This window comes from Halorussus amylolyticus, from assembly GCF_004143485.2.
GTDB classification, from domain to species: Archaea; Halobacteriota; Halobacteria; order Halobacteriales; family Haladaptataceae; genus Halorussus; species Halorussus amylolyticus.
The window spans coordinates 37698-119251 of record NZ_ML974134.1; the positions used below are offsets into that span (position 1 = coordinate 37698).

General features: G+C 65.6%; 82 protein-coding genes, 4 tRNA genes and 1 pseudogene. 50 read left to right on the forward strand and 37 right to left on the reverse strand.

Features of this window, described 5'->3' with window-relative positions; translation table 11 throughout:
* Window positions 1–15 precede the first annotated feature (15 nt).
* From EKH81_RS11020 to lonB, 3 genes are all read right to left on the reverse strand, one after another.
* Window positions 16–495: a hypothetical protein gene (locus EKH81_RS11020; protein ID WP_162224603.1), complete on the reverse strand. Its 480-nt coding sequence runs from the start codon at window positions 493–495 to the stop codon at window positions 16–18.
* 111 nt (window positions 496–606) lie between these two features.
* A complete protein-coding gene (locus EKH81_RS11025) occupies window positions 607–804 on the reverse strand; it encodes a hypothetical protein (RefSeq protein WP_132057512.1) in 198 nt (65 codons plus the stop codon).
* Between the two features lie 130 nt (window positions 805–934).
* Window positions 935–3001 carry an ATP-dependent protease LonB gene (gene lonB / locus EKH81_RS11030; protein ID WP_132057513.1) on the reverse strand — a complete coding sequence of 689 codons (2067 nt, stop codon included), beginning with the start codon at window positions 2999–3001 and terminating at the stop codon, window positions 935–937.
* 170 nt (window positions 3002–3171) lie between these two features.
* On the opposite strand from lonB, the gene EKH81_RS11035 reads away from it, so the two are divergent.
* From EKH81_RS11035 to EKH81_RS11045, 3 genes are all read left to right on the forward strand, one after another.
* Window positions 3172–3690, forward strand: coding sequence for a nicotinamide-nucleotide adenylyltransferase (locus EKH81_RS11035; RefSeq protein ID WP_132057514.1), 519 nt, complete (start codon window positions 3172–3174; stop codon window positions 3688–3690).
* A 543-nt stretch (window positions 3691–4233) separates the two neighbouring features.
* Complete coding sequence (locus tag EKH81_RS11040; protein ID WP_132057515.1) at window positions 4234–5052, forward strand: SAM hydrolase/SAM-dependent halogenase family protein; 819 nt, start codon at window positions 4234–4236, stop codon at window positions 5050–5052.
* 26 nt (window positions 5053–5078) lie between these two features.
* On the forward strand, window positions 5079–5663 hold the full coding sequence (locus EKH81_RS11045; RefSeq protein ID WP_132057762.1) for a trimeric intracellular cation channel family protein: 585 nt from the start codon (window positions 5079–5081) through the stop codon (window positions 5661–5663).
* Window positions 5664–5830: 167 nt separating this feature from the next.
* Here EKH81_RS11045 and EKH81_RS11050 read toward each other — a convergent pair whose 3' ends face one another.
* Complete coding sequence (locus EKH81_RS11050; RefSeq protein WP_132057516.1) at window positions 5831–6109, reverse strand: DUF7520 family protein; 279 nt, start codon at window positions 6107–6109, stop codon at window positions 5831–5833.
* Between the two features lie 82 nt (window positions 6110–6191).
* Window positions 6192–7013 (reverse strand): orotidine-5'-phosphate decarboxylase, encoded by an 822-nt coding sequence (gene pyrF / locus EKH81_RS11055; protein ID WP_132057517.1) that lies wholly within the window; start codon window positions 7011–7013, stop codon window positions 6192–6194.
* Window positions 7014–7239: 226 nt separating this feature from the next.
* Here pyrF and lrpA1 point away from each other — a divergent pair, with 226 nt between their 5' ends.
* Complete coding sequence (gene lrpA1 / locus EKH81_RS11060; protein ID WP_132057518.1) at window positions 7240–7668, forward strand: HTH-type transcriptional regulator LrpA1; 429 nt, start codon at window positions 7240–7242, stop codon at window positions 7666–7668.
* 299 nt (window positions 7669–7967) lie between these two features.
* On the opposite strand, the gene EKH81_RS11065 is transcribed toward lrpA1, so the two are convergent.
* A complete protein-coding gene (locus EKH81_RS11065; protein ID WP_132057519.1) occupies window positions 7968–9125 on the reverse strand; it encodes a pyridoxal phosphate-dependent aminotransferase in 1158 nt (385 codons plus the stop codon).
* Between the two features lie 134 nt (window positions 9126–9259).
* Here EKH81_RS11065 and EKH81_RS11070 point away from each other — a divergent pair, with 134 nt between their 5' ends.
* The gene (locus EKH81_RS11070; RefSeq protein WP_132057520.1) at window positions 9260–9745 is read left to right on the forward strand and encodes an SRPBCC family protein; all 486 of its coding nucleotides are present in this window, start codon (window positions 9260–9262) and stop codon (window positions 9743–9745) included.
* Here the strand turns inward: EKH81_RS11070 and EKH81_RS11075 are convergent, their stop codons facing one another.
* Window positions 9746–10987 (reverse strand): tripartite tricarboxylate transporter permease, encoded by a 1242-nt coding sequence (locus EKH81_RS11075; protein ID WP_132057521.1) that lies wholly within the window; start codon window positions 10985–10987, stop codon window positions 9746–9748. It lies immediately after the preceding gene.
* Window positions 10988–11093: 106 nt separating this feature from the next.
* Here EKH81_RS11075 and EKH81_RS11080 point away from each other — a divergent pair, with 106 nt between their 5' ends.
* Window positions 11094–12215, forward strand: coding sequence for a C45 family autoproteolytic acyltransferase/hydrolase (locus tag EKH81_RS11080; protein WP_162224604.1), 1122 nt, complete (start codon window positions 11094–11096; stop codon window positions 12213–12215).
* 232 nt (window positions 12216–12447) lie between these two features.
* Here the strand turns inward: EKH81_RS11080 and rpl12p are convergent, their stop codons facing one another.
* From rpl12p to EKH81_RS11100, 4 genes are all read right to left on the reverse strand, one after another.
* A complete protein-coding gene (rpl12p, locus tag EKH81_RS11085; RefSeq protein ID WP_132057523.1) occupies window positions 12448–12780 on the reverse strand; it encodes a 50S ribosomal protein P1 in 333 nt (110 codons plus the stop codon).
* A 21-nt stretch (window positions 12781–12801) separates the two neighbouring features.
* On the reverse strand, window positions 12802–13842 hold the full coding sequence (locus EKH81_RS11090; RefSeq protein WP_132057524.1) for a 50S ribosomal protein L10: 1041 nt from the start codon (window positions 13840–13842) through the stop codon (window positions 12802–12804).
* 1 nt (window position 13843) lies between these two features.
* Window positions 13844–14482, reverse strand: a complete 639-nt coding sequence (locus tag EKH81_RS11095; protein WP_132057525.1) for a 50S ribosomal protein L1 — start codon at window positions 14480–14482, stop codon at window positions 13844–13846.
* A gap of 392 nt (window positions 14483–14874) precedes the next feature.
* Window positions 14875–15366 carry a 50S ribosomal protein L11 gene (locus EKH81_RS11100; RefSeq protein WP_132057526.1) on the reverse strand — a complete coding sequence of 164 codons (492 nt, stop codon included), beginning with the start codon at window positions 15364–15366 and terminating at the stop codon, window positions 14875–14877.
* A 165-nt stretch (window positions 15367–15531) separates the two neighbouring features.
* Between EKH81_RS11100 and EKH81_RS11105 the strand changes: the two genes are divergently transcribed.
* The 4 genes from EKH81_RS11105 (at window position 15532) to EKH81_RS11120 (ending at window position 21591) form a co-directional block, all read left to right on the forward strand.
* Complete coding sequence (locus tag EKH81_RS11105) at window positions 15532–16641, forward strand: OBG GTPase family GTP-binding protein (protein ID WP_132057527.1); 1110 nt, start codon at window positions 15532–15534, stop codon at window positions 16639–16641.
* A gap of 1 nt (window position 16642) precedes the next feature.
* Window positions 16643–17062, forward strand: coding sequence for a TIGR04206 family protein (locus EKH81_RS11110; protein ID WP_132057528.1), 420 nt, complete (start codon window positions 16643–16645; stop codon window positions 17060–17062).
* Window positions 17063–17933: 871 nt separating this feature from the next.
* Window positions 17934–18692, forward strand: a complete 759-nt coding sequence (locus EKH81_RS11115; protein WP_132057529.1) for a VOC family protein — start codon at window positions 17934–17936, stop codon at window positions 18690–18692.
* A gap of 733 nt (window positions 18693–19425) precedes the next feature.
* Window positions 19426–21591 (forward strand): DUF7827 domain-containing protein, encoded by a 2166-nt coding sequence (locus EKH81_RS11120; protein ID WP_132057530.1) that lies wholly within the window; start codon window positions 19426–19428, stop codon window positions 21589–21591.
* Between the two features lie 190 nt (window positions 21592–21781).
* Here the strand turns inward: EKH81_RS11120 and EKH81_RS11125 are convergent, their stop codons facing one another.
* Both EKH81_RS11125 and EKH81_RS11130 read right to left on the reverse strand, forming a co-directional pair.
* Entirely contained in the window at window positions 21782–22180 is a 399-nt protein-coding gene (locus EKH81_RS11125; RefSeq protein WP_132057531.1) for a PIN domain-containing protein, read from the reverse strand.
* Window positions 22177–22413: a hypothetical protein gene (locus EKH81_RS11130; RefSeq protein WP_132057532.1), complete on the reverse strand. Its 237-nt coding sequence runs from the start codon at window positions 22411–22413 to the stop codon at window positions 22177–22179. Before EKH81_RS11130 ends, EKH81_RS11125 begins: the two co-directional genes overlap by 4 nt.
* Before the next feature lie 157 nt (window positions 22414–22570).
* On the opposite strand from EKH81_RS11130, the gene EKH81_RS11135 reads away from it, so the two are divergent.
* From EKH81_RS11135 to artA, 3 genes are all read left to right on the forward strand, one after another.
* Window positions 22571–22834 carry a type II toxin-antitoxin system HicB family antitoxin gene (locus tag EKH81_RS11135; RefSeq protein ID WP_132057533.1) on the forward strand — a complete coding sequence of 88 codons (264 nt, stop codon included), beginning with the start codon at window positions 22571–22573 and terminating at the stop codon, window positions 22832–22834.
* Window positions 22835–22864: 30 nt separating this feature from the next.
* Window positions 22865–23086 (forward strand): type II toxin-antitoxin system HicA family toxin, encoded by a 222-nt coding sequence (locus EKH81_RS11140; RefSeq protein ID WP_202935130.1) that lies wholly within the window; start codon window positions 22865–22867, stop codon window positions 23084–23086.
* 188 nt (window positions 23087–23274) lie between these two features.
* Window positions 23275–24213, forward strand: coding sequence for an archaeosortase A (artA, locus tag EKH81_RS11145; protein ID WP_132057534.1), 939 nt, complete (start codon window positions 23275–23277; stop codon window positions 24211–24213).
* A gap of 302 nt (window positions 24214–24515) precedes the next feature.
* Here the strand turns inward: artA and dph5 are convergent, their stop codons facing one another.
* A complete protein-coding gene (dph5, locus tag EKH81_RS11150; RefSeq protein WP_132057535.1) occupies window positions 24516–25289 on the reverse strand; it encodes a diphthine synthase in 774 nt (257 codons plus the stop codon).
* Between the two features lie 96 nt (window positions 25290–25385).
* Between dph5 and EKH81_RS11155 the strand changes: the two genes are divergently transcribed.
* Complete coding sequence (locus EKH81_RS11155; RefSeq protein WP_132057536.1) at window positions 25386–26414, forward strand: class I SAM-dependent methyltransferase; 1029 nt, start codon at window positions 25386–25388, stop codon at window positions 26412–26414.
* Window positions 26415–26476: 62 nt separating this feature from the next.
* Window positions 26477–26551, forward strand: a tRNA-Thr gene (locus EKH81_RS11160).
* Window positions 26552–26761: 210 nt separating this feature from the next.
* On the opposite strand, the gene EKH81_RS11165 is transcribed toward EKH81_RS11160, so the two are convergent.
* A complete protein-coding gene (locus EKH81_RS11165) occupies window positions 26762–27001 on the reverse strand; it encodes a hypothetical protein (protein WP_132057537.1) in 240 nt (79 codons plus the stop codon).
* Between the two features lie 93 nt (window positions 27002–27094).
* On the reverse strand, window positions 27095–28024 hold the full coding sequence (locus EKH81_RS11170) for an NAD-dependent epimerase/dehydratase family protein (RefSeq protein WP_132057538.1): 930 nt from the start codon (window positions 28022–28024) through the stop codon (window positions 27095–27097).
* Between the two features lie 197 nt (window positions 28025–28221).
* On the opposite strand from EKH81_RS11170, the gene EKH81_RS11175 reads away from it, so the two are divergent.
* Window positions 28222–28755 carry an Rrf2 family transcriptional regulator gene (locus EKH81_RS11175; RefSeq protein ID WP_132057539.1) on the forward strand — a complete coding sequence of 178 codons (534 nt, stop codon included), beginning with the start codon at window positions 28222–28224 and terminating at the stop codon, window positions 28753–28755.
* Window positions 28756–29001: 246 nt separating this feature from the next.
* Entirely contained in the window at window positions 29002–30159 is a 1158-nt protein-coding gene (locus EKH81_RS11180; protein WP_132057540.1) for an NAD(P)/FAD-dependent oxidoreductase, read from the forward strand.
* Between the two features lie 80 nt (window positions 30160–30239).
* Here the strand turns inward: EKH81_RS11180 and EKH81_RS11185 are convergent, their stop codons facing one another.
* The gene (locus EKH81_RS11185) at window positions 30240–30686 is read right to left on the reverse strand and encodes an FAD synthase family protein (protein ID WP_132057541.1); all 447 of its coding nucleotides are present in this window, start codon (window positions 30684–30686) and stop codon (window positions 30240–30242) included.
* A 54-nt stretch (window positions 30687–30740) separates the two neighbouring features.
* A complete protein-coding gene (locus EKH81_RS11190) occupies window positions 30741–31247 on the reverse strand; it encodes a Mov34/MPN/PAD-1 family protein (RefSeq protein ID WP_132057542.1) in 507 nt (168 codons plus the stop codon).
* Window positions 31248–31436: 189 nt separating this feature from the next.
* Between EKH81_RS11190 and EKH81_RS11195 the strand changes: the two genes are divergently transcribed.
* The gene (locus EKH81_RS11195) at window positions 31437–32099 is read left to right on the forward strand and encodes a class I SAM-dependent methyltransferase (RefSeq protein WP_132057543.1); all 663 of its coding nucleotides are present in this window, start codon (window positions 31437–31439) and stop codon (window positions 32097–32099) included.
* A 107-nt stretch (window positions 32100–32206) separates the two neighbouring features.
* Window positions 32207–32277, forward strand: a tRNA-Gly gene (locus EKH81_RS11200).
* Between the two features lie 269 nt (window positions 32278–32546).
* Here the strand turns inward: EKH81_RS11200 and EKH81_RS11205 are convergent.
* Window positions 32547–32744 (reverse strand): hypothetical protein, encoded by a 198-nt coding sequence (locus EKH81_RS11205; protein ID WP_132057544.1) that lies wholly within the window; start codon window positions 32742–32744, stop codon window positions 32547–32549.
* Window positions 32745–32875: 131 nt separating this feature from the next.
* Between EKH81_RS11205 and EKH81_RS11210 the strand changes: the two genes are divergently transcribed.
* On the forward strand, window positions 32876–33421 hold the full coding sequence (locus EKH81_RS11210) for a hypothetical protein (RefSeq protein WP_202935124.1): 546 nt from the start codon (window positions 32876–32878) through the stop codon (window positions 33419–33421).
* Here EKH81_RS11210 and EKH81_RS11215 read toward each other — a convergent pair.
* Complete coding sequence (locus tag EKH81_RS11215) at window positions 33406–35739, reverse strand: DUF2298 domain-containing protein (RefSeq protein ID WP_132057545.1); 2334 nt, start codon at window positions 35737–35739, stop codon at window positions 33406–33408. The genes EKH81_RS11210 and EKH81_RS11215 overlap by 16 nt on opposite strands.
* Before the next feature lie 193 nt (window positions 35740–35932).
* Here EKH81_RS11215 and EKH81_RS11220 point away from each other — a divergent pair.
* From EKH81_RS11220 to EKH81_RS11270, 11 genes are all read left to right on the forward strand, one after another.
* A tRNA-Met gene (locus tag EKH81_RS11220) sits at window positions 35933–36007 on the forward strand.
* A 382-nt stretch (window positions 36008–36389) separates the two neighbouring features.
* On the forward strand, window positions 36390–37085 hold the full coding sequence (locus EKH81_RS11225) for a type 1 glutamine amidotransferase domain-containing protein (protein ID WP_132057546.1): 696 nt from the start codon (window positions 36390–36392) through the stop codon (window positions 37083–37085).
* A gap of 57 nt (window positions 37086–37142) precedes the next feature.
* The gene (locus EKH81_RS11230; protein WP_132057547.1) at window positions 37143–37418 is read left to right on the forward strand and encodes a hypothetical protein; all 276 of its coding nucleotides are present in this window, start codon (window positions 37143–37145) and stop codon (window positions 37416–37418) included.
* Window positions 37419–37559: 141 nt separating this feature from the next.
* Window positions 37560–39599: an ABC transporter substrate-binding protein gene (locus EKH81_RS11235; RefSeq protein ID WP_132057548.1), complete on the forward strand. Its 2040-nt coding sequence runs from the start codon at window positions 37560–37562 to the stop codon at window positions 39597–39599.
* 178 nt (window positions 39600–39777) lie between these two features.
* Window positions 39778–40767: an ABC transporter permease gene (locus EKH81_RS11240; protein WP_238392170.1), complete on the forward strand. Its 990-nt coding sequence runs from the start codon at window positions 39778–39780 to the stop codon at window positions 40765–40767.
* Entirely contained in the window at window positions 40768–41724 is a 957-nt protein-coding gene (locus EKH81_RS11245; RefSeq protein WP_132057549.1) for an ABC transporter permease, read from the forward strand.
* A gap of 3 nt (window positions 41725–41727) precedes the next feature.
* Complete coding sequence (locus tag EKH81_RS11250; RefSeq protein WP_132057550.1) at window positions 41728–42876, forward strand: ABC transporter ATP-binding protein; 1149 nt, start codon at window positions 41728–41730, stop codon at window positions 42874–42876.
* Window positions 42849–44204, forward strand: coding sequence for an ABC transporter ATP-binding protein (locus tag EKH81_RS11255; protein ID WP_132057551.1), 1356 nt, complete (start codon window positions 42849–42851; stop codon window positions 44202–44204). The genes EKH81_RS11250 and EKH81_RS11255 overlap by 28 nt, the downstream gene beginning before the upstream one ends.
* A 39-nt stretch (window positions 44205–44243) precedes the next feature.
* Window positions 44244–44750: a hypothetical protein gene (locus EKH81_RS11260; protein ID WP_132057552.1), complete on the forward strand. Its 507-nt coding sequence runs from the start codon at window positions 44244–44246 to the stop codon at window positions 44748–44750.
* Window positions 44747–45199: a hypothetical protein gene (locus EKH81_RS11265; protein WP_132057553.1), complete on the forward strand. Its 453-nt coding sequence runs from the start codon at window positions 44747–44749 to the stop codon at window positions 45197–45199. The genes EKH81_RS11260 and EKH81_RS11265 overlap by 4 nt, the downstream gene beginning before the upstream one ends.
* 43 nt (window positions 45200–45242) lie before the next feature.
* A complete protein-coding gene (locus tag EKH81_RS11270; protein ID WP_132057554.1) occupies window positions 45243–45497 on the forward strand; it encodes a hypothetical protein in 255 nt (84 codons plus the stop codon).
* Between the two features lie 33 nt (window positions 45498–45530).
* Here the strand turns inward: EKH81_RS11270 and EKH81_RS11275 are convergent, their stop codons facing one another.
* The 4 genes from EKH81_RS11275 to EKH81_RS11290 are packed head-to-tail and all read right to left on the reverse strand — an operon-like array spanning window position 45531 to window position 46929.
* A complete protein-coding gene (locus tag EKH81_RS11275; RefSeq protein WP_132057555.1) occupies window positions 45531–45740 on the reverse strand; it encodes a hypothetical protein in 210 nt (69 codons plus the stop codon).
* Between the two features lie 4 nt (window positions 45741–45744).
* Entirely contained in the window at window positions 45745–46275 is a 531-nt protein-coding gene (locus EKH81_RS11280; RefSeq protein ID WP_132057556.1) for a hypothetical protein, read from the reverse strand.
* A gap of 3 nt (window positions 46276–46278) precedes the next feature.
* Window positions 46279–46527: a hypothetical protein gene (locus EKH81_RS11285; RefSeq protein ID WP_132057557.1), complete on the reverse strand. Its 249-nt coding sequence runs from the start codon at window positions 46525–46527 to the stop codon at window positions 46279–46281.
* 39 nt (window positions 46528–46566) lie between these two features.
* Window positions 46567–46929: a hypothetical protein gene (locus EKH81_RS11290; RefSeq protein ID WP_132057558.1), complete on the reverse strand. Its 363-nt coding sequence runs from the start codon at window positions 46927–46929 to the stop codon at window positions 46567–46569.
* Between the two features lie 214 nt (window positions 46930–47143).
* Here EKH81_RS11290 and EKH81_RS19855 point away from each other — a divergent pair, with 214 nt between their 5' ends.
* The 8 genes and pseudogenes from EKH81_RS19855 (at window position 47144) to EKH81_RS11330 (ending at window position 56158) form a co-directional block, all read left to right on the forward strand.
* On the forward strand, window positions 47144–48745 hold the full coding sequence (locus tag EKH81_RS19855; RefSeq protein WP_162224605.1) for a hypothetical protein: 1602 nt from the start codon (window positions 47144–47146) through the stop codon (window positions 48743–48745).
* A 265-nt stretch (window positions 48746–49010) separates the two neighbouring features.
* Window positions 49011–50855, forward strand: a pseudogene (locus EKH81_RS19575) (type II/IV secretion system ATPase subunit); the annotation flags it as partial.
* A complete protein-coding gene (locus tag EKH81_RS11305; RefSeq protein WP_132057560.1) occupies window positions 50852–52903 on the forward strand; it encodes a type II secretion system F family protein in 2052 nt (683 codons plus the stop codon). The pseudogene EKH81_RS19575 and the gene EKH81_RS11305, both read left to right, overlap by 4 nt.
* A 2-nt stretch (window positions 52904–52905) precedes the next feature.
* Entirely contained in the window at window positions 52906–53430 is a 525-nt protein-coding gene (locus EKH81_RS11310; RefSeq protein ID WP_132057561.1) for a DUF7287 family protein, read from the forward strand.
* 1 nt (window position 53431) lies between these two features.
* Window positions 53432–54022 (forward strand): DUF7288 family protein, encoded by a 591-nt coding sequence (locus EKH81_RS11315; protein ID WP_132057562.1) that lies wholly within the window; start codon window positions 53432–53434, stop codon window positions 54020–54022.
* On the forward strand, window positions 54010–54945 hold the full coding sequence (locus tag EKH81_RS11320) for a DUF7261 family protein (protein WP_132057563.1): 936 nt from the start codon (window positions 54010–54012) through the stop codon (window positions 54943–54945). The genes EKH81_RS11315 and EKH81_RS11320 overlap by 13 nt, the downstream gene beginning before the upstream one ends.
* Window positions 54942–55397: a DUF7266 family protein gene (locus EKH81_RS11325; protein WP_132057564.1), complete on the forward strand. Its 456-nt coding sequence runs from the start codon at window positions 54942–54944 to the stop codon at window positions 55395–55397. The genes EKH81_RS11320 and EKH81_RS11325 overlap by 4 nt, the downstream gene beginning before the upstream one ends.
* Window positions 55394–56158 carry a DUF7289 family protein gene (locus tag EKH81_RS11330; protein ID WP_132057565.1) on the forward strand — a complete coding sequence of 255 codons (765 nt, stop codon included), beginning with the start codon at window positions 55394–55396 and terminating at the stop codon, window positions 56156–56158. The genes EKH81_RS11325 and EKH81_RS11330 overlap by 4 nt, the downstream gene beginning before the upstream one ends.
* Before the next feature lie 64 nt (window positions 56159–56222).
* Here the strand turns inward: EKH81_RS11330 and EKH81_RS11335 are convergent, their stop codons facing one another.
* Window positions 56223–58001 (reverse strand): DUF7289 family protein, encoded by a 1779-nt coding sequence (locus EKH81_RS11335; RefSeq protein ID WP_132057566.1) that lies wholly within the window; start codon window positions 57999–58001, stop codon window positions 56223–56225.
* A 238-nt stretch (window positions 58002–58239) separates the two neighbouring features.
* Between EKH81_RS11335 and EKH81_RS11340 the strand changes: the two genes are divergently transcribed.
* The 3 genes from EKH81_RS11340 (at window position 58240) to EKH81_RS11350 (ending at window position 59654) form a co-directional block, all read left to right on the forward strand.
* On the forward strand, window positions 58240–58563 hold the full coding sequence (locus EKH81_RS11340; RefSeq protein ID WP_132057567.1) for a HalOD1 output domain-containing protein: 324 nt from the start codon (window positions 58240–58242) through the stop codon (window positions 58561–58563).
* Window positions 58564–58665: 102 nt separating this feature from the next.
* Window positions 58666–58854 carry a hypothetical protein gene (locus EKH81_RS11345; protein WP_132057568.1) on the forward strand — a complete coding sequence of 63 codons (189 nt, stop codon included), beginning with the start codon at window positions 58666–58668 and terminating at the stop codon, window positions 58852–58854.
* Window positions 58855–59078: 224 nt separating this feature from the next.
* Window positions 59079–59654: a HalX domain-containing protein gene (locus EKH81_RS11350; RefSeq protein WP_132057569.1), complete on the forward strand. Its 576-nt coding sequence runs from the start codon at window positions 59079–59081 to the stop codon at window positions 59652–59654.
* Between the two features lie 171 nt (window positions 59655–59825).
* Here the strand turns inward: EKH81_RS11350 and EKH81_RS11355 are convergent, their stop codons facing one another.
* The 7 genes from EKH81_RS11355 to EKH81_RS11385 all read right to left on the reverse strand — a co-directional run bounded on the left by EKH81_RS11355 (window position 59826) and on the right by EKH81_RS11385 (window position 67709).
* Window positions 59826–60683: a DUF58 domain-containing protein gene (locus tag EKH81_RS11355; protein ID WP_132057570.1), complete on the reverse strand. Its 858-nt coding sequence runs from the start codon at window positions 60681–60683 to the stop codon at window positions 59826–59828.
* Window positions 60680–61633, reverse strand: coding sequence for an AAA family ATPase (locus tag EKH81_RS11360; protein WP_132057571.1), 954 nt, complete (start codon window positions 61631–61633; stop codon window positions 60680–60682). The genes EKH81_RS11355 and EKH81_RS11360 overlap by 4 nt, the downstream gene beginning before the upstream one ends.
* Window positions 61626–62513 (reverse strand): DUF7502 family protein, encoded by an 888-nt coding sequence (locus EKH81_RS11365; RefSeq protein WP_132057572.1) that lies wholly within the window; start codon window positions 62511–62513, stop codon window positions 61626–61628. The genes EKH81_RS11360 and EKH81_RS11365 overlap by 8 nt, the downstream gene beginning before the upstream one ends.
* Window positions 62506–63162 carry a hypothetical protein gene (locus EKH81_RS11370; RefSeq protein WP_132057573.1) on the reverse strand — a complete coding sequence of 219 codons (657 nt, stop codon included), beginning with the start codon at window positions 63160–63162 and terminating at the stop codon, window positions 62506–62508. The genes EKH81_RS11365 and EKH81_RS11370 overlap by 8 nt, the downstream gene beginning before the upstream one ends.
* Window positions 63159–65498: a VWA domain-containing protein gene (locus EKH81_RS11375; RefSeq protein WP_132057574.1), complete on the reverse strand. Its 2340-nt coding sequence runs from the start codon at window positions 65496–65498 to the stop codon at window positions 63159–63161. The genes EKH81_RS11370 and EKH81_RS11375 overlap by 4 nt, the downstream gene beginning before the upstream one ends.
* The gene (locus tag EKH81_RS11380) at window positions 65498–67348 is read right to left on the reverse strand and encodes a vWA domain-containing protein (RefSeq protein ID WP_132057575.1); all 1851 of its coding nucleotides are present in this window, start codon (window positions 67346–67348) and stop codon (window positions 65498–65500) included. The genes EKH81_RS11375 and EKH81_RS11380 overlap by 1 nt, the downstream gene beginning before the upstream one ends.
* Before the next feature lie 289 nt (window positions 67349–67637).
* Window positions 67638–67709: transfer RNA gene (locus EKH81_RS11385), tRNA-Ala, on the reverse strand.
* A gap of 258 nt (window positions 67710–67967) precedes the next feature.
* Here EKH81_RS11385 and EKH81_RS11390 point away from each other — a divergent pair.
* The 4 genes from EKH81_RS11390 to EKH81_RS11405 are packed head-to-tail and all read left to right on the forward strand — an operon-like array spanning window position 67968 to window position 70494.
* On the forward strand, window positions 67968–68435 hold the full coding sequence (locus EKH81_RS11390) for a 30S ribosomal protein S15 (protein ID WP_132057576.1): 468 nt from the start codon (window positions 67968–67970) through the stop codon (window positions 68433–68435).
* Entirely contained in the window at window positions 68436–69611 is a 1176-nt protein-coding gene (locus EKH81_RS11395; RefSeq protein WP_132057577.1) for an exonuclease RecJ, read from the forward strand.
* Entirely contained in the window at window positions 69608–69862 is a 255-nt protein-coding gene (locus EKH81_RS11400) for a KEOPS complex subunit Pcc1 (protein ID WP_132057578.1), read from the forward strand. Before EKH81_RS11395 ends, EKH81_RS11400 begins: the two co-directional genes overlap by 4 nt.
* A complete protein-coding gene (locus EKH81_RS11405; protein ID WP_132057579.1) occupies window positions 69859–70494 on the forward strand; it encodes a 30S ribosomal protein S3ae in 636 nt (211 codons plus the stop codon). Before EKH81_RS11400 ends, EKH81_RS11405 begins: the two co-directional genes overlap by 4 nt.
* 42 nt (window positions 70495–70536) lie before the next feature.
* On the opposite strand, the gene EKH81_RS11410 is transcribed toward EKH81_RS11405, so the two are convergent.
* Window positions 70537–70995, reverse strand: coding sequence for a plastocyanin/azurin family copper-binding protein (locus EKH81_RS11410; RefSeq protein WP_132057580.1), 459 nt, complete (start codon window positions 70993–70995; stop codon window positions 70537–70539).
* A 208-nt stretch (window positions 70996–71203) separates the two neighbouring features.
* Between EKH81_RS11410 and EKH81_RS11415 the strand changes: the two genes are divergently transcribed.
* The 3 genes from EKH81_RS11415 (at window position 71204) to EKH81_RS19370 (ending at window position 73523) form a co-directional block, all read left to right on the forward strand.
* On the forward strand, window positions 71204–71953 hold the full coding sequence (locus tag EKH81_RS11415) for a protein sorting system archaetidylserine synthase (RefSeq protein WP_132057581.1): 750 nt from the start codon (window positions 71204–71206) through the stop codon (window positions 71951–71953).
* Window positions 71954–72010: 57 nt separating this feature from the next.
* A complete protein-coding gene (locus EKH81_RS11420; RefSeq protein WP_132057582.1) occupies window positions 72011–73273 on the forward strand; it encodes a HEAT repeat domain-containing protein in 1263 nt (420 codons plus the stop codon).
* A 97-nt stretch (window positions 73274–73370) separates the two neighbouring features.
* Window positions 73371–73523 carry a DUF7837 family putative zinc-binding protein gene (locus EKH81_RS19370; protein ID WP_202935125.1) on the forward strand — a complete coding sequence of 51 codons (153 nt, stop codon included), beginning with the start codon at window positions 73371–73373 and terminating at the stop codon, window positions 73521–73523.
* On the opposite strand, the gene EKH81_RS11425 is transcribed toward EKH81_RS19370, so the two are convergent.
* On the reverse strand, window positions 73512–73754 hold the full coding sequence (locus tag EKH81_RS11425) for a hypothetical protein (RefSeq protein WP_132057583.1): 243 nt from the start codon (window positions 73752–73754) through the stop codon (window positions 73512–73514). The two genes, EKH81_RS19370 and EKH81_RS11425, sit on opposite strands and share 12 nt — an antisense overlap.
* A 79-nt stretch (window positions 73755–73833) precedes the next feature.
* On the opposite strand from EKH81_RS11425, the gene EKH81_RS11430 reads away from it, so the two are divergent.
* On the forward strand, window positions 73834–75567 hold the full coding sequence (locus EKH81_RS11430; RefSeq protein ID WP_132057584.1) for a phospholipase D-like domain-containing protein: 1734 nt from the start codon (window positions 73834–73836) through the stop codon (window positions 75565–75567).
* Window position 75568: 1 nt separating this feature from the next.
* On the opposite strand, the gene EKH81_RS11435 is transcribed toward EKH81_RS11430, so the two are convergent.
* From EKH81_RS11435 to EKH81_RS11445, 3 genes are all read right to left on the reverse strand, one after another.
* A complete protein-coding gene (locus EKH81_RS11435; RefSeq protein WP_132057585.1) occupies window positions 75569–77467 on the reverse strand; it encodes a Hef-associated nuclease in 1899 nt (632 codons plus the stop codon).
* A 125-nt stretch (window positions 77468–77592) separates the two neighbouring features.
* A complete protein-coding gene (locus tag EKH81_RS11440; protein ID WP_202935126.1) occupies window positions 77593–79821 on the reverse strand; it encodes a type II secretion system F family protein in 2229 nt (742 codons plus the stop codon).
* Window positions 79818–81482, reverse strand: a complete 1665-nt coding sequence (locus EKH81_RS11445; protein WP_132057586.1) for a type II/IV secretion system ATPase subunit — start codon at window positions 81480–81482, stop codon at window positions 79818–79820. The genes EKH81_RS11440 and EKH81_RS11445 overlap by 4 nt, the downstream gene beginning before the upstream one ends.
* Window positions 81483–81554: the final 72 nt, after the last annotated feature.

Consider the following 81554-nt stretch of genomic DNA (forward strand, 5'->3'; position numbering starts at 1 on the left):
CCCACCCCCCGGGGGTTATTGGGCGGGGGCGGGGCCGTCCCCGGGGGCCCCGCCCGCGACCGTCTCGGGGTCGAGTGGCGTCTCGGGAAACGCGGGGTTCTCGCTCCACACGTCGCGCTCGAAGTGGTGAATCGCGGGGTCGTCGGGCGGGCCGCCGTAGGCGACCCGCTGGCCGCCCGGCGGAAGGTGATAGCCTCCGATGTCGTCGCGGGGGGCGACCGCGACGCGCGCGTCGCGGTCGCCCGACTCCCCGAATTCGGTTCGAGCGCCGAGCAGGGCCGCCCCGAGCAGGGCGAAAATCGCTTCCGGCGCGGGGTCGTCGGCGACCGCGACGGTCGCGTCCTCGTGGACGCCCACCCGCCGAAAGAAGTTGCCCGTCTTCCACGCGGTCGTGCAGAATCGGTGGTAGTCGTAGGCCCGATTTCCGCGCGGAGCGACGAGCGCGGGGTCGTCGCCTCTGCGCTCGCGCGCCACGAGGTCGCCGAGAGTTTCCATGCCCGGCGGTTGGGGCGCCGGGAGAAAAGTCTCGCCGATTCGTTCCGGTCGGTCGCGTCGCTCACCTTCGGCTACGCGGCGTTGCACGCGGCAAAAAGCGGCGGACTCGGCTCAGTTCGCGGGGACCGATTCGGCGACCTGCTCGGCTTCGTCGTCCTCTCCGCCCGACAGCAGCGTGCTGACCGCGACCGAGAGACCGGTCACGACGCCGATTTTCGTGCTAAACCGTTCACCACCGACCGCGCGGACGGCGAGCGTTGCGACGACGAACGCGACGATACCGCTTACGAGGCTCTTTTTGAAACCCATGTTCGATACTACGACACGTCACCTAAAAGAGGTACCGACGTTTCCCGGCGCGTGAGAGTGGCTGACGGGGGCGGTAGCTCGCCGGTCGAAAGAACTGAAAAATCCGCGACTCGATTGTCGCGAAGTGCGCTTACTGCGGGCTGGGACTGCCGGTGCCCGACCGACCGACCTGCCGTTCGAGGGCGGAGCCGGTGATGTTCTTGAGGCGGTCGACGAGCCCGTCCTTCTCGGGTTCGCCCGCGAGGGCGACTTCGAGGACTTCGCTGATGTGGCTGACGGGGATGATTTCGATTTGCTCCTCGTACTCGGCCTCTATCATCACGTCGTCCTCGTTGGCCTTCGGGATGATGACCCGGTCGAGACCCGCCTTCGCGGCGGCCTCGATTTTGTGGGTCACGCCGCCGACCGGGAGCACGTCGCCCCGGACCGACAGCGACCCCGTCATCGCGAGGTCCTGCTCGACCGAGATTTCTTCGAGTGCGGAGATGACCGCCGCGGCCACCGTAATCGACGCCGAATCGCCGTCCACGCCCTGCTGGCCCGCCTGGACGAACTGGATGTGAACGTCCTTCTGGGAGATGTCCTCGTCGGAGAACTTCTTGATGATAGCCGAGACGTTCTGGACGGACTCCTCGGCCATCTCCTTGAGCTGTCCGGTCGCGATGACGTTGCCCGGCCCCTGCGAGGGCGTGACTTCCGCCATCACGGGCAGGACGATACCCGAGTCTTCGCCCATGACCGCGAGACCGTTGACCCGACCGACGACGTCGCCTTGGTTGACGGTGAGTTCGTAGTCCTTGCGGCGCTCGATGTACTCGTCGGCGACCTGCTGTTCGATGGAGCGACTCCGGCGCTTGGCCTGAAGCACGTCCTTGCGCTCGGTCTGGGGTTTGTCCGCGGCGCGGGCGATGTCGCCCGCGACCCGGACGAGTCCGCCGAGGTCCCGAAGCTTGAGCGTGAGGTGGTCCTTCCGGCCCGACCGGCGCTGGGCTTCGAGGATGACCTCCTCGACCGCTTCCTGCGAGAAGTGGGGCAGGCGGCCGTCCTTCTCGACTTCTTGGGCGATGAACCGGGTGTACTTCCGGCGCATCTCGGCGGTGTCCTCGATGGTGTCGTCCATGTACACCTCGTACCCGTAGCCCTTGATGCGCGAGCGGAGCGCGGGGTGCATGTTCTCCATCGCGTCCATGTTCCCGGCCGCAATCATGATGAAGTCACACGGGACGGGTTCGGTCTGGACCATCGCGCCCGAGGAGCGCTCGGACTGGCCCGTAATCGAGAACTCGCCCTCCTGAATCGCGGTCATCAGCTTCTGCTGGGTTCGGATGTCGAGCGTGTTGATTTCGTCCACGAACAGCACGCCCTTGTTGGCCTTGTGGATGGCCCCCGGTTCGACGCGGTCGTGGCTCGGGGTCTCCATCCCGCCGGACTGGAACGGGTCGTGGCGCACGTCGCCGAGCAGCGCGCCCGCGTGGGCACCCGTGGCGTCCTCGAACGGCGCGGTGGTCTGGTCGGCGGCGTTGACCAGCAGATTCGGAATCATCGCGTCGCTTCCCCGCGACCCGTAGCGGAACGCGAGGTAGACGACGGCGGCCGCGACGATTCCCAGCAGCGGTCGCCCCGCGATGAGGAGCGCGTACCCCACCACGACGGCGATGATGACCCACATCAGGAACGACCGCATCTGATTGCGCTTGCGGGCCTCTTCTTTGTGCGCGTCGATTATCTGTTCGCCCTTTCCTGCGGGGACGGTTCGAACCTTCGGCTCGTTGCCGTCGTCCGGGTTGTGGTAGACCAGCACGTCCTGCAAGTCCTCTTTCGGCAGCAGCTCGCTCATCGCCTTTGCGAGCATCGACTTGCCCGTGCCGGGCGTGCCAATCATCATCACGTGACGGCGCTGTTTCGCCGCCTTCTGGACGACGTCGCGTGCGTGGTCCTGTCCGATGACTTGGTCCACCAGTCGGTCCGGAATCTCGATTTCGTCGGTCGTCTCGATGTCCAAGCCGCCGAGCAGGTCGCCCTCGGCGACCTCCTCGTCTACGATGTCGGGTGCGACATCGGTACCGAGGTCTTCGAACTCCGAGCCCCCCTGCTCGCGGGTCTGCTCCTCCTCGTGGGTTTGCTCCTGCTCGCGGGTCTGCTCCCGTTCGCGGGCTTTCTCCCTCGACGGAGCGTCGGTATCGGTATCGTTACTCATAGAACTGTCCTGTACGTATCCGAATGGAGGGCAGGAGAACTGATATACTTTCTCCCTCCGACTTTGCGGAGCCGTGTGGCTTCATTCGCCCTGAGACGCCCCGAAACGAGTGTTTCGGCCGAATACCGCGACTCGCCACCCTTATAAAACCTCCCCGCGCAACGTCACGTATGACCCGCGGGTTCTACATCGGGCGGTTCCAACCCTACCACAACGGCCACCACAACGTGGTCCAGAGCATCGCCGAGGACGTGGACGAACTCGTCCTCGGCATCGGGAGCGCCGGGGACTCACACAGCCAGCACGACCCGTTCACGGCGGGCGAGCGCATCATGATGATAACCAAGTCGCTGGTCGATTCGGACCTCGTGACCTACGCAGTTCCCATCGAGGACCTGGACCGAAACTCGGTCTGGGTCAGCCACGTCCAGAGCATGAGTCCGGACTTCGACGTGGCGTACTCCAACAACCCCCTCGTCATCCAACTGTTCAAGGAGGCGGGCGTCGAGGTTCACCAATCCCCGATGTTCAACCGCCACGTCTTGGAGGGGACCGAGGTCCGCGAGCGCATGATAGACGGCAAAGACTGGGAGCGCCTCGTCCCCGACCCGGTGGTGGACGTAATCGGGGAAATCGACGGCATCGAGCGCATCCAGCGCGTGAGCGACTCGGACAGCAACGGGGAGTAGACGGGGTTCGTAGGGGCACCGACCAGTGAACTCGGCGCGCGAGAAACGCGCGAGGGACGACTGAGCGACCGGAGGGAGTGAGGGAGTCGGCTGGGGAGGACGTGGCCGTCGCGGTTGCGGTGCGGTTCTTCTAGGTGACGTGTGAGCAGGACGCTTCTGTGTCGTCTACAATCTATAACCTTACATTCACCATCAGAGCGTCCTGCTCACACTCCACAAATGAGAAACCGCGACGGCCACACCCTCCCCAACCGACTGCGGTCCTCGGTCGTCGCTCCGCTTCTCCCTGCGGTCCTCATCCCTCGCGCGAAGAAGGCGGGACGCCAAACTGCGGCGTCCCGCCAGCACGCGCCGGAAGACGAGCCGCGTCTTCCGAGCCTGCGCTCGCACCGTCGGACCACGGTCCGACGAGCCTGCACTCGCTTCGCTCGCGCAGACGCTGAGTGGGTTGTTCCACCGGTTGGGATGAGTCGAACGTTTCCCGAAGCACTACCCCCGGATTCGAACTCAACCTTTTACACGAAGTCGTACCAACGCTCGCCCATGATAACGCTCGCCTCGGACTTCGGGACGCCCTACCCCGCCGCGATGAAGGGCGTGATACTCCAGCGAACCGACGCCCGACTCGTGGACGTCGCTCACGACTTCCCCCGCCAAGACGTGCGAACCGCGGCGTTCTGGCTCCGGGAGGTCCTGCCGTACTTCCCGCCCGCCGTCCACCTCGTCGTGGTGGACCCCGGCGTGGGAACCGACCGCGCCGCGCTCGCGGTTCGGGCGGGCGACCACGCGCTCGTCGGCCCCGACAACGGGGTTCTGCTCCCGGCGGCCCGCGCGCTGGCGTCGCCCGCAGACGCGGGCGACGCCAGCGCGACGGATACGAGCGCGACTGATGCCGAAATCGAGGTGTTCGAAGTCGAGTACGAGGACGCGGAAACTGCGAGCACCACCTTCCACGGCCGGGACGTGTTCGCGCCCGCGGCGGCCGACGTTCACGAGGCGGGCGTCGAGTCGCTCGAAGAATTGGACCGCGTCGTTCCGCGACAAGACTTCGCGGACCTCCGATTTCCGGCCCCCGACCTCGACGCCGAAACCGAGGAGAACTCCGCAATCGGCGAAGTCCTCGTGGTCGATGGCTTCGGAAACGTCGTCACGAATCTCCCCGGCGACCTGCTCGCGGGCCGCGAGCAGGTCGCCGTGAACGGAGAGAGAAGTCCGGTCGCTCGCGCCTACGCGGCGGTCGAACCCGGCGACCGCCTCGTCACGGTCGGGAGCCACGGCAACGTCGAACTCGCGGTGAATCGGGGCCGGGGCGACGAGGCGTTCGGCCTCTCGGTCGGCGACGAAGTCCGGGTGACGTGGTAACCGTGGAAATCGACGCCTTCGGGGTGATGAACGTCGTCGGCCTGCTCGCGTTCGCGGTCGTCGGGTCGCTCCGGGCCATCGACGCCGACTTCGACGTGCTCGGGGTCGCAGTCTTGGGCGTGATGACCGCGCTCGGCGGCGGCGTCACCCGCGACCTGCTGGTGAACACCGTGCCGGTGGCGCTCCGCTCGACGACCGACGTGAGCGTCGCGCTACTCGGCGTCGTCGCGGGAATCGCGCTCGCACACCTCGGCGACGACCTGACCGACCACTCCGTGGTGCTGCTGCCCGACGCGGTCGGTCTCGCGGCGTTCGCGACGACCGGGGCGCTGGTCGCGGCAGACGCCGGACTCACGGCGTTCGGCGTGGTCACGCTCGCCACCATCACCGGGGTCGGCGGCGGACTGGTGAGCGACATCCTCCTCCAACAGGTCCCGTTCGTCCTCGTGGAGGACTTCTACGCGACCTGCGCGATACTCGGCGGCGTCGTGTTCTGGGCGGTGACTGCGGCGGGCGTCGGCGACGGAATCGGAGCGGGAGTGTGCGCCGCATTCGTGTTCGTCCTCCGTCTGCTTGCGATTCGCTACGAGTGGGAACTCCCGACCGTCTGATAGTGATTGCTGTGCGTATTTTCAGCACTTCCCAGAAATTCTATGTATCGAGGGCCGAATCCGTCGAGCCGTGACTGCCTCCCGGTAGGGAGTCACAGCAATCACTATGAGTTTGACGCGACGCGAGGCGGTACCTCGGACGTGCCGAAGACCGGGTGAAAAAACGACTATCGCTCGGCGTCGGGGTTGCGTTCGGCGTCGCGTCGGGCGGCCACCGTCACGAGACCGAACAGAAGTGCGAGGACCCCCGCGGTCGCCGCCATCCCGAACGCCGCCATCGAGACGGGCGTCATCTCGAACAGGACGACGCCCGCGATTTCCATCGGCACCTCGCGCTCCTGTCCGCTCGCGCCCACGACCGCGCCGAGCAGTCCCGCGAGCGCGACCACGACCACCGCCGCGCCCGCGAGGAAGGGTCGGCCCGAGACTTCCGATGCCTGAGTCACGGTCAGTCGTTGGCGCTCGTCCCGATTAGTGCTATCGGTACGGGGTCGGGCGCTCTCTCGGCGATAGGCGTTCAGTCATCCCTCACCGGTACTCGTTCAGTCGAGCTTTCAGGTCGGCGGCCGCTTCGCCCGCCGCCTCGTCGAAGTCTAAGTCCGAGTCCTCGCCCGCAAAAATGATGCCTCGCGTGGAGTTGACGAGTCCCGCGCCGCTCGTGTCCCCCGCCGGGGTCGCCGCGGTCGCATATCTCGCGGCGGCTTCGGTGTCGCCGCCCTGTGCGCCGACCCCGGGCACGAGGAACGGGAGGTCGGGAACGCGCTCGCGGACCGCCCGGAGTTCGTCAGGCGTGGTCGCGCCGACGACGAGACCCACGTTGTCGTTGTCGTTCCACTCGCTCGCGAGGTCGGCGACTCGCTCGTAGACCAGTTGACCGGAGGCGAGTTCGAGGTTCTGCACGTCCGCGCCGCCGGGGTTCGAGGTGCGACAGAGGAGGAAACAGCCAGCGTCCTCGCGGTCGAGAAACGGCGCGAGCGAGTCCCGGCCGAGGAAGGGGTTGAGTGTGATGGCGTCCACCCGGTCGAGAATCTTCGCGTACTGTCGCGAGGTGTTTCCGATGTCGGCGCGCTTGGCGTCGAGCAGGACCGGAACGCCCTGTTCTCGGGCGTACGCCACCGTCTTCTCCAAGGCGTGCCAGCCGTCGGGGTCCTCGTAGAACGCGGCGTTGGGCTTGAATACGGCGGCGTGCTCGGCGGTCGCGTCGATGATTCGGCGATTGAACGCCCATCGCGGGAGGTCGGCGGCGGCGACTTCGTCGGGAAGGCGGTCGGTGTCGGGGTCGAGACCCACCGAGACGATGCTGTCGATATCGGCGATGCGGTCGGCGAGCCGGCCGAAGAACGCGGTCATCAGCGTAACTTCTGCCACCGCGGATACAAAGCTTGCGTCACGCGACGCGGCGACGTAGTCGGAGGGGACGGGACGACCCCTCCCGAGCGTGACGAGTCGCTTTCGAATCGGTTTCCAACACGGGGGCGAGCGCGGTTCGTCCCGAGACGTGTCACCTCATTCGGACACGTGCAAACCGTTTTCCGATTCGGAAGGTATTTTTTCCCGTATCGTAAATACTCTCCCAATGAGCACCCAATCGACACAGGACAGGATTCTCGCGGTCCTCGAACAGGACGCCCAGGCGTCCTACGCCGAGATTGCCGACCGGGCGAACGTCTCGAAGCCCACGGTCCGGAAGTACATCGACAAACTCGAAGACGAGGGCGTCATCGTCGGCTACTCCGCCGAGGTCGACCCGAAGAAGCTGTCGAGTCAGAGCATCGCGCTGGTCGGCATGGACGTGGCGAGCGAGCAGTACGTCGAGGCCACGCGCGCGCTCAAGGACTTAGACGACATCGAGACGCTGTACACGTCGAGCGGCGACCACATGCTGATGGCCGAGGTCCGCGCCGAGGACGGCGACGCGGTCGGCGAGGTCATCAGCGAGAAGATACTCGAAATCGAGGGCGTGACCGCGGCTCACCCGTCGTTTCTCCAGGAACGCCTGAAGTGACGAGTAGGGGATGGAGGGGTCGTTCGGAGGGTCAGATTAGGAGTCTCGAACGCTCTCGGTCGTACTCTCTTCTGTCGTACTAGACGATCACTTTCATATCGAGACGCTAGCTACTACTTGAGCCAAGGAAAGACCGCACAGCACCGCGACCGCAGGCCTCACACCTCCCCAGCCTCCTGCGTTGCTCGGCCTTCGGCCTGCGCTACTCGTCCCTCGCGCGCCTTGGCGCGGCGCAACACAGCCGCGCCGCGCCAGCACGCGCCGTGTGGACGCCGAACATATCGCTACGTGGTGGATGGTCAGTCGGCGGCCGAAAGCTCGACGCGCTCTAAAGCGCGCTGAATCCGGTCGGAGGCCTCGCGCAACTGCGCTTCGCTGTTGGCGTACGACACTCGGAGGGAGTCGGCGGCGTTCGCACCGAAGTCCGGGCCGGGCGTCATCGCCACGCCCGCGTCTTCGAGGAAGAAGTCGGCGGCGTCGAACGAGTCTCCCGGCAGGTGGCTCACGTCCACGAGGAGGTAGTACGCCCCGCCGGGCGTGTAGCCCAGACTCATCCCCCAGTCCTCGACCGCGTCAACGACGAAGTCCCGGCGCTCGCGGTAGGTGTCCCGGACATCCGCGAGGAAGTCGTCGCCGGATTCGAGTGCGGCGACGCCGCCCGACTGGACGAAGTTGGGCGCGCAGATGAGGGTGTTCTGCGCGATGCGATTGACGTGGCCGACGTACTCGGGCGGCGCGACCAGCCAGCCGAGTCGCCACCCGGTCATGGCGAACCGCTTCGAGAAGCCGTCGAGGACGAAGGCGTCGTCGGTGTATTCGAGAACGGTGTGGTCCTCGCCGTCGTAGGTCAGGCCGTGGTACACCTCGTCGGAGATGACCGTGGCGTCGGCGCGGTCGGCGAGCGCGACCAGCTCTTCGAGCGTCGTCCCGTCGAGGACCGCGCCGGTCGGATTCGCGGGCGAGTTCAGAAGCAGGGCCTCCGTCTCGGAATCCACCGCGCGCTCGAACGCGCTCACCTGCGGGCGGAACCCCTCGTCGGCCGGAAGCGAGACGGTCGAAATCCGGCCGCCGGTCTGGCGGACGAAGTTCGGATAGCACGCGTAGTGGGGGTCGGTGAGGACTACCTCGTCGCCGGGGTCCACGAGCGTCGAGAACGCGAGCAGGAGCGCGGGCGACGACCCGGAGGTCACGACGATGCGCTCGGGAGCCACGTCCACGCCGTACCGGCGGTCGTAGTAGTCCGAAATCGCGGCCCGGAGTTCGGGCTTTCCTTTCGAGGAGGTGTAGCCGGTCTCGCCCGCGCGGAGCGCTGCGACTGCCGCCTCGGTCACCGCTGGCGGCGTGTCGAAGTCGGGTTCGCCGACTTCGAGGTGTACAACGTCGTCCATGCGATTGGCCCGTTCGAGCACGTCCATCGCGGCGAACGGGGTGGTTCGAGTCGCGCGCTCCGAAACCATACTGGCTCCTCATGAGACGCCCGGATATAAACCCTCGATGTGGCGATTCAACTGCCCTGCGGGCTGTCATCACCCGACAATTCCCGGGACGGTGAACCACAAGGAATGGGTTGTTGGAGTCCGAATTTCCGACAATGCCGACCTATCAGCGGGAAGTCCGGGTCGAAGCGCCGCTCGACGAGGTCTGGGAGTTCCACTCCCGTATCGAGGGACTCGAACGGCTTACACCCGACTGGATGCACCTCCGAATCGAATCGGTCCGCGGGCCGGACGGCGACGAGACCGAGATGCTCGACACCGGAACCGAAATCCGGATGGCCATCCGACCGTTCGACGTCGGACCGCGCCAGCGGTGGACCTCGCGCATCACCCGTCGGGACCGGGGCCGAGAGACCGCGATGTTCGAAGACGTGATGGACGACGGGCCGTTTCCGACGTGGCGACACTCTCATCAGTTCTACGCCGCGGCCGACTCCCCGGACGAGGCCACAATCGTCAGGGACCGCGTGGAGTACGAACTCCCGATTGTGGGGGGTCTGCTCGGCCCGCTGGGATGGCTCGGATTCGAGCCGATGTTCCTCGACCGTCACCGCCGGACGAAGCGGATTCTCGAAGACTAATCACGCGCCGACCATCAGCGGCCCGAGCAACACCCCCATCAAGTGGACCCTTCGCGCGCCGAATCTCGCCGGAACCGACCCGACGAGCGTGGCGACCGCGAACACCGAGACGCCGACCCACCCCGCGAACAGCCAACTCACGCCGACCAGCAGACAGAGGACTCCGACCGAGAGCCGCGTGTTATCGACCGCGCCGACCGTCACGAGGTAGCGGTCGCCCACCACGAGGACGAGCGCGAAGCCGACGATTCCCGCGAGTCCCGCGGTGGCGAGTAGAAGCGGGAGATTCACGGGCGCGTTCGCCTCTCGAAGCGCGACCATTACGCCCGTCCGAGGCGCACCGAGCGCGGCCAGCGCGAACAGCGCGAAAATCGTGTTCGAGGTGTTGACGCCACTTGTCGCGACCACGAATCCGCGCGCGCCGGTCGAACCCGGGACGACTGCGAGCGCGAGGACCGCGGCGATGGCCGACGAGACGCCCGGCAGGTAGCCGACGACTGCGCCCGCGACAGCGCCTGCGAGCGCGGTCGCTCCGACGGCTCTCCGCGAGAACGCGATGGCGGGGTCGTCCTGCTCGGGCACGCCCGACCCCGAGAGGGCTTCGAGCAGGACCGGCGCGCCGAACAGTCCGGCGAACAGCGGCGTGAGCATCCCTCCGGCGTCGAGCGGTGCAATGGGCGAGAGGTCGAGGGTCGCGTAGCCCAAAACGGCACTTCCGAGAAAGCCCGCCGCGCCGCCGACGAGGCCCCGGACTGAGCCCTCGGTCAGCAGGAGAAACGCGGTCACGGCTCCGAGAACGATGGGGAGATGAGCGCGCACGGTCGGGTACGCGGTCGTCATCGCGTGAGTGACCGGCACCGCGAGCGGAACCGCGAAGGCGACCGCCAGTCCGCTTCCGAGCGCCGAGAGCCGTATCGCTTCCCTCCCGCGTCCGGCGATGACGAGTCGGTGGCCGGGAAGTGCGCTGACCGCCATCGCGGGGTCGGGCACGCCGAGCGCGAGCGCGGGCACCGCGTCGAGAAACGAGTGGACGACACCGGCGGCGAGCATCGCCGCACCCACGAGTCGCGGCGGACCGGGAACCGCGGGTGCGACCGACGCGAGCAACAGCGCGAGATTGTTGACGTGAAGACCGGGCGTGAGTCCGCTCGCGGTGCCGAGCGCGACGCCGCCGAGGACGAACGCGAGCGCCGTGACTGACGCGGTCGGGTCGAGCGCGAGTCGAACGCCGAGGGCCTCCATCGCGGGGAGTTGGCCCCGCCTTCGGATTTAAATGTTCGTAGCGAGACTACAGGGCACACCTTCCGCCACTCGAAGCTTTATCTCCCGGCCCGCCGCACACCACCCTATGTCCGAGTTCGAGCGCGTAGTGCTGACCGGGACGCCGTACGAGCGCGGACGCGAGCACGGCGAGCGATTCGCCGACGAAGTCGCGTCCAACGTCGAATGTTACCGCGAGCGGTTCGCCCACGAGGGGGTGGACATCGACGCGATTCGCGGGGAGGCAGAGAAGTACATCGACGTGGTCGAGCGCCAGAACTCCGAGTACGCCGAGGAGATGCGCGGAGTCGCCGACGGGAGCGACGTCCCGCTCGCCGACGTGACGATGCTCAACGTCCGGTGGGAGGTCATCTACCCCGCGTGGAAGGCGTCCGCGGAAGCGGACGCCGACGCCGAAACCGAGGAGAAACTCGGCGAGTCGCCCATCGACGGTTGCACGAGCTTCGGCGTGGCTCCGTCGGCGACCGCCGACGGGACGACCTACATGGGCCAGAACTGGGACTGGCTCGCGTCCATCGCGGACAACCTCTTTCTGATGGAACTCCGGCGGGACGACGCGCCCGACGTGCTGGCGATGACCGAGGCCGGAATCGTGGGCGGCAAAATCGGCGTCAACGAACACGGAATCGGTCTCTCCGTCAACGGTCTCATCTCGGCGGGAGACGGCCGAAACGAGTTCCGAAAGCCGTACCACGTCCGGTTCCGCGAGATTCTGAGCGCCGAGCGATACGACGACGCGCTCCGGCCGATTCTGGAGACCGACCGGGTCTGCTCGGCGAACGTCCTCGTCGGCCACGCGGAGGGCGAACTCATCGACCTCGAAGCCGCGCCCGAACACGTCAATCCGGTGTACCCCGACGACGGGGTTCTCACGCACGCGAACCACTTCGAGTCCGACGCGGTCGAGAGTCTCAACGAGAAGCGCGGGCCGAGCACGCTCTACCGGGCACCGCGCCTTTACCGGCACCTCGCGGCCGACGCGGGCGACATCGACTCGGAGACGATTCGAAGCGGGCTTCGAGACCACTTCGGCAAGCCGTCGAGCATCTGCAGTCACGTCGATGAGTCCTCGCCCGAGGTCGAACACGGCCAGACCAACGCGAGCTTCGTCATCGACCTCCAGGAGCGCCGCATTCTCGCTCACCGCGGGCCGCCCTGCGAGGGCGAGTATCACGAGTACGCGCTCTGAAACGGTCGAACCGTCCGAACCCCCTCCGAACGTTTGCATCTCCCCCGAATCTCCTTCGAACCGTCCGAATCTCCTTCGAACCGTCCGAATCTCCTTCGAATCGCCCGAATTCTCTCTCGATTGGCCAGCGACGGCGCTCGCACAGCGAGCGCCGTCGCTGGTCGGTCGGTGCGCGAACGCCGTCGCTGGCTGGATAGCGCGAAAGAAAAACTGAACTGCTGGAATCCGCGATTCAGCCGAAGAGTTCGCCGAGACCTTCGCCGCTCGCGTCGTCCTCGTCGTCGTCCTCTTCTTCCTCGGCTTCCTCTTCTTCGGCTTCCTCCTCGTCGGCTTCCTCGGCACCCTCGTCCGCGGCAGCGCCGCCAGCGGCGGCTCCGCCCGCGGGGACGGCTGCGGCCTGCTCGACGGCCTCGTCGATGTCGACGTCCTCCAGCGCGGCGACGAGCGCCTTGACGCGGGATTCCTCGACATCGACGCCAGCGGCGTCGAGCACGTTGGTGAGGTTCTCTTCGTTGATTTCTTCGCCCGATTCGTTCAGGATGAGTGCAGCGTAAACGTATTCCATTGTAGTAGTGTTGAAGTGTTGTTATCCGAACATCGCGCCGAGACCTTCCGCACCGCCCTCGTCGTCGTCATCGTCGTCTTCGTCTTCGGCTTCGGTCTCGTCGGCTTCGGATTCGGCTTCTTCGTCGCTCGATTCGTCAGTCTCCTCGGCAGTCGGCGCGGGAGCCTCGACGCCGCGAAGCTCCTCGGGGAGCGCCTCCTCGTCGTCGATTTGGGCCGCGAGCGCGCGAACCTGCGCGTCGGCCGCGCTCACGAGGTCGTCGGCGAGGTCGGGGCTCTCGATTGCGGCCTCCAGACCCAGACTCTTGGCCTCGCCGGTCGCCTTGCTGACGAGCAGGGGCGTGGTCTGGGCGGTCGGGTAGACCGCGTTGACCGAGAGATTGCGGGCGCGGGCCGCGGCGGCCTGCACGTCGGCACGGTACTCCTCGACGTCGATGGCGAGTTCGTCGGCCTCGAAGAGGACGCCGTCCGAGAACACGCCCTTGAGGTCGAGTCCGACTTCCTTCGGCTCGACGCCGAGTTCCGCGAGGACGTTCGCCACGTCGGCGGACACCTCGTCGCCTTCCTCGGCGACGACGCTGTCCTCGGTGACGTGGATGGACCCCTCCATGATGCGGGCCGCGGCACCGATGGTCTGGAGCTCGCCCACGAACGGTCCGGGGTCGACGCCCGTGTCGCCCTCGGGGATGAGGATTTCGTTGGGCGCGACTTCGCCCGCGCTGATGGGTGCGGGACTCTTCGACTCTTCGAGTTGTTTGAACAGCCCGAAGGGGTTGTCGTTGGTCGCGATGAGTCCGACTTCGCCCGAGACGTACTGGCCGAGTTCCTCGATACCCGCGTCTACCTCTTCGAGGGCGCGTTCGAGGAGCGTGTTCCGGCTGATGCGGAGTTGGGCGCTCCCGTGGAGATTGCGGCGCATCGTCTGGAGCTGGCGGCTCGGAATGCCGGTCACGTTGACGATGCCGACGCTGCTGTACCCCTCGATGAGGTCCACGAGGTCGTCGACCTCCTCCTGTTTCCACTGCGGGATGGTCTCGGTCTTGCGCTCTGCTTCGGCGGACATCTTAGGCCACCTCCACGGACGGACCCATGGTAGTTTTCACGTAGACGCTGTCGACGTTGAGCGGCCCCTTCTCCAGGTTGGAGTGGAGCCGACGAAGAATCACGTCGATGTTGTCGGCGATATCCTCGGCGGTCATGTCCTCCGCGCCGACGCGCGTGTGGAAGGTGCGCCGGTCGCCGCTCCGAAGCTGGACGACGTTCTTCATCCGGTTGATGGTTTCGACAACGTCGTCGTCGGGCTGGAGCGGTTCGGGCATCTTCCCTCGCGGGCCGAGGATGGTACCGAGGTAGCGACCGATGTCTTGCATCATCGACGCTTCGGCGATGAAGAAGTCGGTCTCGTCGGCCAGGTCCTTGGCCGCGTCGTCGTCGTCGCCGAGGTCTTCGAGTTCGTCGCCATCGAAGACTTCGTCGGCAACCTCCTCGGCGCGGAGGGCGGTCTCGCCCTCCGCGAACACGACAATCTGGGTGTCCTGTCCGGTTCCGGCCGGAAGGACGATACTTTCGTCTACGCGGTTCGACGGTTCGTTTAGATCTAGGTCGCGCAAATTGATGGCGAGGTCTACCGTTTCGCGGAAATTCCGCTCCGGGGAGTCCTCGAGCGCGCTAGATACGGCTTGCTCTATCTCCTGATCTGCCATTGTTCACCTCCGTAGTACGCAGGACGCTCCTACGGGTCAGTGAAACAGGTCACTGTCTGTTGTCGCCTCGTCGCGGGTCGCCGGGACGGCGAATCCGCGACCGAACGGCAATAGACAGTACACGCCTGTCTCGTTCCGGAGAAAAGGTCATCTGAAACTTAAACCCGTCGAAGCAATCTGAGCGCGCCGAGGGACTCCGTACCACGGTTCGCGTTGAGACGGCTTTTCGTGTTCGATTGCACTAACATCCGTCTTTCACTGTCGTCCTTCGGTGAGTCCTGCGCTTGTGCGCGCGAACAACCATAATTATCGAGTAGTGTCGTGACTGCCGAGAACACAGGAATGACTACCGACGAGAAGTCGCCTATCGACCGAAAACGGGAGAAAACGAATTACGCTGCGGCTTCCTCGACGCCGAGCACGTCGTCGTACTCGCCGGAGTCCACCTTCTCCTTGAACTCGCGGGCGTCCACGCCCTCGATGGTGACACCGAGCGAGGCGCAGGTGCCGACGACTTCCTTCGCGGCGTTCCGGGTGTCGTACGCGAGCAGGTCGGGTTTCTTCTGCTCTGCGATGGTCTTGACCTGTTCGATGGAGAGGTCGGCGACGAAATCCTTCTGGGGTTCGCCGCTTCCCGTCTCGAATCCGGCCTCGTCCTTGATGAGCGCGGCCGTCGGCGGGACGCCGATTTCGATGTCGTAGCTCCCGTCCTCTTCAACGGTGATTGTCACGGGGACCTCCGTACCGTCGAAGGCCTCGGTCTGTTCGTTGATGTCGTTGACGACATCCTGTACGTTGACCGCGGTCGGCCCGAGTTCGGGTCCGAGCGGCGGACCGGGGTCCGCCTGCCCGCCGGGAACGAGTACTTCTATCGTCTCAGCCATACCTACACGAACCCCCGCGGCAGTTTTAAGAGTTGTCTTTCGGTCGCTTCGACCGGCGGCGGAACACTCGCTTGCGGCGATTCGCCGCCGGGACGAAACGACGCCGTCGCCGACGCCCGCCCGGAAGGAAAGGGTTTTTCGGCGCGCGCGGCCGACTCACTCCTAATGGGACTGGAGGAAGAAATCGAGGCCCTCCGCGACGAAATCGCCGAGACGCCGTACAACAAGTCCACGGAGGCGCACATCGGACGGTTGAAGGCCAAACTCGCGGAGAAGAAGGAGAAACTCCAAAACCAGTCCTCGGCTGGCGGCGGCGAAGGCTACCACGTCGAGAAGCACGGCGACGCCACCGTCGCGTTCGTCGGCTTTCCGAGCGTCGGGAAGTCCACGCTCCTGAACTCGCTCACCGCCGCCGAGAGCGAGGTGGGCGACTACGAGTTCACCACGCTCAACGTCAACCCCGGCATGCTCCAGTACAACGGCGCGAACATCCAACTCCTCGACGTGCCGGGTCTCATTGAGGGCGCGGCCCAGGGTCGCGGGGGCGGCCAAGAGGTCCTCTCGGTCGTGCGCGCCGCGGACCTCGTGGTGTTCGTCCTCTCGGTGTTCGAAATCGACCAGTACGAACGTCTGCGGAAGGAACTGTACGAGAACAAGATTCGTCTCGACCAGTCCCCGCCGAGCGTGAAGATAGCGAAGAAGGGCAAGGGCGGCATCCGCGTGACTTCGAGCGTGGACTTAGACCTCCCCGAGGAAGTGGTCGGGGAAGTCCTGCGCGAACACGGCTACGTCAACGCCGACGTGACCATCCGCGAGCAGGTGGACTTAGACCGCCTCGTGGACGGCGTGATGGACAACCGCGAGTACATCCCGTCCATCGTGGCGGTCAACAAGGTGGACCTCATCGAACCCGACTACGTCGAGACGGTCAACGAGAATCTGCGCGGCCACGACATCGACCCCGAGGAGGCCATCTTCATCTCCGCCGAGAAGGAGAAGGGGCTGGACTCGCTCAAACAGACCATCTGGGAGGAACTCGGCCTGATGCGAATCTACATGGACAAGCCCGGTCGGGGCGTCGATTACGACGAACCGCTCGTCGTTCCGCGGGGGAGCACGGTCGGCGACGCCGCCCGGAACCTCGGCGGCGACCTCGAAGACCGCTTCCGGTTCGCGCGCGTCTCCGGACCGAGCGCGAAACACGACGAGCAACAGGTCGGCACCGAACACGAACTCGCCGACGAGGACGTGCTTCGGCTCATCGTCCGGAAGTGAGATGCGTCGGCTCCTCGCGCTCGCGGCGCTCGCGCTCGCTCCGTGGACCGTCTTTCCGACCGGCGATTTCGTCTTCGCGTGGGGGCTGGTGGGGACGGGTCCGATTCACGTCACGACGCTTCCGAACTACCTGTTCGTCTACACCGCGGGCCTGCCTCAGCGATTGCTCGCGTGGCCGGTCGGCGTGGTGCTGTACCTGCTCGCGGTCGGGAGCGCGCTTTTTGGGACGTTTACCGCGCGGGAGGACCGGCGCGTGACCGGCGGCCTGCTGATTCTCGCGGGCGCGAGTCACCTGTGGTTCACGCTCGGGATGTCTCGGACCGGCTTGACCGGGTTTCCGACCGGGACGCTGTTGCTGTGGACCGCGGCGTGGTGGTTCCACTGGCCGGACCTTCGTGAGACGTTTTTATCCGATGCTTGATGTGGAACTCAGTTCAGTCGGTACGAACTACAGAATACACGTCTGAGAACGCCTCGAAAGCCTCCATCCGGTCGTTTTGAATCGCGACGACAGAATAACTGCGAACAGCCAGAAAGCCCCCGCCCGGTCGCGGTCGCTCAGCGACATATTCGGCGCAAACCGCGCGCCGAATAGGGGTCGCTGAGACGACCAAGATAAACGCGACCGGGCGGCCCCTTTCAGTCCCACCCCGGTGGATTTTGCCACCGGCTGATTTCTCGGTGGACCATCCACTCGGCGTCTGTGGGAGCGAAGCGACCACAGGCTCGGAAGACGCGGTTTGTCTTCCGGCGCGTGCGGTCGCGCCCTCGTGGCGCGACACAACCGCGCGAGGGATGAGGCTTGCGAGACGCTTCGCGTCTCGCTGATCTGCGAACGCAGTTCACAGACATCGCAGGAGCGACCGAAAGGAGCGACGAGAAGCACAGTCGGTTGGGGAGGATGTGGCCTGCGGTTGCGGTGCAGTGGTCGGGTGGACTGAAAGGGGCCGGACGGTCACGCGAGTGAAGCGAGCGTGACCTCGGAAGATGCGGTTTGTCTTCCGGCGCTCGCGGGCGAAGCCCGTGGTAGTCTCTGCGGGCCAGTATTCGCGCGGGCTGTGCGGAGAGCGCGAATATCCCGCAGAGCGACCGCGAGCGTCCGGGGGCTTTCTGGGTGTTTACGTTCGAGAGAGAAGCTCACGAAATCCCATTTTTATAGTTTTCATAGTTACGTCGCGAGCGTCCGGGGGCTTTCTGGGACGTAACAATCCCCGTCTCGTCTGAATCGCTTTCCGACACTCCTTCCGCGAACAGTAGCCTTTTCGCTCCGGAAGCCCGAACGTTTCAAACGCATGAACGCGACACTCGACCACGTGATGATGCGCGTCGAAGACCTCGACGCGGCGCTCGACTGGTATCAGGACCACCTCGACTACGAGGAGACGGGGCGCTGGGAGGCCGACACCTTCACGAACGTCTTCCTCGCGCCCGAGGGCGCACACGAGGAGAGTGCGGCCCTCGAACTCACGTACAACCACGACGGTCGCTCCTACGAGATGGGCGACGCGTGGGGACACATCGCGGTCCGCGTCGACGACGTGTACGACGCCTACGAGGAACTGATGGACGAGGGCGTCGAGGACTACCGCGACCCCGATTCCTGTGGCGGGTCGTACGCCTTCGTCAAGGACCCCGACGGCCACGAGGTCGAAATCGTGGAGCGCGACTACGGCGCCGAGTGGAGCCTCGACCACACCATGATTCGGGTCGAGGACGCCGACGAAGCGCTCGGGTGGTACACCCGAAAGCTCGAATACGAGCACACCGGCCGGTGGGAGTCCGACACGTTCGCGAACTACTTCATGAAGCCCGAGGACGCGGCCGACGAGGCGATGGCCGTGGAGCTGACGTACAACTACGACGGCCGCTCGTACGAGATGGGCGACGCGTGGGGCCACCTTGCAGTCCGGACCAGCGACCTCGATTCGGCGTGGGACAGCCTGATGGAACGCGACGCCGAGGACTACCGCGACCCCGAATCCTGCGACAATCGCTACGCGTTCACGAAGGACATGGACGGCCACGAAATCGAAGTTGTGACGCGGGACTGAATCGTGGCATAAAGGGCGAACCGCTCGACAAATTCTGAGACGCGTGAAGCGACGAAATCGCGGACGACGCGCGTTCGGTCATCCGCGAAGGGCGCGAGCGAACCAAGGAAAAGGCGGCCGAACGGTACGAATCGGCTCGGAATCGCGACCCTGTTCTCTCCCGGAGAAGTCGCTCGTTTCTCGCGGTATCGCTCGGTGAAACTCCCCCGCTCCCCGTAAGGCCTAAGCTACTCGCGGTAGTGGCCTTGACACCGACCGAGGAAAGTGCAGTCCGTCTCGGGAGACTGTCCTTGCGTGCATCGGTCCTCGACGACGCGATTCCTCTAGGAGTGTCGCGCGAGCGCGCACGAAAGTCCCGTAACTAGAGTCGATAGAGAGACACGAAGTGCTGACCTGACCACTACCGCTACACAATCGAACGAGCGGTACTCGGAAAAGATACTCAAACCCGAGTACGAAATCTGTCATTGACCTCCACCCCCGTCGCGTAAGCAACCGCAACGCCCGCGTAACGGCAGCTTTCGACTTCCGAGAACGGACGTGTGAGCCGTTCCCACGCCCGAATAGCGGTTAAGATAACACAAAGTATTTACCACGCCCGCTAAATTAGTTGAACTGTACCCCTACCCATGGTGCCAGTGTTGAGTACAGGTGGTCCACACCCGGAAACGCCGGGTTACGCAAAAAGGACTACGGGAAAGATGCTGTCGCCGACCGAATAACCAAACCAAACATGACAAGCAATACAAAGAAACTTCGCGCGGTCTTCCTGGCTGCGCTTATGGTGGCGTCTGTGTTCGCAGGCACCGTAGCCTTCGCGGGTTCCGCCGCGGCGGTTAGCGCCAACGACGCAGACGACACTCTCGACGACGGCGAGCGGTATTGGCAGGGTGAGACCCTGTACCTGGACAGTGGTAACAACAACGTGGAGTGGGAACTTCACTCGGTTGAAGATGATGGCAGTGGTAGCTCAGGCGTTGACACTGACTTCGAAAGTGAAATCACTTTCGACGACGGTGCAATCCTTGACACCGCGGGTCTTGAAGACGGCGACTATGTCATTGTTGACGAAAGCGGTAATTACGTCACATTCGATAGCAACGGCGTCGAAGACGGTACTGATACCGTCGACAATGCACTTTGGTCCCTCGCAGTCCAGGACTTCGAAGTGACTGCGGACCCCGTTAACGTCACGAACGGTGCGGGCGACGAGAGTAACACCACGTTCGAGTTCGACTCGAACCGCGGTAGTTACGATGTCGACGTGACGGCCGACGGACTCGACCACGAGGAACTCGCAGACATCTTCAACACCTCGCAGTACAACGACCGTGCTGTCTACGAAGATGACGACAAAGCCGTAATCACGGTCTCCGACGAACTCGAGGGTGACTTCGATGGAATCGACACCGGCGAGTACGACATGGAGTTCGACGTGAACGACACTAGCGCCGAGGACACCGCCACGGTCAACGTGACCGAGCCCGAGGACGCTTCCATCTCGCTCCCGAATAGCGTCGTCTCGGAGGAGAACGGTGACGTCGCCGAGTTCACTGTCGACATCGAGAATACCGACACCGCTGATGTTCAGATTGGTGGCTCGGACAGTAACTTCATGGTCAACTTCTCCGTCACCGACGAGGATGACGACGACGAAGTGACCGTCGAGTTCGACACCTCGAAATCTTACAGTGGTAGTGCGAGCGACATGGTTGACGTTGCAGGCGATGACAGTATCGACACCAGCGGAGACTACGGCGTCTACAGCGGTGAGAACTTGGACGCTGGTGGCCTGAGCGATGTCGTCGGTAACGGGAACTACGACCTTACGGTCTACCAGCAAGGCTCCGACAGCCGCGAAGACAAGACGAGCCTCCGTCTGACCCAGCGCTCGACGGACGACCTCAACACGTGGGTCCATGCTGATGCGGGCAGCTACCCCAGCGACGTTGACGAACTCCTCGAGGGTGTCTCGGAATCTGACACCATCGCACAGAACGACCTCGTTGTCGTCGAAACCCAAGCGTCGGGTATCTACGGCAACGTCAGCGGTGCTGGCGACTTCGGCGGCGCAAACGACTCGAAGCACGGTGTCTTCCTGAACGTCACGCAGACGAACGAGGGAGCCAACGCGCAGCCGAACGAGTTCAACGCGACGACCGCAAACGCATCGTACTTCGACGCGGAGAACAACACGTTCTTCCTCATCTTCGACACTGACGGTCACAGCATCGAAGCTGACGACGAGTACGAAGCAGAATTCAAGATCAGTGACGCACACAGCTTCACTGACGAGGAAGAGAGTGTTTCAGGCGACTTCAGTGTCCCTGAGACGAATCTCGAACTCAGCAACCTGAACGACAACGACGAACTCGAGCTCCCGAACTCCGAGGACTCTGAGGTCTCCGGTACGAGCAACCTCGCGCCCGGCACCGAGGTCACCCTCGAAGCCGAGTCCGAGAGCGACTACTGGTCGACCTCCGGCGAAATCGACTCCGACGGGGAGTTCTCCGGTGAGTTCGACTTCTCCGGACTCGACAACGGTACGGAACTCGAGATAACCGCCTCGGCTGACAACGTTGAGGACGCCACCGCTGACGCGATGGTCCTCGACAGCGTCGACCAGGGCGAGGACAACGAGACGGAGACGACCACGGAGGAGACGACCACGGAAACGACCACCGAGGAAACGACCGAGGAAACGACCACCGAGGAAACGACCGAAGAGCCCGACACCACGGAAGAGCCTGACACCACCGAAGAGCCCGAGACCGACGAGGGCGACGGTGACGACGGCGACGGTGACGGTGGCGACGGCGGCATCCCCGGCTTCGGCATGGGTGTTGCCCTTGTCGCACTGCTCGGTGCCGCGCTCCTCGCGCTCCGCCGCAGCAACTGAATAGCTGACTAATCACCGAACCCTTCAGGGTTCGATTCGCTTCGCGGTTCCATTTTTTCGGACCTACACCGACCAGCGATAGCTGGTACGTGAGCACCACGACCTGTTCTAGCGAACTGGTGGACCAATACCTACGAGACACTCGAATTCAGCAGTTTTCGAAAATCAAATGTAGCCGTCGGTTCCGTTTTCAGTACGTTTCCACTTCGATGTCAGGGAACTTCTCGAAATCCGCGACGTTGTCGGTGAGAACCGGCTCACCGAACCGGTCGGCAACCGCTCCGATGACCGCGTCCGGTGTATCGACACCGCTATTGCCTCCGTGCTGGTGATCCGACTCAGCTAGCAGTTCGCCTGCCCGGAGCGCTGTGCGTTTGTCAACGGGCACGAGTGGGTACATCTGCAGGAGATTCTGCACTCGTCGCTGTTCGTCCGGCGAGTCGGTGAAAACCGCGCCGTACTGCAGTTCCATCACGGATGGCACTGCCACGCGCTGTACCGCGTTCGAGTCGTACAGTTCGACGGCTTTTTCGAACGCATTTTGTTTACCATCCTTTAAATCGAGCAAAAACGACGTGTCCAGAATCATTCGAACCGCTCGCGAATATCTGCACGGCGCTCTCGACCCCGATCGCGTTTTTGCTTGATTGCCTCGCGCATCTCTGCAGCGGTCTCGTCACTTTCGCCGATGATCTCTGCGAGGGCGTCCGGGGATGGGCCACCCATCAGTCGCCGCAGTGCATCCTCCATCGTTTCGTCACCTCGCTTGTGGGCTTTCACGACCTCGTGGAAGCGCTCCGAAACGCGAATCGTCTTGGTCATACGGTGTCTTTGTATGTACGCAATTATTAGTGTTAGCTTCAGGAAGGGGCGGTGCGCTCTTCACGGTCTTCCTGAGCAACTGAATTTCGGGCGTAAACGAAGCGCAGGCGCTAGCGCAGCCAAGCACTTATTCCGCCGGTCGGTCTAACTTGAGCCGATGAGCACCACGACCGACGACCACGTCGGAGAGGGTGTCGAGTTCACCTACGAGGATGGTCTCGTCACTGCGCGCGACCTCGAAACCGTCGTCGCATCCAGCGGGCGGTCGAAGTCCGATGCGCTCGCGATGCTCGCGGAAGCCCTCGAACTCCACGAAGGCGGTGGCGAACCCGTCGACGACGAAGACGAATTTTTCGCCACAATCGGGATAGACCTCGATGGAATCGAGGACGACGAATCACCTCCACCGTGGCTCGCGTAGATGGTGTACGCTGATTTCGACGGGTGAGACATCGTCAAGGCGCTCCGTTCGAAACGCTACAAACCGGTCGGGCGCACCGGTAGCCACGTCAAGCTCCGGTACGAGCATCCTGACACCGGTGCGGTTCGCATCGTCACGGTTCCGCTTACTGATTCGGACCGAATCTCTCAGGACACGTACCGGTCTATCGCCGAACAGTGCGGTGCGAAGGACTTCGAGGAGTGGGCCGAGTGGATAGACCGCAACTGCTGATACCTTGTTGCCCACCAAATACGACCGGGTTCGATTCGCTTCGCGACACCATTTTTGGACTCTACACCGACCAGCGATAGCACCGCCGCTCGCGGAAACGCCGTGTTTCCACCGCGCTAAGCCGACGTTAACAGACTCGACCGGAGCCGACACCTCTTTATTCGGCGCGCGCTTGCTACCGAGTAACCGTGAGTACAGCCCTCACCGACGCGCTCGCGTGGCTCTCCGTCGGACTGTTCGGCGCGGCCGTCGTCCTCGACTGGTACGACGGTACGCGCGGTCGCGGCCGAGCGCGCTACCTCGCGTCGGGCGCGTGGGTCGTGTTTGGCGTCTTCTGGCTGGTGTTGTTCCCGCACTTCGCGTTCGAACAGCGGAGTTTCATCGAGGGTGCGCTCAGCCTCGCCGCGCTTCCGGCGTGTCTGTACGCCGCGTATCTGCTGGCGCAGGGTCGCGAGACGCTCTTCATCCTCTCGCGCGCGGTCGCGTTCATGGGTCTCATCTACATGCCGTTCACGATGATTTCGCCCGCGAAGACGTGGCTCATCGAGCTCGTGACGATGCAGGGCGAGTTCGTGATGCGGACGATGGGCTACGAGTTCGAGGTCATCCAGCACGAGCGCGACCTCTGGGGGACGTACCTGTTCGTCCACCCGACGAAGGGCGAGTTCACGACCAACGTCCTGCTGGCGTGCACCGGACTCGGGAGCATGGCCATCTTCGGCGGCCTCATCGCCGCGGTTCGCGCGCCGCTCCGCCGAAAGCTCCGGGCACTCGCCATCGCCATCCCGGTCATCTGGGTGCTGAATCTCGCTCGCGTGGTGTTCATCACGCTCGCGTTCAGCTTCCAGTGGCTCCAGATATTCGTGGACCCGATTTCGGGGCTGGTGGGGTACGACAACCCCAACATGGTGTCGTACTTCATCTCCGACCGCGTCATCGCCCAGAGTCTCTCGGTGGTGGCGCTGGTAGGTATCGCGTGGGCCGTGGCCCGCGAGGTTCCCGAGATACTGACCGTCGCCGAGGACGTGCTCTACATGGTGACCGGCGACGAGTACGACCTCCACGATGCTGTGGGCTCGGACCACGCTGTGGAGACGGCTGTTCGGGCGGATGGTGAAGGCGAGTAGGAGTCGCTTTTTCGTAGTACGTGGACTTTCTTGACGGGAATGCGGTTGAGGATTCCCGAAATAGAAGCGCAAAATCGTGAAGCTAGCTACTCCCGGTACCTAGGGGAGACCGCACAGCTCCGCACCCGCGACAGCCACACGCCTCCCCAACCGCCTGCGGTCCTCACTCCGTTGCGGTCCTCAGCCCTCGCGCGTGTCGATGCGACGCCAAACCACGGCGTCGCACCAGCACGCGCCGGATTGAATGGTGAGAATGAGTTTCGAGACGGCAGGAAGAAATTCTCGAAACGGGTGACTGGGTTCTACTCCACGTCGAGCAGGTCTTCGGGCGCGTCGGCCAACGCTGCGAGCGCGTCGGCTTCGATGTGGTGGAGGTCGCCCGGCACCACGAGGAGGTGGAGCGGGTCGCCGAACTCCCGGTCGGCGAGCGCCGAGAGGCGGTCGGCGGCCACGAGGGGTTCGGGGCTCCCGGCGCGCGCGACGGCGACCGCCAGCACGTCGTCGTAGCCCTCCGCGAGCAGTCGGGCGGCGTGGTCGGCGGTCATGTACTCGCCGCGCTGGGCTTTGATGTCGAGGTAGACCAGCGTGTGCAGGCCGCGGTCGCGGTTGTCCGAGAGCACGTCGGTCACGCTCGCCGGGAGGCCGTCCGCGCCGTGGGCGTAGTCGAACGGGAGCGTGGTCGCCTTCCCGAACCGGTAGTTCTGGAGGCCAGTCAGCCCGCTCGCCGCGGATTCGGCGGTGGGAGCGTGGACGACCCGCGTCTCGATACCGCGCTCCTCGGCTCGCAATCGGAGGTCCACATGGGTAGTCGAAATCATGGTGTCGCCCGCGGTGAGAAAGACCGCGTCACCCGTCTCGGCCGCCCGGAGGATGTCCTCGGGGTCCTGTTCGACGCCTGCGCGGTCTCGGACCTCGATGTCCGTATCGTGGTAGGCTTCGAGGTCCTCGACGCTCGCGCCGAGTAGCGTGCTGGTGTAGAACTCCGCGAACGCGCGGTCGGCGTCGCGGATGGCGTCTCGACCCTCGACCGTGACGGAGCGCTCGTCGTAGAGTCCGAGTCCGACGAAAGTGAGCATGGACGATGTAGGGGCCGGACGCGGCTATAGCCTTTCGAGTCTCGGTCGTCGAACCGAAACGCCAGCGTTAACGCTGAACCGTTCCACGCTACGGATATGAACGTGCCGTGCGTGCGCGTCGAGCGCGAGCGCGGCGAGGAGACCCGCCGGAGGCTGGCCGAGGCGGACCTCCTCGCCCACGACTACGAAATCGAGGCCGAGGAGGGGTGGCTCTACGTCCCGGTCGCCGACGCCGAGGCGGTGCCCGCGGACCTGACGGTCGTGACTCGCGCGGTCGGCGAGCGCGACACGCGGGACACCCCCGCGGACCTGCTCGGCTTCGAACCCACCTACGAACGCCTCGGCGACATCGTGATTCTCGACGAGGACGACCCCGAGCGCGCCCGCGACATCGCCGACGCGGTGATGGCCTCCGACCTCCCCGTCAGAGCGGTCATCAACCGCGCCTCGAAGGTCAAGGGCGAACTTCGCGTTCGAGACTGGGAGGTCCTCGTGAGCGACGGGACCGAGGCGAGCGAAGCGACCCGAGGGGCCGAAGACGCGTCTTCCGAAACGGAGACCGTCCACCGGGAGTACGGCTGTGAGTTCCTCCTCGACGTGGCCGAGGTGTACTTTTCGCCTCGGCTCGCGACCGAGCGCCATCGGGTCGCCGAGCAAGTCGAACCCGGCGAACGCGCCTTCGACATGTTCGCCGGAGTCGGCCCGTTCGTCGTCCCCTTCGCCGAGCGCGGCGCGGAGGTCGTCGGCGTGGACCTGAACGAGCGCGCGGTCGAGTACCTCCGGGGGAACGCCCGCAGAAACGGCGTGGCCGACCGCGTCACCGCGATTCAGGGCGACGTGAGAGACGTGGCAGAGGGGTACCACGACTGGGCCGACCGCGTCGTGATGAATCTGCCCCACAGCGCCGACGAGTTCCTCGACACCGCGGTCGCAGTCGCGGGCGACGACTGCGTGATTCACTACTACGACATTCAGCACGAGGACGACCCGTTCGGGCCGGGCGAGACCGCGATTCGGGCGGCCGCCGAACCCGAGTACGAGGTCGAAGTCCAGACTCGCCACGTGGTTCGGTCGTACGCGCCCCACGAACTCAACGTCTGTCTCGACGTGCGACTGACTCGCTAAGGGCGTGCGATTTCGGAACGCTTATTTTGTCTGTAGAGGGTAGTAAGGAGTACGGACTGAGCGCCGGTGTAGCTCAGACTGGCTAGAGCGATTCCTTCGTAAGGAATAGGCCGAGGGTTCAAATCCCTCCACCGGCTTTCTACTTCGATTCGACTCTCGGAGTCACGACTCGGCGGCGAACTGTTCGAAGGGAGAGTGATTCGGGTGGCGGCAAGGGGCGATGTCAGAGATGTGGCGCAACGACCGATGCTGGGTGGCTTTCCTGCCGCCGGTTACTCTACAGGACCGACCCCGTGTAAATTCAGCCCCTATAATGAGAGGGTTTCTCACTCGTAGAGGACGGCTCCTTACTCGTAGATTCGTTCGCGCTCGCGCGAGCGCGACCGTCCCGACCCGCCGTTTCCGCCGACGAACTTCGAGACCGCGAGGTACGCGAGATACAGTAGCCCCGCGAGCAGGAGGAGCGAAACGACTGCACTCACCACCCACGAGACGATGCCGAGGAGGATGCTGACCAGTTCGAGGACGACCCACAGGACGACGACTGCGAGGAGCGCCCAACCGCCGATTCGGAGCCAACGGGACATACTCGCCCGGTTCGTCTCCGGTCCACATTAATGTTTGCTCGGGACGACGAAAGCGTTCACACCGGGTATCGGCCCGTCCGGCGTCCCGCGCCGTCACTCGTACTGCGAACAGACCTGTTCGATACCCTCCTCGAAGCTAATCTCGGGTTCCCACCCGGTCGCGGCCGTCATCTTCGAGGGGTCGGCCATCGTGTCGTGGACGAACATGGTCTCGGGAATCGGGTTCTCGACGTGTTCGGGTTCGACGTCGGCACCGAGTGCCGCCGCCAGCATCTCGACCACTTCGTTCGCGCTGTACGATTCGCCGGTCCCGAGGTTGTAGATGCCGGTGAGTTCGTGGTCGGCCGCGAGTTCGAGGCCGCGAACGACGTCGGAGATGTGGGTGAAATCGCGGGTGTGCGACCCGTCGCCGTAGATGACCGGCGACTCGCCGTTGGCGATGTCGTCGGCGAACTGCGAGATGATGTTGGCGTACTCGCCTTTGTGTCCCTCCGACCCGCCGTAGCCCTGATACACCGAGAAGAATCGCATCCCCGCGACGCTCAGGTCGTGGGCGTTGGCGAAGTACTCGCCGTAGCGTTCGCGCGCGAGCTTCGACGCCTCGTAGCCGGTTCGGGCTTCGACGTCCATCTCCTCGGGCGAGGGTTCGGTCCGGTCGCCGTAGATGGACGAGGTAGTCGCGTACACTACTGTCTCACACCCGTCCTGTCGGGACTGTTCGACCGCGTTGGCGAACCCCTCGACGTTGACGCGCGCGCCGCGCCGAAGTCCGTCGATGCTGTCTTCGTGCATGGTGAGCGACGACAGCGCCGCGAGGTGAAAGAGCACGTCCACGTCTTCGGTCGGGAGATCGTCGTCCAAGACGCTCGCTTCGTGGAATTCGACGGCGTCGTCGAGGTTCTCGGGAGTCCCGAGATAGAGGTCGTCGAGCGCGAGTACGTCGTTGTCCGCCGCGAGATGGTTCGCGAGGTTCGACCCGATGAAGCCCGCGCCGCCGGTGACGAGGACGCGTTTGCCTTGCATGGTTGGTCGCTCCGTCGCCACCGATAAATCGGTGTCGTTCTCTCACCCGGAGCGGGAGATAACGTCCGGGGCGGACGCGGGCGGCGTCTCGGCCTTCGAATCGACGAGACGAGTCGATTAAGGCGGTCGATGCGCAACCGTCAGTCGTCCTCGTCGGTTCGTCGCATTTAAGGAAATCTATTACCAAGGTTTTCCCAATGTCTACCATCGAACTGACGCCGAGCCAGAAAACGATACTTACCGCCCTGGTAAACCTCCACCGGGACACCGAGGACGCGGTCAAAGGCGAGGATATCGCCGCCGAAGTCGACCGCAATCCGGGCACCATCCGGAACCAGATGCAGAGCCTGAAGGCGCTCCAACTGGTCGAGGGCGTCCCCGGCCCGAAGGGCGGCTACAAGCCGACCGCCAACGCCTTCGAAGCGCTCGACGTTCAGAAGATGGACAGCGCCGCCGAGGTTCCCCTGTTCCACAACGACGAGCAGGTCGAGGACTCCAACGTCGAGGAAATCGACCTTTCGAGCGTTCACCACCCCGAACTCTGCCGCGCCGAGATTCACCTCCAGGGGTCGGTCCGGAAGTTCCACGAGGGCGATATCGTGCGCGTCGGCCCGACGCCGCTCTCGAAACTCGTTATCGAGGGCGCAGTCGATGGCAAGGACGACACCAGCAACATCCTGATTCTGAAAATCAATTCGATGGAGGCCCCGAGCGAGACGCCCGCGCACTAGCGTCGTCGCCTCGCTTTTTCCACTCCCGTCGCCCTGCCTTTTCATTACCGTCGTCGTCCCCACCCTCTGCTCCGAGTTCTACTGCGCCCGAACGCGCGACGGAGTCGCGCGTTCGGGGTGCTACCGACGCGATGATGCCGTCTCGATTTTGCGTCGCCAACGCGGCGACGAATCGTGGGAGAGACTCTCACTCATCCGGATTCGGCTTTCAAAGCCTTTGTATCACAGGACTTCGGACTGTCCGGTATGACGGAAAAGGTCGTCGTCCTCGGTGCGGGGTACGCCGGGGCAGGCGCGATTCAGCGACTCGAAGACGAATTGGACACCGCGGACGCCGAACTCACGTGGATTTCGGACACCGACTACCACCTCGTTCTCCACGAGGCCCACCGCGCCATCCGCGACCCGAGCGTCGAGAGCGATATCACGATTCCGGTCGGCGACATCGCCGCCCGGACGACGGAGTTCGTGCAGGCGACCGTCGAGAACGTCGATACCGACGGTCAGACGGTCGAACTCGACGGCGACGACGACGTGGACTACGACTATCTCCTCGTCGCGCTCGGGAGCCAGACCGCCTACTACGGCATCCCCGGCATGGCCGAGAACGCGCTGACCCTGAAGAACCTCGACGACGCGCTCGAAATCCACGAGCAGGTCACGCAGGCCGCGACCGACGCCACCCGGAACGACCCCGCGACGGTCGCCATCGGCGGTGCGGGCCTCTCGGGCATCCAGACCGCGGGCGAAATCGCGGAACTCCGCGACGAGCGACGCGCGCCAATCGACATCTACCTCGTGGAGGCGCTCGACGAAATCATGCCCGGACAGGACTCGGAGCTACAGGGCGCGGTCCGTCGTCACCTCGAAGAGGCCGACATCGAGATTCTGACCGACGACCCCATCACCGAGGCCGACGAGGAGACCATCCATTTCGACGAGGGCGACCCCCTCGACTATGACGTGTTCGTCTGGACCGGCGGCATCACGGGCCGCGATGCGATGGCCGACTCGGGTCTCGACAACGAACACAACCGCGTCACCACCGAGTCGAACTTCCAAACGAGCGACGACCACGTGTTCGCCATCGGCGACTCGGCCATCATCGACCAGGGCAACGACCCCGCGCCGCCGACCGCGCAGGCCGCGTGGCAGGCCGCGGAGGTCGCCGGTGAGAACATCGCTCGCGCAATCTACGGCCAACCGCTGGAGACGTGGACCTACGACGACAAAGGGACGCTCATCTCGGTCGGCGAGAAGGCGGTCGCCCACGACGTGGACGCGATTCCGGTCCGGACGTTCAACTCCTACCCGGCCCAGTTCCTGAAGAAGATGGTCGCCGCGCGCTGGATTGCGGGGCTGACCTCGTGGCCCCGCGCGCTGAAGGCGTGGGACTCGCTGTAGCGTCGAATCCCGATTGATTCACTGTAGAATCGACCGCCGACTTTCGGCGGGAAGGCTGATTTTCGGCGGTTCGACCCGTTTCAGGCCCGCTCTTCGAGAATCCGGTCGATGATTCGACCCGAGGACAACAGTTCACCGTCGTACTCGGGGTCGCGCGGACTCGCACGCCGGACCGAACACTCGACGCCGCGCCGCGCGAGTTCGTCCTCGATGGCGGCCTCGTCGTGGTGCTGGTCGTAGCCGAGCGCGATGATGTCGGGCCGGAGTTCCTCGATTGGCGCGAAGATGTCCTCGGGGTGGCCGACGCGGGCGTCGTCCACCGCGTCGAGCGCCGCGACCACGTCGCGGCGCTGGCGGTTCGGCAGAATCGGGGGTTGTTTGTGGGTGACGTTCTCCCTGCGCGCGACGATGACCGTGAGGCGGTCGCCCATCGCCGCGGCGTCCCGGAGGTAGTGGACGTGACCGGGGTGGAGGAGGTCGAAGGTGCCCTGCGCGACGACGTGTGTCGTGGTGTCCTCGTGATTCATTCTGCGTCCTCGTCGTTCATTTCGTGTCCTCGCCGTTCATTCTCTCCTCGTGGCTCATTTCGTCTCCTCGTCGAAGTTGTAGTCCAACTCGGCGTCGATGTCGGCCTGCGTGAAATCGAAGAAGGATTCGCCCTCGGGGAGCGACACGTCGAGTACGTCGAGGTCCCGAGGTTCGCCTTTCCGGTCGAACGCCTGCCAGTCGCCCTTCTCGTAGGGGTAGCCGATGATGATGTGGACCTTCCCTCGGCCGAACGTGGCGAGGTCGGCGTCGCTCGGCCGGAGGACGCCGTTCGGGTGGGAGTGGACCGACCCGACCGAGTTGAAGTCGTTGGGGACTTGGCTGGTCTTGACCGTGGCGCTCACGGGGTTCGACTCGGTGCCGGGGATGACCAGCACGTCGGTGATGACGGTGCCGTTGCGGTCGAGACCGAGCGAGCGCGCGTCCTCGCCACGCAGGAAGCCCATGTACTCGTGGGGATGGGCGTCTTCGGACGCCGCGAGCGCGAAGTCGAGCGCGTCCTCGGCGATGCCGAGAATCTCGCTCGAACGGAACAGCCGCATGGTGAACCCTCCGACCGGGCGCGTTCTAAAGGTTGCGAACCGCCGGGCGGAGTCGGCGTTCGAAGCCACCCCGAACTGACTCCCGACGACCCCGCTGACCCCGCCGACTCCGCCGACTTCACCGACTTCACCGACTTCGCCAGCATCGAACCCGGTGGCATTTTACCGGCCTGCCCCCCACGAACGAGCATGGAAGACGCGGACGACGACCCCCGGGACCCCGCGGAAATCCGGGCGACTTACGACCGAATCGCGAGCCACTTCTCCGAGACCCGCGAGTACCCGTGGCCCGAAGTCGAGTCGTTCGTGGCCGACGGAGGCCGCGTCCCCGCAGCCCTCGACCTCGGCTGTGGCAACGGTCGGCACGCCGAACTGCTCGCCGACCGCGCGGACCGCGTGGTGGCCGCCGACGCGAGTGCGGGCCTGCTCGCGGAAGCTCGCGCCCGCGCGAGCGAACGGGGGTTCGACGCCGACCTCGTGCAGGCCGACGCCGCGAGGCTTCCGCTTCGAAGCGAGACGGTGGGACTCGCGGTGTACGTCGCCACGCTCCACCACCTCCCGAGTCGGGCGGCGCGCATCGCGAGTCTGGGCGAACTCGCGCGAGTGTTGACTTCCGACGGTCGCGCCTTGGTCAGCGCGTGGAGCACGGCCCACGACAGATTCGACCGCGAGACGGGGTTCGACACCACGGTCGATTGGACCCTGCCGGGCGGCGAGACAGTCGAGCGATTCTATCACATCTACTCGCCCGAGGAGTTCGAGGCCGACGTGGCCGAGAGCGCGCTGGAGGCGACGACCGTCGAGATTTCGAGCGGGAACTGTTACGCCACGGTCCGTCGGGCGAAACAGTAAGGCCCTTAACGTCGGGCGATGAACTTCGGGATGCGAAACGAGCGCCGGTGTCTGACCGAGCGAAGCGAGGTCAGGCTCGGGGCGCGAGCGAACGAAGTGAGCGAAGCGCGCCGGTGGTCTAGTGGCAGGACCTGAGCCTTCCAAGCTCATGGCCCGGGTTCAAATCCCGGCCGGCGCATTCTACTCGAACACAACGAACGAGGAGCGGTAACGACGAGTGAGTCTGTGAGAGAATGGACCCTGCGGGATTCTGAACCCTGTCAGTCGCACGCCCGCGCAACGCAGTGAGCAGGAGCGTCTGACTCCGGTTCAAATCCCGGCCGGCGCATTTCTGCCGAACGTAGAGTCGGAAGTCGCTACGCTGGCGATTCGAATCTTTGAGTCTCTGTTTCTGATAGCTCGACCAATCGCGCGTTTCGGCGCTCTGCGAGCGCCGAAACGCGCGACTCAGTCCAGATACCGGACCATCACGGTCGCCACGACGAGCGCGACCAGCGCGGTGACGCCGGTCGAGGCGACTCGCATCGTTCCGGTCGCGTCGTTCGCGACCCAACTCGCGACCGCGACGAGGCCCACGCCGAGCAGAATCAGCCAGAGTTCGAGTCGTTCGATGCCGAAGACGGTGTCGGCTCCCCCGGTTTCCATACGTCACCCTGCGACAGCGTCGTCAAATAGCTACCGAGGTTCGGCGGGGCGTTCCCGACCGAGTTTCCCGTTCGCGAAGCCACCAACACTTTCGCGCGGAGCGTCGAGAGTCGCGCTCGGGAGAACTCAAAATGTTTCCGACGAGCGACGACGCCAGAAGCGGTGCCGAGACGACTGCCACCGAGGTCCGCGAGTCCGACGACGACGCCGGACCGCGGCCGCGAATCGCTCGCCTCCGCGCGCTCGCGCTCGGGTCGGTCGCGGGTGCCGTCGCGACCGGCGTGATGACCGCGTTTCGGATGCCCATCAGCCACTCGCTCCCGCCGACGGGTCCGTTCTGGGCGAAGTACGTCGGCGGCGGCGACCCCGACCAGTACGTTCGGGAGGCGCTCGCGCTCCATCTCCTGTACGGGACCGGAGCAGGGGCGGTCTTCGGCGTGGCGGTGTCTGGCGCGCTCGCTGGCGCGAAGTCGGAGGTCGAACGCGAGCGCCGGGCGACCGCGCTCGGCGTAAGCTACGGACTCGCGCTGTCGGCGTTCGGGATGAAATTCCTGCTGGAGCGACTGCTGGAGATGGATTTGGACCCCGACGAACGACTGCTGTTCCACCTCGGTCACGTCGTCTACGGCCTGACGCTCGGCGCGTGGTTCGGGTCGAATATCTACAGTTCCGACTGATTCACCCGGTAGACGACGACGCCGTCGTTCCGGAACGCTTCTTCGATGCCGGGGTACTCCGCGAAGTCGAGGTCCGAAGAGTCGTACTGCTCGCGTTCGAGCGGCCCGACGTAGACGTACTCCACGTCGTACTGCTTGAGCAACTCCGCGCGGTCGCTCCACTGGCCCTCGTAGATGAGGTCCACTTCGCTGGCCCGGAACTCGGCGGCGTCGTGGCCGCGGTAGACGCCTTCCTGCCACACCCATCCGACGACGGTGGGGACGCCGGTCAGCGAGGAGGCGGGACTCGACCACGTGTACACGTCGTAGCCCGGCGCAGTGGCGACGTGGGGTTGGCCCTCTCTGTCGTCGAGCCAGTGGATAGCCTCGACCTCGTGAGGGTGGCTCGATTCGAGGTACGCGAGTCCGTCGAGGGTCGCGTCGTCGGGACCGACGACCTCGCCCTCGGGCGCGAAGTGGTCGCTCATCGCGAACGCGCCGTACATGCTCGTGGACGCGACGAGTAGGACCGCGAAGCCGGTCATCGCGTCGGCTCTCGACACTCGTCCGACTCCGGGGAACGACCAGTTTCCGGGGTTCGCCTCCCTGCTCATCAGGGTCGCGAGCGCGGCCCCGGCGGCCGGACCCCACAGCACCCACACCTGCATGTACACCTTGAACACGGTGTTGAATCGCTCGGTCGCGGCGTTGTCCTGTACGTAGGCGAACTCCACGAGCGTCACGAGTCCGGCACCCGCGACGACGAGGACCGTCTCGTAGCCGGTGTCGCTCTCGGTTCTGAGGAGGAGCCACCCGACCAGAATCAGCGGCGCGACCAGCGCCAACACCGCGTAGTCGGCGAGCCACGCGAGCGCGACGAGTGCGCCCGCGAGCAGGCCGAACCGGGCGGGGTCCACCGAGAACGACTCGCGCGCCCGTGGCCAGAGGTAGAGCGCGAACACCGAGAGAAACGCCCCGAAGACGACCAGGAGACCGGTCGCGCTTGCTGGCGTCGGGAGGAGTCCGAGGCTCCGATTGCTCGCCGACTGGAGCAGGATTCCGGCGACGAACGGCGACGCCCAGACGACGGTGAGGACCCCGACGACCGCGGTCGCGGCGAACGCCCCCGCGATTCGGCGCGCCTCCGCGAGCAGGGCGTCGCCCGGCGACGCCTCACCGCCGTTCGAGACCGCGGCAGTCGCGTCGCGGCTCTCTACGACCGCCGAAACGCCGGGAATCAGCGAGAGCGGGTCGGCGGGCGCGAACACGAGCGCGAGCCACACCACCCCGAGTCCGGTCGCGAAGCTCCAGACGTTGACCATCGTGAGCAGCGCGACTACGGGGGGAAGGACCCCGAGGAAGAGCGTTCGACGCCGACCTCGATTCTCGGACGGCGTTCGGTAGTACGCGTAGCCGAGCGCAGCGATGAGCAGGAGGAACTGCGTACTCAGCATGTGGCCGTGGAGGTCGCCGTTGTAGAACGCGAACAGCGGGAACTCGTTGATGGTGTCGGGAATCACCCGACTCGGTGCCCAGTAGCCGAACTCGCTCAGACCCTCGCGGACGAGTTCGCCCGAGTAGGGTTCGGCCATCGTGGCCGCGATTCGGTCGGCGACCCCCGTCGCGAGCGAGCCGGGGAGGAGCCAGACGAGTCCGGTCACCGGCACCACGAGGTTGCTCGCGAAGCCGACCAAGAAACCCCCGAGAACGCCGCCTGCCCGCCGGGGTGCGCCTCGGGCGTCCGCCATCGCGGCCGCGAGTCCGTACGCTGCGGTGACGAGCGAGGCGTAGAATCCCGAGAGTGCGAGGTTGTACCCGTACCGCGGTGCGGTGTCGGTGAGGTGGGTGAGTATCGCGGCCATCAGGTGGCCGCCGTAGTAGTAGAGAACGTGGTCGCCCGCCCACCACATGTCCTCGGGCGGGAGCGCGTCGCCGCGCAGCAGCGACTTGTAGATGCCGAAGTCGAGGAACTTCTCGCCGCCGCCCGGGACGATTGCGGGGTCGATAGCTCGGACAGCGACGAGGAACAGGAACGCGACGGTGAACACCGCGGCGGCGTCGGCATACTCGCGCGGACGAATCGACGCGTTCGAATCGTGCCAGACGAGGACCGCCGACAGCCCCGCGAGCGCCCCAACCCCGACGAACGCGGTCCAGCGACCGAACCCGACGTGGCCGACCCAGTAGACCACGGTGGTCGCGACCACCAGCGCGACCGGGAGCGAGAGGGTCGCGCCCCGGTCGGGAAACCGGGGAAACAGCCGAGCCGCGACCGGGAGGCCGACGAGCGCGAGCGCGTGAAACGCGACCAGCCACAGCAGGACGAGCGCGTACTCCATCGACTGATACGCGAGCGACGAACCGATAAACATCTTGGGGTTTATCGGCACCTCGCACGGCAGGTCGCGGTCGAAACCCGGTACTGACGCCGAGGACTGGCGAACTCGGTGTCGGCGCTCGACTCACCGGCAAAAACTCGCATACGGCAATTGAATCACAATCCTTATCTGTCGAACGCGGTTACGAGATAGTAGCGGGATGGGATAGCCAGGAGATTCCGGCGGGCTCATAACCCGCAGACCGGTAGTTCAAATCTACCTCCCGCTACTTTTCAAAAATTCAGACGGTGAGCGACGAGCGTAGCGAGGAGCGAACCCGAATTTTCGAAAATCATACGGAGTAGATTTGAACCAGGGAGTGGAGCGAAGCGGAACGACCGTGGTTCAAATCTACCTCCCGCTATTTTTGAGCGAACTACGTCGGCGCGGAGACGAAGTTCTCCGCGCCTCCTCTGTGAGCGAAGAATTGCTTCGGAGTAGATTTGAACGAGGCGAGACGCACGCCCGCGCAGCGTAGCGAGCAGGAACGTCTCGGCGTTGTTCGAATTGCCGTTTCACTACTGTGTCGAAACCCGGCACGCTCCGAGAAAAAGCGGCAACTCGACGGGAAGCCCCGCCGCTTATTGAACTACGGACCGTTACTGCTCACGATGGCATCAGTACTGTTCGTCGTGAGCGAGGAGGGCTACTGGGGAGAGGAGTGCATCGACCCGCTACAGACGCTCTCGGAGACCGACGCCGACATCGACGTGGCGACCCCGAGCGGGGGACCGCCGGTCGTTGACGAGCGCTCGATAGACCCCGAGAATGTAGGCGAAGAGACCGCAGAGCGCGTCAAAGAGGCCCACGAAAACGACCAGCGACTCCAGAACCCGATGCCGATTGCGAAGGCCGACCCCGAGATGTACGACGCGGTGGTGTTCCCCGGCGGCCACGGCACCGAGTGGGACGTGAATCAGGATAGACACGCCCGCGCCCTGCTCCGCGAGATAGTCGAGCGCGAGGACGGCGGCAAGGCGATGGTCGTCTGTCACGCGGTGGGACTGTTGGCGTTCGCGCGAGACAGCGATGGGGGATTTCTGGTGGCGGGTCGCGACGTGACCGGCTTCCCGAACGAGTGGGAGGAGGGAATCGTGGACGACGACGACTGCATGCCCGACGGTCGAAAGCTTCCCTACTGGGTCGAAGACGAGGTGAAGGCCGCGGGCGCGAACTGGGACGCCGAACTCGATTCGGACACGAGCGTCACGACCGACGGCGACCTCATCACCGGGCGCGGTCCCGAGTCGTCTCACGCCGCCGCGATGGCGCTCGTCGAGGCGCTCGGCACCACACCGCCCGCGTAGGCCGGAACGCACACTTTTATCACCCGTCTGTCCTCACCGGTAGATGAGGTCATACTCGTGATAGGAACGCGCGGAGTTCTCGCGGTGATGGCTGGCGCGGTCATGACGGCCGGACTGATAGCCGCCCAAACCGAGCGGCGACTCCTCGGTACGTGGCTCACGATGGTCGGATTCGTGTTCGCTTCGATGTGGTCGATTATGAGCATCTTCTGGGCGCAGTCGAATCCGAGTCCGCTCGAACCCGAGTCGTGGATGTTGCTGTCTTCGATGGCCGTGTCCGCGACGGTGTATTTCGGCTATCTCGGTCTCTACGGCGACGGTTTGGGCGAGTGAGGCGTTCGGAGAGGGTGCTTCTCGAGGAGCTGTCGAAGGGGAGTTTAGAACTCGCGATACTTATACCGAGGTCGATTAATGTATACAACAACGTAATCAATAACCAGTAGATTTAAATGTGTATTCATCCAGCAATTTGGTATGCCACACCGGCGCAATCGTTCGAACGGTACCGACGGAAGCCGACGAAACTTTCTGAAGGCGAGCGGTGCTGGAGCCGTCGCACTTTCTCTTGCTGGCTGTAGCGGTGGCGAGAGTGAACAGGGAACGACCGAGGAGTCGGGAGACACCGAAGCGACCGAGACCACCGAGGAGACGGTCGCCGAGAACACGAGCGATTCCGACGAAATTCCGCAGGGCGGAACCCTCGTGTACGGAATGAGTTCGAACCCCGACACCTCGAACTACCTGATGGCGGGGAGCGTCTACTCCGCGGTTGCGCTCGACCTCGTCTACGATTACGGTGTCGAAATCGACCCCGTCACCTACGACATCCGGCCGTGGGCGTTCACCGACTGGGAACTCCAGAACGAGGACGCCGACCAACCCGAAGTCGTGTTCAACGTTCGCGACGACCTCACGTGGAACGACGGCGAGGATTTCACCATCGAGGACGTCATCTTCTCGCACGACTACATCATCGAGAACCAGGTCGGTGAGTTCTCGACGGTCTGGAACAACATCGAGAGCGTCGAAGAGGACGACGGCGACTGGGACTGCCGGATGACGCTGACTCAGCAAATCGGGACGTGGGACTCCTCCGCGCTCGGCGCGTGTCCGATGCTTCCCGAGCACATCTGGTCGGACGTGGACGACTTCGAGAACTACGACCCGATGGAGGAACGCGAGAACGGTCCGGTCGGCACCGGTCCCGGCATACTCACCCAGTTCGACCCCGACACGTCGATGCAGATTCAGTTCCGAGACCCCGAGGAGTACCCCCTCACCGACCAGGACTGGATAGACGAACACGACAACCTCGTCGCGGGCGGACCGTTCCTCGACCAGGTCAACTTCCAGGTGTACGGCGAGGAAGCCGCGATGACCCAGGCGTTCATGCGCGGGGAAATCGACACCCACTACGGCACCCTCGACACCGACAAGATTCCGGAGGCGCAGGACACCGACGGACTCGGCCTCGTGAAGGGCTACGACAGCGGGTTCTCCTACATGGGCATCAACTGCCGTCGCGAACCGCTCGACGACGTCGCACTCCGTCAGGTCGTCTCGTTCTGTTTCGACGACTACTACTGGACCCAAGAACTCCAGCAGGACTACGTCTACGAGGGTGACTTCGCGCAGTCGCCGGGGTACTCGGGCGTCAGACCCGAAACCGTGTTCGACGGCGAACTCCTCGAAGACCCCGCCACGCAGGCGTTCACGTTCCGCGGCATCGACGAGAGTGCCGACCCCGACGTGGAGGCCATGCGGGAGTTCCTCGAAAACGGTGAGGTCATCGACGGTTCGGAGGGCACCTACGCGGGACAGGAGTACCCCGGGTCGCTCTCCGGCGCCGAAGCCTCCCAGTCGGAGGCCAAGTACGACTACACGTTCGAGGAGGCCCAGTCGAGCGAACTCGAAGACTACTCCGAGGAGGAACTGTACGTCGATGGCGAGCCGATTTCGGAGGTCATGAACGACGGTGCCATCACGATTCTGATGGACCCGCCGAGCGACTACCCGAAACAGAGCCAAGCGTTCGAGCGCTGGTCCGAGAACATGAAGAAGGTCGGTATCCCGGTGAAGCTCGAACCGACCGAGTTCAACACCATGAGCGACATGGTGTACTACGACGCCGAGTTCGACGTCTACGAGATGGGCTGGGGCGGCACCGGCGTGTTCGGTACGTCGGTCCGGTCGTTCTTCCACTCGGACTTCGCCAAGGAGGCCTACGAGGAGGAGACGTACGCGTACAATTCCACGGGGTACGGCGTCGCTGGCGGCAGCAGCGACGAACTCATCATGGACGCCTACACCGAGATGGACCCCGAAGCCCGGAACGAGAAGTTCGCGACCGCGCTCGAAAAGGTCTACCTCGACATGCCGTACATGGTTCGTGACTACGCCAAGATGCGGTGGCCGATGAACACCGCCGACTTCACCGGCGCGGTCGAGCCCATCGTGGACCCCGCGTACGCCAACTGGCACTGGCAGGCGTATCACCTCCATCAGACAGAATAACCCCGCAACTGCGGCCGTTTTTTGCTGGTGGCGAGAGCTCGCACGAAGGCTTATCACAGCCGAACGGGGAGATAGGACAAGAACCACTACATTAATAATGAATCTATCCGATGACGCACATACAATACTCGGCGAGTTTGGATATGGTACACGATAGCTCGATACGGAGTGAAACGAGATGACACGAATTAGCGCACGCTACCTCGGCAAGCGGGTCGTGGTGTCGTACATCACCCTGTTGGTGATAATGACCCTGCTGTTCGCGCTGTTGCGTAGCATGCCGGGAACGTTCCTGGCGTCGATGATAACCCCGGAGATGACGCCCGAGCAGATAGCGCGTCTGGAGGAAGTGTGGGGTCTCAACGAACCGCTCTGGGTGCAGTACGTTGACTTCATGGTCAACTACCAGACCGGCGAGTTCGGGATGTCGCCCACCCGTCGCGTGCCGGTGTGGGACGTTATCGTCCGCCGGCTTCCCCGGACGCTGATTCTGTTCGGCGCGGGGTTCATCGTGGCGTACATCGTCGGCCCGCTGGTCGGCATGTATCTGGGCTGGTGGCGCGGGTCTCGTAAGGACAAGTCGATTTTCGCCAGCAGTCTGGTGATGTACTCCATGCCGTCGTTCTGGGTGGCGTGGCTGTTCATCTGGTTGTTCAACTACGAACTCGGCTGGCTCAAATCGACGTACATGTTCACCAAGTTCCCCGAGTTCGAGTGGACGATAGTCACGACGCTGACCGACGTGTTACACCACATCACGCTTCCGCTCCTGAGCATCTCGTTCGTCGGGTGGGTCGGGGCGATGCTCGTGATGCGACCGTCGATGAACAACGTGACCGAGGAAGATTACGTCTTCCTCGCGCAGGCGAAGGGACTCAGCGAGCGAACCGTGATGATAAAACACGCCGCGCGAAATGCGCTGATTCCGGTCGCGACCCAGGCCATCGTCGGCCTGGCGTTCCTCATCGACGGGAGCATCCTCATCGAGCAGGTGTTCAGTTGGCCGGGCATCGGCGAGCTAATCGTCAGTTCCGTGCTGGAGAAGGACTACCCCATCGCGCAGGCGTCGTTCTTCATGCTCGCCGTGATTATCATCGTGATGCGACTGCTGACCGACGTGGTGTACACGTACCTCGACCCGCGAATCAAGTTCGGGGGGGGACAATAGATGTCTACACAATCAGAGAGCCGATTCGAACTCGACACGATTCGAGAACGCTGGGAGCCGCGCATCGAGCGATTCAAACGCGGATGGGCACGCTACACGACCCACAAGATGGGCGTCATCGGTCTCGTCATCCTGGTCATATACATCCTGTGGGCGCTGTTCCCGTCGGTCTTCGCACCGCACGAACCCGCGTGGAAGGCGTACGTCGGCTACGAGAACACCCGATGGACCGCAGAGCAGTCCGCGTCGCTTCCCCACCCACCCGCGTTCGGCGACCCGTTCTTCGCACCGCTCGGCACGAACGCAAACGGAAACGGCATCTACACGCTGTTGGTGTACTCCGCGAAAGACGCGCTGTACATCGGCTTCGCGGCCGGACTCCTGTCGAGTCTGGTGGGCGTCCCGCTCGGACTCATCAGCGGCTACTACGGCGACACCTGGATAGACGAGACCATCCAGCGCATCGTCGACGTCATGTACGGCCTGCCGTTCCTGCCGTTCCTCGTCGTGCTGGTCGCCATCCGGGGGGTCAACACGACGAACATCATCCTCGGCATCGCCATCACGTCGTGGCTCAACAACTGCATCCTGATACGCGGGGAAACGCTGTCGCTGAAAGAGCGGGCGTACATCGAGTCCGCGAAGGTCGCGGGCGCGAGCGACACCCGAATCGTGTTCCGACACATCATGCCCAACGTCCTGCCGCTGGCGTTCGTGTTCCTCGCACAGGACGCCGCCATCGCCATCATCACGCAGGCGTCGCTGGCGTACCTCGGACTCGCGGACTTCACCGCGAACTCGTGGGGCATCATGATAGAGAACGTCAAAGCCCACGGCTACATCTACGAAGCGCCGTGGTGGCTCATCCCGCCGGGACTCGCGATTACCTCGATTGCGGCAGCGTTCTACTTCATCGGCTTCTCGATGGAGGACGTGACGAACCCACAGAAGGAGTGACAGATGACCCTACTCGAAGTCAACGACCTATCGATTCGGTACGACACGGGTGACGCCGAGGTACACGCTATCGACGGCGTCACCTTCAGCATCGACCGCGGCGAGACGTACGGTCTCGTCGGCGAATCCGGGTGTGGAAAGACCACGCTCGCGAAGTCGATTATCCACCTGCTCGACCACAACGGCTTCATCGAGAGCGGCGAAGTGTGGTTCGACGGCACGCTCCCCCACTGGGAGGACGAGAACGGCGACCCTCGCCGGGAGATTGTCGAGGACGACCGGTATCCGGTGCGCGACGACGGGATGACCGACCTCGCCCAACTCGACACCGAGCAGATTCGGGACATCCGGTGGCGGAACATCGCGCTGATTCCTCAGAGCGCGATGAACGCGCTGAATCCGGTGTACAAGGTCGGCGACCAAATCGTGGAGGCCGTGTTGCGCCACGAGCCACACACGCCCGAAGACGAGGCCCACCAGCGCGCCCGCGACCTGCTCGAACGGGTCGGCATCGAACCCGACCGGGCCGACGACTACGCCCACGAGTACTCGGGCGGGATGAAACAGCGCGCGGTCATCGCGATGGCGATGGCGTGCAATCCCGACATGCTCATCGCCGACGAGCCGACCACCGCGCTCGACGTCATCATTCAGGACCGGATTCTCGACGAACTCGACGAGCTCCAGAAGGAGTTCAACGTCTCGATTCTGGTGGTGAGCCACGACATCAGCGTCATGGCCGAAATCTGTGACCAGCTCGCGGTGATGTACGGCGGGAAGATAATGGAGAGCGGCCCGAAGACCGAGGTGTTCCAGCAGTCGGCGAATCCCTACACGCTCGGTCTGAAAAATTCGTTCCCGACGGTGAAAGACGAACAGACCGACCTCGTCTCGATTCCGGGGTCGCCGCCGACGCTGCTCGACCCCGACGACGAGTGTCGATTCTTGGACCGATGTCCGTTCGCGGTCGAGGAGTGTCGCTCGTCGCATCCGCCGATGTACGACGTGTCGGCCGGGGAGGAAAGCCGACGCGTCACGGCCGAAAACCCCCAGATTCACCGGTCGGCGTGCTATCGAGTGGACGAACTCGAAACGATGCGAACCGAAGCAAGCAAGGAGGAAACATGGCAAGCGACGACCCAGAACCGATAGTCGAGGTACAGAACGTCTCGAAGCTGTTCGGCACGACCCAAGGCGTCACCGACAGGCTTCTCGGTCGCGACCCCACCCCGGTCCGCGCGGTGGACGGCGTGGACCTCACCATCAACGAGGGTGACATCATGGGAATCGCCGGGGAGTCGGGATGCGGGAAGACGACGCTCGGCAAACTCCTCGTGAAACTCCACGAGGCGACCCACGGCACCATCGAGTTCGACGGGAAGGACATCAGCGACCTGTCGAAGACCGAGCGCAACGAGTTCCGCCAGCGCGTCCAGATGATATTTCAGGACCCGTTCGAGAGCCTGAACCCTCGGATGACCGTGTTCCAGTCGGTGATGGAGCCGCTGAAGATAAACGACATCGGCGCGGGGTATCAGGACCGACGCGACCGGGTCAAGCAGGTGCTCAACGACGTGGGTCTCGCACCGGCCGAGGCGTACCTCGACGAGTTCCCGAAGGAGCTTTCGGGCGGCGAGCGCCAGCGGGTCGCCATCGCACGCGCGCTCATCGTGAACCCGGACTTCATCGTCTGCGACGAACCGGTGTCGATGCTCGACGTATCGATTCGCGCGGGCGTATTGAATCTGATGAAGGAACTACAGGACGAGTACGGCCTGACGTACGTCTTCATCAGCCACGACCTCTCGCTCATCCGGTACATGTGCGACCGGACCGCAATCATGTACCTCGGAAACGTCATCGAGCAGGGACCGACCAGCGAAGTGGTGATGAACCCGAAACACCCCTACACCGAGGCGCTGTTCGACGCGGTGCCCGAAATCGACCCCGAAGCCGAGCGCCACCGCGCGAACGTCACGGGCGAGGTCCCCGACCCACGGAATCCGCCGGCCGGGTGTCGGTTCCACCCGCGATGCTCGAACATCATCCCGCCGGAGGGGTGGGCCGGAAGCCAAGAGGCGTTCCGGCGAGTGTTCCAGTTCAAGAGTCGCGTCCTTCAGGACGACCTCGACCCCGAGGAAGCGACCGAGAACGCCGCGAGCGAGTCGACCGACGCGATTCTCGAACGCGGTCTCGCGCTCGAACTCCCCGAGGAGCACTCGCTCGACGCCGAAGCCTCCCGGTCCATCGACCCGTCGGTGCTCGACCTTCCGGCCGACGCCGAGCGAACCCTCCGAGAAGCGGCCGAGCGCCTCCTCGAAGGCGACTTCGAGGCCGCGAAGGCCGAAGTCGAGGACGAGTTCGAGTCGATTTGCGAACGTGAGAACCCCGCAGTACGAGAGGCCGGGACGCAGGTCACCGCGTGTCACCTCTACGAGGAGGAGGCGGGCGAACCCGTCGCGCCCGGCGTCTCGGACTGATTCGATGCGAACGTCCCCGCGAACCCACTGATTCACGTCATGGTACCCCTACGCTTTCCCGACCGACCCGAGGATTCCGAGCGTCGCGCCCAGATTACCGCGAGACATCTCCTCGTCGGCGCGTTCCTCGTCGTGGCAGTCGCGACGGCCGCCATGTTCGCACAGGCTGCGACCGGTCACGTCGCGTCGATGCACGCCACGAGCGCGAACGTCACGGTCGCCGACTACGACGTGACCGACGGCGACCGACTCGACCTCACACTCCGAGTCCACAACCCCACGATTCGGGACCTCGAACTCGGTCCCGCGCTGGTGAACGCCTACGTCGATGGCGAGCAGACGACGGACGGGACCACGACAACGTTCGACGGCGGGCCGATTCCGGCGGATGAGACGGTCGAGATTACCGGCACCCTCGGTCTCCGCGAAGCGGGGGGCGATCGGCTTCGGAGCGCCGACCGGGTCGAGGTCCGGGGTCGGCTCAAGGTGTTCGTCGGCGACGAGCTAATTTACGTGCGGGTCGATACCGTGGGGGTGTCCGAATGAGCGGTGGAACCTCGTCGGGATGGTCCTCGGACGCGCAGGACGCCACCGGACTCCACCGGACCGCCGCGTTCCTGCTCGAAGGAGTCGCGGTCGGCCTGCTCGCGGGGATGGGCGCGTTCGTCTACAACACGCCACAGTTCGTGGGTCTCGGCGCGGACGCGAAACTCCTGCTCGTCCCGATGGTCGGGGCCGGAGCGTTCGCCCACCTGTTCGCGTCCTCGCTTCGGGACTCGATTCGGCTGGGTCTCACCGGCTTTTTCGTCGGACTCGCGGTGTTCGTCGGCGCGTGGATTGCGCCGCTGTGGATGCTGTCGTACCCGCCGACCGCTCGGGACGTGTTGCTCCCCGAGATGGTCGGCGACGTGATGTCGGCGGCGTTCCTGAACTACGCCGGGGCGTACCTCGGTGGCTACCTCCTCACGGTGTCTCTCGGCGCGCTCTGGGAGTAGCCGAACCGCTACGCTTTTCTACGCGGTCGGAAAACGTGAATTCGTGCCGAAGGACACGCCACAGCGCGAGAAGACCGTGCGCGAGCGCGGGACGTTCGCCAAGCACGGCGGCGACCCGTCGCTGAAGAGCTACCTCTCGTCGCTGTTCTTCGTGCTGTCGGTTCCGGGGCTGATTCTGGTGGCGTACGCCGGATTCACCGCGGGGTTCTACTCCTACTCGTTCGTGGTCCCCGTGTTCGCGGGGCTGTTCGTGGCGTCGCTGGTCGTCGTGTTCACGGCGATGCACGTGTTCACGTAACGTCGCGGTTCATGCACGTAGCGGTGTCACGTCTCATCCGGTGTTCCCCCACACCGTCAGGTAGAACACGACGACCATCGCGCCGAGTAAGAGGCCGAACTGCGTTCTCGTCGGCGACCCGCCCGGCGAGAAAACGAAGCTGACGAGGCTCCCGACGCCGAGCAGTGTGGCGAGACCGAACAGAAGCATCATCCGGTAGGTCTCGTCGGACAGCGCGGCGTACAGGCGGGAGCGGTCTACCATGTCGTCAGTACGGAACGCCCTCGTACACCGCTTCGACGGGTTCGACGACCAACTGCTGTGCGAGCGCGTACGTCGCCAGCGCGACGTCGTCGTCGGCCGCGAACTCGCCCGGTTGGTCGCGCCACTCGGCCACGCTCGCGGCGTACCGGACGTGCGAGTCGTGGACCGTGAACAGCCACTCTTCGGGGAGTTCGTCGTCGACCTCTCGGCGGGCGCGAAACAGGTACTTGAACGTCTCGTCGGTACGGTCGCTGATGTCCTCGCCAGCGTGATACTCGGGCAGTTGGGGCGTGCCGAACAGTTGGACGAGTCGGTAGAGTCCGACGCCGACGCTCACGTCCTCGGAACCGTCGGGGTCGGGACTCAGATACGCGATGACGTTGAGGTCCTCGCGCTCGCGGACGTTGTCCTCGACGAGCACCGACCCGGCTTCGCGCTCGCGTTCGATTTCCTCGCGAGACACCGGTTCGACGAGAATATCCTGTAGCGATTCGGGGTCGGGTGCGTCGGGGTGGTTGCGAATATCGACCGACATGGGTCAGTACGCGAAGTAGTTGAAGCTCTTCCATCCGAGATAGCCGACGACGATGCAGGCGACGCCCACGAGACCAACGACGATGGATTCGAACGCCGAGAGCGCCTCCGCGGGGTCGCCCATCCCGAAGTACAGCGTGATACCGACCATCGTGAAAATGTAGCCGACGACCAGACCGAGAATCATTACGCCCAGCGACCCGAATCCGATGGGTCCTCGAAGCGGTTTCGGCACGGTGTCTTTCAGGGCCATGCTCTGTGATGTCTTTCCTCAAGCTTAAAAGTTCTGGAACTATCGCTCGTCGTCGGCTTCGAGGCGGTCGAAGTCCTCCTCGGACAGCGGCGACATCTCGGGGTCGAAGTCGGTTGCGTCGGCGTCGATAGCGTCGGCGGCGTCAGAGGTGTTGGCGTCGGTGGTCTCGGCTTCGGGTTTGGACTCCTCTGACGGGAGCGACGTGTACTCCGAGACGGGCGTCTGAAACCGGTAGCCGAGCGCGATGAAGACGAGACCGAGCGCGGCCCGGAACACCGCCCACGGCGAGGTGACGGCGTACTGGCCGGTCACGACCGACCCGTGGAGCGACTCGCCGAGCATGAGCGCACCCGTCACGAGCAACACCGTACTCAACATCGCGACCAGACGGACTGAAATCACGCGCGGGGATTTCGAGTCGCGAAAGTTACGTGTTCCGATTCGGGGTGGGGTGGTCTCTCACGCCACGGTCTCGACGTCTCTACCAACGCTCACGGGGCAGAGAAAGTAGGGATTTCTCGGATTCAACGCTTCGTTACCGGCGACCGTACGATGAAATGACATGTGCGGTAATCGGCAAGAGGTTTTTTCAACCATTAGCCGAAGGAAACAGCCAATGAGCGACGAACCGGACGCGGGGGAGGCGTCCCCCGACGAAGCGACCCGGCGCGACGACGCCGAGAGCGAGTCAGAAACCCGGAACGACGCCGGGACGGCGGCCGAGTCCGACCGCGGTCACGACTCGAACGCGGGCGCGACCGTCGGCGAGTACGACTGGGAGGCGTTCGAACGGGAGTTCTTTTACGAGGACGGCGGCCCGCCGACCAACTGGCGGGGCAAGCCCTACTCGTTCGACGCCGAGGAGTACTTGGGTCACGACCCCGCCGATACGCCGGACCGAATCGGCGACGCCGCCGAGACCGCGGCCGGGCTCGCGACTTACTTCGAGTCCTTTCTCGACCCCGAGGAGACGCCGGTCGAACGCGGCGAGTACCTCTGGGAGCACTTCCGGTACGAGTACTACTACGACCGTAGCGACGATGGCGTCGAGCACCCGCGAGACGACGAGGGCGATGTCGTCGCCTTCGACCGAGCCGAGTGGCTCGGTCACGACGACTTCCCGGCGAGCGTCTTCGAGGGCGGGTTCGCAGTCACCGACCTGAGCGCCGACTTCGAGGAGTGGCTCGACCCGGCGACCACCCCCGTCACCAAGGGCGAGTACTACTGGGAGCACTTCAAGTACGAGTACTACTACGAGGATACGAGCGTTACCGCGCCCGAGCGACCCCGCGACGACGACGGGGAAATCGAGCGATTCGACGAGTCGGAGTGGCTCGGCTTCCCCGAGGACGACCTCGAATTCCTGCTCGCCGACGGCGCGGCCAAGGCAGAGAAACTCCTCGAAGTCGAGGACGAGCGCACCCTCGACGTGCCTGAGGAACTCGACGAGGACGAGTTCTTCTCGACGGTCGAGGGCCACACCACGGTCGTAAATCGGTACGACCTCGAAAAGGAGGTCGCGCTTCCGAAGAAACAGCACTTCCGCGAGGTAGACCGCTACTGGGTCAACAAGCCGTTCTCGTTCGTCGTCATCTTCCACTCCGAGAAGGAGAACGAGACGAAGTACTACGCGGTCGAACCGTATCGCACGCCCATCGAGGACGACCTCACCGAGTTCCTGACGGGCAAACTCCGGGCGTCCATCAAGTACTCCAGCGACGATGTGGTGGTCGAGGCCGCCGAGGAGGAGCGCGCGGGAGTCATCGAGCGTGAGGCGCTCGAACTGCTCGCGCGGTACGACCTCTACGCCGAGAACGACGGCGAGCGCGCAGCACAGCTCCGGAGTGCCCTCGCTCGCTACGACGAGACGAAAGAGACGGTCACCGAGTTCCTCGACCGGATTCGCGTGGAGACCGACGCGGCCATCGAACCCCTCCGCGAGAGCTACCGCGAGCGAATGGCCGAGCGCGCCGACGACAAACCGTCGAAAGCGGACACAGAGAACGCCGAAACCGAGGGTGCCGAACCCGATTCGACTCCCGCGGCGTGCCGCGGCCGCGCGGGGCCCGCGGCGGCCGCCGCGACCCAGGGCGGCGAGCCCGTGGGGCGCCCACCCGTTTCCCCCCCCGGGGGCGCGGGGGGCGGGCGGGCCCCCGCCGCGGCACGCCGAGACCGAGGACGGCGAGCAGGTCGCCGCGGACGGCGGAGCAGTCGGTGAGGCAGACGCCGAACGGTCTGTCGGTGACGCCGAGGCGGATGAGTCGCCACCCGCGCCCGACGAACCCGAATCGCCCGCGACATCCGGCTTCGGGGACGCCGACGCCGGAGACGCCGACCTCCCCGCCGAGACCGAAACCGCCCGCGAACCCCGAATCCGACTCGACGAGTATCTCGACCTCGACTTCGAGGCCGGGGGGAGCCTTCGCGACCAGATTCGGGCCGCTGTCGAGGCCAAAATCGAGGCGCTCGAACCCGACGACTCGGGCGGACTCGACGGCATCATGGCCCGGCCAGAGCCGGTCCTGATTGAGGAGAACGACGAGACGCTCTCGGAGTATCAGGTCGAGAAGCTACTCTACTACCTCACGCGCGATTTCACGGGATACGAGCGAATCGACGCCATCAAACACGACATCAACGTTGAGGACATCTCGGTGGACGGCTACGACTCGCCCGTGTTCGTCTACCACACCGACTACGAGCAGATTATCACGAACGTGTTCCACGGCAAGACGGAGTTGGACGACTTCGTGGTCAAACTCGCCCAGCGGTCGGGCAAGGGCATCTCGAAGCGCCAACCGCAGGTCGATGCGACTCTCCCGGACGGCTCGCGCGCCCAGCTAACTCTCGGCCGGGAGGTGTCGGACCACGGGACGAACTACACCATCCGGCAGTTCAAGGACGTGCCGTTCACGCCCATCGACCTCGTGAACTGGAACACGTTCTCGCTGGAGGAGATGGCGTTCCTCTGGCTCGCCATCGAGAACCACAAGTCGCTCATCTTCGCCGGGGGCACGGCGTCCGGGAAGACCACCAGCCTGAACGCCGTCTCGCTGTTCATCCCGTCGAACACGAAAATCGTCTCCATCGAGGACACCCGCGAAGTCGAACTGCCACAGCGCAACTGGATTGCGAGCGTGACCCGGCCCTCCTTTTCGGACGACGACAAGGGCGACGTGGACGAGTTCGACTTACTTGAGGCCGCGCTCCGCCAGCGCCCCGACTACATCGTGATGGGCGAGATTCGGGGCGAGGAGGGTCGCACCCTCTTTCAGGTCATGTCCACGGGTCACACCACCTACACCACGTTCCACGCCGACACCGTAGGCGAGGTGCTCAAGCGGTTCACGACCGAACCCATCAACGTCTCGAAGACCCTCTTTACCGCGCTCGATTTGGTCTCCATCCAGACCCAGACCCGCGTGCAGGGGAGCAAGGTACGCCGGAACAAGTCGCTCACCGAAATCAACGAGTACAACGCCGAGAACGACGAGATAAACGTCCAGGACATCTTCCAGTGGCGCGCCGAGGACGACGAGTTCATGCGCGTGCCGGGGTCGTCCACGATGCAGGACATCATGTTCGACCGCGGATGGGACGCCGAGCGACTCGAAGACGAGATTCTCAAGCGCCGAGCCATCCTCGCGTACCTCATCACGAACGGCCTGAACGAGTACACGCAGGTCGCGGCGACCGCACAGGCGTTCATCAACGACCCCGACACAATCCTGACGCTCGTCGCGAACGACAGACTCGAAGAGAGCTTGGCCGACCTCCGGGAGATGGAGAGCGTCCACATCGACATCGACCCCAAGAAAGAGGAGATGGTGCCCCGGCCCGACCCCGACTCGGAGACCTACGACCTCGCGAAGGGCATCCTCGCGGAGGCCGAGGACCGCCTGTTCGACGAGTACCGCGGGGCCGACGCGAGCGTGGACGGCCTCGCGGTCGCGCTCGCGGACACGAGCGAACCGACCGAGACGCCCACGAGAGGGGAGACGGATTCTGGGGGTCGAGACGACGCCGACCGCGCCCCACCGCGCTCGACCGAGGAGTTCGCCCACGGCGTGCGCGACCCCGCGGACGGCGGCGAACTCGGGCGGTTCCCCGACGGAAGTGAGGCCGAGCGCGGCGACGGAAGCGAAGCCGAGCGCGACGGCGAGACCGACGGGGACGCCGACGGCGGAGATGACGACAGTAGGAACGACGCCGAACGGGACGACGACTCGTTCGGCGGCTTCGAGGCCGCGTTCGACGGTGAGGATGGAAATCGCGAAGTGGACCAGTCGGACGCCGAAGCCGACCGCGACCGGGAGGCCGACGAATGAGCCACGGCACCTCGACCGGGACGAAGCGGTCGGCCGACTCGCTCGCCGACGCGTTCTACCCTCTGTTCGCGTACCTGTTCGACGAGGACGGCGACTTCGTGGCCGACGTGGAGCGAAAGCTCGCGGAGGCTCGGATGGCCGACACGGTGGAACTCTACCTCTCGCGGGGACTCGCCATCGGGACGATTCTCGGGGGCGTCCTCTGGATTCTGGGCACGCTCGTCGGTTACGGCCTGTTCGCCACCGGCGTCGTGGACGTGGGGATTCTCATCGGCGTACCGGTGCCCAACGAGACGCTCTTAGTACTCATCAACACGCTCAAAATCCCGGCGCTAATCGTCGTCAGCGGGCTGTTCTTCGGCGCAATCGGTCTGGGAATCGGGTTTGGAACTATCGCCGCGATTCCGTACTACCGAGCGGGAGAGCGAAAGCGCGAGATAAACATGCTCCTGCCCGACGCCATCTCGTTCATGTACGCGCTGTCGGTCGGCGGGCTGAATCAGCTCGAAATCCTGGAGGCGATGGCGAAGGCCGACGACACCTACGGCGAGGTGTCCAGAGAGTTCCAGTCAATCGTCCAAGAGACCGAGTACTTCGACACCGACTACCGGACCGCCATCCGCCAGCGGTCGCTCGAAACCCCGAGCGACGAACTCGGCCAGTTTCTGACCGACATGCTCTCTATCGTGAGTTCGGGCGGCGACATGGGCGACTTCCTCGACGACAAGAAGGACAAGCACATGCGGACCGCCAAGCAGGAACAGGAGATGACCCTGGAGACGCTCGAACTGTTCGGCGAGATGTACATGACCCTCTCGCTGTTCCCGCTGTTGCTCATCATCATCCTCGTCATCATGTCGATGCTCGGCGAGGCCCAGCAGTCGCTGCTCTACGGCACCGTCTACGGACTCATCCCGCTGACCGGTCTCGGCTTCCTCGTCCTCGTCTCGACGGTCAAGCAGGACGACCCCGGCGACGGCTATCTCGACCCCGAGGCGGGCGGCGAGCGACTCACCGCCCGGACCGGCGCGGGCCTGCTCCACCTCGGACTCGTCGAGAAGTACGTCGGCGACTTCGCGGTGTTCGACCGCATCAAGAGCCGCGAGGGCACCTACGAGACGGTGGCGCTCCTCAAGCGCCCGCACGTCTTCTTCCGGGACAATCCGCTGTTCACGCTGGGTCTCACTGTGCCCGCCGCGCTGGTGCTGGTCGGCAACGCCGTCTGGTCGGGCGCGGCCCCGCGCAGCCTCGACGGCATGATTTCGAATCCGGTCTGGGGGACGTTCATCTACGTCTACGTCCCCATCTACGTCGTGTTCTTCCCGCTCGCGGTGTTCCACTCGTGGAACGTCCGGTCGCGTCGAACGGTCATCGACAAACTCTCGGACAATCTCCGAAAGCTGTCCAGCGCGAACGACACCGGCCTGACCCTGCTCGAATCGATTCGGACCGTCGCCGACACCTCCACCGGAAAGCTGGCCGACGAGTTCGACGTGATTCACGCCAAGGTCGAGTACGGCATGGGGATGCGCCCCGCGCTCATCGAGTTCAACAATCGGTACCACATCCCGCGACTCGCCCGTACCGTCAAGCTGGTCAGCAAGGCCCAGGAGGCCTCCAGCCAGATTTCGGCGGTCCTCACGACCGCGGCCCAGGCCAGCGAGAATCAGGACGACATCGACCGCGAGCGCCGGTCGCGCGCCCGGATGCAGGTCGTCATCATCATCATGACCTACCTCACACTGCTCGCGGTGATGGCGATTCTGAAGGTCCGCTTCCTCGACGTGATGGCGGGACTCTCCTCGCAGGCCGCAGGAAGTAGCGGCGCGGGTGCGAGCGCGGCCGGGGGCGGTGGCGGCGGTGCGGCCCAACTCAGCGACGGCGTGGACACGAATCTGCTGTCGATGCTGTTCTTCCACGCCGTGACCCTACAGGCCATCCTCTCTGGATTCGTCGCGGGCTACATCCGAGACGCCTCGCTCCTGTCGGGCGTGAAGTTCGCGGTCGTTCTCCCGACCGTCGCGCTCGTGACGTTCATCTTCATCTAACAATGAGTAGTCAGAATCACCACCGAATCGACCCCGGCCGAAGCCACCACCGAACCGAGCGCGGCCAGACCAGCATCGATTTCGTGGTCGGGATGAGCGTCTTCCTGCTGACGGTGGCGTTCGTGGTGGGGTTTCTCCCCGGCTTGTTCGAACCGTTCGACGGCGGCGACGGCGCGGCCGCGCTCTCGGCCGACCGGACCGCCGCGGGACTCACCGGGGACCTGCTCGGGTCGCCCGACCGGCCGGACGTGCTGGACGCGACCTGCACCGCGGAGTTCTTCGACGCCGACGGCGACACCGCCGACTGCCGATTCGACGCCGACGCGTCCGACCTGTCGGGCGCGCTCGGACTCGGTTCGGGGACGAACGTCAACGTGACCGTCGAGGAAGACGGGAGCGTTCGGTCGGTCGCCGGGCAGAAACTCCGCGCCGGACCCGCCCCGTCCGAATCGGGGAGCGTCACGGTCGGGCGTCGCGTGGTCCTGCTCGCAGACGAGGAGAGTACGCTGTTCGTGAGGATGTGGTAAGATGGACCGAGGACAGGCACACACGCTGGAGGCGTTCACCGCGGCACTCGTCGTCGTCAGCGGCGTCATCTTCGCGCTGCAGGCGACCGCGGTCACGCCACTGACCGCGAGCACGTCGAACCAACACATCGAGAATCAGCACCAAGAGATGGCTCGCGGACTGCTCGCCAGCGAGGCCGAGAACGGGACGCTCCGCGAGGCGCTCGTCCACTGGAACGTCTCGGAGGAGTCGTTCGTCGAGTCGCCCGACCGCGGGTACTTCGCCAACCGCGGGCCGCCGAACGCGTTCGGCGACGCGCTCGACGAGACGTTCGGGGACGCCCACGTCGCGTACAACGTCCGGGTTCGGTACCGAACCCCGGACAATCGCTCGCGCACCGAGACGATGGTGTACATGGGGTCGCCGAGCGACAACGCCGTGACGGCGACCCGAACCGTCGTGCTGTACGACGACGATTCGCTGGTGGGTCCGGACGACGACACGACCGTCGGCGAGGCCGACGCGGAGGGCGACTTTTACGCGCCCGATGCCGCCCCCGACGGTCCGGTGTTCAACGTCGTCGGCGTGGAGGTGGTCGTATGGCGGATGTAGACGACCGCGGCCAGATAATCCTCATCACGGGGTTAGCAATCGCGGTCACGATGGTCGCGCTCGTCCTCGTGCTCAACACCGTCATCTACACCGAGAATCTCGCCACCCGGAACACGGGCGTCGGCGAACGCGACGCCATCGAGTACCGAAACGCCGCCATCGAGGGCGTCGGCGGACTCGTGGACCGCGAGAACGCGGCCGAGTACGCCAGCGACGCGGAGGTCGAAGCCGCGGTCGAGTCGGGGGTGCGGAGGCTCGCCGACCTGCTCGCCCGCGACCGGGTCGCGTCGGGCGCGATAGCGGAGTTACGCGTCGAAACGACGTGGGAGGGCGACCTCGTGCGACAGACCGACACCGACCGCGAGATGACCGCGGCCGACGGGAGCGAGTCGTGGGCGCTCGCCGGAAACGTCGAGGAGGTTCGGGGCTTCGCGCTGACAGTCGAAGACGACGACCTCTCGGGGTCGTCGCCCGCCGACGCCTTCACCGTGGTCGCCGACGACGGCGACGACCGGTGGCGCGCCGCGGTCTACGACGACGGCGGCGTCACCGTCGCGGTTCGGAACGCGAGTCAGGGCGACTGGACCGAGGGCGTCTGTTCGGACGCCACCGGGGAGACGACGACCATCGACCTCACCGCGGGTGCTGTGAACGGCGAGTCGTGCTCCGCGCTCGCGTTCGGTGAGGGGGTCGGGGAGTCGTACGACCTCCGGTACGAGAACGGCGGCGCGGCCGTCGGGACGTACGACCTCACGGTCAACACCTCGGGAGACGCCGAAATCGACGGTTCGAACTTCGACGCACCGGGGTCGTCTCCCTACGTGGTGGACGCCGTGTACGGACTCGAACTCTCGGTCAGGTACGAGCGCGCCCGACTCGCGTTCGCTGACAGACTCAGGGTCGCACCCGGTGAGTCGCGATGACCAGACGTCCCCGGAGCGACGAACGGGGCGTCTCGGTCACGGTCAACTACGCGCTGAACCTCGTCGTCGCCACGCTTCTCGTCTCCGGCCTGCTCCTCGCCACCGGAAACGTGGTCGAGGACCGCCGGGAGTCGGCGGCCGAAGCCGAGTTAGAGGTCGTCGGCAACCGACTCGCCGCGAACCTCGAAGCCGCCGGCCGACTCGCGTCGGTCGGCGGGTCCGACGCCGAAGTCCGGGTCGAGGCAGACCTCCCCGCTTCGGTCGCCGGAGCGACCTACAGCGTCGAAATCGACGACGGGGGCGAACGCCTCCTGCTGGAGACCAACACGCCCGAGACGACCGTCCGGGTCCCGGTTCGAACGTCCGCGACGGTCGAGACGACCCGAGTCGGCGGCGGCGACATCGTAATAACGCTCGCCGCCGACGGCGATTTGGAGGTCGAGCGCGGATGAACCGGGCGGTCAGCGACACCCTCGGCTTCGTGTTCGCGTTCGCGCTCGTGACCGCGTCGGTCGGCGCGGTGTACGTCTCGGGCATCGACGGGCTACAGAACGCCCAGCGCGACGAGCAGTTGCGGAACATGGAGCGGGCGTTCGACGTGGTAGACGACAACTTCCGCGACATCCGCGCCGGGGGCGCACCGAGTCGGGCGTCGGAAATCAAACTCCCCGGCGGTACCCTCGAATTTCTGGACTCGACACGGATAACGATTCAGACCAACGGCACCGGCTGTGTCGGCGGGTGTTCGCGACTCAACAACACGACGACGATGAACCCCAGACCGGTGGCGTACACCGACGGCGACACGCGAATCGTCGCGGTCGCGGGAGCCGTGTTCCGAACCGGTCCCGGCGGGTCAGTGATGCTGTCGGACCCGGGGTGGGTACGCGGTCCGGAGCGTGCGCTGATTCCGGGGTTCGTCACGTATCCGAGCGGCGACCGTACCAGCCTCGGCGGCGACGCGACCGTCCTGCTGGTCGCTCACGCTCAATCGCGCGAGGCCACCGAACGGATTCGGTCCGGAAGCGGTCGCGGACTGCGAGTGAACGCGACCGTCAGGACCGTCCGGGCCGACGCGTGGAGACGCTACTTCGAATCGGAGGGGTACGATATCACTCGGTACGACGAGACGGAGGAGGTGGTCTCCGCGGAGTTCGAAACCGAGCGCGTGTACATCTCGGAGACGGTCGTCGGTCTCGAAATCGAGCGGTAGCCACGACGGTGTGCGAACACGACTCTCGGGGGCACAGAACGCTCTTCGCGGCGAGCACGGAACGCTACCCGCGGGTGACGTTGACTTCGCTGACGCTGACGTGGAGGTAGGTCAACTGCGGGACGTTCGACGCCTCGCCGTCCACCGGGTCCACGCTGCTGAGCGCCTGGTCGAAGTGGACCGACCCGCCGGATTGGAGGAGGGTCTGGCCGCCGCCCACGATTCCCCCGTAGAGTTCCGCCTGCGAGGTGACGGTGACCGACCCCGATTGGGCGTCGGTTCCCGGGGCGTACACGAGACCGACGAGGGTCGAATCGCCCTCGATTTCGGCGTCGAGTCCCGGCCCGGCGTACACCCGGAGCGACGGCGATACGTGGCCGTCGGTGTCGCCAACCGTCGCGCCGCCGATGACGCGGAACTCCGAGCCGGTGGTGTACACCTTCACGGTGCCGTCCTCGGGGTCGGTCACGTCCACGTTCGCGCCGTTCCACTCGATTTCGTCGTCCACGACGAGGACGACGTCGCCGTCAGAGGTGTCGAATGTGAGGTCTCGCGAGCCGTCGAGGTCGCCGTTTTCGAGGTAGTACGCCCCGGACGGGAGCGTCAGGGTCGATTCGGAGTCGTTCCACGTACCGGTGGTCTCGTTTATCGCCGTCACCGCGTCGTTGTCGTTGGCCGAACCGTCGCGGTAGGTCTCGGCCTTGATATCGACGAGGTCGCCGATTGGCGAGATGTCGGGCGCGCTCCCGTTGTCCGCCACCCAGCCGGTCACGTCTCGACAGTCGTCGCCTCCGCCGCCCTTGCAGTTGGGTGGCGGACCCCCGTAGGAGAGATTACCGTGGACGGTGACGCCACCGCCGAGGTCGGCGGTGCCGCCGGCTCGGAGGTCGCCGTAAATCTCCGCGCCGCCGGTCAGGGTCACGCTCCCCTTCGTGACGATGGTCCCGTTGTAGGGTTCGACCGGAGCGCCCGAATACGCCCCGTCGGACGAATTGTAGCTGTCGGTGAACGACGACCCGCCAGCGCCCTGTATCGTCATCCGGTCGGCGGTCGTTCCCGCCAGCGCGTTCGTCACGGTCTTGGTCTCGCCGGGCACGACCAGCGTGATGGTGACGCGCTCGCGGTCGTGGTCGTAGCTCACTTCTCCGCCGGTTCGGTCCTCGAAGAATCGGCCCCACGCGTCGTAGTAGGCGCTGTCCACGGTGACGTTCACTTTCCCGTCTTCGAGCGGGTTCGACAGGTCGGGGTCGCCCGCGACGGGGTACTTCGCGTCGGTGTCGTCGCCCTTCGCGAGATGGGCACGCCCGTCGAGCCTCTCGGTGCCGTTCACCGCGACGAGCGGGAGCGTCAGCGTCGTCCCGCGATAGTGGAACTCCGGCGGCGAGACCATCGCGCTTCCGGCGTCGCTACGCCGCCAGACTCCGCCGCCCTGATACGCGACGGTCGTCTCGCCGTTCTCGTAGACGACCGCGCCGAGGGTCCGGTTCAGCACGACGGCCTCGACCGTCTCGTCGGTTCGGTTCACGACCTCCACTCGCATCCACCCCGTGTCGTCATCGACGCGGGTGGTCGAATCCACGCCGAGCGAAACCGTCTGGGAGGTCGAGTCGCCGAGACCGACGAGGCTCAGTTTCGAGTCCAACTGGGTCATCGCGTGTTCGGCGCTGTCGAGTTCCGAGGACTGCTTCGAGTCGTCGAGCGCCGACGAACCGAACGCCACGATGAGACCCGTGCCCGCGATGGTGATGCCGAGGAGGAGGACGACGCTGAGCACTTCGGACTGGCCGCGCACCCGCACGCTCGCCGTTCGATTTCCGCGTGTCGGAGTCGGCGACCGGGACATACCGGCCCATCGAACCCCGGTCTTATAAACCAATCCGCCACATCTAAGAAATGTTTGATTTCGAGGTGGCGGTCGGTGTCGTTTCGGGACGGGAGTCGATGTAGTGGGCGAACCCGAAGTGTAGCGGCCATCGAGGACCGGGATTTCGAGAAAACCCTTCGCAGTCGAGGGGTTTTCCGCCGTCGCCGGAAAGGCTATGTACGTCCCACCCTGAAATCGCGTAGTAACCGATTGTAGCATGCCGAGTTTCACTATCGACCCAGTCGAGATAGAAGTCGCCTCCGAGAACGGCGACACCAGTTCGACCTACGTCTTCGACATCAGCGACTACCTGCTCGACGGCGAGGTGTGTACGGCCGTCGCGCTGGCGCTGTCGAACGTCGTGGAGACCTCGCCGGAGCGAATGACGCCGTTGAGTTCCGTCGTGGACTGTGACGCCCTCCAACTCCTATTTCAGCCCCGACGGTACGGCGACCTCCGCGACGACGTGCGAGTCTCGTTCCCGTACGACGTGTACGAGGTCACAGTGTTTTCGAGCGGTCGCGTCCTGGTTCGCGGGTGAGCGGCCCCCGGTCGCACACACGGTGCTGGCTACGACTGCGACCACCGCGTCAGTAGTGACCACCCCGAGCGTAATGTGTCCCGCCCGCGTACGAGTCGAGCGATGCGCGCTCGCTCGGTCGGTCTGTATCGAACGCTCGCCGCCGCCCTCGCAGTCGCGGCGATTCTCGTCGTCGCCCACCTCGTCGCCCACCCCGTCGCCGAGTACGGCGCGTGGCTCGCGGCGTTCGCGATTTGGATGGCGTGGTTCGTGGCGGCCGCGCACGACTGGCTCTCGAACGCCGACTTCTGATACTGTCGGCTGTAATTCTTCGAATAGGGGTGCGTAGAAGAGGGGAGTGGAGCCGAGGAAACGCTCAATCCCCAGCGGTGATTTCCGCGTAGTTACAGCCGACAGTATGAGTCGGCGTTTGCGGCCGGAAATCGACCAACGGCCCTGCGAATTGCTGTCGAACCGCTAACCGTTACCGTCAGCTTAAAGTAGGTTATCCCGAGCAGTGTAACCAAGGTGTAGCCGTGTCAACAGTGCTTGTCGTCGAAGACGAAGCGGAACTCGCCGAGACCTACGCGTGTTGGCTGCGCGACAGCTACGACGTTCGAATCGCACTCTCGGGCAGCGAGGCGCTCGACGAACTCGAAGCCAATATCGACGCCGTTCTCCTCGACCGGCGAATGCCCGAGATGACGGGCGACGAGGTGCTCGACGAGATTCGAAGTCGGGGGTACGATGTCCGGGTCGCGATGCTCACGGCGCTCGAACCCGACTACGACATCTTCGAGATGGGGTTCGACGAGTACGCCGTCAAGCCGGTTCTCAAGGACGACATCCGGCAAATCGTCGAAGCGCTCCTCCGTCGAAGCCAGTACACCGACCGGCTTCTGGACTACTTCACGCTCGTCTCGAAGCGAGTGGCGCTCGAAACGCACAAGCCCGCGGCGGAACTGGAGCGAAACGACGAGTACCGCCGACTCGAAACCCGGGAGACGAAACTCGAACGCGAGATGGAGTCCGCGCTCGCCGAGTTCTCCAGCGAGGACTTCGAGGCGTTGTTCTACGACATCGGGGGCGAGAGAGCGAACTCCACGTCGTGAACCGACGCCGAGCCGTCGCGTACTCCGAGTCGTCCTCCGTCGAGCGACTGCGCCGGTTCGCTCATACTGTCGGCTGTACGTACGTGAATACCCGTGTCCGAAACCGCTCGTTTTAACGCTCGAACTCCTCGTATCCGCAATCGGCCGTTCGAAGAAGTACAGCCGACAGTCTCACTCGAACCAGAGGTCGCCGAACGAGTCGAAGAACGGCGTGTCGGTCTCGACCCGCTCGTAGCGCGCTCTGAGGTCGCGCGCGACCCCCTCGACCGCGTCGGCGTGGTCGGCGAAGCGGTCGCGATAGCTCCGTTCGAGCCGAGACCCGACGTGCGCTCGGACCGACTCGTCGGATTCGAGCGCCTCGAACACGGTGTCCCCGGCGGTCGGCAGGTCGCGCTCGCCGGGCGCGACCACGTGCGCGAGGACGACCTGATTCGACGCGAGGGCTTCGAGTCCGGCGTCGATGGCGTCGGTGTCGGCCAGGAAGTCGCTGCACACCACGACGAGCGCCTTCGAACGGATGGTCGCGGCGTAGTCGGTGAGCGCCGCGTCGAACGCGGCTTCGCCGTCGGGGTCGACCGCGTTGCACTGCTCGACCAGCCCCATCACTTCGCCGCGGTTCGACCGCCCGCGGTCGAGTCGCTCGGCGGTCGAGTCGAACGTCGCGAACCGGAAGTCGTTGTGCTCGCGCGCGGTCAGGTACGCGAAGCCGAGGCCCAGTTTCGCGGCGTACTCGAACTTATGAGCGTCGTCCTCGCCGAAGTCCATCGACGCGCTCGCGTCCACCAGCACGTGGACCGTGAAGTTGCGCTCGGCCTCGAACTGCTTGACGTAGAGTTCGTCGGTCCGGGCGTAGAGATTCCAGTCGATGAACCGGGGTTCGTCGCCGGGTTCGTACCGCCGGTAGTCGGCGAACGTCAGGCCCTCGCCCACGGCGTCGGTCGTGCGCTCGCCCTGTTGCTGGGAGCGCGCCCGGCGGTCGCGCGCGTCGTCGAACCGGTCGAGTTCCGCGAGGAACTCCGGGGTTATCATCGGTCCTCGACGAGCGTCTGAATAACGTCGTCGGGCGTCAGGCCCTCGCGCTCGGCCCGGAAATCGACCACGACGCGGTGACGGAGAACCGGCGGGGCCATCGCGGTCACGTCGGCGGCGCTGACGTGGGTCCGGCCCTCGATGAGCGCCCGCGCCTTCGCGGCCCGGACGAGCGACATGCTCGCTCGGGGACTCGCGCCGTATTCGAGGTCGTCGGCGGTCCGGGTGTCTCGGACCACGCCGACCGCGAGGTCCCGGAGGTCGTCGGCGATGGGGACCTGATGGGTGAGCCGTTGCATCTGGCGGAGTTCGCCGGTCGAGACCCGCTTTTCGACCGGCACGCTCGCGTCCACGTCGCGGGTGTACCGGTCCACGATTTCGCGCTCGGCCGCCTCCGGCGGGTAGTCCACGACCACTTTCAGCAGGAAGCGGTCGGACTGGGCCTCCGGGAGCGGGTAGGTCCCTTCTTGGTCGATTGGGTTCTGCGTGGCGAGGACGAAGAACGGTTCGGGAAGGTCGTACGTCTCGTTTCCAGCCGTGACCTGCCCTTCCTCCATCGCTTCGAGCAGGGCCGATTGAGTCTTGGGCGTCGCGCGGTTGATTTCGTCCGAGAGGACGAGATTCGCGAACACCGGCCCCTTCTCGAAGGTGAACGTCCGGCCCGCGTCGGTTTCCCGGACCATCTCGGTTCCGATGACGTCGGAGGGCATCAGGTCGGGGGTGTTCTGGATGCGCGAAAACGAGAGGTCGGTCACCTCCGCGAGCGTGCGAACGAGCAGGGTCTTGCCGAGACCCGGCGTGCTTTCGAGCAGGGCGTTGCCGTCGCACAGCAGGCACGCCAGCACGTGGTCCACCACGCGCTCTTGGCCGACGATGCGGCGTCGAATCTCCGAGCGGATGGCCTGAATGCGGTTCGTCACGTCGTCGATGGATGGGTTTCTCTCAGTCATCTGTAGAGTTCCCGTCGAGTTCTCGGGCGTATCGCTGGACGAGGTCGGCGTCCTCGACGCGCTCGGGCGAGGCGAATCCGGCGCGCTCGGCTTCGACGCCCGCGCCGTCACCGTCGGTATCGCGGTCGTAGTTCGCCGACTCGTCGCCCTCGCCGCCGGGACTGCTCCCGACCGACGCGGTCACGTTCTCGGACCCGGCCGAGACGTTCGTCTCCTCGCCCAACACCTCCGACCCGTTCCGGAGTTCGACGGACGAGCGGTTCTCGTCCGACTCCGCCTGAACCGCGCGGTCGCCGACGCCACCGGACGAGCCGGCGGTCGAGACGCCGATATCGACGCCGACGACCGCGGTCTGGACGGCCGCCAGACTCAGCGCGAGCGCGAAGACGAGCGTCACGCCGAGTCGCGTGGCGTCCAGCAGGCCGAGGCTGGAGGCGTTTCGGAGGCGGTACAGCACGTCTGCGTAGAGGGCTTGGGCCATCGGGTTCGCGCGGTCGGCGTCGGCAGCGTCCCGCGCGGTCCGGAGCGCCTCGCGCACCTCCGGGTTCGCGTCCTCGAACTGCTCTGCGACCGGGCGGCGGGTCCGGACGACGTACTCCGCGACGAACGCCGAGACGCCCGCCAGGACGGCCGCGAGCGCCCCCACGTCCGGTCCGGGGACGGGAAGCGAGTCGAACGTCGCGGGGGCGAGTTCGACGTCGAGGAGCGGAACCCCGGTAACGCCGACCGCGAGGTACGCCGCGAGCACGACACACGCCGCGTCGAGGCTGGCGTAGACGAACGCGGCTTTCCGGGTCTCGCGCCGGATTTCGGCGAGCGCGGCGCGAACGTCGTCACGGTTGTCCGGCGGGGTCCGGTCGTCGGTCGCGTCCTCACTCATTCGACTCGTCCTCCAGTTCGTCGATGCGCTCGCGGAGGCGGTCGTTCTCCTCTCGGAGGTCCCTGATGGTGACGTTCTTCCGGTCGAGGGTCCGGTTTCGGCTGTTGAGCAGGTCGTCGCGCCTGTCGAGCGTCTCGTTCCGGGTTTCGAGCAGGTCGGTGCGCGTCTCCAGCGTCTCGTTGAGTTCGTCCGAGAGCGCCTGGGCGTCTTCGAGGTCGGTTTCGAGTCGCTGTTTCTCGGCTTCGAGTTCGTCGCGCCGGTCCTCCAACTCCGAGACCTCCGCGCGAAGCGACTCGACTCGGTCGTTCGCCCGGTCGAGGTCGCGCTCGGTTCGATTGAGTTCGTCGCGGGTGGCGTTGAGTCGTGACTCGGTCTCCCTGAGTCGGTCCGAAACCGTCGCCACGTCCGACCGCCGGGTTTCGAGCGTCTCGTTGAGTTCCCGGAGGGTTCGGTTCGCGTCGTCGATTCGCTGGCGCTTCTGGTCGAGTTGGGACTGGAGTTCGTCGTTCCGGTCGGCGAGATTCTGATTCTCGGAGCGAACGTCCTCGACCGACTCCTGATAGTACAGCGTCGTCCCGACCAGACCGAGCGACGACAGTCCGACGAGCAGTGCGACCGCGACGTTGATGGTGGTTCCGAGGTAGCTCACGGTATCACGTCCTGTTTGTGGCGGCGACGGAGTCGCCGAACGCAGACTTCGCCGACGTAGACCGCGAGACCGGCGACTAGCACCGCCCAGTCCCACGATTGCTCGACTCGCTGGCGGTGGGTGGTCTGTCGCGTGACCGCCGACGCGATGGCGTCCGACTGGTCGGGCGCGAACGCCCGGCCGTCGGTTCGGTCCACGGCGCGTTCGAGGTCCGACGAGACGCCAAGTTCTGCGTACTCGGCCGGGTAGTCGGCGGCGTACTCGGCGTCGAGCGCGTCGTAGTAGCCCGGTTCGGCCGGGACCGTCCGGGCCTCGTAGCGCCCCGGCCCGACTTCGGAGAACGACAGGTCCTCGGCGTCGGGGCGCTCGTCTCCGGCGTACGCCACGGTCGTCGCCTCGCCCGCGCGGGTGTCGGGCGCGGCCACGATCCCCGTCGCCTTGCGCTGGGGGTCGCCGATGGCCCAGTTCACCGACCGCGAGAGCAACAGCGAGTTCGGGCGCTCGCGGAGGTCGCCGAGGCTCCCGTCGGCCCCGTAGGCGGTGACGGCCGCGACTCGCCCGAGACCGAACCGCCACGTCGAGAGCGCGGGCGCGCCGTAGCCGGTCGAGACCAGCAGGTCCGCGCCCTCCCTGACGCCGACCTCGTTCGCGCCGGGGAGTTCGGCCGTGGGTTCGACGCCCCGCGTGACGAAGTGGCCGTCGTCCACCACGACCGCGCTGTCGCCGCTGTACTGGCGGTCCGGCCCGCCGAACTCGACTCTGAGCCGGTTCGTCTCGTCGGCCGGGAGGAACGACCCGCCGGTTCGCTCGGCCACCCCGCGGAGGACGCCCGCCTTGACGTTGCCGACGCCGACGGTCACGACGCGCACGTCGCGCTCGGCGAGTCTGTCGGCCGCCGAGAACGCGGTGTCTCGGTCGTCCCGGCCGTCACTGAGCAGGACCACGGTGCCGCCCTCGTCGCCGAGCGCTTGGGACGCGCCGAGGAGTCCGGCCGAGATGTCGGTGCCGCCGCCGCTTTCGAGGCTCCGAATCTGCCGCTTCAGGTCGGCTCTGGAGTCGCCGAGTCTCGCGGGGTCGGCCACGCGGTAGGCGTCCTGATTGAACGCGACGAGACCGACCTCGTTTCGGTCGCCCAACTGTCCGAGAACGTCGAGCGCGAGCGATTTCTGGGCCGCCATCCCCGATTCGGCGCTTCCCGACACGTCCACCGCGAGCGCGATGCGCGACTGCTGGCCGGTCGAACCGCCGGTCCGGACCGGGAGGAGCGACGACAGCCGGGAGTTCTCGTAGCCGCCGTTCTCGTAGGCGTTCTCGCCGCCGACGACCGCGAGACCGCCGCCCTCGATGACGTGGTCCTGTAGCGCGCCGACATCCCCGAGGTCCGAGGCGGCCACGTCCTGCACGACGACCGCGTAGTAGTCGTCGAGGTCCGCGGGAACCGACTCGGCGCGGGTCACGTCGTAGAGTTCGCGGAGGTAGCCTTCCATCGGGTAATCGCCCCGGCTGACGTAGAGTATCTCGGGCTGTTCGACCACCTGCACCGTCTTCCGGGACACGTCGTTGACGGCGAACGCGTCGTCGCCGGAAAGTCGAGCGGTGACCCGATGGGAACCGACCGACGAGAAGTTGTGCGATACGGTGAACGCTCCGTCGTCGGGAACCCCTCGGGACTCGATTTCCGAGCCATCGACGGAGACCGACACCTCGGCGTCGGCGGGCACCTCCTCGATTCCGGCCACCCGGACCGCGAACTGATTCTCGACGCCGACCGACGCCTTCTCCGGTCCGGTGACGGCGACCCGCGCGTCCGACCGGTTCGGGGTCAGTTCGACGCGGTTGACGGTCGCGTTCATCGACGCCGCGAGGTCGGCGGCCCGGTCGAGCGACGCTCCGTCGGTCACCTGTCCGTCCGAGACGACCAGCACGCTCCCGTTAGGTCGCAGGCCCGCGACCACTCCCTCGCCGACTCGCGACCGATTCCCGGAGGCCGCCCGGACGCGCTCGACCGCGACTCCCTCGTCCTCGATGGCGGCTTCGAGGTCGTCGGCGGTCGAGGGGTACACCTCCATGCTCGCAGACTCGTCGGTAACCATCGTGACCTGCGAGTCGCCCGCGGTGGTCGCGGTCGTCACGGTGGTCGGTCCGGCGGCCGCGACCACGAGACAGCCGACCACGAGGAGTCGAGTCGCCGTGAGCGCGAGTCGCTCGCGGCGACTCGCACCGCCGCTCGCCCGCCGGACGACGAGCGCGAAGACGACGACTGCGGCGACCGGGAGCGCGAACAGAACGACCGGGCGCGCGAACTCGACCGACGCGGCGAGACCGGGCACGTCCATCAGAGGTCACCCCGGTAGCGCAGGAAGCCCAGTTCGAGCAGGACGAGGGCCGCGACCCCGCCCGCCGCGAGACCGGTCAGGTCGAGCGGTACCGTGCGCGATTCGGTTCGCTCGTTCGACGTGCCCTCTCCGCCGGTCGCGCCCGCGGCCTCCGTCGCGGAGGCCGCGGTCACGTTCGACTCGTCGGCGTCGGCCAGCGACGCGGCGTATCGCTCGCCCGCGCCCTCGTAGAAGCCGACGTGCCCGAGCGTGAGCGTTCCCGCTTCCCGGCGTCCGGCCGGAGTCTCGACGGTCGCCTCACCGTCGCTCGCGTTCCCCGCGAACCGGACGCGCTCGCCCGTCGCCCTGTTTCGCTCCGAGAGGGGCTGTCTCCCGGTCAAGTCGTAGATTGCGCGCTTCCAGAAGACGGGGTACCGGTAGTTTCGCTCGAACGTCGAGTCGTCGGTGGAGTAGCCGTAGTAGAGGACCTTTCCGTCGTCGACGCTCGCGGTGGCGAGCAGGGGCGTGCCGTTCGTGGTTTCGAGGAGCGCGCGACCGTCTCGGAGTTCCGCCTCGACGTACGACGACGGGGCCGGGAACGCCACGCCCGCGGTCAGCGGGGAGTCCGCGGGTTGGCCCACCGCCGGGTTCTCGGCCGTCCCCTCGGGTTCGACCGGGAGCAGGCCGCCGTACTCGACCGCCGAGAGGTTCGGCTGAGCCTGCACGACCACGCCGCCGCCCCGCGAGAGCGTCTCGCGGGCCACCTGTCGCGTCCCGTCGAGGAGGCGGCCGGGTTCGACTCCGCTGAAGACGACCACGTCATAGGACCCCGACACCGACGCGGGCGGATTCTTCACCGTCACGTCGGTCCCGCGAATCACCGACAGCGCCGTGGTGAGCGCGCGGTTCTCGTCGTTGGTCACTACGAGCACGTCGATGGTCGGGTCGTCGGGGGCGGCGACGGGCACTCGGTCGTCCACCGGGAACGAGTCGCCGGGCGTCAGTCGGAGGTCGCCGCCGCCCGCCGGGACGGGCAGGGTCGCGGTCTTCACGTCGCCGGGGTCGAGCGCGAGCGACTTGGACTCGCTGCCGAACTCGACCCGGCGCTCGACCGCCGAGTCGCCGAAGTTCTTCACTTGGACCGAGACGCTCCCGGCGTCGAACGAGTAGTCCACGACGCCGACGTTGTCCGACCCGCCCTCGTCGAACTGCCGGAGTTCGACCGCGTGGCCTCGCGCTCGCGCGGCCGACACCGCGGTCGTCCACCCGTCGTCGGCGAAGTCGCTCGCGACCACGATCCGGGCGTCGTCGCCCGCGATAGTTGCGCCCCGGTCGATTGCGCTCGCGAGGTCACCACTCGCTCCGGTCACGCGGAGGTCGTCGAGCGCCGACCGCGCCTCGGGCGCGGGTACGCCCTGCGCGCGGACCGCGGTCTCGGGACCCGCGACGACCACGGAGGTCCGGTCGGTCGCGTCGTCCTTCGCGGCCGCCACCGCCCGGTCGAACCGCGTGGTTCCGTCGGCCTGCGTCGCCATGCTCGCGCTCGCATCGACCACGACGACCGTCTCCTCGACCGCGCGCTCCTCGGACACCGGAACGTACGGCGATGCGAGCGAGATGGCGAACGCCGCGACCGCGAGCAACTGAATCGCGAGGAGTCCGCTCCGCTGGAGTCGCCGGAGCGCTGGGTGTCGGCGCTGCTCGTCGGTGTCGCCCAGCAGGAACTCGACCGCGGGAAACGTGACCCGAGTCGGGTCTGGCTTGAGAAGGTAGAGCAGGAGTATCGGAATCGCGGCGGCGAGCGCCACGATTCCGAACGGGGTCAGAAACACCGACGCGAGCGCCTCTCGGAGCGTTCCGACGGCACTCATCGGACGCGCACCTCCGCGGGAGGACCGGAGGGTGGTCGGGGCGGGCTTCGCAGGGGGAGTGACGGAGTAGAGGGCATCGGTCGTTCGACGGTCGCGTTTCGGACGAGGGTGGTTCAGCGGGCGCTTTTCGTGTCACCGTTACAACGAGAGATTATATATCTTCTCATGTAGAGAGTGGTGACTTTCAGGATACTGTGAATCTGTAATCGATGGTGGGGCGTCGGTCCGGCGGGCGAACCCCACGGAGAGACGAGTCCACGACTGAGCGAACGAAGTGGTCCGAAGGAAGTGGACTCGCCGGGATTTGAACCCGGGGCCTTCCCCGTGCCAGGGGGATGATCTACCGCTGATCTACGAGCCCTCGAATGCAGTTACACGTTCCCCTCGGGTGTTCATAAACCCCTCGAAATCCGACCGTGGGTGGACCGTCACGGCCGACCGAATAGAAACCATTTAACTGTCTCCGCGGTTTCGTACCGACTACGGGAACAGCACAGCCGCAAATCTGACTCGCCGGGAGATTTCTCGGCTCGGGATTGCGGACGTGCACCGCGTCTCACGACGCATCGCACGCTTTCACCACAGGACGATAGCGGCCTGTGCAGTTCCAATCAGAAACATGGCACGAATGCACACCCGCCGCCGCGGCTCGTCCGACTCGGACAAGCCGGTGGCAGACGAACCCCCGGAGTGGAGCGACGTAGACCAAGACGAAATCGAAGCGCGCGTGGTCGAACTGGCCGAGCAGGGCCACGACCCGAGCGTTATCGGCCTCAAGCTTCGCGACGAGGGCGTGAAGGGCACGCCGATTCCGGACGTGAAGCTCGCGACCGGCAAGAAAGTGACCGAGATTCTCGAGGAGAACGACGCGACCGGCGACATCCCCGAGGACCTCGCGAACCTCATGAAGCGCGCGGTTCGCCTGCGCGACCACATGGAGGAGCACCCGCTCGACCACAGCAACAAGCGCGCGCTCCAGAACAACCTCTCGAAGGTTCGGCGTCTCGTGGACTACTACCGCGGCGACGAACTCCCCGAGGACTTCACGTACTCCTACGAAGCCGGACAGCGACTCATCGACGAATAGATGTCCACATCGGGTCGAAGCGGCACCGACGAGTCTGACTCCGCGACCAGCGACGTGGCCGCCGCGCTCCGCGAAGCGGCGTTCGTTCGCCTGCTCGCGCGGGCCGACGGCGACTGCCTCGCGGCCGCGGGGCTGCTCGCACGCGCGCTCTCCGAGCGCGGCGTCCCGTATCAGGTCCGGGTCGCGCGCTTCGGCGAGACGCTCGCCGACCCCGAGACGACCGCGAGCGCCGACGCCGACGACACGACGGTCGGCGTGGGACTCGACTCCGCCGCCGACGCGCACCTGTCGGGCGAGACGACCCCGGCGAGCGTGACCGCGTTCGACGCCGCGGACGAACTCGGAACCGCATCGAATCCGGTGCTGGCGCTCGCGGGCGTCGTCGCTGCAGGTCGCGTGCCGGGTGCGGACGAGACCGCACACGTCCTCGCCGCCGCCAGCGAACTAGGTGTCGAGCGCCGACCCGGCGTCGGCGTGCCGACCGATGACCTCGCGAACGGCCTGGCACACACGACGCTCGCGCACGCCGACTACTCCGGCGACGCGGGCGCTGTACAGGCCACCCTCGCGGAACTCGGCCTGCCCGCCGAACTCGACGCGTCGGCCCATCGCCGAGTCGCCTCGGAGTTCGCGCTCGCGGTCGCGGGCCACGAGTCCGCGACCGACCGAGCGGCGGAATCTGTCGAGCGCGCGCTTCGTCCCCACGCGCTGTCGGACGGCCCCTTCGCCACGGTGGAGGGGTACGCCGACGTGCTGGAGGCGGTCGCGCGCGAGCGACCCGGGACGGGTGTCGCGCTGGCGCTCGGCCACGACGCGCGCGCCGACGCGCTCGACGCGTGGCGCGACCACGCCGAGCGCGCACACGCCGCGCTCCGCGAGGCGACCACCGGCCGATACGACGGCCTGTTCGTCGCCCGCACTGACACCGCGCCCGTAGAGACGGTCGCCCGTCTCCTCCGGGATTTCCGGTCGCCGGAACCGGTCGCGCTCGTCGTTTCGGACGACGAGGCGGCCGCGGCCGCGGCCGACGACCGAGACGTTGGCGCGACGATGACCGACGCCGTGGCGCAAGTCGGCGGCGTCGGCGGCGGCACCGCGCGACGCGGCTACGCCCGATTCGACCCCGAGACGGACACCAAGGAGTTCCTGACCGCGTTCCGGGAGGCCAGAAAATGAGACGAACCGCCACGATTCGAACCGAACTCGACGACGCCGAGACGCTCGCGGCGGCCGTTCGGCCTGACAACACGCCCGAAATCGACACGCGCGTTGAAGACGGCGCGATTGTCACCACGGTCGAGCGCGAGACGACCGGCGGACTCCAGTCCACGGTGGACGACTACGTGGTGAACCTCTCGGTCGCCCAGAAAGTAGTACAGGTAGCCAACCGACACGCAGACCAAACACGAATCCAAGACAACTCATGAGCGAACGAAGCGTTTCCAAGCAGAAGCAAGAGAAGCGGTGGTACACCATTCACGCCCCCGAGCAGTTCGACCGGGCGGAACTCGGTGGCACCCCCGCCGACGAACCCGAACAGGTACTGGGTCGCAACATCGAGACGACGCTCGGCGACCTCCAGAACGACGCCAGCGAGAACAACACCAAGCTCACGTTCAAAATCAACGACGTGGGGAGCGACGCGGCCTACACCGAGTTCGTCAAGCACGAACTCACCCGCGACTACCTCCGGAGCCTCGTCCGCAGAGGGGCCTCGAAGGTCGAGTCGTACGTCACCGCGCTCACGACCGACGACTACCGCGTCCAGATTCAGCCGGTCGCGTTCACGACCAAGGACGCCGACGCGAGCCAAGAGAAGGCCATCCGCGACACCATGACCGAAATCGTCCGCGACGCCGCGGAGGACAACACCTTCGAGGCGCTCATCGACACCATCGTCGAGGGGCGACTCTCGTCGGCCATCTACGGCGAGGCGAAAACCATCTACCCGCTCCGCCGGGTGGAGATTCAGAAGACGACGCTCGAAGCCCGACCCGAGGAAGTCGCCGCCGAGGAGGAGACCGCGGTGGACGTGGACGAAGACGAAGTCGAAGTCTGAGGCTTTCGCGCGATTTTCGTTTTATTCGACTCCGAGAAGTCCCTACTCTGTCACCACGACCCGCCCGACCATCGCCGAGGGTTCGTGGGGGATGCAGAAGTAGTCGTACTCGCCCGGTACGTCGAAGGTGTGTTCGTACTCCGCGCCCGACTCTATCTTCCCCTCGAAGCCGTCCATCCAGCCGTTTCGCGCGTCCTCCTCGGAGTCGAAGTCGCCCGACGCGAAGAAGTCGGCGTCGTCGGGAATCTCGTCCTCGTAGGCGGTGACGGTGTGGCGGCGGCTTCCGGTGTTTCGCCAGACGACCGTGGTTCCGACCTCGACTTCGAGCGAGTCGGGACGGAACACTGCCGCGCCCATTCCCACGTCGTAGTCCTCCGAATCGTCGGAGTCCTCCGATTCGTCGGACCCTCCGGAGTCGCTCCCGGTCACCGACGCTAGACAGCCCGCGAGGCTGACTGTGGCTAGCCCCGTCGCCCCCGCGAGGAAGGTTCGGCGGTCCATACTCGACACTCCGGAGGGAGGGAGTATAGGCCTCACGAAACCGACCGCGAGCGCGAGAGTTCGAGCGCGACCGTTCCGAGTCCGACCTCCATTCGAGCGCGACGACCCGCCGACGGCGTCGGCGGGTCGTCGCGTCCGAACTGTCACGGCCGAGACAGCCGTTCTCGGATATAAAAACGTATCAAGGCCCGCCGCACACCCCGAACGTATGCAACCCCGGTTCGTCGGACGGCTCGGTCTGGCCGACGCCGTCACGGTCTCGAACGCCGCGCTCGGCTTTCTCGCGGCGGTCGCCGCGACCGTCGAGCCGGGACTGGCGGCGCAGTTGATTCTGCTCGCGGCGGTCGCGGACGGTCTCGACGGCGTGGTCGCCCGGAAGCTAGGCGGGACGCCCGCGGGCGAGTACCTCGACTCGCTGGCCGACGTGGCCTCGTTCGGTGTCGCGCCCGCCGTGCTGGTGTTCGTCATCGCGCGTGAGCAGTGGGGGGTGGCCGACCCCACGCTCGCGACCGCGGCGGCGTTCTGCGTGCCCGCGCTGTTCGTGGCGATGGCGGTCGTCCGACTCGGTCTCTACACCGCCTACGACGTGGGCAATCATCACACCGAGGGCGTCCAGTCCACGCTCGCGGCGACTCTGCTCGCGGCCGCAGTCCTCGCGGGCGTCGAGGACGCCGCGATTTTGCTCGGCGCGACCGGCCTGTTCGCGTACCTGATGGTGACGTGCGTCTCGTACCCCGACCTCTACGCTCGGGACGCGGTCGCGATGGGCGGCCTCCAGACGCTCGCCATCCTCGCGCCCGCGGCGTTCGGGCGGGCCTTCCCGCGACTCTTGCTCGCGGCCGCGCTGGCGTACCTGCTTCTCGCGCCGCGATTCTACTGGCGCGAGACGGACGCGGGGGACACCCCCGAGTCGGCGGGACGGGTCGAGCGCGCCGACGTGGAAGGGAAACGCTCTTGAAGCGTACGGACCGACTTTCCAGCATATGAGCCGAGCTACTCCAGCGGGGTGGAGCGAATGAGCGACGAGGAGGAGACCGCCGACGCGCCCGAGGAGCAGGAGGCCGAGGAGGAGACCGAACTCGAAGAGAAGGTCACCGAGGAGACCATCGAGGAGGAACTGGATTCGGCCGCGGAGGAACTCGAAGCCGCCGAGACCGAGACCGACCTCGACGCGGTCGAGGCCCGACTCGACAAGACCGAGGGCCTGCTCGAAAGCGCCGACCTCCCAGAACCCGACGACGAGGACGAGGAGGGACCGCGCGAGGCGCTCGAATCCCGGCTCTCGGAGCTGCGAGACGACCTCGAAGAGGCTCGGGGTCCCTACGCCGAGGACGTCATCGAAATCGTCGAGGACGCCGGAACTACCGTCGAAGAGACGCGCTGGACCGAATCCGGAAGCGAGCAACTGCGCGAGACGGTCGAGACGTTCGTCGCCGACGTCGAGGAGGCGCTCGACACCGACCTCGGCGCGACCGTAACGACCGACGCCGACGACCTCTCAAGCGCGCTCGAAGACGCCGCGGTCGCAGTCGGAGAGGCGGACCTCGACCCCGACGACGACGCCGAAACCCTCGACGCGCTCGTCGCGGCGGCCGAGGACCTCCACGCGGGCGTCGAGGACGCAGAGGAGTGGGACGACCTCCAGGTCCGCGAGCAGTTGCAGGCCGAGGGCTACTTCGACGTGCTCGACCACCGGAAGGACTACCCGCCGGAGTGGCACGCGCTCAAAATCTGGGAGAAGCGCGACCGCGCCGACATGGTCCTACTCGCGCTCGACAAACTCGACTCGAACTTCATGGAGGAACACTGCCTCGACTCGCTCAAGCGGATGGGCAACCCCGAGGCGCTCGACGCCATGAAAGAGCGCGCTCAGCGCCGCGACGAGGACGCTATCCAAATTCTCGGGAAAATCGGGGACGAGGACGGTCTCGACGCGGTCCTCGACTACGTGGACTCGGGTCCCGGACTCGGCAAGCCCGCGCTCAAGGCCGCTGGCGAAATCGGAAGCGAGGAGGCGACTCAGGACGTGGCGAACCAACTCGCGGCCGACGACCCCGAGATTCGGAGTCAGGCCGCCCGTTCGCTCGGACTCATCGGCGACACTCGCGCCATCGACCCGCTCGCGGACACGCTCGAAACCGACGAAGCCGACGAGGTGCGCGCGAGCGCGGCGTGGGCGCTCAACCAAATCGGCACCGAGCGCGCGCTCGACGCGGTCCGACCGTACTCCGACGACCGCGCGTTCCTCGTCCAGACCGAGGCCGAGAAGGCGCTGTAGGTCGCTGAGAATCTGCTGTCGCCCGTAACGTCGCGTTACTCCGTTTTACACGACGAATAACAAAGAGGTAGCTGTGCTTTCGTTCGCGTATCGGGCCATGAAACGCGTACCGACACTCGGGCGGTGTCCGAACTGCGAGGGGACCATCACCCGCGACTACGTGCTCATCGAGTACGAGTCGCGGGGCCAGACCGCGAGATTCGCCGAATGTCCCGACTGCCGGGACGTGGTCCACCCCTCAGCCGAGTAGCGCCACGAGAAACTGCAGTGCGAACGCGACCGCGACGAGGAACGCGCCGACTCGTCCGGCCCACGTGTACTCGGTGGCGTCCCGCGGCGAGATGTCGATGCTGTAGTCGTTGTACTCGGTGCTGTATTCGAGATAGCTCGGCATCTGGAAGAACTCGAAGAAGATGAGCGTGGCTCCCAGCGCGCCGAGCGCGTAGCCCGCGAGTTCGAGCGCCAGCACGTAGTCTACCATACGAACACCGGTGAACGTGTCGAGCAAAAAGCCACCGGTCCCCGAGGGTTTAAATCCGATAACGGGACCACCTCGTGGCGTGCGCTCTCCCACCGTCCCCGCGCTCGTCGCTCTCGCGTTCGTCGCCGCCCTGCTCGCCTTCGCGCTCGCCGTTTCTGTGCCGGTGTCGGAGGCGAGTGCGTCCACTTCGAACGCAACGACTACCGTCTCGAACGCCGCGACGGCCGCCCCTGCCAGCACCGGCACGACCGCTAAACCGAACACTACCAACGCGACCGCCGATGCGCCGACAATCGTCTCGGTCTACCCGAATCCGGCGGCGCGAAACGACGCCGGGGAGTTCGTGGTCGTCCGCGTCCCGCCGGAGACGAACGTCTCGGGGTGGCACCTCGACGACGGGGAATCGACCGCCGACCTCCCGAACGCCACCGTCTCGGGCCGGGTCGCGCTCTCGACCGACCCCGAGACGGCCCGGAACCGGACCAACGTTCGGGTTCTCCCGCTGTCGGGCCACCTCTCGCTGGCGAACGGCGGCGAGACGGTTCGGCTCGCCTCCGACGACCGAACCGTCTCGGTGAGCTACGACGACGCGCCCGAGGGCGAACGCTGGCACCGGACCGGCGACGGGTGGGCGTGGGAGCCGCTCGGCGCGACCGACTTCGAAGTCGGTCGCGCCGGACCCGCGAACGCGACCGCGTTCGTTCTCCCCGATTCTCCCGAAATCCCGGTCGAAACGCTCCGGAGCGCCGACAGACGACTCCTGCTCGCGGGGTACACGTTCGCCTCCGAGCGCGCCGTGGCCGCGGCGAAGGCCGCGGCCCGGCGCGGCGTCGAGGTGCGCGTCCTCGTGGACGGCGGGCCTGTCGGCGGGATGCCCCGCCGACAGGCCGACGCGCTCGACTCGCTTGCCGACGCGGGAATCGAGGTCCGAGTCGTGGACGGCCCGCTCGCGCGATACGACTTCCACCACCCGAAGTACGCCGTGGCCGACGACCGCGCGCTCGTCCTCACCGAGAACTGGAAGCCCGCCGGGACAGGCGGGAAGGGAAGCCGCGGGTGGGGCGTCGTGGTCGAGAGTCCGGGAACCGCCGACCACCTCGCGAAGGTGTTCGCCGCAGACGCGGGCTGGCGCGACGCGATTCCGTGGTCGGAGTTTCGCGAGGACGCGGAGTTCGAGGACTCGAATCCCGCGAACGGGTCGTTCCCGTCCGACATCTCCCCCGCGTCGGTCGAAGTCGATTCGACCGAGGTGCTGGTCGCGCCCGACAACGCCGAGTCCGAACTGGTCGGCCTGCTCGACTCGGCGAACGACTCGGTCCGAATCCAGCAGGCCGGAATCGGAAGCCCGAGTCAGCCGTTCCTCCGGGCCGCGATTCGGGCGGCGGAGCGGGGCGTCGAGGTGCGAATCCTCCTGAGTGGCGTGTGGTACGCCGAGGAGGAGAACCGCGCGCTGGCCGACCGGGTGAACGACCGCGCCGAGAGCCGGGACCTCCCGGTCGAAGCCCGCCTCGCCGACCCTCACGGACGCTACGAGAAGGTTCACGCGAAGGGCGTGGTCGTGGACGGCGAGGCCGCCGTGGTCGGAAGCCTCAATTGGAACAACAACTCCGCACGCGACAACCGGGAGGTCGCGGTCGTACTCCGAGGGGCGGAAGTCGCGGGGTTCTACGCCGGAGCCTTCGACGCCGACTGGAGCGCGAGCGGCGAGGGCGGCGCGAATCGAGTACCGGTCGGCCTGCTCGTCGCGGTCGCAATCGGCGCGCTCGCGGCGATACTGCTCGCGAGAACGGAGGTGACGTTCGAAAACGAGTAGCTCAGTCGTCCTGCTCGTGGCCGACGACCGTGCTCTGTAGCGCCTCGTCGAGTTCCGCGTCGGCCATCTTCTCCACGAGTGCATCGAGCACTTCCTCGCGCATGCCGGGGACGAACTTGATGGACCCGACGACGAGGTGGCCGCCGCCGCTCACGCCGCCGCCGACGATTTCCTCGTTGAGTTCGGTCACCATCTCGGGGATGTCGAGACGCACACCATCACTTCGGAGGACCGCGAAGTCCGGGCCGTAGCCGATGGTGATGACCGGTTCGCCGGTCTCCTGGACCTTCCGGTCGTGGATTTCGCCGGTCGTCTTGCCGGGCGCGGGGTAGGTGAACCGGTAGGCGTGGTTCTCCACGTCGATTCGGTAGAGGTGAGCGTCGCTTTCGAGACGCTCGTGTTCGACGTGGGGCATGGCGGCGTCGAGCTGGTCCTCGACGTCGGACTCCGCGCTGTCGGCGAGGAACTCCACGAGTTCGCGGTGGCGCTCGTCGCTCCCGCCGACGTTCAGCACGTCGTTGATGAGGCTCCGGCCGTCGTCGTACTTGAGCCAGTGGGCTTCGTAGTCGAGCGCCTCACCGATTTCCCGGAGGAACGACTCCTCGTACCCCTCCGACTCGGCGAGTTCGACGTAGTCGGTCATGGCGTCGGCCTTCGACCGGTCGCACAGGCCCGCGACCGCGGGCACGTGGCGGAGTTCGTCGGTAATCGGCGGCCAAATCATCCGCGCGAGTTCGACGCACATCATCCCGGTCGTGATGCGGTAGTCCTCGTCGTGGAGGTACGGATTGACGTGGGCGTCCACGAAGGGTTCGACCGCCTCCGGGTCGGGGTGGTGGTGGTCGATTGCGATGATGGGGATGTCGTAGTGCGCGAGGTTCTTGTACGCGGGCACGTCCTCGGCGGTGCTCCCGTTGTCGAGCATGAGCAGGAGCGGGAGCTTCTGGCCGTGGCGCGCCTGGTCTTCTAGGGCGAAATTGAGGTCACGGGTCACGTCCTCCATCTCGTAGAACGGAGCCTTCGAAGGGAGGCGCTTGAACAGGTGGCGCTTGGCCTCGGGGTCCTGATGGGTCTCCTCGATGAACCGTTCGAGGGCCAACTGGACCGGAATCGACGCGCACATGCCGTCGCCGTCGGCGTGGTGGCGGACCCGAATCGGTCGGCTCTGGAGAACGGTCCGGCGGAGTTGAGTCGCGACCTCCTCCAAATCGGGGAACATCTGGGTCAGCGCGGGCCACTCGATGAGCGGTTCCACGTCGTGGGGTTCGGCCCGCTCTTCGAGCGCGGCCGAGAGCCGAGTTTCGACTTCTTCGGCTTCCTCGCCCGTCAGCACGTCGAGCTTCTCGACTTCGACTTGGAGCGCGTTGTCGCGCTCCTCCACGAGGCCGGTCACGCGAATCACGTCGTCGATTTCGACCGCGGGGTACGCGCGGACGCCAGCCTCCTCGAACGCGGCGCACGGAATCACGCCGGTCAGGTCGCTCAGGTGGAAGATGGTCGGGCCGCCGGTCTGCTTTATCTGGACGACTTCGCCTTCGAGGTGGACGGTCTCGCCCACGAGACCCGAGAGGTCGTCGGCGTCGGTGATGTCGTAGTCGTGGCCGACTTCGACCGTCTCGTAGTCGTCGAAGTCGGCGGGTTCGAAGCTCAGGTCGCCGTTCTCGCGGATTTCGGTGAGTTCGACCACGAGGTCGTCGCCGACCTCGTAGCTCGCGTCGTACGTCGATTCGTGGAGGAGTCCCGAGACCGAATCCGAGAGGTCCACGAACACGCCGTAGTCCACGACGCCGTTGACGGTCGCGTGGTAGTAGTTGCCCGCTTCGACATCCGAGACGGTACACGCCGGGTCGAGGTCGAAGACCACGGCGTCCCCCTCGGTGTCGGCATCTGAAGCTGTCATTCTTGTCCGTGGTTTCGGTTCGGCCGATTTTAAGGGTTTGCAAGTGGGTTCGTGAGTGGGCACCTTCGATGTGAGTCCGCCAGTTCACGGGACCTCGCTCCCGGTTCACGGCATCTGTTCTCCGCTCACGGCATCAGGAGGAACGCGACGTACGCTATTGTGAGCAAAATCGCGGCGTGTTTCGCGCCGTTCTTCACGCTTCCCTCGCCCATCTGCCCGGCGAGCAGGCCGGAGAACAGCGCCTGTATCAGCGACGTGTGGAAAAAGAGCAGGGTGTACGCGTCGGTGTCCACGCTCGCCAGTTCGCCGAACGGGCTGTCGGCGATAGCGGCCGTGTCCGGCGCGCTCGCGCCCGTCGGGAGGCTCGGAATCAGGATGCTGTTGAGCGCCCCGACGATGACGAGAAAGACCACGAACGAGAGGTAGATGATGACGACGTAGGTCACCATCTCCTGACGCCGCTTACGCTTGAGCCGTCGGGTGTCTTGGGCTTCGTTGGCCGCGATGCGGAGGACGCGCGCGAGGTCGCCGCTGGCGTGCATCGCGTTGGCGAGCAGGGTCACGACACGCGTGATGGTCGGAGTTTCGAGGCGGTCTTCGAGCCTGTAGAGCGCGGTTTCGGCCTCGACGCCCCACTCGATGTCGGTCCGGAGTCGCTCAACCTCCGAGTCGAGCGCGCCGAGTTCGCTGTCGGCGACTCGGCGCAGGCTCTCGACCACCGACATCCCCGCCTCGTTGACGCTCGCGAGTCTGTCGAGGAAGTCGGGGACGGCGGCCTCGATGGCCGCGATGCGGCGTCGGTGAACCTCTTGGACGATTGCGAACGCGCCCACGACGACGAGCGCGGCCTGCACTGCGAAGTCGTCGAGCACACGGAGCGTGAGCGTCCCGGCGGCGAGGTGGGGCCACGACCGAATCAGTATCGAGAGCAGGCCGAGCGGAACGGTCGCGTACAGCACGAGAACGGGGTTGTCCCGAAACACCCGGACCGGGTCCGCGAGAATCTCCCGAAGCCAGCGCACGTTCTCGAAGGCGTCGAGGCGCTCGAAGTTGACGACGCCCGTCGGGGCGTCGGCTTCTGCGGCGGCGGTTCGGGCCGCAGTTTGGGTCTCGGCCGCGGTTTGGGTTTGGCGTCCGTTCCCTCCATCGCTCCTGACCGCCTCCGCGCGAACGCTCGCGCCCTCCGAACCGGCGCGTTCGACTCCCTCGGGACGTTCGATGCCCGTGCGGTCGGCGTCGGGCGAATCGGTCCGCCGGACGCCCGCGAGCAGGCCGGGCGCGGAGTCGATGACGCGGTCGTCGCGGGTCGCCCGGAGCGACTGGGTGATGCTGTCGAGGTAGATTACGAAGCCGACGTTCGCGAGCGGGATGGCGAAGTACGTGATGACTTGCAGGAGTTCGAGCGTATCGCCGAGCGCCATCAGCCCCATGATGACGAGGATGGTGATGAACAACAGCGGCGCGACCACGAACACCGAGACGTACGCCTCCGCGAGGGTCGCGAGCAGTTCGAGGAACGCCTCCTGTTCGTCCTCGGCGTCCTCGCGGTAGCGCTCGTACTGGTCGTCGAGGTACGCCGGAATCGACTGGCCGCTTTCGAGGACGCTCGCGAGGTTGTCGGCGAACTCCCCGAACTTCTCGCTCGGCGTGCGGTCGGCGAGTCGCCCGATGGCCGTCAGCATGTCGAGACCGGCGTACTCCATCGACTTGACCGCGACCGACACCTCGTTGGCAGCCTCGCCGTAGACGCCGCGGTTGCGCGCCAGCGTCCGCATAATCTCGGGGAACGCCATTCCGCTCCGCGAGAGCGCGTAGAAGAACGCCACCGTGCGAGCGATGCTCTCGTCTATTCTCCGGGCGCGAGCGTTCGCCCGGTACGAGAGGTTCTCCCACCGAATCCAGTAGACGAGTAGCCCGAAGACCGCTCCGAGTGCCGCGCTGCTCCCGAACAGTAGGCCGAACAACTGCCAGACTGAGAGGTCCGGGGCGACGAGCAGGTCGGCGAGGAACCCCAACTGCTCGGGGAGGGTCGCCCGAGCGGACTCGGGCGACACCGACAGGAGCGCGAGCACTCCCGCCGCGAGGTAGACGCCCACGACGCCCCCGACGACGGCGGCGGCCCCGGCGTACAGCAGGGTCTTGGCCGCGTACATCCGGTAGGTGTCTTCGAGATGGACCGCGTGAAGGAGTTCCCGACGCCTCGAACGCCGTCGCCCGTGGTCTCCGACCCACCTGCCGAACAGCACGAGCGCGACGTGGGTCACGAGTCGGTCGCCCTGCCGGGTCAGGGGTGCGACCGCGAGCGGGACGACGAGGAGGACGATTGCCACGAGCGGCGCGAACTCCAACATCATTCGAACCCGGCCGTTACCTCCGCGTCGAGGTCGATGGCGTCCATCACGCGGTCGGGATGGGCGTAGTACTCGTTGACCATCGCGGTGAATCGCCGGTAGTCGCTGACCTCCCGCTCGCGGAGGTACTGGAGGACGCGCTTGCGGTCCCGAATCTCTTCGAGGAGTTCGGCCCGCGACCACCCGCGCTCGTCCTGAATCTCGTCGAGGATGCTGCTGTCGTTGCGCCGGAAGGCGTCCGCGCCCGCGTTCCACGAGAACGCGGTCGAGTAGTCGAGGTCGCCGGTCCGCTGGTCGATGCCCTCGATTTCGGCGAGCGTGCGGGTGCGCCGCACCCGCTCGTCGCCGACGTAGGTCAGCGTCTGGACCGAGAGGATGTCGAGGCTCTGAATCATCGCGCGCGGGACGTTGATGGGGTCGTTTTCGAGGCGATTGATGACCGTCTGGACCGAGTCGGCGTGCATCGTGGAGTAGGTGGTGTGGCCCGTGTTCATCGCCTGAAACAGCGTCATTGCCTCCTCGCCGCGGACCTCGCCCACTACGATGTACTCGGGGCGGTGCCGAAGCGCCGAGCGAAGCAGGTCGTACATGGTGATGTCCGCGCCCGCACCCCTTCGCTCGCGCGTGACCGACGACAGCCAGTTGTCGTGATAGAGCGCGAGTTCGCGGGTGTCCTCGATGGTCAGCACCTTCGAGCGCGGCGGGACGAACATCGAGATGGCGTTCATCGACGTGGTCTTGCCGGACGCCGTGCCTCCGGCGAAGATGAGCGACTTGTTGCTCTCGATGGCGAGCCAGAGGTACGCCATCTGGTCGAGGTCGAACGTGCCGTACTCGATGAGGTCCACCGGGGTGAACGGCTCGTCGGCGTACTTCCGAATCGTGAACGCCGACCCGCGGGGCGTGACCTCCTCGCCGAGCGCCAACTCGGCGCGTGACCCGTCCGGGAGCGTGGTCTCGACCATCGGCTCGCCGACGCTGACGTGTCGGCCCGACTGCTGGGCGAGTCGGACCACGAGGTTGTCGAGTTCCTCGCGGTCGTACGCCACGTTGGTCTCGATGTCGGTGTACTCGTCGTGGTAGACGAAAATCGGGAGGTCGTAGCCGTCACACGAGATGTCCTCGATTCGGGGGTCGGCCAGCAGGGGGTCGAGCTTTCCGAACCCCCGGAACGTCCGGTGGAGGTAGTAGAACAGTCGGAAGAACGTGGACGGTTCGACCTCGACGCCGTACATCGACAGGAGTTCGCGGAGTTCCTCTTTCAGGACGGCCTCCGGGGACTTTTCGGCCCCGCTCGCCTCGTCGGGGTCGGCGACGATGGCGTCGTCCCGGCGGTGGATGAGCGAGTCGCGCATGTCCTCGACGAGTCGGTCGAGGAGGTCGGTTTCGAGGTCGTCGAGTTCGGGTTCGACGACGTGGTATCGGTGTTCGTTCTCCTCGTCGTCGTAGTTGACGGAGACGAACGCGAACGGCGCATCGACCCAGTAGCGGTCGACCTCCTCGTAGCCCGCGATGCCCGAGAACGACACCAACGGACCGTGTTCGGCGGGGTCGTACCCGTCGGCGTCGATGGCGGTGCCCCGCAGGACCTCCGCGGTGCGCTGGAGCGTCCGCTGGAACTCTCGAATGCGAATCCGAACGTCGTCGGTGGTCCACTGAGACATGAGCGTTCGGGACGCGGCGGCGCGGTCGCGGGGGCCCGCCCGGGTTAAGCGCCCCCACCAAAAGGGGGTAAA

Excerpts from the sequence above, each read along its gene's own strand:
- EKH81_RS11020 (WP_162224603.1), bottom strand. The coding sequence starts at position 495 with ATGGAAACTCTCGGCGACCTCGTGGCGCGCGAGCGCAGAGGCGACGAC.
- EKH81_RS11025 (WP_132057512.1), bottom strand. The coding sequence starts at position 804 with ATGGGTTTCAAAAAGAGCCTCGTAAGCGGTATCGTCGCGTTCGTCGTC.
- lonB (WP_132057513.1), bottom strand. The coding sequence starts at position 3,001 with ATGAGTAACGATACCGATACCGACGCTCCGTCGAGGGAGAAAGCCCGC.
- EKH81_RS11035 (WP_132057514.1), top strand. The coding sequence starts at position 3,172 with ATGACCCGCGGGTTCTACATCGGGCGGTTCCAACCCTACCACAACGGC.
- EKH81_RS11040 (WP_132057515.1), top strand. The coding sequence starts at position 4,234 with ATGATAACGCTCGCCTCGGACTTCGGGACGCCCTACCCCGCCGCGATG.
- EKH81_RS11045 (WP_132057762.1), top strand. The coding sequence starts at position 5,079 with ATGAACGTCGTCGGCCTGCTCGCGTTCGCGGTCGTCGGGTCGCTCCGG.
- pyrF (WP_132057517.1), bottom strand. The coding sequence starts at position 7,013 with ATGACCGCGTTCTTCGGCCGGCTCGCCGACCGCATCGCCGATATCGAC.
- lrpA1 (WP_132057518.1), top strand. The coding sequence starts at position 7,240 with ATGAGCACCCAATCGACACAGGACAGGATTCTCGCGGTCCTCGAACAG.
- EKH81_RS11065 (WP_132057519.1), bottom strand. The coding sequence starts at position 9,125 with ATGGTTTCGGAGCGCGCGACTCGAACCACCCCGTTCGCCGCGATGGAC.
- EKH81_RS11070 (WP_132057520.1), top strand. The coding sequence starts at position 9,260 with ATGCCGACCTATCAGCGGGAAGTCCGGGTCGAAGCGCCGCTCGACGAG.
- EKH81_RS11075 (WP_132057521.1), bottom strand. The coding sequence starts at position 10,987 with ATGGAGGCCCTCGGCGTTCGACTCGCGCTCGACCCGACCGCGTCAGTC.
- EKH81_RS11080 (WP_162224604.1), top strand. The coding sequence starts at position 11,094 with ATGTCCGAGTTCGAGCGCGTAGTGCTGACCGGGACGCCGTACGAGCGC.
- rpl12p (WP_132057523.1), bottom strand. The coding sequence starts at position 12,780 with ATGGAATACGTTTACGCTGCACTCATCCTGAACGAATCGGGCGAAGAA.
- EKH81_RS11090 (WP_132057524.1), bottom strand. The coding sequence starts at position 13,842 with ATGTCCGCCGAAGCAGAGCGCAAGACCGAGACCATCCCGCAGTGGAAA.
- EKH81_RS11095 (WP_132057525.1), bottom strand. The coding sequence starts at position 14,482 with ATGGCAGATCAGGAGATAGAGCAAGCCGTATCTAGCGCGCTCGAGGAC.
- EKH81_RS11100 (WP_132057526.1), bottom strand. The coding sequence starts at position 15,366 with ATGGCTGAGACGATAGAAGTACTCGTTCCCGGCGGGCAGGCGGACCCC.
- EKH81_RS11105 (WP_132057527.1), top strand. The coding sequence starts at position 15,532 with ATGGGACTGGAGGAAGAAATCGAGGCCCTCCGCGACGAAATCGCCGAG.
- EKH81_RS11110 (WP_132057528.1), top strand. The coding sequence starts at position 16,643 with ATGCGTCGGCTCCTCGCGCTCGCGGCGCTCGCGCTCGCTCCGTGGACC.
- EKH81_RS11115 (WP_132057529.1), top strand. The coding sequence starts at position 17,934 with ATGAACGCGACACTCGACCACGTGATGATGCGCGTCGAAGACCTCGAC.
- EKH81_RS11120 (WP_132057530.1), top strand. The coding sequence starts at position 19,426 with ATGACAAGCAATACAAAGAAACTTCGCGCGGTCTTCCTGGCTGCGCTT.
- EKH81_RS11125 (WP_132057531.1), bottom strand. The coding sequence starts at position 22,180 with ATGATTCTGGACACGTCGTTTTTGCTCGATTTAAAGGATGGTAAACAA.
- EKH81_RS11130 (WP_132057532.1), bottom strand. The coding sequence starts at position 22,413 with ATGACCAAGACGATTCGCGTTTCGGAGCGCTTCCACGAGGTCGTGAAA.
- EKH81_RS11135 (WP_132057533.1), top strand. The coding sequence starts at position 22,571 with ATGAGCACCACGACCGACGACCACGTCGGAGAGGGTGTCGAGTTCACC.
- dph5 (WP_132057535.1), bottom strand. The coding sequence starts at position 25,289 with ATGCTCACTTTCGTCGGACTCGGACTCTACGACGAGCGCTCCGTCACG.
- EKH81_RS11155 (WP_132057536.1), top strand. The coding sequence starts at position 25,386 with ATGAACGTGCCGTGCGTGCGCGTCGAGCGCGAGCGCGGCGAGGAGACC.
- EKH81_RS11165 (WP_132057537.1), bottom strand. The coding sequence starts at position 27,001 with ATGTCCCGTTGGCTCCGAATCGGCGGTTGGGCGCTCCTCGCAGTCGTC.
- EKH81_RS11170 (WP_132057538.1), bottom strand. The coding sequence starts at position 28,024 with ATGCAAGGCAAACGCGTCCTCGTCACCGGCGGCGCGGGCTTCATCGGG.
- EKH81_RS11175 (WP_132057539.1), top strand. The coding sequence starts at position 28,222 with ATGTCTACCATCGAACTGACGCCGAGCCAGAAAACGATACTTACCGCC.
- EKH81_RS11180 (WP_132057540.1), top strand. The coding sequence starts at position 29,002 with ATGACGGAAAAGGTCGTCGTCCTCGGTGCGGGGTACGCCGGGGCAGGC.
- EKH81_RS11185 (WP_132057541.1), bottom strand. The coding sequence starts at position 30,686 with ATGAATCACGAGGACACCACGACACACGTCGTCGCGCAGGGCACCTTC.
- EKH81_RS11190 (WP_132057542.1), bottom strand. The coding sequence starts at position 31,247 with ATGCGGCTGTTCCGTTCGAGCGAGATTCTCGGCATCGCCGAGGACGCG.
- EKH81_RS11195 (WP_132057543.1), top strand. The coding sequence starts at position 31,437 with ATGGAAGACGCGGACGACGACCCCCGGGACCCCGCGGAAATCCGGGCG.
- EKH81_RS11205 (WP_132057544.1), bottom strand. The coding sequence starts at position 32,744 with ATGGAAACCGGGGGAGCCGACACCGTCTTCGGCATCGAACGACTCGAA.
- EKH81_RS11210 (WP_202935124.1), top strand. The coding sequence starts at position 32,876 with ATGTTTCCGACGAGCGACGACGCCAGAAGCGGTGCCGAGACGACTGCC.
- EKH81_RS11215 (WP_132057545.1), bottom strand. The coding sequence starts at position 35,739 with ATGGAGTACGCGCTCGTCCTGCTGTGGCTGGTCGCGTTTCACGCGCTC.
- EKH81_RS11225 (WP_132057546.1), top strand. The coding sequence starts at position 36,390 with ATGGCATCAGTACTGTTCGTCGTGAGCGAGGAGGGCTACTGGGGAGAG.
- EKH81_RS11235 (WP_132057548.1), top strand. The coding sequence starts at position 37,560 with ATGCCACACCGGCGCAATCGTTCGAACGGTACCGACGGAAGCCGACGA.
- EKH81_RS11240 (WP_238392170.1), top strand. The coding sequence starts at position 39,778 with ATGACACGAATTAGCGCACGCTACCTCGGCAAGCGGGTCGTGGTGTCG.
- EKH81_RS11245 (WP_132057549.1), top strand. The coding sequence starts at position 40,768 with ATGTCTACACAATCAGAGAGCCGATTCGAACTCGACACGATTCGAGAA.
- EKH81_RS11250 (WP_132057550.1), top strand. The coding sequence starts at position 41,728 with ATGACCCTACTCGAAGTCAACGACCTATCGATTCGGTACGACACGGGT.
- EKH81_RS11255 (WP_132057551.1), top strand. The coding sequence starts at position 42,849 with ATGGCAAGCGACGACCCAGAACCGATAGTCGAGGTACAGAACGTCTCG.
- EKH81_RS11260 (WP_132057552.1), top strand. The coding sequence starts at position 44,244 with ATGGTACCCCTACGCTTTCCCGACCGACCCGAGGATTCCGAGCGTCGC.
- EKH81_RS11265 (WP_132057553.1), top strand. The coding sequence starts at position 44,747 with ATGAGCGGTGGAACCTCGTCGGGATGGTCCTCGGACGCGCAGGACGCC.
- EKH81_RS11275 (WP_132057555.1), bottom strand. The coding sequence starts at position 45,740 with ATGGTAGACCGCTCCCGCCTGTACGCCGCGCTGTCCGACGAGACCTAC.
- EKH81_RS11280 (WP_132057556.1), bottom strand. The coding sequence starts at position 46,275 with ATGTCGGTCGATATTCGCAACCACCCCGACGCACCCGACCCCGAATCG.
- EKH81_RS11285 (WP_132057557.1), bottom strand. The coding sequence starts at position 46,527 with ATGGCCCTGAAAGACACCGTGCCGAAACCGCTTCGAGGACCCATCGGA.
- EKH81_RS19855 (WP_162224605.1), top strand. The coding sequence starts at position 47,144 with ATGAGCGACGAACCGGACGCGGGGGAGGCGTCCCCCGACGAAGCGACC.
- EKH81_RS11305 (WP_132057560.1), top strand. The coding sequence starts at position 50,852 with ATGAGCCACGGCACCTCGACCGGGACGAAGCGGTCGGCCGACTCGCTC.
- EKH81_RS11310 (WP_132057561.1), top strand. The coding sequence starts at position 52,906 with ATGAGTAGTCAGAATCACCACCGAATCGACCCCGGCCGAAGCCACCAC.
- EKH81_RS11315 (WP_132057562.1), top strand. The coding sequence starts at position 53,432 with ATGGACCGAGGACAGGCACACACGCTGGAGGCGTTCACCGCGGCACTC.
- EKH81_RS11320 (WP_132057563.1), top strand. The coding sequence starts at position 54,010 with ATGGCGGATGTAGACGACCGCGGCCAGATAATCCTCATCACGGGGTTA.
- EKH81_RS11325 (WP_132057564.1), top strand. The coding sequence starts at position 54,942 with ATGACCAGACGTCCCCGGAGCGACGAACGGGGCGTCTCGGTCACGGTC.
- EKH81_RS11330 (WP_132057565.1), top strand. The coding sequence starts at position 55,394 with ATGAACCGGGCGGTCAGCGACACCCTCGGCTTCGTGTTCGCGTTCGCG.
- EKH81_RS11335 (WP_132057566.1), bottom strand. The coding sequence starts at position 58,001 with ATGTCCCGGTCGCCGACTCCGACACGCGGAAATCGAACGGCGAGCGTG.
- EKH81_RS11340 (WP_132057567.1), top strand. The coding sequence starts at position 58,240 with ATGCCGAGTTTCACTATCGACCCAGTCGAGATAGAAGTCGCCTCCGAG.
- EKH81_RS11345 (WP_132057568.1), top strand. The coding sequence starts at position 58,666 with ATGCGCGCTCGCTCGGTCGGTCTGTATCGAACGCTCGCCGCCGCCCTC.
- EKH81_RS11355 (WP_132057570.1), bottom strand. The coding sequence starts at position 60,683 with ATGATAACCCCGGAGTTCCTCGCGGAACTCGACCGGTTCGACGACGCG.
- EKH81_RS11360 (WP_132057571.1), bottom strand. The coding sequence starts at position 61,633 with ATGACTGAGAGAAACCCATCCATCGACGACGTGACGAACCGCATTCAG.
- EKH81_RS11365 (WP_132057572.1), bottom strand. The coding sequence starts at position 62,513 with ATGAGTGAGGACGCGACCGACGACCGGACCCCGCCGGACAACCGTGAC.
- EKH81_RS11375 (WP_132057574.1), bottom strand. The coding sequence starts at position 65,498 with ATGGACGTGCCCGGTCTCGCCGCGTCGGTCGAGTTCGCGCGCCCGGTC.
- EKH81_RS11380 (WP_132057575.1), bottom strand. The coding sequence starts at position 67,348 with ATGAGTGCCGTCGGAACGCTCCGAGAGGCGCTCGCGTCGGTGTTTCTG.
- EKH81_RS11390 (WP_132057576.1), top strand. The coding sequence starts at position 67,968 with ATGGCACGAATGCACACCCGCCGCCGCGGCTCGTCCGACTCGGACAAG.
- EKH81_RS11395 (WP_132057577.1), top strand. The coding sequence starts at position 68,436 with ATGTCCACATCGGGTCGAAGCGGCACCGACGAGTCTGACTCCGCGACC.
- EKH81_RS11400 (WP_132057578.1), top strand. The coding sequence starts at position 69,608 with ATGAGACGAACCGCCACGATTCGAACCGAACTCGACGACGCCGAGACG.
- EKH81_RS11405 (WP_132057579.1), top strand. The coding sequence starts at position 69,859 with ATGAGCGAACGAAGCGTTTCCAAGCAGAAGCAAGAGAAGCGGTGGTAC.
- EKH81_RS11410 (WP_132057580.1), bottom strand. The coding sequence starts at position 70,995 with ATGGACCGCCGAACCTTCCTCGCGGGGGCGACGGGGCTAGCCACAGTC.
- EKH81_RS11415 (WP_132057581.1), top strand. The coding sequence starts at position 71,204 with ATGCAACCCCGGTTCGTCGGACGGCTCGGTCTGGCCGACGCCGTCACG.
- EKH81_RS11420 (WP_132057582.1), top strand. The coding sequence starts at position 72,011 with ATGAGCGACGAGGAGGAGACCGCCGACGCGCCCGAGGAGCAGGAGGCC.
- EKH81_RS19370 (WP_202935125.1), top strand. The coding sequence starts at position 73,371 with ATGAAACGCGTACCGACACTCGGGCGGTGTCCGAACTGCGAGGGGACC.
- EKH81_RS11425 (WP_132057583.1), bottom strand. The coding sequence starts at position 73,754 with ATGGTAGACTACGTGCTGGCGCTCGAACTCGCGGGCTACGCGCTCGGC.
- EKH81_RS11435 (WP_132057585.1), bottom strand. The coding sequence starts at position 77,467 with ATGACAGCTTCAGATGCCGACACCGAGGGGGACGCCGTGGTCTTCGAC.
- EKH81_RS11440 (WP_202935126.1), bottom strand. The coding sequence starts at position 79,821 with ATGATGTTGGAGTTCGCGCCGCTCGTGGCAATCGTCCTCCTCGTCGTC.
- EKH81_RS11445 (WP_132057586.1), bottom strand. The coding sequence starts at position 81,482 with ATGTCTCAGTGGACCACCGACGACGTTCGGATTCGCATTCGAGAGTTC.